The organism is Acinetobacter sp. B-6 (genome assembly GCF_056930735.1).
Genome location: NZ_JBXPBY010000008.1, coordinates 113,810 through 226,010, shown reverse-complemented (window position 1 = coordinate 226,010; position 112,201 = coordinate 113,810). Strand labels below are relative to the sequence as shown.

At 38.6% G+C, this 112,201-nt stretch carries 109 protein-coding genes and 1 riboswitch (1 of these 110 only partly in view); of the genes, 43 read left to right on the top strand and 66 right to left on the bottom strand.

Annotation, left to right across the window (positions count from 1 at the left end):
- The first annotated feature begins 173 nt into the window (after nt 1–173).
- The 7 genes from AC1Z3T_RS12080 (at nt 174) to AC1Z3T_RS12050 (ending at nt 5,984) form a co-directional block, all read left to right on the top strand.
- On the top strand, nt 174–1,112 hold the full coding sequence (locus tag AC1Z3T_RS12080; RefSeq protein WP_004824936.1) for an MlaA family lipoprotein: 939 nt from the start codon (nt 174–176) through the stop codon (nt 1,110–1,112).
- Between the two features lie 124 nt (nt 1,113–1,236).
- A complete protein-coding gene (gene gigA / locus AC1Z3T_RS12075; RefSeq protein ID WP_483396672.1) occupies nt 1,237–2,205 on the top strand; it encodes an RsbU family protein phosphatase GigA in 969 nt (322 codons plus the stop codon).
- A 113-nt stretch (nt 2,206–2,318) separates the two neighbouring features.
- Complete coding sequence (gigB, locus tag AC1Z3T_RS12070) at nt 2,319–2,843, top strand: anti-anti-sigma factor GigB (RefSeq protein ID WP_009586265.1); 525 nt, start codon at nt 2,319–2,321, stop codon at nt 2,841–2,843.
- Nucleotides 2,844–2,876: 33 nt separating this feature from the next.
- Nucleotides 2,877–3,701, top strand: coding sequence for a carbon-nitrogen hydrolase family protein (locus AC1Z3T_RS12065; RefSeq protein WP_483396671.1), 825 nt, complete (start codon nt 2,877–2,879; stop codon nt 3,699–3,701).
- Between the two features lie 79 nt (nt 3,702–3,780).
- Complete coding sequence (locus AC1Z3T_RS12060; RefSeq protein WP_004824944.1) at nt 3,781–4,218, top strand: MarR family winged helix-turn-helix transcriptional regulator; 438 nt, start codon at nt 3,781–3,783, stop codon at nt 4,216–4,218.
- Nucleotides 4,219–4,305: 87 nt separating this feature from the next.
- Nucleotides 4,306–4,731, top strand: coding sequence for an organic hydroperoxide resistance protein (locus tag AC1Z3T_RS12055; protein WP_100884497.1), 426 nt, complete (start codon nt 4,306–4,308; stop codon nt 4,729–4,731).
- Between the two features lie 131 nt (nt 4,732–4,862).
- A complete protein-coding gene (locus tag AC1Z3T_RS12050; protein ID WP_100884496.1) occupies nt 4,863–5,984 on the top strand; it encodes an HNH endonuclease in 1,122 nt (373 codons plus the stop codon).
- A gap of 154 nt (nt 5,985–6,138) precedes the next feature.
- Here the strand turns inward: AC1Z3T_RS12050 and gspE are convergent, their stop codons facing one another.
- Nucleotides 6,139–7,626: a type II secretion system ATPase GspE gene (gene gspE, locus AC1Z3T_RS12045; RefSeq protein WP_009586262.1), complete on the bottom strand. Its 1,488-nt coding sequence runs from the start codon at nt 7,624–7,626 to the stop codon at nt 6,139–6,141.
- A 111-nt stretch (nt 7,627–7,737) separates the two neighbouring features.
- Here gspE and AC1Z3T_RS12040 point away from each other — a divergent pair, with 111 nt between their 5' ends.
- The 4 genes from AC1Z3T_RS12040 (at nt 7,738) to AC1Z3T_RS12025 (ending at nt 11,092) form a co-directional block, all read left to right on the top strand.
- Complete coding sequence (locus AC1Z3T_RS12040; RefSeq protein WP_004824948.1) at nt 7,738–8,559, top strand: hypothetical protein; 822 nt, start codon at nt 7,738–7,740, stop codon at nt 8,557–8,559.
- Nucleotides 8,560–8,574: 15 nt separating this feature from the next.
- Complete coding sequence (locus tag AC1Z3T_RS12035) at nt 8,575–9,510, top strand: mechanosensitive ion channel family protein (protein WP_004824949.1); 936 nt, start codon at nt 8,575–8,577, stop codon at nt 9,508–9,510.
- Nucleotides 9,511–9,636: 126 nt separating this feature from the next.
- Nucleotides 9,637–10,077 carry a VOC family protein gene (locus AC1Z3T_RS12030; RefSeq protein ID WP_004824950.1) on the top strand — a complete coding sequence of 147 codons (441 nt, stop codon included), beginning with the start codon at nt 9,637–9,639 and terminating at the stop codon, nt 10,075–10,077.
- Between the two features lie 394 nt (nt 10,078–10,471).
- On the top strand, nt 10,472–11,092 hold the full coding sequence (locus AC1Z3T_RS12025) for a rhomboid family intramembrane serine protease (protein WP_005033809.1): 621 nt from the start codon (nt 10,472–10,474) through the stop codon (nt 11,090–11,092).
- Nucleotides 11,093–11,133: 41 nt separating this feature from the next.
- Here AC1Z3T_RS12025 and AC1Z3T_RS12020 read toward each other — a convergent pair whose 3' ends face one another.
- The 9 genes from AC1Z3T_RS12020 to AC1Z3T_RS11980 all read right to left on the bottom strand — a co-directional run bounded on the left by AC1Z3T_RS12020 (nt 11,134) and on the right by AC1Z3T_RS11980 (nt 18,845).
- Nucleotides 11,134–11,487: a DMT family transporter gene (locus AC1Z3T_RS12020; RefSeq protein WP_005033812.1), complete on the bottom strand. Its 354-nt coding sequence runs from the start codon at nt 11,485–11,487 to the stop codon at nt 11,134–11,136.
- A gap of 126 nt (nt 11,488–11,613) precedes the next feature.
- Nucleotides 11,614–12,480, bottom strand: a complete 867-nt coding sequence (gene ygiD, locus AC1Z3T_RS12015; RefSeq protein WP_100884495.1) for a 4,5-DOPA-extradiol-dioxygenase — start codon at nt 12,478–12,480, stop codon at nt 11,614–11,616.
- A 223-nt stretch (nt 12,481–12,703) separates the two neighbouring features.
- Nucleotides 12,704–13,189, bottom strand: a complete 486-nt coding sequence (locus tag AC1Z3T_RS12010) for a DUF934 domain-containing protein (RefSeq protein WP_004824955.1) — start codon at nt 13,187–13,189, stop codon at nt 12,704–12,706.
- Complete coding sequence (locus AC1Z3T_RS12005; RefSeq protein WP_058971754.1) at nt 13,182–14,825, bottom strand: nitrite/sulfite reductase; 1,644 nt, start codon at nt 14,823–14,825, stop codon at nt 13,182–13,184. The genes AC1Z3T_RS12010 and AC1Z3T_RS12005 overlap by 8 nt, the downstream gene beginning before the upstream one ends.
- A 347-nt stretch (nt 14,826–15,172) precedes the next feature.
- Nucleotides 15,173–15,367 (bottom strand): hypothetical protein, encoded by a 195-nt coding sequence (locus tag AC1Z3T_RS12000; RefSeq protein WP_004824957.1) that lies wholly within the window; start codon nt 15,365–15,367, stop codon nt 15,173–15,175.
- Between the two features lie 200 nt (nt 15,368–15,567).
- Nucleotides 15,568–16,098 (bottom strand): DUF1543 domain-containing protein, encoded by a 531-nt coding sequence (locus tag AC1Z3T_RS11995; RefSeq protein WP_004824958.1) that lies wholly within the window; start codon nt 16,096–16,098, stop codon nt 15,568–15,570.
- A gap of 17 nt (nt 16,099–16,115) precedes the next feature.
- Complete coding sequence (locus AC1Z3T_RS11990) at nt 16,116–16,835, bottom strand: CPBP family intramembrane glutamic endopeptidase (protein WP_100886250.1); 720 nt, start codon at nt 16,833–16,835, stop codon at nt 16,116–16,118.
- 134 nt (nt 16,836–16,969) lie between these two features.
- Complete coding sequence (gene trpB / locus AC1Z3T_RS11985) at nt 16,970–18,211, bottom strand: tryptophan synthase subunit beta (protein ID WP_004824961.1); 1,242 nt, start codon at nt 18,209–18,211, stop codon at nt 16,970–16,972.
- Nucleotides 18,195–18,845 carry a phosphoribosylanthranilate isomerase gene (locus AC1Z3T_RS11980; protein WP_004824962.1) on the bottom strand — a complete coding sequence of 217 codons (651 nt, stop codon included), beginning with the start codon at nt 18,843–18,845 and terminating at the stop codon, nt 18,195–18,197. The genes trpB and AC1Z3T_RS11980 overlap by 17 nt, the downstream gene beginning before the upstream one ends.
- 142 nt (nt 18,846–18,987) lie before the next feature.
- Nucleotides 18,988–19,194, top strand: a riboswitch (cobalamin riboswitch).
- A 36-nt stretch (nt 19,195–19,230) separates the two neighbouring features.
- Here AC1Z3T_RS11980 and AC1Z3T_RS11975 point away from each other — a divergent pair.
- The 8 genes from AC1Z3T_RS11975 (at nt 19,231) to AC1Z3T_RS11940 (ending at nt 27,815) form a co-directional block, all read left to right on the top strand.
- Nucleotides 19,231–21,111, top strand: coding sequence for a TonB-dependent receptor plug domain-containing protein (locus AC1Z3T_RS11975; RefSeq protein ID WP_100884494.1), 1,881 nt, complete (start codon nt 19,231–19,233; stop codon nt 21,109–21,111).
- A 108-nt stretch (nt 21,112–21,219) separates the two neighbouring features.
- On the top strand, nt 21,220–21,798 hold the full coding sequence (locus AC1Z3T_RS11970; protein WP_198260876.1) for a cob(I)yrinic acid a,c-diamide adenosyltransferase: 579 nt from the start codon (nt 21,220–21,222) through the stop codon (nt 21,796–21,798).
- Nucleotides 21,799–21,974: 176 nt separating this feature from the next.
- The gene (locus AC1Z3T_RS11965; protein ID WP_151713241.1) at nt 21,975–22,697 is read left to right on the top strand and encodes a glycerophosphodiester phosphodiesterase; all 723 of its coding nucleotides are present in this window, start codon (nt 21,975–21,977) and stop codon (nt 22,695–22,697) included.
- Between the two features lie 822 nt (nt 22,698–23,519).
- Nucleotides 23,520–24,683: an acyl-CoA desaturase gene (locus AC1Z3T_RS11960; RefSeq protein ID WP_004824966.1), complete on the top strand. Its 1,164-nt coding sequence runs from the start codon at nt 23,520–23,522 to the stop codon at nt 24,681–24,683.
- Between the two features lie 109 nt (nt 24,684–24,792).
- Complete coding sequence (locus AC1Z3T_RS11955) at nt 24,793–25,122, top strand: DHCW motif cupin fold protein (RefSeq protein WP_042090346.1); 330 nt, start codon at nt 24,793–24,795, stop codon at nt 25,120–25,122.
- 78 nt (nt 25,123–25,200) lie between these two features.
- Entirely contained in the window at nt 25,201–26,658 is a 1,458-nt protein-coding gene (locus AC1Z3T_RS11950; protein WP_121774600.1) for a protein adenylyltransferase SelO, read from the top strand.
- A gap of 155 nt (nt 26,659–26,813) precedes the next feature.
- A complete protein-coding gene (locus AC1Z3T_RS11945; protein WP_004824970.1) occupies nt 26,814–27,413 on the top strand; it encodes a L,D-transpeptidase family protein in 600 nt (199 codons plus the stop codon).
- A 21-nt stretch (nt 27,414–27,434) separates the two neighbouring features.
- Complete coding sequence (locus tag AC1Z3T_RS11940; RefSeq protein ID WP_004824971.1) at nt 27,435–27,815, top strand: MmcQ/YjbR family DNA-binding protein; 381 nt, start codon at nt 27,435–27,437, stop codon at nt 27,813–27,815.
- Between the two features lie 203 nt (nt 27,816–28,018).
- Here AC1Z3T_RS11940 and AC1Z3T_RS11935 read toward each other — a convergent pair whose 3' ends face one another.
- Nucleotides 28,019–28,705 (bottom strand): response regulator, encoded by a 687-nt coding sequence (locus AC1Z3T_RS11935; RefSeq protein WP_004824972.1) that lies wholly within the window; start codon nt 28,703–28,705, stop codon nt 28,019–28,021.
- 15 nt (nt 28,706–28,720) lie between these two features.
- The gene (baeS, locus tag AC1Z3T_RS11930; protein ID WP_004824973.1) at nt 28,721–30,454 is read right to left on the bottom strand and encodes a sensor histidine kinase efflux regulator BaeS; all 1,734 of its coding nucleotides are present in this window, start codon (nt 30,452–30,454) and stop codon (nt 28,721–28,723) included.
- Between the two features lie 138 nt (nt 30,455–30,592).
- Here baeS and AC1Z3T_RS11925 point away from each other — a divergent pair, with 138 nt between their 5' ends.
- Nucleotides 30,593–31,213, top strand: a complete 621-nt coding sequence (locus AC1Z3T_RS11925; RefSeq protein ID WP_046759942.1) for a hypothetical protein — start codon at nt 30,593–30,595, stop codon at nt 31,211–31,213.
- 312 nt (nt 31,214–31,525) lie between these two features.
- Here the strand turns inward: AC1Z3T_RS11925 and yjgA are convergent, their stop codons facing one another.
- The 10 genes from yjgA to mazG form a co-directional block, all read right to left on the bottom strand.
- Complete coding sequence (gene yjgA, locus AC1Z3T_RS11920) at nt 31,526–32,065, bottom strand: ribosome biogenesis factor YjgA (protein WP_004824975.1); 540 nt, start codon at nt 32,063–32,065, stop codon at nt 31,526–31,528.
- 2 nt (nt 32,066–32,067) lie between these two features.
- Nucleotides 32,068–32,337 carry an HPr family phosphocarrier protein gene (locus AC1Z3T_RS11915; protein ID WP_004824976.1) on the bottom strand — a complete coding sequence of 90 codons (270 nt, stop codon included), beginning with the start codon at nt 32,335–32,337 and terminating at the stop codon, nt 32,068–32,070.
- Nucleotides 32,334–33,185, bottom strand: a complete 852-nt coding sequence (gene rapZ, locus AC1Z3T_RS11910) for an RNase adapter RapZ (RefSeq protein ID WP_004824977.1) — start codon at nt 33,183–33,185, stop codon at nt 32,334–32,336. Before rapZ ends, AC1Z3T_RS11915 begins: the two co-directional genes overlap by 4 nt.
- Nucleotides 33,186–33,210: 25 nt before the next feature.
- Nucleotides 33,211–34,056, bottom strand: a complete 846-nt coding sequence (gene panC / locus AC1Z3T_RS11905; RefSeq protein WP_004824978.1) for a pantoate--beta-alanine ligase — start codon at nt 34,054–34,056, stop codon at nt 33,211–33,213.
- Nucleotides 34,057–34,059: 3 nt separating this feature from the next.
- Nucleotides 34,060–34,869, bottom strand: a complete 810-nt coding sequence (gene panB, locus AC1Z3T_RS11900; protein WP_058971743.1) for a 3-methyl-2-oxobutanoate hydroxymethyltransferase — start codon at nt 34,867–34,869, stop codon at nt 34,060–34,062.
- 45 nt (nt 34,870–34,914) lie between these two features.
- Entirely contained in the window at nt 34,915–35,400 is a 486-nt protein-coding gene (gene folK / locus AC1Z3T_RS11895; protein WP_004824980.1) for a 2-amino-4-hydroxy-6-hydroxymethyldihydropteridine diphosphokinase, read from the bottom strand.
- The gene (gene pcnB / locus AC1Z3T_RS11890; protein ID WP_004824981.1) at nt 35,397–36,887 is read right to left on the bottom strand and encodes a polynucleotide adenylyltransferase PcnB; all 1,491 of its coding nucleotides are present in this window, start codon (nt 36,885–36,887) and stop codon (nt 35,397–35,399) included. Before pcnB ends, folK begins: the two co-directional genes overlap by 4 nt.
- 208 nt (nt 36,888–37,095) lie before the next feature.
- A complete protein-coding gene (locus AC1Z3T_RS11885; protein ID WP_100884489.1) occupies nt 37,096–38,154 on the bottom strand; it encodes an RNA-guided endonuclease InsQ/TnpB family protein in 1,059 nt (352 codons plus the stop codon).
- A gap of 152 nt (nt 38,155–38,306) precedes the next feature.
- Nucleotides 38,307–38,780 carry a ComEA family DNA-binding protein gene (locus tag AC1Z3T_RS11880; protein ID WP_100884488.1) on the bottom strand — a complete coding sequence of 158 codons (474 nt, stop codon included), beginning with the start codon at nt 38,778–38,780 and terminating at the stop codon, nt 38,307–38,309.
- A gap of 7 nt (nt 38,781–38,787) precedes the next feature.
- Nucleotides 38,788–39,552, bottom strand: a complete 765-nt coding sequence (gene mazG / locus AC1Z3T_RS11875) for a nucleoside triphosphate pyrophosphohydrolase (RefSeq protein ID WP_046759944.1) — start codon at nt 39,550–39,552, stop codon at nt 38,788–38,790.
- A 106-nt stretch (nt 39,553–39,658) separates the two neighbouring features.
- On the opposite strand from mazG, the gene AC1Z3T_RS11870 reads away from it, so the two are divergent.
- Complete coding sequence (locus tag AC1Z3T_RS11870; RefSeq protein ID WP_042090336.1) at nt 39,659–40,432, top strand: SDR family oxidoreductase; 774 nt, start codon at nt 39,659–39,661, stop codon at nt 40,430–40,432.
- 199 nt (nt 40,433–40,631) lie between these two features.
- Nucleotides 40,632–41,006, top strand: a complete 375-nt coding sequence (locus AC1Z3T_RS11865) for a hypothetical protein (RefSeq protein WP_004824986.1) — start codon at nt 40,632–40,634, stop codon at nt 41,004–41,006.
- An 88-nt stretch (nt 41,007–41,094) separates the two neighbouring features.
- Here the strand turns inward: AC1Z3T_RS11865 and AC1Z3T_RS11860 are convergent, their stop codons facing one another.
- Genes AC1Z3T_RS11860 through cysM form a run of 4 tightly spaced genes read right to left on the bottom strand, consistent with a single transcriptional unit; the run spans nt 41,095 to nt 46,630 of the window.
- Nucleotides 41,095–43,401: a RelA/SpoT family protein gene (locus AC1Z3T_RS11860; RefSeq protein WP_004824987.1), complete on the bottom strand. Its 2,307-nt coding sequence runs from the start codon at nt 43,399–43,401 to the stop codon at nt 41,095–41,097.
- A 27-nt stretch (nt 43,402–43,428) separates the two neighbouring features.
- Nucleotides 43,429–44,823, bottom strand: coding sequence for a 23S rRNA (uracil(1939)-C(5))-methyltransferase RlmD (gene rlmD / locus AC1Z3T_RS11855; RefSeq protein WP_004824989.1), 1,395 nt, complete (start codon nt 44,821–44,823; stop codon nt 43,429–43,431).
- An 8-nt stretch (nt 44,824–44,831) separates the two neighbouring features.
- Nucleotides 44,832–45,653, bottom strand: coding sequence for a 3'-5' exonuclease (locus tag AC1Z3T_RS11850; RefSeq protein WP_100884487.1), 822 nt, complete (start codon nt 45,651–45,653; stop codon nt 44,832–44,834).
- Nucleotides 45,654–45,709: 56 nt separating this feature from the next.
- Nucleotides 45,710–46,630 (bottom strand): cysteine synthase CysM, encoded by a 921-nt coding sequence (gene cysM, locus AC1Z3T_RS11845; RefSeq protein ID WP_100884486.1) that lies wholly within the window; start codon nt 46,628–46,630, stop codon nt 45,710–45,712.
- Nucleotides 46,631–46,944: 314 nt separating this feature from the next.
- Between cysM and AC1Z3T_RS11840 the strand changes: the two genes are divergently transcribed.
- The 5 genes from AC1Z3T_RS11840 to rsfS all read left to right on the top strand — a co-directional run bounded on the left by AC1Z3T_RS11840 (nt 46,945) and on the right by rsfS (nt 53,061).
- Nucleotides 46,945–49,749: a GacS-like sensor histidine kinase gene (locus tag AC1Z3T_RS11840; protein WP_483396669.1), complete on the top strand. Its 2,805-nt coding sequence runs from the start codon at nt 46,945–46,947 to the stop codon at nt 49,747–49,749.
- 219 nt (nt 49,750–49,968) lie between these two features.
- The gene (locus AC1Z3T_RS11835; RefSeq protein ID WP_004824993.1) at nt 49,969–50,757 is read left to right on the top strand and encodes a crotonase/enoyl-CoA hydratase family protein; all 789 of its coding nucleotides are present in this window, start codon (nt 49,969–49,971) and stop codon (nt 50,755–50,757) included.
- A 39-nt stretch (nt 50,758–50,796) separates the two neighbouring features.
- Nucleotides 50,797–51,666 carry an NAD(P)-dependent oxidoreductase gene (locus AC1Z3T_RS11830; RefSeq protein WP_100884485.1) on the top strand — a complete coding sequence of 290 codons (870 nt, stop codon included), beginning with the start codon at nt 50,797–50,799 and terminating at the stop codon, nt 51,664–51,666.
- A gap of 97 nt (nt 51,667–51,763) precedes the next feature.
- The gene (locus tag AC1Z3T_RS11825; RefSeq protein WP_100884484.1) at nt 51,764–52,558 is read left to right on the top strand and encodes a hydroxypyruvate isomerase family protein; all 795 of its coding nucleotides are present in this window, start codon (nt 51,764–51,766) and stop codon (nt 52,556–52,558) included.
- A gap of 101 nt (nt 52,559–52,659) precedes the next feature.
- A complete protein-coding gene (rsfS, locus tag AC1Z3T_RS11820; protein WP_009584388.1) occupies nt 52,660–53,061 on the top strand; it encodes a ribosome silencing factor in 402 nt (133 codons plus the stop codon).
- A gap of 521 nt (nt 53,062–53,582) precedes the next feature.
- Here rsfS and AC1Z3T_RS11815 read toward each other — a convergent pair.
- From AC1Z3T_RS11815 to AC1Z3T_RS11725, 19 genes are all read right to left on the bottom strand, one after another.
- Complete coding sequence (locus tag AC1Z3T_RS11815) at nt 53,583–54,806, bottom strand: ammonium transporter (RefSeq protein WP_058971802.1); 1,224 nt, start codon at nt 54,804–54,806, stop codon at nt 53,583–53,585.
- A gap of 335 nt (nt 54,807–55,141) precedes the next feature.
- Entirely contained in the window at nt 55,142–55,789 is a 648-nt protein-coding gene (locus AC1Z3T_RS11810) for a 4'-phosphopantetheinyl transferase family protein (protein ID WP_046759951.1), read from the bottom strand.
- Between the two features lie 83 nt (nt 55,790–55,872).
- Complete coding sequence (gene der / locus AC1Z3T_RS11805) at nt 55,873–57,282, bottom strand: ribosome biogenesis GTPase Der (protein ID WP_004825001.1); 1,410 nt, start codon at nt 57,280–57,282, stop codon at nt 55,873–55,875.
- 184 nt (nt 57,283–57,466) lie between these two features.
- Nucleotides 57,467–58,615, bottom strand: coding sequence for an outer membrane protein assembly factor BamB (gene bamB, locus AC1Z3T_RS11800; RefSeq protein WP_100884483.1), 1,149 nt, complete (start codon nt 58,613–58,615; stop codon nt 57,467–57,469).
- The gene (locus tag AC1Z3T_RS11795) at nt 58,615–59,316 is read right to left on the bottom strand and encodes a YfgM family protein (protein ID WP_004825005.1); all 702 of its coding nucleotides are present in this window, start codon (nt 59,314–59,316) and stop codon (nt 58,615–58,617) included. Before AC1Z3T_RS11795 ends, bamB begins: the two co-directional genes overlap by 1 nt.
- 30 nt (nt 59,317–59,346) lie before the next feature.
- The gene (hisS, locus tag AC1Z3T_RS11790; RefSeq protein WP_009584421.1) at nt 59,347–60,642 is read right to left on the bottom strand and encodes a histidine--tRNA ligase; all 1,296 of its coding nucleotides are present in this window, start codon (nt 60,640–60,642) and stop codon (nt 59,347–59,349) included.
- Nucleotides 60,639–61,754, bottom strand: a complete 1,116-nt coding sequence (gene ispG / locus AC1Z3T_RS11785; protein WP_058971800.1) for a flavodoxin-dependent (E)-4-hydroxy-3-methylbut-2-enyl-diphosphate synthase — start codon at nt 61,752–61,754, stop codon at nt 60,639–60,641. The genes hisS and ispG overlap by 4 nt, the downstream gene beginning before the upstream one ends.
- A gap of 21 nt (nt 61,755–61,775) precedes the next feature.
- Entirely contained in the window at nt 61,776–62,564 is a 789-nt protein-coding gene (locus tag AC1Z3T_RS11780; protein WP_004825011.1) for a helix-turn-helix domain-containing protein, read from the bottom strand.
- A complete protein-coding gene (pilW, locus tag AC1Z3T_RS11775; protein ID WP_004825013.1) occupies nt 62,555–63,358 on the bottom strand; it encodes a type IV pilus biogenesis/stability protein PilW in 804 nt (267 codons plus the stop codon). Before pilW ends, AC1Z3T_RS11780 begins: the two co-directional genes overlap by 10 nt.
- 59 nt (nt 63,359–63,417) lie before the next feature.
- Nucleotides 63,418–64,668, bottom strand: a complete 1,251-nt coding sequence (rlmN, locus tag AC1Z3T_RS11770; protein WP_005033888.1) for a dual-specificity RNA methyltransferase RlmN — start codon at nt 64,666–64,668, stop codon at nt 63,418–63,420.
- A gap of 176 nt (nt 64,669–64,844) precedes the next feature.
- Nucleotides 64,845–65,276: a nucleoside-diphosphate kinase gene (gene ndk / locus AC1Z3T_RS11765; RefSeq protein ID WP_004725878.1), complete on the bottom strand. Its 432-nt coding sequence runs from the start codon at nt 65,274–65,276 to the stop codon at nt 64,845–64,847.
- A gap of 142 nt (nt 65,277–65,418) precedes the next feature.
- A complete protein-coding gene (gene iscX, locus AC1Z3T_RS11760) occupies nt 65,419–65,619 on the bottom strand; it encodes a Fe-S cluster assembly protein IscX (protein WP_004725877.1) in 201 nt (66 codons plus the stop codon).
- Nucleotides 65,620–65,792: 173 nt separating this feature from the next.
- Nucleotides 65,793–66,344 carry a phosphatase PAP2 family protein gene (locus AC1Z3T_RS11755; RefSeq protein ID WP_004825017.1) on the bottom strand — a complete coding sequence of 184 codons (552 nt, stop codon included), beginning with the start codon at nt 66,342–66,344 and terminating at the stop codon, nt 65,793–65,795.
- 30 nt (nt 66,345–66,374) lie between these two features.
- Nucleotides 66,375–67,661 (bottom strand): glycosyltransferase family 4 protein, encoded by a 1,287-nt coding sequence (locus AC1Z3T_RS11750; RefSeq protein ID WP_100884482.1) that lies wholly within the window; start codon nt 67,659–67,661, stop codon nt 66,375–66,377.
- Nucleotides 67,662–67,746: 85 nt separating this feature from the next.
- Nucleotides 67,747–68,583: an XAC2610-related protein gene (locus AC1Z3T_RS11745; protein WP_100884481.1), complete on the bottom strand. Its 837-nt coding sequence runs from the start codon at nt 68,581–68,583 to the stop codon at nt 67,747–67,749.
- Between the two features lie 105 nt (nt 68,584–68,688).
- Nucleotides 68,689–69,486: a tetratricopeptide repeat protein gene (locus AC1Z3T_RS11740; protein WP_100884480.1), complete on the bottom strand. Its 798-nt coding sequence runs from the start codon at nt 69,484–69,486 to the stop codon at nt 68,689–68,691.
- Nucleotides 69,487–69,570: 84 nt separating this feature from the next.
- Nucleotides 69,571–70,587, bottom strand: a complete 1,017-nt coding sequence (gene ilvC, locus AC1Z3T_RS11735; RefSeq protein ID WP_004825025.1) for a ketol-acid reductoisomerase — start codon at nt 70,585–70,587, stop codon at nt 69,571–69,573.
- Between the two features lie 147 nt (nt 70,588–70,734).
- A complete protein-coding gene (gene ilvN, locus AC1Z3T_RS11730; protein ID WP_004825027.1) occupies nt 70,735–71,226 on the bottom strand; it encodes an acetolactate synthase small subunit in 492 nt (163 codons plus the stop codon).
- Nucleotides 71,223–72,950, bottom strand: a complete 1,728-nt coding sequence (locus AC1Z3T_RS11725; protein WP_046759958.1) for an acetolactate synthase 3 large subunit — start codon at nt 72,948–72,950, stop codon at nt 71,223–71,225. The genes ilvN and AC1Z3T_RS11725 overlap by 4 nt, the downstream gene beginning before the upstream one ends.
- A 575-nt stretch (nt 72,951–73,525) precedes the next feature.
- Between AC1Z3T_RS11725 and AC1Z3T_RS11720 the strand changes: the two genes are divergently transcribed.
- The 7 genes from AC1Z3T_RS11720 to AC1Z3T_RS11690 all read left to right on the top strand — a co-directional run bounded on the left by AC1Z3T_RS11720 (nt 73,526) and on the right by AC1Z3T_RS11690 (nt 83,251).
- Nucleotides 73,526–73,912, top strand: a complete 387-nt coding sequence (locus tag AC1Z3T_RS11720) for a DUF4124 domain-containing protein (protein ID WP_005033900.1) — start codon at nt 73,526–73,528, stop codon at nt 73,910–73,912.
- Nucleotides 73,913–74,033: 121 nt separating this feature from the next.
- Entirely contained in the window at nt 74,034–76,670 is a 2,637-nt protein-coding gene (leuS, locus tag AC1Z3T_RS11715; protein WP_100884479.1) for a leucine--tRNA ligase, read from the top strand.
- 154 nt (nt 76,671–76,824) lie between these two features.
- A complete protein-coding gene (locus tag AC1Z3T_RS11710; RefSeq protein ID WP_004825039.1) occupies nt 76,825–77,358 on the top strand; it encodes an LPS-assembly lipoprotein LptE in 534 nt (177 codons plus the stop codon).
- Nucleotides 77,359–77,362: 4 nt separating this feature from the next.
- Nucleotides 77,363–78,355, top strand: coding sequence for a DNA polymerase III subunit delta (holA, locus tag AC1Z3T_RS11705; RefSeq protein WP_004825040.1), 993 nt, complete (start codon nt 77,363–77,365; stop codon nt 78,353–78,355).
- A 120-nt stretch (nt 78,356–78,475) separates the two neighbouring features.
- Nucleotides 78,476–79,834 carry a MacA family efflux pump subunit gene (locus AC1Z3T_RS11700; protein WP_100884478.1) on the top strand — a complete coding sequence of 453 codons (1,359 nt, stop codon included), beginning with the start codon at nt 78,476–78,478 and terminating at the stop codon, nt 79,832–79,834.
- A gap of 2 nt (nt 79,835–79,836) precedes the next feature.
- Nucleotides 79,837–81,825, top strand: a complete 1,989-nt coding sequence (locus AC1Z3T_RS11695) for a MacB family efflux pump subunit (RefSeq protein ID WP_004825043.1) — start codon at nt 79,837–79,839, stop codon at nt 81,823–81,825.
- Between the two features lie 22 nt (nt 81,826–81,847).
- On the top strand, nt 81,848–83,251 hold the full coding sequence (locus tag AC1Z3T_RS11690) for an efflux transporter outer membrane subunit (protein WP_100884477.1): 1,404 nt from the start codon (nt 81,848–81,850) through the stop codon (nt 83,249–83,251).
- 36 nt (nt 83,252–83,287) lie between these two features.
- Here AC1Z3T_RS11690 and AC1Z3T_RS11685 read toward each other — a convergent pair whose 3' ends face one another.
- The 14 genes from AC1Z3T_RS11685 to orn form a co-directional block, all read right to left on the bottom strand.
- Nucleotides 83,288–84,295, bottom strand: coding sequence for a DUF6708 domain-containing protein (locus AC1Z3T_RS11685; RefSeq protein WP_100884476.1), 1,008 nt, complete (start codon nt 84,293–84,295; stop codon nt 83,288–83,290).
- Nucleotides 84,296–84,387: 92 nt separating this feature from the next.
- Entirely contained in the window at nt 84,388–85,377 is a 990-nt protein-coding gene (locus AC1Z3T_RS11680) for a hypothetical protein (protein ID WP_005033917.1), read from the bottom strand.
- Nucleotides 85,378–85,402: 25 nt separating this feature from the next.
- Nucleotides 85,403–86,413 (bottom strand): DUF6708 domain-containing protein, encoded by a 1,011-nt coding sequence (locus tag AC1Z3T_RS11675; protein WP_228153660.1) that lies wholly within the window; start codon nt 86,411–86,413, stop codon nt 85,403–85,405.
- Nucleotides 86,414–86,471: 58 nt separating this feature from the next.
- Nucleotides 86,472–87,455: a hypothetical protein gene (locus tag AC1Z3T_RS11670; RefSeq protein ID WP_100884474.1), complete on the bottom strand. Its 984-nt coding sequence runs from the start codon at nt 87,453–87,455 to the stop codon at nt 86,472–86,474.
- Nucleotides 87,452–88,429, bottom strand: coding sequence for a hypothetical protein (locus tag AC1Z3T_RS11665; protein ID WP_100884473.1), 978 nt, complete (start codon nt 88,427–88,429; stop codon nt 87,452–87,454). Before AC1Z3T_RS11665 ends, AC1Z3T_RS11670 begins: the two co-directional genes overlap by 4 nt.
- Nucleotides 88,429–89,421 carry a DUF6708 domain-containing protein gene (locus AC1Z3T_RS11660; RefSeq protein ID WP_483396668.1) on the bottom strand — a complete coding sequence of 331 codons (993 nt, stop codon included), beginning with the start codon at nt 89,419–89,421 and terminating at the stop codon, nt 88,429–88,431. The genes AC1Z3T_RS11665 and AC1Z3T_RS11660 overlap by 1 nt, the downstream gene beginning before the upstream one ends.
- A gap of 44 nt (nt 89,422–89,465) precedes the next feature.
- Entirely contained in the window at nt 89,466–90,464 is a 999-nt protein-coding gene (locus tag AC1Z3T_RS11655; protein ID WP_100884472.1) for a DUF6708 domain-containing protein, read from the bottom strand.
- A gap of 92 nt (nt 90,465–90,556) precedes the next feature.
- Complete coding sequence (locus AC1Z3T_RS11650) at nt 90,557–91,555, bottom strand: DUF6708 domain-containing protein (RefSeq protein ID WP_058972164.1); 999 nt, start codon at nt 91,553–91,555, stop codon at nt 90,557–90,559.
- Between the two features lie 17 nt (nt 91,556–91,572).
- A complete protein-coding gene (locus tag AC1Z3T_RS11645; RefSeq protein WP_100884471.1) occupies nt 91,573–94,572 on the bottom strand; it encodes a T6SS effector BTH_I2691 family protein in 3,000 nt (999 codons plus the stop codon).
- The gene (locus AC1Z3T_RS11640; protein WP_100884470.1) at nt 94,562–95,419 is read right to left on the bottom strand and encodes a hypothetical protein; all 858 of its coding nucleotides are present in this window, start codon (nt 95,417–95,419) and stop codon (nt 94,562–94,564) included. The genes AC1Z3T_RS11645 and AC1Z3T_RS11640 overlap by 11 nt, the downstream gene beginning before the upstream one ends.
- Nucleotides 95,419–98,049 carry a type VI secretion system Vgr family protein gene (locus AC1Z3T_RS11635; RefSeq protein ID WP_100884469.1) on the bottom strand — a complete coding sequence of 877 codons (2,631 nt, stop codon included), beginning with the start codon at nt 98,047–98,049 and terminating at the stop codon, nt 95,419–95,421. Before AC1Z3T_RS11635 ends, AC1Z3T_RS11640 begins: the two co-directional genes overlap by 1 nt.
- 173 nt (nt 98,050–98,222) lie before the next feature.
- Nucleotides 98,223–99,026 carry an enoyl-ACP reductase FabI gene (locus AC1Z3T_RS11630; RefSeq protein WP_005033929.1) on the bottom strand — a complete coding sequence of 268 codons (804 nt, stop codon included), beginning with the start codon at nt 99,024–99,026 and terminating at the stop codon, nt 98,223–98,225.
- Between the two features lie 158 nt (nt 99,027–99,184).
- Nucleotides 99,185–99,919, bottom strand: coding sequence for a Bax inhibitor-1/YccA family protein (locus AC1Z3T_RS11625; protein ID WP_005033931.1), 735 nt, complete (start codon nt 99,917–99,919; stop codon nt 99,185–99,187).
- Nucleotides 99,920–100,950: 1,031 nt separating this feature from the next.
- Nucleotides 100,951–101,508 carry an oligoribonuclease gene (gene orn, locus AC1Z3T_RS11620; protein WP_009586958.1) on the bottom strand — a complete coding sequence of 186 codons (558 nt, stop codon included), beginning with the start codon at nt 101,506–101,508 and terminating at the stop codon, nt 100,951–100,953.
- 124 nt (nt 101,509–101,632) lie between these two features.
- On the opposite strand from orn, the gene rsgA reads away from it, so the two are divergent.
- The 5 genes from rsgA (at nt 101,633) to AC1Z3T_RS11595 (ending at nt 104,577) form a co-directional block, all read left to right on the top strand.
- Nucleotides 101,633–102,691: a ribosome small subunit-dependent GTPase A gene (gene rsgA / locus AC1Z3T_RS11615; protein ID WP_009586965.1), complete on the top strand. Its 1,059-nt coding sequence runs from the start codon at nt 101,633–101,635 to the stop codon at nt 102,689–102,691.
- Between the two features lie 91 nt (nt 102,692–102,782).
- Nucleotides 102,783–103,193, top strand: coding sequence for a rhodanese-like domain-containing protein (locus AC1Z3T_RS11610; protein ID WP_004825084.1), 411 nt, complete (start codon nt 102,783–102,785; stop codon nt 103,191–103,193).
- A gap of 16 nt (nt 103,194–103,209) precedes the next feature.
- A complete protein-coding gene (gene grxC / locus AC1Z3T_RS11605) occupies nt 103,210–103,467 on the top strand; it encodes a glutaredoxin 3 (protein ID WP_004825086.1) in 258 nt (85 codons plus the stop codon).
- Between the two features lie 32 nt (nt 103,468–103,499).
- A complete protein-coding gene (gene secB / locus AC1Z3T_RS11600; RefSeq protein WP_004825088.1) occupies nt 103,500–103,958 on the top strand; it encodes a protein-export chaperone SecB in 459 nt (152 codons plus the stop codon).
- Nucleotides 103,959–104,103: 145 nt separating this feature from the next.
- Nucleotides 104,104–104,577: a DUF4184 family protein gene (locus tag AC1Z3T_RS11595; RefSeq protein ID WP_100884468.1), complete on the top strand. Its 474-nt coding sequence runs from the start codon at nt 104,104–104,106 to the stop codon at nt 104,575–104,577.
- Between the two features lie 12 nt (nt 104,578–104,589).
- Here the strand turns inward: AC1Z3T_RS11595 and AC1Z3T_RS11590 are convergent, their stop codons facing one another.
- The 6 genes from AC1Z3T_RS11590 to coaBC form a co-directional block, all read right to left on the bottom strand.
- Nucleotides 104,590–105,207 (bottom strand): alpha-ketoglutarate-dependent dioxygenase AlkB family protein, encoded by a 618-nt coding sequence (locus AC1Z3T_RS11590; RefSeq protein ID WP_100884467.1) that lies wholly within the window; start codon nt 105,205–105,207, stop codon nt 104,590–104,592.
- On the bottom strand, nt 105,194–105,439 hold the full coding sequence (locus AC1Z3T_RS11585) for an Ada metal-binding domain-containing protein (RefSeq protein ID WP_005033946.1): 246 nt from the start codon (nt 105,437–105,439) through the stop codon (nt 105,194–105,196). The genes AC1Z3T_RS11590 and AC1Z3T_RS11585 overlap by 14 nt, the downstream gene beginning before the upstream one ends.
- Before the next feature lie 3 nt (nt 105,440–105,442).
- Nucleotides 105,443–106,180 carry a 2OG-Fe(II) oxygenase gene (locus AC1Z3T_RS11580; RefSeq protein ID WP_046760887.1) on the bottom strand — a complete coding sequence of 246 codons (738 nt, stop codon included), beginning with the start codon at nt 106,178–106,180 and terminating at the stop codon, nt 105,443–105,445.
- The gene (locus tag AC1Z3T_RS11575; protein WP_100884466.1) at nt 106,167–107,018 is read right to left on the bottom strand and encodes a bifunctional transcriptional activator/DNA repair enzyme AdaA; all 852 of its coding nucleotides are present in this window, start codon (nt 107,016–107,018) and stop codon (nt 106,167–106,169) included. The genes AC1Z3T_RS11580 and AC1Z3T_RS11575 overlap by 14 nt, the downstream gene beginning before the upstream one ends.
- Before the next feature lie 380 nt (nt 107,019–107,398).
- On the bottom strand, nt 107,399–107,773 hold the full coding sequence (locus AC1Z3T_RS11570) for a cytochrome b562 (protein ID WP_004825098.1): 375 nt from the start codon (nt 107,771–107,773) through the stop codon (nt 107,399–107,401).
- Between the two features lie 164 nt (nt 107,774–107,937).
- A complete protein-coding gene (coaBC, locus tag AC1Z3T_RS11565; protein WP_005033953.1) occupies nt 107,938–109,203 on the bottom strand; it encodes a bifunctional phosphopantothenoylcysteine decarboxylase/phosphopantothenate--cysteine ligase CoaBC in 1,266 nt (421 codons plus the stop codon).
- Nucleotides 109,204–109,305: 102 nt separating this feature from the next.
- Here coaBC and radC point away from each other — a divergent pair, with 102 nt between their 5' ends.
- From radC to AC1Z3T_RS11545, 4 genes are all read left to right on the top strand, one after another.
- Nucleotides 109,306–110,040: a RadC family protein gene (gene radC, locus AC1Z3T_RS11560; protein ID WP_034707928.1), complete on the top strand. Its 735-nt coding sequence runs from the start codon at nt 109,306–109,308 to the stop codon at nt 110,038–110,040.
- Nucleotides 110,041–110,078: 38 nt separating this feature from the next.
- Entirely contained in the window at nt 110,079–110,990 is a 912-nt protein-coding gene (locus tag AC1Z3T_RS11555; RefSeq protein ID WP_004825105.1) for a bestrophin family protein, read from the top strand.
- Nucleotides 110,991–111,088: 98 nt separating this feature from the next.
- Nucleotides 111,089–111,373 (top strand): antibiotic biosynthesis monooxygenase family protein, encoded by a 285-nt coding sequence (locus tag AC1Z3T_RS11550; protein WP_004825107.1) that lies wholly within the window; start codon nt 111,089–111,091, stop codon nt 111,371–111,373.
- A gap of 106 nt (nt 111,374–111,479) precedes the next feature.
- A complete protein-coding gene (locus AC1Z3T_RS11545; RefSeq protein WP_009586955.1) occupies nt 111,480–111,962 on the top strand; it encodes an ankyrin repeat domain-containing protein in 483 nt (160 codons plus the stop codon).
- A 76-nt stretch (nt 111,963–112,038) separates the two neighbouring features.
- On the opposite strand, the gene AC1Z3T_RS11540 is transcribed toward AC1Z3T_RS11545, so the two are convergent.
- Nucleotides 112,039–112,201, bottom strand: partial view of an energy transducer TonB gene (locus tag AC1Z3T_RS11540; RefSeq protein WP_483396667.1) — the 3' portion only. It continues 719 nt past the right edge of the window; the window shows 163 of its 882 coding nt (coding positions 720–882); its start codon lies off the right edge, out of view; it ends in the stop codon at nt 112,039–112,041.

Genomic DNA, 112,201 nt, shown 5'->3' with positions numbered 1-112,201 from the left:
TCTTTTTTTAATTATTTCATTTGTTCGTACAAATATTATTCATTAATCAAATTTATTCACACTTTTTAATCAAATTTGCTTTAATACATATGCAACAACTACTGTTAGAATACGAAAGTGTCTTTAATAATATTATCGACCATTTTTACTTTAAGCATATTTCAAGGAATTCTATGCGTCCTTATCACGTACTTTGGGCTTGTTTACTCAGTATTGGTCTGACGAGCCATGTATTTGCTCAAGAAGAATTATCTACCCAAGAAAATTCTGACAATGCTGTTGACTCTGTTTCAGCTGATAAGTTGTCTCAAGAGAATTCTTCTGATCCAGCAATGTCTAAGCACCCAAGAATTGAAGCACTTAAAGAGCTCAAAAACATTACAAAAAATGATTTAAAAGTAAATGCAAATGCTGCTCAACCAGATGCTGTAAAAGACCCCCTACAACCGTTAAACCGTGAAATTTATGCATTTAACGATATGATTGACCGTAATGTCGCTCGACCAGTAGCCATTCAATATAAGCAAAAAGTTCCTGAAGATGTGCGCTCTTCATATAGTCTGTTTCGTAAAAATTTAAGCGAGCCGTGGAATGCGGTTAATCAGCTTGCTCAAGGTCGTTTTAAGCGTGCAGCTAAATCATTGGGTCGTTTTACACTGAATACTGTTACTTCTTTAGGTCTAGCAGATCCAGCAACTCGTTTAGGTTTATCGACTGAAGAAGAAAGTCTAGGCATTACACTTGGCTATTATGGTGTACCGAGTGGTCCTTATCTCATGTTACCTGTCTTAGGACCAAGTACACTTCGCCACTCTGTGGATTACGTTGCTGAAAGCTATGCAAATCCCATTAGCTATCCAATGGATGATAACAATCAAACAGGTTTAATTTGGGGAAATCGTGTTTTAGGCGGGATCAATACACGCTCAAAACTATTAGATGTGGAAAATGTATTGCAAGGTGATCGCTATTCAGCAATCCGTGATATTTATTTACAGCGCCTTGCTTTCCAAATCGCAGAGAAAAAAGGCGGTGGTGCAGAAGCTGTTTCTTTTGTTGGTGATGACGATGATGATACTGATGATTCATCTGATACAGGCACAAACAAATAATCACAATATTTTGTTAAACTTATTTGCTAGTAATCTCTTTAGTTTTACTAGCAATGTGGTGTTATCTATAGTAAATCTAGTGGGTATCGCTTTTTATATTGATTAAGGATCATTCATTTCTTCTATGTATTTCATTCAACCCAGTCGCCAGATTTCAAGTTTAGAGCACGTATTAAATACGCTTCCAAGCTTGCAGATGATTACCATTGAAGATATTCATCTTTATGATCCGACCAGAATCGCGATTGCAGATGTACATGATTTTTTAGAATATCAATGGGCATTGCCAACGATTGTCATTGCACAAGAGAACGAAGGTGCTGAGCTTTCCCAAGCATGGGAACTCGGTGCGCTTGCTGGTTGGATCTGGACCAAGCTTCCTAGCAACCTTGAAGGTTCGCTCTTTAAGATAGATGCCCAATATAAACGAAACCAAGATAGTCGTGATCTACCCTCTGCTGCAGAATTACAAAAAAAACTCCTCCCCAATCCAATAGACCTGCAAAACTATAAAGTTGAAACCCTTTTTCAGCCTTCAGCTTATTTGTCTGGTGACTGGTATGATTACTGGAAAATCAGTGATAAAGAAATCATGTTCTATTTGGCGGATGTCTCCGGTCATGGCGTAACCAGCTCTTTGTTGACTTCATGGATGGCAGCTTTTCACGGGCGTTCAAAAACACCAAGAGAGTTAATTAAGAAACTGAATGGAATGCTTGTCCAAGAGAATATTGAAAAACACATCACTATGCTGGCAGGAATTCTCAACATTGAGACACATACATTAAAGTGGTCAAGTGCGGGGCACTATCCTCCCCCTATTATTTTTGAACCCAATCAAGCTCCTCGTGTTTTAAATACCAGTAGCTTTCCTTTAGGACTTACGGAAGACTTAGAGGTTGAAGAATTTGAATGTACTTTAAATAAGCATGCGCGGTTCATTATTTGTTCTGATGGTGCACTTGAACCTTTTTCTGGTGGTTTGAACGAACAATTCGCTCAATTGGTCTATCATTTGCAAAATCAATCATTCCGCGCGCCAGATCACGTCGCAGATGACATTGCCATCCTCAGTCTTCGCAGAATGAATTAACATTATAATCAAATACATATAACTAATTAGACTATTAACTGATATGCAAACGCTTGAGTATAGACTTGCGCTATGTGATAATTTTCCTATCCTTCTCTGCAAATGGCATTTATATGTCAACAGGTCATGTTGAATATGCAAGCTTGAATGGAACGCATATTTTCAAACTTATTGGTGAAGTGCGAGCCCAATCTTGTATTAGTTTAGACAAACTTTTGGCAAGGATTGAACAACAGAAAAACGTCATTGGCGCAATTGTTGATTTAACCCAAACCACATTTATTGATAGTACTGTTCTTGGAATACTTGCGAAACTTGGTTTAAAGTTAAAACAAGTACACCACATCCAAGCAGTCATGCTATCCACAAATCCAGACATTACCACTCTAGCCAATAGCATGGGCTTAGGGCAGGTGTTTGTCATTTTAAATTATTGTGGTGATCCTAAAGTATGTACCAATGCTTTGATTGACGACAATGTGAATCACAGCACCATGTTGTGTACCGTTCTCGATGCACACAAAACGTTAATGAAGCTCAACGAAAACAATCAAAATATGTTCGAGCCATTAGTGAAACAACTTGAAAAGCAGCAAGATACTATGGAATGTGTATCTTCAGATCAGCAAAACGCTTAATCTTTTCAAAATTGTTATGATTAGGGATAGCACATGACTTTACTTTCTGTTGTTCAAATGAATTCTCAAAATGACATTGAAGCTAACTTCAGTGTAATTGAGTCATTGGTGCAACAAAGTAAAGCTGATAGTGCATCTTTGATTGTTTTCCCAGAAAACTTTGTCTGTTTCGCGGCTGGAAAACAACGAGAAACTGCAGCACGCTTTGAAGAAATTCAAAAGCGTTTAGAGCATTTAGCACATCGTTATCAAATATGGATAGTTGCCGGTACATTACCGTGCCCGTTCCGTCCAGATGGCTCAATCATTGAAGATGGTCGTGTGCGTACAGTAAGCTTATGTATTAGCCCTGAACGTACTGAGGCGCGTTATGACAAAATTCACTTGTTTGATGTGCAAGTGGGCGATGCTGTTGGTGGCTATCAAGAATCAAAATTCTTTGAACCAGGCAATGATGTTGTGGTTGCAAAAACACCTTTTGGCAATATCGGCTTGATGGTGTGCTATGACCTACGCTTTCCTGAACTTGCACTGATACTTCGCTCCGAAGGTGCAAATCTTTTAACAGCGCCTGCTGCATTTACTTATACCACAGGTCAAATGCATTGGCAGTTATTACTGCAAGCTCGTGCGATGGACAGTCAATGTCAAGTTTTAGGTGCTGCTCAACAAGGTTGGCACGGTGAGAAACGCCAAACTTGGGGACATGCTGGGGCAACCAATAGCCGAGGTCAAATTTTGGCAATGTCAAATCAGGAAGGCGCTCAACTGCTGACTGTACCTTTTGATTTAGCTGAACAAGATACTGTTCGTGCATCAATGCCACTGATACAACATCGCCGATTGATTACTCTCTAATATTTTCCCAAATGACTTTATTTTATGAATATGACAAACAGCGTTATACTCAGTATGAGTCATATCTTTTGAGACAAGCATGCAACAAGACTATTCACATTTAAATCTTGATCATCAAGTTTGCTTTCTTGTTTATTCTACGAACTTGGCACTCAATCAACTGTACCGAAAAATACTTGCACCATTGGGCTTAACTTACCCACAATACTTAGTCATGCTCGTGCTTTGGGAAAAAGATGGTGTAACTGTCTCTGAAATAGGTGAAAAGCTGTTTTTAGAATCCTCTACGCTAACCCCTTTGCTTAAAAAATTACAAAGTCATGGTTTACTTAATCGGGAACGTTCGACCCTTGATGAACGTCAAGTGATCATTAGCCTAACTGAAGAAGGACAGCAATTAAAATTAAAAGCCGTTGATATCCCACTTCAAATCGCTCAAGCCAGTGAATGTAATTTAGACACTTTGGCTGAGCTTAAAGCGCTCCTTTCAACTTTACGCGACAACATTTCAAAATAATTTTTTATTAAATTTTACACAAACACTACTTGTTTAAATATTTATATCGTATACGATATATTTGAACACAATCAAAGGAAGCATCCAATGTCTTTAGAAAAAGTGGTTTATACAGCACATGCAAAAGCAACAGGTGGTCGTGATGGTCGTGCAACATCATCAGATGGAATTTTAGATGTTAAACTCGCTGTTCCAAAAGAAATGGGCGGTGCTGGTGGTGGAACCAATCCAGAACAACTTTTTGCAGCAGGTTATTCAGCTTGTTTCTTAGGTGCGATGAAATTTGTTGCGAATCGTGATCATTTAAAAATTACCCCAGATGTATATATCGAAGGTGATGTCGGTATTGGTCCTATTCCTACTGGCTTTGGTATTCAAGTGACTTTAAACATTCATTTAGAAGGTTTAGAGCAAGAAGAAGCACAGAAATTAGTCGATGCTGCTCATATTGTTTGCCCATATTCAAATGCGACCCGTGGCAATATTGATGTGACATTGAATCTGATTGTTTAATTATTCGAGTCTACCTAAATACTAAATTCTGTTTTAGGTAGATTTAATTTATTTTTTGTTTAAATTAAACCAAAAAGATACCTTATTAAGATATATTTATTCACAAAATAATACTTTATGTAAAATGCTATATGAGCCTCACTAAATTTGACAATATTATAAGAAGTGCATTATGGGCTTCTTATAATAATATATGCTTCTATTGCAACAAGAACTTAGATTGGAATGATGTCCATATTGATCATGTGATTCCAGAAAGTCTTGCAAATAACCAAAGAAGCTTTGATACATTTAAGGAAGAGTTTGATCTTGACAATAATTTTGATGTAAACGGATTATATAATCTAGTTCCTGTGCACGGAAAATGTAACCTTAGAAAAAATGACGAATTATTTGCGAAACAGACCATCTTGTTTTACCTAGGATTAACCAAAAGATCCTTACCAAAAATCATACAAGAAATAGAAAAAATTAAAAGAAGAAAGAATAAAGGTCAAATTATTTCTAAAGTTCAAACAGCATTAGCAACTAATTTAATTGATATTAAAGAATTGCAACATATAATAAATCAAGCCCAGCAGAATAATTGGAATATCAAGGAAGTAATACTACCATTAGGAGTTGAATTCATCGATGAAGTATATGATTCTTTCTACTTTGACACAGACATCTCCACATTGATCAACAAGAAACTTGTGATTGGAGGGATTCATGACTATCTCAAATTAGTCAATGATATTAACAAGCAAACTAAAGTTTCCACATTAAGTGAGTGGAGATGGGCTACAAATAATGGTTTTTATCCTTTAACAAATGCAGATCTCAAAATGTCTTTTACTTTCATTTTTTTTGATGAGTTAATAAAAGCACTGCAAATAGCTAAGATGCCCAAAATTTCATTTATAAGCGAGCCTTGGGAAGACATAAATAATCTTGATTTATTATGCCCTAGTATCTTTAGTGATTTTGGAGCAAAATTTAATAAGTACACTCAACAGAGATTTTCAGTTGGAGATTTAGTTCGCAAAGGTATTATTACAATCAATGAAAGTCAGATTTACACAATTTCATTAGAATTTGATGGAATGGAAATTTCTCTAATTGAGCAATTTAGAGCAGACTTTAATAATGATGGTATCGAAGATATCTTTGTAAGCGGTTGGACACGAGTGGTTGGAGGCACTTTAGGATATGGATTTACAACATTTTTGACTCGTTATTCTGACAAACACATGATTGAAAAAACCAAATAGTATGTAAAAATATTACACAAAAACTAATAGCGATAAATGAAAATTTATACAGAATTTAGCTTTTATGCTAAAGACTTCCACCATTAGCATGCCCTAAATAATTAATACATTTAGTTATAAAAGATATAATCCTTTCGAAGCCAACAGGAATAACTTATTCAGCTGCCTCATTGGTCACACGTAATACTTCTTCCATGGTCGTTTTACCCGCCAATACTTTACGTAAACCATCATCACGAATTGAACCCGCATCTCTACGTGCATATTCTTCAAGTTCGTACTCAGCTGCATTACCATGAATTAAACGACGCATTTGCTCATCAATCGGTACAATTTCATAAATCGCAGTACGTCCCGTAAAACCCGTATGTGAACAATAATCACAACCGTTTGGCACAGGTAACTTTAGATCTGATTCTAAACTTACAGGTTTAAATACATCTTTTTCAAAATCATCTGCTTCACGCCATGTATGGCAATGAGAGCATAAAGTTCGAACCAAGCGTTGTGCAATCACACCAATCAATGAACTGGATAATAAGAAGGGTTCAATTCCCATATCTTTCAAGCGTGTTACTGCACCAATTGCAGTATTGGTATGAAGTGTAGATAAAACCAAATGACCTGTTAAAGAGGCTTGCACTGCAATTTCTGCGGTTTCTAAGTCACGAATTTCCCCCACCATCACAACATCAGGATCTTGGCGAAGCATCGCTTTCAGCGCACGCGCAAAAGTCATATCCACTTTGGTGTTAACTTGGGTTTGTCCAATACCTTCAAGTTGATATTCGATTGGATCTTCAGCGGTCAGAATATTTTTTGAACCATCATTTAAGTCAGAAAGTGCGGCATATAAAGTTGTTGTTTTACCAGAACCTGTTGGTCCCGTAACCAAAATAATGCCGTGTGGACGGTGAACCAATTGAGTCAAGCGATCATAGTCGTTTTTCATCAGCCCCAAATGCGTCATGTTTAAACGTCCAGCCTGCTTATCCAGCAAACGCATCACCACACGCTCACCATGAGATGATGGCAGTGTGGATACACGAACATCCACCTCACGCCCAGCAAGACGTAAAGAAATACGACCATCTTGCGGAATACGCTTCTCAGCAATGTCCAGTTTTGCCATCACCTTGATACGTGATACCAACAACGGTGCAAGCTCTCGACGTGGTTGTACAATCTCACGCAACTGACCATCAACACGTAATCGCACAGATAATTTCTTTTCAAATGCTTCAATATGAATATCAGATGCGCCCACACGAATGGCTTCTGACAACAAGGCATTGATGAGTCGGACAATAGGTGCATCATCCTCCTGATCCATCAAATCTTCTGTTTCAGGAACTTGATCAGCAAGGCTTAATAAGTCGGGATGATCTTCCAAGCCAGCTGCGACTTGTTGTGACTCACCTGTTTCACCTGCATAGCTTGAACTGAGCATTTGATTAAATTCAGTTTCATTGCATAATTGATGTTGTGCAACGCGACCAAGATAACGACGTGCTTCCTGAATCGCAATTTGTGCGGTATCCTGACGACGAACAATAAAAACTTGATCACCTTCATAACGCAACAGCACTCCATGCCGTTTTGCAAAACTATATGGTATTTGTAATTGTTTAAGAACTTGCATTACAACTTATATTAATCATTTAAATTGCTTTGAGTGTACTCTATGCACATGACAGCGTGAAGTCTGTTTGTTAAAGATTTGATGATGATTTTATGAATAGGATGAACACTTTTGTCTAAAAAGAAAGACCATCTTGAACCAGAACTCCCTGACTTAAAATGGTGGGGAGAACAAAATTTTGAATTGAACCAATCCAAAGCATGGCAGTTTGGTTCAATGATGATGCGCATTACACGCGGTTTACAAGAATGGCGTCTAGAATACTATCGCCCACACTTCCAGTACGACTATGAACAGCAATGGCATAAAATTCATGATGTGAATTTTGGTTTTCCTGAACCCGTGCATGTTGAGCGCTACATGTTTAGAGAAACCCACAAAACATTTCAGTTAATGCCCCGATTGGCTGACCGTTCTGTAGTTATTCGTCCTGTCGATCCTATTTATATTCCAGCAGGACAACGTGGTACGCTGTATATCAGCACCCCCTTATGGATTTCAGGCTTTGTTCAGGCACAGAAAGAGCCACTATTTGATATTCCTGTGATTTTGCCTAAGGATACATGGTTTGGTCCAGATCACCGTACAGGTGAAATGTGTTATGCGACCTCAGTCGATGGTCGTACAGAATTGAATTTATTGCGCCCCCGTGCTTTCCGTGCTGTTACCCCGATTGATTTTCACAATGTCAGCAGTCATCAATTACGCTTCGATCGGATGAATGTGCCTGTTCCTGCATTGCCTTTATTTTATAGTGAAAGTACAGGTCGTTTATGGACCTCACAAATTAAGGTCATTTATGAAGGTAATGATCGTCCTGCTCGCGTTAGAATTGAAAATCGTACCCCACCACTGGCTGGAGAAGTGATTTATGTTCATCCACCACGTTCACCGGGTGGCGCATTATTTAACATGTTTGATTCATTTTTCTAAGGGATGAGGTAAACAATGGCTCAATCCAATATTCCCAAAGACATCGCGGACAGCTTAAAAGGCATTTTCACCAATGTAAATTTAGATCGTTTAAGTGAAATTGCCGTTGCACTGATTCTCTGCTTTGTTGGCTTTGTACTGGCGCGTGTTATTTCCAATACTTTTATTCGAACTATAGGTGCACGTTTTAATGCACATCAACGTTTGGTGTGGCGCAGAGGTATTTTTTATTTTATTTTCTTGCTGTTTGTAATTGCCAGTTTAAAAGAAGCAGGATTTAAACTCAGTGTATTTTTAGGTGCAGCAGGGATTTTGACCGTAGCACTGGGTTTCGCCTCACAAACCTCAGCATCTAACTTGATCAGTGGATTATTTTTAATCGGTGAAGGTTCTTTTGAAGTCGGTGATACAATCCAAATCACCCTCATTCGTGGGCATACGATTGAAGGTGAAGTAATTTCCATTGACCTTTTGTCCGTGAAACTTTTAACCATGGACAATGTTTATGTACGCCTACCCAATGAGCAACTGATTCGAGCACCAGTCCATAATCTATCAAAATTCCCGATACGACGATTGTCGATCACGGTAGCAATTAATTTTAATGAAAATATTAACAAAGTCCGTGAAGTATTGATTGAGGTCGCCAACGATTACCCATTGGTTTTGGCAGATCCTAAACCACGTGTGACTGTGTCCGCGTTTGGTGAATCATCCATTGAAATTTTATTTGCACTTTGGTGTATGCAAGCCAACTATCTACAAGTTAAAGATGAAATTCATGAGCTGATCCGTAATCGCTTTGTGGAAAATCAAATTGAGATTCCTGTGCCTAAAATTGGTTTTGTGGATCGTCCAAATCCAAATGAACCACTGCAAAATGCAGACATTGATGGATATGCCAATCAACAAGATTTAAAGTTAGAGCAAAAACAAGATAAACAGCTTTAAAGCTCAATGGACAGATGAATCCTTGGTATCAAGCATTCATCTGTACAATTACAAAACCTTCATCAATCTTTAAACAATGAGCTGATAAATTAGTCACTTCAAAACAACAAAATGGACACAAGCACAATGCAACTCAATCATTATTTAAATTTTGAAGGTCAAACAGAAGCCGCTTTTAACTTTTATAAGTCGGTTTTTGGTGGAGATTTCTCTTTTTTAAAGCGCTATTCAGAATTGCCTGATGTCCAAGTCCCTGAACAAGAGAAAAATTATATTTTGCACGTTTCTTTGCCCATTAATGACTTTACTGTATTGATGGGCTCGGATACCACTGAACAGTTCTGTGCACCAAATAGTGCTCCATTCAGCAAAGGAACTAATCATTATATTTCGATTAATTTAGAAGCACATGAAGCGGATGAAGCTCAACGATTATTTACAGCACTCTCTGCCAATGGTCAGATTGAAATGGCTTTGGATAAAACGTTTTGGGGTGCTCTATATGGCGCTTTCACAGATCAGTTTGGTATTCGATGGATGGTAAACTGCCAACTCAATGAAGTTTAGGGGCTGTGGACATTTCATAAATGGCTTGCGTTGTAAGTTAAAATTGAGCAGGCAAGGCATGAAATGAAGAGAATAGCGAGACTATTTTTAAGTTTCATAACGTAGCCTGAGATAATTTTAACCACAACCCTGAGCAAGAACAAAGCACTGCTTTGTTTGCAGCGCAAGGCGCAGCGGGGACTAGCGTGTTTTTTAGCGCTTCGTCGTTACGAACTACTCATTTAGAATGACTAAATTTCGTATTTCGCGCCTAGAATCGCCTAAAAAACACACCTAGTCGCAAACATAGACGAATTGCCCACAGCCCCTAATCATCTCATTAAAATATAGCCTATTGATTCGACATGATATAGGCTATAGTTCACTCAAGAAAACGACATCATTTATAACAAATATGATCACAGGGCTTACCCATACACTTCTGATTATTCTCATCACGATTGCAATTTCTATCATTGCTTGGCAACAACGCAATGTCATGAATCGTTTGATTTTCAATATTTCAGCAATTAAGCATGGTCAATATGATCGCTTTTTAACACATGGTTTCATCCACAATGATGGTATGCATTTATTCTTTAATATGTTTACCTTGTATTTCTTTGGACGAAATATTGAATGGTTTTTCCGTGGTTATTTAAGTGGTATGGGCTTTGTCTTATTTTATTGTAGCGCCATCATTATTGCTGCTATTCCAAGCTATTTGCATCATCGGAATTTAAACTCTTATCGAAGTTTAGGCGCCTCAGGTGCAGTCAATGCAGTACTGTTTAGTTCGATCTTATTTAATCCTTGGGGCATGATCTATATCTATATTTTACCGGTTCCCGCAATTATTTTTGGAACAATATATTTGTGCTATAGCATGTATGCGATTCGTTCTGGGCATTCACCACTGATTGACCATCGTGCTCATATTACTGGTGCAATCTATGGTTTCTTATTCCCATTACTTTTAGAACCTTCTCTGGGCACAGCATTTTTTTATAAGTTTATTAATTCACCACTATTTTAAATTTTACATTCACCTACTGATGTCTAAGCTATGGTTAAGCTTTAGACATCAATATTGGAAAATTGCGCAATAATTGTGAGACCAACAGTAATAAAAGCAATTCCGACCCAGCCAGCTAAATCAATATTTTGACCTAAAAATGTCTTGGCTAATAACGCAGTGGCGATCACCCCAAGCCCAGACCATAAAACATATAGAATTCCAGCTTGCATAAATTTCAATGCATAAGCCGCACATGCAAAAGAAATGATATACAAAACTAGAGCGATGCCTTGATCAAATTTATTGACCAAACCATTGCCTTTAGCAGAATAAAATGTGGATAGAACATCAGTCGCAATTGCGATTAACAGCCAAAATACCCCAGGATTAATTTTTGCAAGTAAGAAAGACATTGTCGTTTTAGTTCAAATCATCATCGTCAAATTTTATCTTGAGTAAACCTCAACAACCAGCAGAATCTTTGGATAAATAAAAAGGTGAATCCCTCGATTCACCTTTTTAGGTTTGAATTTTAAAAACTATGCTTGATCCAACCTAAATGATGTCATGGTCAAAGAACCTGCTACGGCTTGAGCATTAAAAATACTCAGCTGATCATTTTCTTCCTGTAAACCTAAAGCATATAACATTGGATAATAGTGATCTGGTGTTGGAATCGACAATAAAAATTCAGGACCCTGCTTTTGCCAATCAATCAATGCTTGATGATTATGACTTAACAAAAAATTCTTCATTTTTGCATCTGCTTCTAAAGCCCAATCATAACCAAAGTGACCATCAAATTTGTCAAAAGCAACTTTTCTAAGATTATGGACCAAATTACCACTGGCAACAATCAAAACACCTTTACGGCGCAATTGAGCTAATTCTTTTGCCAAATCATAATGATATTGTGCAGCCTGACTGTAGTCGATACTCAACTGTACGACGGGAATATTGGCTTGTGGAAATACATGACATAACACCGCCCATGTTCCATGATCCAAGCCCCACGTATGATCATGATGAACTTCAACACGATGAATCGCAGCAGTTGTTTCTTCGACCAATGCTTTATTTCCAGAAGCAGGATATTGCATATCAAATAATGCTTGAGGAAAGCCACCAAAATCATGAATCGTTTTGGGTTGTTGCATGGCAGTAACTGCTGTAACACCCTGTGTGAGCCAATGCGCAGAAATACATAAAATTGCTGTCGGTTGTGTCTTCATTTCAGCACCAATACGATTCCACGAACGCGTAAAGTCATTGGTTTGAATGGCATTCATTGGAGAACCATGCCCAAGAAACAATACAGGCATGACTTCAGTATTCGGTAAAGTTGCATTCCAACCTTTGAGTAACGATAAATCACCTGTTGTTTGACTGAGCATTTCATTCACCATAATAAATCTTTATTTCATTATGTGATCTTTCAACTCGGTAAAATAGCGACTTTTACAGCATACAACATTGCAAAAATGCAACGATCAATTTAAATTCCTGATTTGACTTTGAGCATGGTTTTAGCCGTCCTGAAAGTATTCATGTTTAATGATTCGACCAATCATCCACAAAAAAGCCGAACAGATGTTCGGCTTTCTAATTCAAAATCAATGCTTAAAACAATCAAGCACCAGTTTGATAATGCGCTTTCGGTACTGCTGTAGAGGCTTGATAAGGGTGAGTAAAATCACCTAAACCAGCAGCAGCTTCTTGAATATCTTTACCTTCTTTAATTACAAAGGTATCAAAACCTGAACGCTTCATATAATTCAAAACGTCTTTAAATACATCACCAGTTGCACGAAGCTCACCTTGGTAACCTTGGCGACGCAATAATGCAGCAAAGGAATAACCACGACCATCATTAAACCCAGCAAAATCAATAAAGATTGCATCTAACTGATCAAGCGGAAACTGATTGGTTTCTGGCGAAGCATCCACAGTGATCAATAGCGCTTTTTTACCTGTTACATTGGCAAGCTGATCCAACTGTTCAACAGTCAACAATACATCACCTTGAGGTAACACACCATCCTCACCAATAATTTGATAAGTATTGTCTGCAATAGAGCCATCTTTAGAGAGGACTTGAAGTGCGGTATTAAGCATATGCACGCTCCTTAAATGGTTTAATGCCGACACGGCGGTAAGTTTCAATAAACTCTTCACCTTCATTACGAAGATCAAGATAAGTATTTAAAATTTCATCAATAATATCAGGTACAGCTTCCGCAGCAAATGATGGTCCTAAAATGTCACCAATTGAAGCATCGTGATCTGCATTTCCACCCAAAGTAATTTGATAGAATTCTGCACCTTTTTTATCTACACCTAAAATACCGATATTACCGACATGGTGGTGACCACAAGCATTCATACAACCTGAAATATTCAAGTCAATATGACCTAAATTATAAACTGTATCCAAATCATCAAAACGGCGTGTAATTGCTTCAGAAATTGGAATTGATTTCGCATTCGCCAAAGAACAGAAGTCACCACCCGGACAGCAAATAATATCGGTAATAAAGCCAATATGTGCACGAGCCAAATTGTTCTTTTCAAGAACTTGCCACAATTCAAATAAATCTTTTTGCGGAACATCCACCAATGAAATATTTTGTTCGTGCGTAGTACGCAACTCGCCAAAAGTATATTTGTCTGCAAGATCTGCAATCAAATTCATTTCTTCAACAGTCATATCACCCGGTGCAATACCTGCACGTTTGAGTGAAATGGTGACAATACGATAACCAGCAACTTTATGTGCATTGGTATTGATATTGAACCAATGCTTGAATTTTGGATATTCAGCAAATAAGGCACTAAAGTCTTCATCCGCATAATCTTGATAATCAAACGGCATGAATTCTTGATCTAATTTTTCTAAGATCTCGGGTTGTACTTTCAATGTTTTGATGGTTTCTGCAAACTCAGCTTCCACTTTTTCAGCAAACACTTCAGGTGTTAATGCTTTCACCAAAATTTTAATACGTGCTTTGTATTTATTGTCACGGCGTCCATGTAAGTTATATACACGAAGTACTGCTTCCAAATATGCAATTAAATCTTCACGTGGTAACCATTCACGAATCATCGAACCAATGATCGGTGTACGTCCTAAACCGCCACCAACTTTGATTTTATAACCCAATTCACCCGCTTCATTTCGAGTTAAATACACACCGATATCATGGAATGAAGTTGCAGCACGATCAATTTCTTCAAGTGCAGACACTGCAATTTTGAATTTACGTGGTAAGAATGCAAATTCAGGATGGAATGTCGACCATTGACGAATCAATTCACAAGTTGGGCGTGGGTCGGCAATTTCTCCAGCCACAACGCCAGCATATTGATCAGTAGTTGTATTACGAATACAGTTTCCTGAGGTTTGAATGGCATGCATTTGAACAGAAGCAAGACCTTCAAGCATATCAGGAACATTTTCCAGTGCAGGCCAGTTAAACTGAATATTCTGACGTGTTGAAACATGCGCATAGCCACGGTCGTATTCTTTAGCAAGTTCAGCAACTTTGCGCAATTGTTTAGAATTCATTAAACCGTAAGGTACAGCGATACGTAGCATTGGCGCATAACGCTGCACGTATAAACCATTTTGTAAGCGTAATGGACGATACTCATCTTCAGTGAGTTTTCCAGCTAAATAACGTTCCGTTTGATCACGGAATTGTGCAACACGTTCGTTGATCAGTTGCTGATCAAAATCAGTATATAAATACATGGCGTACAGCTAGTAGTTTCATTATAACGATGGACAATATAACGAGTATTGATCTATCAAAGAAATGCTTTTTTTCCATATTTTATAGCGGTTTTATTGATAAGCATCCTCCAGGGATTGAATTGGCAAGACTTCGCTTAATATCCTCAGCGTTATAATGCATTTGATGTTTTTCTTCATTACTTATCTTTATTTAAGATAATAAAAAAAGAGCATAGATTCTATGCCCTTTTTAACTGATTGAAGACTTATTAAAAGATGATTAACCATGAAGCAATTTAAATACTTGAGTTAAACACATGATCATCTCTTGGATTCACTCGTAGATAAAGATTTAAAGAGCTAATTTAGGATTGGTCATCCGAGCTTTGCTGTTCAGTATCATTTTCCAGTTTATTTTCAGCAATTTTTGCAGCTTCATATCCTGCAAATGCACCTGCCGCTTTTTCTAAAAATCCAGCATCAGGATCTAATTTATCAACACCTTGCTCAGCAATTACAGCACCTGCAATTTTACCCAATTCATCTAATAATCCGCTCATTGCATACACTCCACAGTGTTTTGTTTGAGTTCTCATTGTATTCAGTCTCATGTTCAACATTGCGGAGACTATGTTGTATAAGCAACAGGCTTATGCGTGAGTACTGCAAAGAATTATATTGTTTATTGCTAATTAAGCCACTGTTAATCTTTTAAGGCTGAAATACTGCGCCATTTCGATGAATCAAATCGCGTTTACTGTTAAATCGTCAAGTAGGTATTTTCCCACGTACTTTCACAGAATTGACTTAAATCTGTTTTCGTATCTACTTCAATCAATTCAACATAGCGACCATGTACATGATCAATGGCAATACAATCATCGATATCTAAAACTCGATCTGTGTGCTGCTTTTGCCAATGGTTGGCAAAATGCTGTTTGCCCTTGCTTTTTGCTTCACTGGCATCTTGGGCGACAACCAGAACATAACGATGCAACTCGCCAAACTCATTTACATCGTAGCCACCTAGATTAATTAACCACAACTTAGCGTCTAATAGATTCGGTTGAGCATCACTAAAACGGATCTGATATGTCTTATTTTCAAACTCAATGACTTGTAGCTTTTGCCAAGCATCAATATGCAAACCTTGTTGTTCACCAAACCACGCATTTTTTAATTGAGGATAAATTTCTTCAAGTGTGTCTCCAACAGCCAAAACAACATCATGGACTTCCGTATTGGCACGTGCATGGCGACCACCCAACATAACGATAAATAAACTAGACATATGCAACAACTAAATAACTAAGTGAATGTTTGAATAAGTTTTAATAGTAAAATCCCACCCACAGATAATACCGCATTATTGAGAAAATGAATGAGCAACACATGCCATATATTTCTTGTGCATAAGTAGATCAAGTTTAAAAATAATCCTGCACTCATAAAGCTGATTGTTGCGACTAGGTTCCCATCAAAATTATGATAATGAATCAAACCAAATAAAATCGAATTCAGCATGATCAAAATCATGCGCCATAACCACGGCTGAATAAATAGTTTTTGTAATAAGGTATAGCGGAACACGATATCTTCTAAAAGTGCAGTAAATAAAGGTCCAAAGCTGATGAGTAGCAAACTCAGAAAAGCAATTTTTTCAGGATCAATAAATGGTCTTTGTTCGTGACTTTCATGCAAAGGAAGAAATTGACGTGTGAGTGAGATAATCACTTGTAAGCATATTGCGCCCACCACAACCAATATACTTGAACGCCAAAAAGCCTGTTGATATTTTTTCCAATGCCTAAACAACATATCCTTATATAAGCAGCACACTAAAATAAACAGTACGCCTCTTAAAATAGTATCGCCCAAACTGACAGCTATCGAGATTCCAAATATTTTTTCTAAAATAAGACCATTTATAACAATCAATGGGAGAATAGAAACGGCAAAAGTGTCTTTCCATCCCCAGATAATTTTTTCAGGGAAGTTTTCAGCCCGAACTTTTTGTAAAAAATGCATAACCAACATGATCTTTTATTTTTAGTAGATTTTGCGCAAAAGAGCGCAAATTCCAAATACTGTGTATAGGGTGCTTACCATCAAGATATAAAAAAGCCCCTTATAAAAGAGGCTTTCCAAATAAAAATGATGAATTACATTTCCACCATTTCCACACCATCAATACGCGCCACAGTCATCAAATCTTTATCACCACGACCTGATACAGTTGCGATAATAATTTGATCTTTTGACATCGTTGGTGCCAGCTTAGTGACATAAGCCATCGCATGTGAACTTTCCAATGCAGGAATAATTCCTTCAATATGGGTCAAATCACGGAAACCTTGTAAAGCTTCTGTATCGTTAATTGGCACATAATTTACACGATGCATATCTTTCAAGAAACTATGTTCAGGTCCTACACCTGGATAGTCCAAACCAGCTGAAATTGAATGTGTTTCAATAATTTGACCTTGTTCATCAGACATTAAGTAAGTTCGGTTACCATGTAGAACACCAACATGACCTGCATTAAGTGGTGCTGAATGTTTACCTGTTTCTACACCCAGACCTGCAGCTTCAACGCCATACATTTTCACATCTGGATCATTTAAGAATGGGTAGAACAAGCCCATCGCATTTGAACCACCGCCCACACATGCAACCAAGGCATCAGGTAAACGACCTGCCTGTTGTTGAATTTGTTGACGTGCTTCACGACCTATAATCGACTGAAAATCACGTACCAATTGTGGATACGGATGCGGACCTGCAACTGTACCAATGACATAATAAGTTGAGTCTACATTGGTGACCCAATCTCGCATTGCTTCGTTCATGGCATCTTTTAATGTTTTAGAGCCACTTTCTACAGGAACAACAGTTGCCCCGAGCAAACGCATACGATAGACGTTCATCGCCTGACGTTTAACATCTTCAGCACCCATAAAGACAACGCATTCGAGACCTAAACGTGCTGCGATGGTTGCTGTTGCAACACCATGTTGCCCCGCACCTGTTTCTGCAATAATACGTTTCTTTCCAGAAAGCTTCGCCAGTAATGCCTGACCAATGGTATTGTTGACCTTGTGTGAGCCTGTATGATTCAAGTCTTCACGTTTAAGATAAATCTGCGCACCACCCAACTCTTTCGACCATCGTTCAGCATAATACAAAGGACTAGGGCGTCCTACATAATAAGCGAGATCACGGTCGAATTCTGCCAAAAACTGAGCATCATCTTTCATACGGAAATAGAGCTTCTCTAAATCCTCTAAAGCTGCCATTAAAGTTTCTGACACAAAACGTCCGCCATGGATACCAAAATGCCCGTTTTGATCTGGGAATTGGGTATAGTCAATCACACTATTTTGTTGATTACTTTGCTGATCCACGTTGGACTCCTTGCATAAATCGTTCTACGAGTTGTTGGTCTTTAATACCTTTTGCGGACTCTACGCCTCCGCTCACATCGACTGCATAGGCTTGAGTCGTTTGTATGGCGTTTTCAACATTTTCAGGCTTTAAACCACCTGCCAAAATCAAAGGAATATCAAGTTTAGGGAATTGCGACCAGTCAAAACTGTGCCCTGTTCCCCCTTTCAATTCAGGATGCCATGCATCTAAAAGCATAGCACTCGCGCCTGCCTGTTGGTATGGTCGAATTGTCGTAATAATTGCTGAATTGTCTGCGTCAGGTTTGATCTGAATTGCTTTATACCAACGACGCTTATTATATTGGGCAATCTGTTGGCATTGTTGTGCAGTTTCGTCCCCATGAAATTGAATAATATCTAAAGGCACAGATGTTAAGACTAGTGCAATATCTTCTGCACTGGCATTCACAAACAAGCCCACAATACTGATATAGGGTGGAATGAGTTGTGCGAGTTGTTGTGCTTGTTCAATTGTCACGTAACGTGGGCTGGGTTCATAAAACACAAAACCAATCGCATCCACACCTGCATTTACGGCAGCATGAATATCCTGTGGTCGTGTAATTCCACAAATTTTGGCACGGGTACGCATAGTTTTGAACTCGAATTTGTTTAGATCAAACTGATTTTTTCAATATTTTGGACAAATCATTGTAAAGCAAATTCCTTCACTTGCGTTAAAGTTATATAGGATTATCTGTTTTACATTGTTTATACACTTAACAAACTTTATACTGCACACAAATGCAACAAGTCTAGCTTTAGGCTTTGGGAAGTTGGTGAAAATCCAACACTGCCCCCGCAACGGTAAAATGAAAATATTATTCTTTATAAGTCTCATGGCTTACACCACTGCAATGTTTTGTGGGAAGGTGGAATAATCTGAATTGTTTTAGATTCTATATTTAAGTCCGGATACCAGCTTGTTGTGCCCTTTAACTCAATCATTCACGGGGAGTGGATGTATGGAGCATATCATGTCTGTTATTTTTAAACCTACTGCACTTGTAGGTGCTGTCGCTATTGCGATGGGGTTATCTTCTACTGCATTTGCTGAAACGTCGTCAAATTCAGAAGCGAATTCTAAGCTGAATACAATTGTTGTCACTGCTACACGCTCAGAAGAAAAGATTGAAAATGTACCTGCCCGTATTTCAATTATAGCACCACAGATACTTGAACAATCTCCAATTGCAGAACTACCGCATTTACTCATGAGTGATGCTTCTATTGATATGATGCAATATGGTGGTTATGGTCAAGCTGCGTCTATCTTTACACGTGGTACAAATTCGACTCATACATTAGTACTGCGTGATGGTGTTCGTTTAAATACAGGTTCTGCCGGTTCTGCTTCATTGGCTTTTATTGATACAACAGATATTAAACAAATTGAAGTATTAAAAGGACCAGCATCAGTTTTATATGGAACTGATGCAATTGGTGGTGTTGTACAACTGATTTCAAAAACGCCTGAAAAAACGGGTGCTTTCATCACTGGTGAAATAGGCGAACAAAATACTTATAAATCTGTGGTTGGTGCAGATCTGGCTGAAAACGGCTTTTATGCACAAATTCGTGGGCAACGTTTAGAATCTGATGGTACTCAAGTTACAGATTTTAAAAATACCAATGTAAAAACAGGCTCATATGATCAAAAAGGCTTAAGTGCAAAATTTGGTGTTGAAAAAGAACAGTATGCTGCTTCAGTCGACTATTCACAAAACCAAGGTACAGCAACTTATATTGATGGTATTAATGATGCCAATTGGAATTTAATTGGTTTAAAAAATCTCTCTCAAGATTTTAAAAATGAAATCATCAACATTAAAGGTCGTGTGAACATTAATGATAGTGTATCTGTTAATGCGCGTTTGTCTCAATTTAAAGATGATTTAGAGCAAAATGAATCACATGATGCTATCTATAACACAACCAAAGAAGCTGAACTTTATAGTAAGTGGCAATTTACACCAAGTCAGAATATTTTAGCGGGCGTAGCCACTAAAAATATAAAATCTGATGTCCTTTCAGGTAGTGGTGCTTATGGAGTTGATTATAATAAAAATGTCGACAGTACTGGCTATTTTGTACAGCATCAATATCAATCAAATAAATTACATACTCAATTAGGTTTACGTGTAGAAGATCACGAAACATTTGGCACACATACAGTTGGGCAAGCAGCAGCTCGCTACCAAATTTTACCTGCAACAAGTATTTATACTAATATTGGTACAGCATTTCGTGCTCCAACGAACAATGATCTCTATGCACTCAGTTGGGGTGGAAACCCTAATTTGAAACCTGAAGAAAGTGTATCCTATGAGATTGGTTTAGATCAAAAAATTACCGATCAATTAAGTTTAGGACTATCTGTATATCGTAATGAAGTTGATGATTTGATCACTTATGTTACAGATCCAGTTACATATGAAGGCAGATTATACAATGTCAAAAAAGCAACTTTTACAGGTGGTGAATTCAATCTAGATTGGGCAAATGATGAATTATTTACTCATCTTTCTTATGCTTATGTACAACCAAAAGACAAAGAGACAGATCAAGATTTGAGTCGTCGTTCGCGTCAAAGTCTAACATTAACAGCTGGTTTACAAAACGAGGTGTATGGCATAAGTACATCGCTTTCTGCTAAATCTAGGCCTAAAAACAGTACAATTTCAGGCTATGCTACTGTCGATGTAAATGCCTTTTGGAATGTGAATCCGAATGTAAAACTATTTACAAACATCCAAAATATTGGCGACGTCCAATACAAAACCACTTCATATAGTAATGGTTATTACTATATCAACGGTGGTCGTCTTGCATCAGCAGGGGTAACTTTCCGTTACTAAAAGCTAGACTCAAAAAAATATCTAAAACAGCGCAGTTTATGGATAATGTTTTGACCGACATTATCCTTTTTTATTCTTTAGCTTTTCATTTTTATCTAGGACAAAATCATGGGACATCGCTTAAGTAAAATTTACACCCGTACAGGTGATTCAGGAACCACTGGATTAGGAGATGGCTCTCGTGTACCTAAAGATGACTTACGTATTATCGCTTTAGGTGATGTGGATGAACTCAATTCGATCGTAGGTGTATTACGTTCACAAATCTCAATCAGTGATATTACGGATAAAGCCCATTGGGACAAATCGCTCAGTTTAGTTCAACACTGGCTGTTTGATTTGGGGGGTGAAGTCTGTATTCCCAACTACAACTTGCTGCAACCTGTTTGTGTGGAATTTCTTGAAAATGAAATTGATAAAATGAATGAAGATTTGCCGATGCTAAAAGAGTTTATTCTTCCATCAGGCACCTTGGCATGTAGTTATGCTCATCAAGCACGTGCTGTATGCCGTCGTGCAGAACGTAGCCTCATGACTGTACACAGTCGTGATCAAAATATTCAAGCCACAGCCTTACAATTGCTCAATCGCTTGTCAGATTGGTTTTTTGTTGCCTCTCGTACATTACAACGTGCAGAAGGTGGCAGTGAAGTGCTTTGGCAAAAGAACATCAACGATACAATTTAACTATCTTTGACCATTCATCTATGATTTTTTAACAGTATGATCATGTTTAGTCTTATTGTAGGAATAGGACTAAACACAAATTTTCAGTTAAAGATTAAAGTTTCGTCATCATTCAAAATAATCTAATGGTTAGGCTTCTATGATGAGATCGATGATCTGAGTATCGAGTGCATTTTATGAGAATTATCGGACATCGTGGTGCACGTGGCGAAGCACCTGAAAACACCTTGGGTGGCTTTCAATATATTCATGACTTAGGTATCCGTGCGGTTGAGTTTGATGTGCGACAATTAAAAGATGATGAACTCATTATCATGCATGACGATAATTTCTTAAGAACCACAGGAATTGATCAACCACTTTACCCTTTAGACAGCGCACAACTCGCATCGTTTAACCAAGCCAATATCTGGATGGATTGGGAAAAACAAATGACACCGACTTTGAGGCAAAGTTTAAATATCATGCATGATTTTGAACATATTGAAGTTGAAGTAAAGGCTGTTGAAACCGTACAAGATGCTGAAAAGCTCACTGTTGAATTACAGAAACAGCTCAAAGATTTTAAACATACGGCGGTCATTACCAGTTTTGACTTAAAAATACACCACGCTTTACAGCAACAAAAATCAGAATTTAAACGTGGTTTACTCATTGAAGAGGACATTCAGGAACAAGCCATTGAACAGGCATTAGAACTGGGTTGTTGCCAAATTGGCTGGATGAATCAGTTGGCAAGCGATGCAATAGTTCAAGCGACTCAAGCAGCAGGTTTGAATATCAGCGTTTGGACAGTGAATGATATTCAACGTGCTCAACATTTACGTGATTTAGGCATCCAAGGGTTAATTACTGATTTTCCAAAACTGATGCAAAATGGATTAGGTCAATTACAATAATTTAAAATAACCTGAGTTCGATAAAAATCTTTGATGAAAGATGATATAGCCAAACCGCCTGATTATTCATACACGTGATTTGGATGATTCATTTATTTTGTACTTTTGAATCATCGATGGTCTTGCGATCTTGAGGCGACATGGATGTCGCCATGTTGAGCGGGGGTATGAGGATGTACCCCTCGCTCAACGAAAGATTTTTGTCACTTTTCATCTCTGAAAAGTGAGGCATCGCCGACGCAAAACAATTTAAACTTTAGAAGTAAAGCGTGGCAGTGCAAGCTTTAGATCATCAAACAATCTATTGATCGCTTTCATTTTATTGATCAAGAGAAATGAAAAGCTATTGATGGTTGCGCTTGCGGAGCTCCGCTCCTCATCCTAAAATTTGATGAAAACGCAGCAAGACTCCATAGAGATTTATTATTTTTCAATGAGTTGAAGATTTAATTACATCGAACTCAGGTTAAAATAAATTGAGTCGCATAAAATCGGATTTTCTTTACAGTGTTGGAAGTGATTTAACTCAAAACTTTTGTGCATTCAATCACGACCAAGTATGAAGTTGTGGCACTTATTCTGGGTAAAATTTTTTACGCACTTTTGACAATCAAGTACGACTTTTTAATCATTCATTTTTTTCGATCAAATCGCTAAAATCTGTGTTTTATTCTGTTACTGTTTTATACAATACAGATGTACACTAATACTAGTGAACATCTGTTCGCTCATGATACTATTCGTGAAAGTATAGCCTAGAAAAATGCTGAAGCTATGCGTTTAACTTTTACCTAATGAAGGTTCTTAGGAGTGCTGTTGGAGATGAATGCTCCCCTACCCAAAGCCCCAATAAATTGGATCGGTGTTTTTGCCTTGGTATTCTTACCACTCGTGGCATTAATTGCGATTCCATTGTATGCCTACCATCATGATTTTAGTATGGCAGCTTGGATTAGTTTATTCGTTTTACTCGGCCTCAGTAGTTTAGGCATTACTGCGGGTTATCATCGCTTGTGGGCGCACCGTGCTTATGAAGCGACTCTACCTCTTAAAATTATTTTGATGATCATGGGAACATTTGCTGTTCAAAACAGTATTTTGTTCTGGGCTTCAGGTCACCGTACTCATCACCGTCATGTCGATGATGTTGATCAAGATCCATATTCAATTAACAATGGATTTTGGTATGCACACATTGGCTGGATGTTACGTAACTATCCTGCTGCTGAATCAAACTATAAAAATGCACCAGATTTGTTAAATGATAAAGTGGTGATGTTCCAAGACAAATATTACATTCCATTGGTCATTGCAGTTCACGCAGCCATTCTCCTTCCATTGGGTTGGGCTGTAGGCGACATGTGGGGCGTATTGCTCTTAGGTGGTTTACTCCGCTTAATCATTAGCCACCATGTAACCTTCTTTATTAACTCTTTATGTCATATGTGGGGCAAACGTCCTTATACAGACGAAAATACTGCACGTGATAACTTCCTGCTTGCCATTGCGACATGGGGTGAGGGTTATCATAACTACCATCATATTTTCCAATACGATTATCGTAATGGCGTGAAATGGTGGCAATATGACCCGACGAAATGGTTGATTTGGTCATGCTCTAAAATTGGTTTAGCAAAAAATCTTCGTCGTATTCCGAGCTTTAATATTAAAAAAGCAGAATTAGCAATGAAGTTTAAATATGCTGAACAGGACTTAGCAATTTACGGTCACAATGTAAATGCTGACATTTTAGCAATGAAACAAAAAGTCTCTCAAGAATATGAAGCTTTCACCCATACATTAAACGATTGGGCAGCTTTAAAAGAGCAAGAGTTACAAGCTAAAAAAGCCTCGGTTGCGGAAAAAATTCACCAAATGGATGTCAAACTTAAAGTTGATTTTCAGTTGGTTGAGCAAAAATTGGCTTTCCACCGTGAGCGTTTAGAAACATTGATGCGCGGTATTAAAAAGAACGTTGTTTCTTAATCTATCGATCATCAAATCAGTAAAAATCCACATAAATAGAAAAGCTCCAACTGGAGCTTTTCTTTTGCCTAATTTTTATAACCATCTAAATCTAAACCGAGCAACTGACATGCAGATCAATAATATCCCTTTTGGCATCACCAACTGGACAGAGATTCCGACCACCCGTCACCAAGGTGAACAAGGTTTTGCACTTTGGCGAACTCAACAATTTGATCAAATTCGTGTTCGAATGGTCGAGTACTCAGCAGGATATTTAGCAGATCACTGGTGCTTGAAAGGTCATATCCTTTTTTGTTTAGAGGGTGAGTTATATACAGAACTTGAAGATGGACGTACATTTACTTTAACCGCTGGTATGAGTTATCAAGTTGCAGATCAAGCGGAAGCACATCGTTCTTCAACCACATCAGGCGCAAAGTTATTTATTGTCGACTAAATTAGTCAACATTCTCCCACAGCATTAAAATTTTGCTATATTGATCAAGTCATGATTTATCCAGTGCGATCAACTGTTATGTACTTCAATCCTCGTTATCCCACGTTGAATTCAAAACTATACCATGAGCAAAAGCCCAACCCGCTCAAAGGTGCAAAAGCAGGACATTTTAATCTTGCACTCGCTGATGAATTACAATGGTCGGATGAAGAAAAAGCACAGTGGGTGGAGATTTGCAGTGGACAAAAAACATTCCCAGAATTCCATCCTTTAGCGATGGTCTATGCAGGACATCAGTTTGGTCAATGGGCTGGACAATTGGGGGATGGGCGAGGTTTGTTGATTGCACAAATTATCAATCGTCATCATCAAACCATTGATCTGCATTTAAAAGGCGCAGGCTCTACGCCCTACTCTCGCATGGGCGATGGACGAGCTGTACTTCGCTCAGTCATTCGTGAGTATTTGGCAGGTCATGCCTTAAATTCGCTTGGTGTCCCATCAAGTAATGCGGTAGGTTTTACCTCATCAACTCAAGGTGTTCAGCGAGAGAAGCTTGAACTTGGTGCAATGATGTTACGTACATCAGATTGTCACATTCGTTTAGGGCATTTTGAATGGATCAACCAATACCAACCTGACCTATTGCCAGAATTCACCCAAAAATGTATCGAATGGCATTATCCTGAGTGTTTGGAGCTTCAACAAGCAGGTACTGAAAATCATATCTTGGCTTTTGCACGCAAAGTGATTCAAAATACAGCCATCATGATTGCCAAGTGGCAACTGGTTGGCTTTGCGCATGGGGTGATGAATACTGATAATTTAAACATTACAGGTTCAACTCTCGATTTTGGTCCTTATGGTTTTATGGAACGATTCCGTCCAAACTGGATCAATAACCACAGTGATTACAATGGACGTTACACTTATCAAAACCAACCCAGTATCGCACATTGGAACTTATGGAACTGGTTAAATCATTTAATTCCACTTGCTCAACCTGAAACAAAAGAAAAATTTAAACAGGATTTGGTCGAATGCTTGGAAGATTTTGAACCTACTTTTCTTAAGCACTATACAGATGGGCTATGTCAAAAACTTGGGCTTCCAAACTTTCACAAAGACAGCTTTGACTGCGGTATGAGTTTCTTAAGAATTTTACAAAGCGAACAGCTTGACTATACCGATAGCTTTATCCGTTTACAAAATAAGCAGTATGAAGCCATTCAAGATGATTGCCTAGATCGCCGTCAATTTGAATTATTTTTGACTCAATATGAAAGTATTCGTGAACATCAAGATTTAGATGCATTGGATGCTAATATGAAACTTGCCAATCCAGTTTATATCTTAAGAAATCATATGGCTCAAAAAGCCATTGAACTAGCTGAGCGTGATGATTTTTCTGAAGTTGATCGTTTATTTAAGTTACTCAGCCAACCTTTTATACGTCAAACTGACTTAGAAACCGCTGCAGATTTGGCTCCTTTAGCAAGTGATTTACCTGAAGTGATGGTGAGTTGCTCGTCTTAGGTCTATTTTGAGTAATCATACTTACCCACAATTTCTGTGGATAACCATGTGTTTATCCACAGGATAAATCCACAATCACAATTCAACTACAGCCTCCCAGTTTAATTTGGGTAAAATTTAGACAATACATTGCTTTACAACATTCGTAATTTAAAATGAATAAAAAATATCTCTTTTCAATTTTTGCTATTTTCATTGTGATGATCGCTGGTGGATGGTTCTATCAAAAATATAATCAATTTATTCCAACAGCAAATGCTGCCATACATGTCAAAAATTTATCACAGCAAGACATCACCCTTATTCGTCAAAACACTCCGATTACAGAGGTTAAAGTTTATAAGTCTGCTCGCATTGTCCAATTGATGCACCATGATCAAAAAATTCAAAGCTATCCAATGCGCTTAGGTTTTACCCCCCAAGGTCATAAAGTACAAGAAGGTGATGGAAAAACACCTGAGGGACAATATATTTTAGATTGGCGCAATCCGAATAGTGCCTTTTATAAATCTCTGCATGTGTCTTATCCAAACCAGCAAGATCTCGCACAAGCCAAACAGCTGGGTGTTTCCGCGGGTGGTGATATTATGATTCACGGTTCTGCAACCACTTCACAAATCGAGAAAATGCCGAGTTTAATGAACTATTTACCTCGAAATGACTGGACATGGGGCTGTATTGCCGTTAGAAATGTTGATATGGATGAAATCTGGAAACTGGTGGATGATGGAACCATGATTCGCATTTACCCATAATTGAATTAAAAAGAGAACATAATGACTGGTGAAGAAATCCGAACTTTAGCATTTAAGATTGCGTCACATTTGCCTAAATCCGAACTTGACTATCCTTTTGGTGAGGATGTTCCTGTTTTTAAAGTGATGGGAAAAATGTTTATGTTAGGCTCTGAACTGCATGGCAAAAAACTGATTAATTTAAAAGTTGAACCTGATCATAGCGAAATGTTGAGAGATCTCTACCCCTCGATTCAGGTGGGCTACCATATGAATAAACGTCATTGGATTTCAGTCTATGAAGGCGAACAGATCAGTGCTGATCTGATTCAAGACTTGGTTGAAGGCTCTTATGAGCTTGTGAGCAAGAGCCTGACCAAAGCCCAAAAGCAGGTATTGGCGGTTTATCAACACATTAAATAATTAGCGGGCTTTGGATCGCACATTAGATCAACAGAGCTAACCTCTATCTATTCACGATTCAGTCAAAATTAGAATGTATCAATAAATATAAAGTTATATGTTTATTTTTCAAACATAACTTTTTACATTTATAAACATTTACCCACAATATCTGTGGATAAACCTGTGTTTATCCACAACGATGAACTTAAAATGTCGAAAACTTAATCTTCTGGATATTCAAAACGATAGCCTACACCATAAACAGCTTGTACCCATTCATGACGATTTCCAGTTTCCGCTGCTTCAGATATTTTACGACGTAAGTTCTTGATATGACTATCAATAACACGGTCGGCAACATCAAAACTATCTGGGTTAATATGGTCTAAAAGTTGCGCTCTAGAATAGACTTGCCCCAAATGTTCGAGGAAAAGCTCTAAAAGACGAAACTCAGTTGGTGTTAAATTCAACGATTTTTGTTGATACCAGATGCGTTGTTGTGCTTTATCAATCCGGAATAAATCATTGGCTTCAGGTTCAGCTTTACGCTCTAAACGACGTAACACAGCTTGGACACGTGCAACCAATTCCTTAGGGCTAAATGGCTTACAAACGTAGTCATCAGCACCCATATTTAAGCCCAACACACGGTCAATTTCTTCAGTACGCGCTGTGACCATAATGATCGGCAGATCGGTTTGTTCACGCACTTTACGACAGATCGTGAGACCATCCATACGAGGAACCATCAAGTCCAAAACCATAAGGCTTGGCTTACGTTGTTGAAAGCTTTCATAGGCTTCTTGACCATCATGAAACATACTGACTTCAAAGCCTGCCGCTTCTAGATAATCCCGCACCAATTGCGCAAGTTCAACTTCATCTTCTACCAGCATGATATGTTTCATGTTGTGCTATTCCTTTTAAACTTTCGTATGTTTTGAAAATGTCAATTTGCAACGCAAACCGCCTAAAGGTGAATGATCAAAAGTTAATTGTCCACCCAGTGCTTGCGCAATTTTACCAGATAAAGCCAAGCCTAATCCTGTGCCACCTGTACTACGCGTACGTGAATCATCAACACGATAGAATCGCTCTCCTAAACGTGCAATCTGTTCATCACTCAAGCCAAGCGGGCTGTCGTCCACAATCACACTCCAAGAGTCAGCGTCTTGTTCAGTATGTACCTGAACTTCACCACCCGCTTCAGTATAACGAATACTATTCCCCAGTAAGTTGACCATAATTTGCTTAAAGCGATCTATATCTAATTGTAATTTCGCGCCCTCACCTGTTGCTGAGACATTGAGATTGGCTTGTTCAAACTTTGGTTTAAAATTATCAATCTCTTGCAAAACCACAGACCACGGATCAACTTCTGCAAAATAACATTTTAATTGCTGTGCTTCTGCCTGTGCTAAATCAGCCAAATCTTGAGTGAGTTTTTTCAAACTCGTCACCTGACGCAACATCGCAGCAAAATGTTCAGGTGTAGGTTTACGAATACCATCCTGCATGGCTTCAATTTGTGCTTGTAATACAGCCAATGGTGTTTTTAATTCGTGTGAAGTATCTGCGACCCATTGTCGACGAGAGGTTTCATGCTGATCTAGAATCACTGCCAATTGATTTAATTCTGTTGATAAATCACCAAGCTCATCATTTCGTTTAATTGCAACTTGATGCTGGAAATTACCTTTGGTGAGTTCACGTGTACCATTAAGTAAGCGTTGAATTGGCGTTTTAAAATAGGTCGCTAAAAGTAATGCTGCAACCAAACTCGACAAAAATGTAAAAATATAGATCAGTACCAAATAGCGTTTTTGGCTACTAAAGAAATTGATGCTCGAAGCATCATCTTCATCCAAAACAGGTTTAAGCCCTAAGTAACCCACCACTTGTTCATTGACAATAATTGGGCGATAAGAGACTTGATCATCTGAAGGCTCACCCAATACAAACTGATGTTTGGCATCATATAAAGAAAGACGTGAACTCAATCCTAAACGGTCTGGCATGGATACAAACATCTTCTTGCCATTTTTTGGACTAACCATACGCATTGGATCACGCATAGACGATTCTTTTCCTTCAGCAGGAGGGTTTTCGTGACCTCCCGCGATATGTCCTTTGTCCATCGGGGGCTTAGCTTTGCGATCAGAAGGTTTAAATAAGTTTTGATTTGAACTGAGCGGAAATTTCAAACCTTCAAAAGGTTGGTAGGCTGAAGGCAAGTTTTCTTCAAGAATTTTTATTTCTTCTTTGTCTAATTGGGATTTTGGCGTAGCACCTTCGGTCTGCCCCAAAGTTGCCATCATCGTATGTTCTTTAAAATAACGTTGCTGCAAAGCAATATCGTACTGACGACGTAACCACCACCGCGATAACTTGTCATAATCATCAGGTGCAGCATCACCTTCGATTTGTAAAATTTGCGCCTGAACTGCATTGCCCCAGTCTTGATATACACCATAAACATCTGCCAAATTCTCAATCAAATGATCAAGTTTTTGCATTTCGACATCAGCAACATATCTGGCAAAGTTTTTCTGCATGGTCCAATGCAATACACTCAAACTCACTGTCGTGATGACTAATGTCGTCAACAACACAGTGAGAAATAAACGTAAAGCGATGGGGACTCGGCGTATTTTCAAAACTGATCTCTCGTTTTTCTTCTCATTTCAACATTGTACCCAACACTTGCTTAAAATACTCTCCATTGTTTCTACATCATTATTATTTAATCTTTACTGTATCCACAAATATACAGAACATTCATTGGAGTAGTAACAATGAAAATGATCACAAAAATCACATTATTGTCAGCAAGTATTCTAAGTATGGGGGCTTTAACTGCCTGTCAATCTAATCCAGGTCCCAAAGACGATCCAGAAGGTCGTCCAATGATGCATGGCGGACATCATAAAATGTCACCTGAGCAACGTGAAGAAATGAAAAAAATGCGTGCGCAACATAAAGAGATGCGCAAGCAAATGCAAAAAGCCTGTGACGGTAAAGCGATTGGTCAAACTGTTCAGGTCAAAGCTGGTGAACAAAGTATTGATGGAACATGTAATATTGTATTCAAAGCTGATCGTAAAGCGATGAAAGAAATGAAGCATGATTTCCGTCGTGATGGAGAAGATCGTGGACGTATGATGCGTCACGATGGACCACGTATGAAAGATATGACAGAAGAACAGCGTGCTCAAATTCAGCAGGAATTTGCGCAAAAACGCGCAGAGCGTAAAGCGCAATGGGATGCAATCCAAAAATCTTGTGCTGGTCAGACTGATGGAAAAGCCATTCAAGTGAAAATCGGTGATAAAACTTTAGCTGGTCAATGTGTTGTGAAATTTCAACCCGATTTTAAAGCAGACCGTGCAATGCCGACCATGCCACCTAAAGTATAAAAGATATGTGGGATAAAACGGCATAACTTGTTGATTATCCCGATCATAAAACCTGAATCTCAGCAGTGAGATTCAGGTTTTGTTTTATAGACAAAACGCCTGGTTTTTCATACAAGTGATTTGACTTCAATCATTCAACAATATATTCATCACATAAATTTTATTGATCAAGAGAAATTATTTTACGGTATAAGCTTTTCATCAGATTGGCTCTATCCCCCCCTACTGAATTTTTCTCGAAGCATCAGTCATATTTCATCTCTTATAAAAAAACGATCCTTTCGGATCGTTTATTCTATTTTAGCGATTCAATTACTTTGAATTGTCTGAAATCAATGCCACTTGTTGAGCGTAGTTTAACAACTTCAGTTTTGAAGCTGCTAATTCTTCAGCAGAAGCCTGACGCGTAATATCACGATGAATGCGTAATACATGCTGACGTAAGGAATGCCCTTCTGCCGCATTATAAGACTTACAAAACTCTTTAATTGCAGGGTCACGTTGTTCAATCATACGTTCAACCCAACGATCAAGCTGTGCGAGCTTTTTAACGCCTTGTTTTGGCGTTAAATACGATAAAATTACAGCTTCATCTTCATTACGCAAAAGCTTTCCAATGCGTTGAAATTGACGACGACGGGCTTCAAAAGATGTAATCAACTGCACATCCAATAAAGCCTCAATTAAGCGCTCTTCAACAGGTAAAGATTGAATTTGTTTTTTTGACAACTCAGCGAGTTGCTCACCTAAAGCAGCCATACGTTGTACAGCTTTTTTCTGTTCGGTTTTACTTGCACGCCCTTCTAAAGACTCAAAATCATCTTCAGTAAAACGTTGCGGACGACGTGCCACGATTATTCTGCCTCGTAAAATTTATCTGCAAAAAGTGCTTGAACTTCAGACAAAGCTTTTTCTTCATCTACACCGTCAATCACTAAACGCAAGGTTGTTCCTTTACCAGCTCCCAGCATAAGTAAAGAAAGGATATTCTTGGCATCAACCAACTTGTCACCTTTCCCAATTTGAATAGAACATTTAAATTTGGTAGTGACTTCGATGAGTTTTCCAGATGCACGCGCATGTAACCCTAATTTATTAATTACGTCAACAGTTGTGTCAATCATGACCAGTGCTTCATTTCTCTATGTAATACTTGAATGGTCCATTTCGACTCAAGAGCCTTTTTCAACCGATCCACAATATAAACCGAACGATGTTGACCGCCCGTACAGCCAATTGACACTGTAATATAGTGACGATGACCTTCCGCAAAAGCAGGCAACCACTTATTTAAAAACTGATAGATGTCTTGATACATCTCATTTGCTTGCTCGCTGGCTTCTAAAAATTTACGCACAGGTTCATCCAAACCCGAATATTTACGCAACTCTAAATCCCAATGTGGATTAGGCAAATGCCTTACATCAAAAACAAAATCTGCATCTAATGGAATACCATGTTTATATCCAAAAGATTGCAAAATTAAAATTAGTTTATCGGACTGTCCCAGTTTGGACAATAAGGTATCTTTTAAATCATGTACACTTTTGTCAGTGGTATCAATATGTGCTGTTGCCCGCAGTTGAATCGGCAACAATAGATTTTTTTCTTCTTGGATACATTCATTTAAACTTTGAAAACGATTTGAAAGTGGATGAGGACGTCGAGATGCACTAAAACGTGAAATTAACTCCTGATCACGAGTCGTTAAATAAATAACATCTACACTGCCATGTTTTTGTATTTGTTGAAAAACATCATCAAAACCTTGTAAATCTTCTTTTGCGCTACGAACATCTACACCTAGCGCTAATAATTCTAAATTATTTTCTCGGTCAAGTTTTTCAACAATTTCAGGAAGCAATGCCAGAGGCAAATTATCAATACAGTAATAACCCAAATCTTCCAGTACCTGCAAAGCAGAGGATTTACCTGAACCAGATTGTCCTGTCACGATAAGTATACGCTTCATGGCATAGCGATCCTAAAAGCAAAGTTTATGCAGAATATTTCACTTGTAAATTGTCAATCAGACGGGTTTTGCCTAATTTCGCTGCAACAAACAATACAACATCTTGGTCGAACTGTTCAACTTTTTGTAAGGTTGGGCTACGTGCTTCAACATAATCCACCACTAATCCTGCATCAGTCAGACTTTGACGAATCTGTTGAAGCACGTTTACAAGTGTTTTACCCGCATGTAGATCATCTGCAGCAGTTGTTAAAGAATTAAAGATAACAGGAGCTGTTTGGCGTTCCTGCTCAGATAAATATCCATTACGAGAACTTAAAGCTAAACCATCTTCAGCACGAGCAATCGGTACACCAATCACTTCAATCGGCATATTCAAATCACGAACCAACTGTTTAATCACAGCCAATTGTTGATAATCTTTTTGCCCAAAGAATGCAAAATTGGGTTGTACAATATTGAATAGCTTGGTGACCACAACAGCAACGCCATCAAAATGACCTGGACGTTGTAAACCACATAAATCATCTGTAATTTCACCAACACTAATATTGGTCAATCGTGGATATTTACCATACATTTGCTCAACAGATGGCGCAAAAACAATATCGCATCCCACTTCAGCCAATAAGTGGCTGTCATGCTCTAATGTGCGAGGATAGTTATCAAAGTCTTCATTTGGTCCGAATTGGATCGGATTGACAAAAATACTAACTACCACCACATCACACAACTTACGTGCTTCACGAACCAGATTTAAATGACCTTCATGTAAATTCCCCATCGTTGGTACAAAACCAATGATTTTACGCGCTGATCGAGCAGGATTCAGTGATGCTGATAATCCTTGAATGGTCGTTTCTGTTTTCATCTTTTACAGCTCTACTTGGAAAGTATGTTCTTTCGAAGGGAAAGATTTGTCTTGCACAGCAAGATGATATGCTTTGAATGCATCTACAATTGCTGTCTCACCTGTTTGCTCTGTCATAAAGTTGCGTACAAAACGTGCCACTTTTCCAAAAGTCAAACCCAACATATCTTGCACAACCAGTACCTGACCATCTGTATCAGCACCAGCACCAATACCAATCACAGGGACATGTGGGAATAATTCAGCAATTTCTTTACCCATTTGTGCTGGAACACATTCGAGCAGTAATATTGCCGCACCAGCTTCAACCACAGCTTTACAGTCTGCAATCAATTGATCTGCAGCTTCACGTGTTTTTGCTTGAAGTTTATACCCACCGAAAACATGTACCGATTGAGGTGTTAAACCTAAGTGTACACATACCGGAATACCATTTCGTGTCAGCACTTGTACAGTTTCTGAAAGCCAAGCACCACCCTCAATTTTAACCATTTGCGCGCCTGCTTGCATGACAGTTTTAGCATTCACTAAAGCATCATTGAGCGTTGCATAACTCATAAATGGGAGGTCACATAAAATAAAGGCATGCTGATTGGCACGACGTACAGCGGCAGTATGATATGCCATATCCGCGACCGTAACAGGCAAGGTTGAATCATGCCCTTGAATGGTCATCCCTAAAGAATCGCCAATTAAAATAGTATCAATTTCGGCAACTTCCATACCTTTTGCCATACTTGCATCGTAGCAAGTCAAGCATGAAAATTTACGACCCTGAGTTTTAAATTGTCTTAAATCACTTAGACTGATCATGACGATATCCTCTATCAATGAGAGTTCTTTAGCACATCCAACAGTTCAGCCTGCCCAACTTTGATCAGCCAAAACAGTCAATGTTGAATGTTGCACAAGTTCTAGGTTTTGTAATGATTGTCCGTTTACCTTTAACTCAGTATCCAAGTCTAATAAAGGAATCACCACAAAATCACGCTGCAAAATACCAACATGTGGTACTGTGAGTCGCTCATTTATAATGTTTTTTTCAGCATAAAGCAAAAGATCTAAATCCAAAGTCCGCTCACCCCAATGGCGTAAACGCACTCGACCTGATTCATTTTCAATCCGTTGCAACTCATTTAATAAATCTAATGGCGCTAAATGGGTTAACAATTGGGCAACTGCATTGTGGTAATGCGGTTGATCTTGTGGACCCATGGGTGGGCTGTGGTAAAGCTTGGAAACCTTCACCTCACCCAATTGTTTTAACTGCTCAACAGCTTCACGCAAAATCTGTTCTGAATCACCCAAATTACTGCCTAAACCAATATAGGTTTTATTCATCATTGCGTTGGTCCAAAGATCACTTTGCTCAAATCACGTTGTACACGTCTACGCTTGGTGATCGGGTGATCCGCTGTAATTTCACCTTTGTTGACTGCTGCTCTGCTGTCATTTCTGCTTTTAAAATCATGTGATGCTGCAGATGGTGTATGGCTAGCATTGGCTTTTTGACGAGAACGGCGACTACGTGACTCTTGTTCTTTGACTAGTGGTTCAATCTCGGTTGAAACAGTTTTCACTTCTTCAACAACAGGAGATTCAGCTAACTTTTTACGGCTTTTAGCTCGTTGGCGATTATAACTACTGATTGCACGCTCTTTTTCATCACTAGACATGGTTTGGTAAGCTTCCCACCAAGCCCCCATACCGTTGGTCGTCGAATCACCAGACTTTTCTCTTAACAGTAAAAAGTCAAATCCAGCACGGAAACGCGCATGCCCTGACAACGCTTCAATTTGTTGTGGTTTTGGATTTAACAGACGTGTCTGCATTTCCCAAACCTCACGGATAAACGTCTCCGCAAATCGAGGGATAATGGTCCGCGTCGCTTGTCGTTTTAAAACATCCAAACCTGCTTGTGCACGGGCTTCTGCCGCAACTACACCTTTAGCCTGATAAAAATCACAACGTGCTAAAAAATTGTTCCAAAGTAACACGGCATAGAAAAAAGCAGGATTGATGGTTTTGCCAATTTGAATTCGCTGGTCAGTATTTTTTGCTGCACGCTCCATAAATTGAGTAATTTCAGGGCTAATATCAGCAAATAATTGTTTCCAAATACCAAACTCGATCAACATTGGCATGACACGATGTAAATGTCCCATCGTGAATAGTTTTTGTGATTCATCGTATAAACGGTGTGGAGAAACATCACGCAAAAGCTGCGTCATCTCTTGGGTAAAAATTTTTAAAATTTTAGGATCGATACTGAAATTTAATTTTGCCGCAAAACGCAATGTACGCAACATACGTACAGGATCTTCTTCAAAACGTAGAGTCGGATCACCCAATAATCTTAAAGTTTTGGTTTTTATATCATCAATGGCATTACAAAAATCAAGCACTTCACCCTTACGTGGTTGATAATACATCGCATTGATAGAAAAATCGCGACGTGCAAAATCTTGCTCGATGGTTCCCCAGTTATTATCACGCAGAATCATGCCTTGAGCCGAAGTGATCGCTTTCTTGGGTGGGGCACGAAATGTTGCGACTTCAATCAATTCACGACCAGAATAGACATGTGCCAATTCAAAACGTCGACCGATAATTCGACAACGACGACCGAAAACTTCTTTGACTTGCGATGGCGTTGCATTGGTCACAGCATCGAAGTCTTTCGGATTTAAGCCGAGCATTAAATCACGCACACCTCCACCGACTATATAAGCCTCATAGCCAGCTTTGGTTAAAGAATCAATAACATCTAAAATGGAAGAAGGTAATTGAGCGGTGGATAATCCACACTTTGACGCACGCAAAGTTTGCAAAAGACACTGTCTCCTACGTCAGGACGTAAAAATCATAATTGTGCTAATCATATCGCTTACACAGCTAAAGGGCAATTTGATTCTCGCAATCTTGCATTGAAATTGTGATCCTTAAATGATTAATCTCAATTTTAAGCTTGCATGTTTTTTAACAATACTTTATTTCAGATCAATGACGTTTAGCTTTGATTTTGACATCCTCATTCCCTTAAAAGAGGGTGATTCCTCCTGCGAGACGCTCATGTCCGAGCGCAAGAATATTCATTGCCGAGTTTATATCTCGATCATGGAGCGTACCGCACTCCATGCACTGCCATTCTCTTATTCCAAGACCCATCCTACCTTTCGGACTACTGAGCCGTGAGCTACAGCACGAACACGTTTGGGTGGTATACGCTTCATTGACTTCTTCAAACCACACTCCTGCGTTCTCGCATTTATACTTGAGCATTGTTCTTAGTGTTGTCCTACTGGCATCTAGCACTGATTTAGCTAATTTAGTTTGTGCGAGTGCTTTGGCATTCACATTGCCAACGAAGATTGCTGCATGTTCATTTACCAATTTACGGCTGAATTGATGCAGCATATTTTGACGGATATTTTTAATCTTAGCGTGAATTGCTTTGACACGTTTGTTATTTTTTGCTCGTTGAGCAATGCCAAGTTTTTGTTCATATTCACGATAGATTTTAGGTGCTTTGAGCTTTATGCCATCTGAACAAGTGGCTAAGTCTTTCAAACCTAAGTCTATGCCTATTGAAGTTTTAGCTTCTGATTTGATTGTCGGAATAGCTTCTACAACTAAACATACATACCAACGACCACGGGCATCTTCCACAAACGAGCCTGTTTTAACATTGTATTTGCTTAATTCGTAACTATCCCAAAGCCTGAATTGATGCTTACCATACTGCACATAACCATCGGCATACTTGATTGCTACCTTTTTGAATGGTATCCAACCGAGTGAACGCCTTGCTGATTTTTTATGACTGACACGCCATTTTAATTTTGCTTTTTTGAATTGCTTTCTTCTTGTAATGAGTTCTTCTGTTATGGCTTGAATGGTTTGACTATGCAAATTACATTCTTTTGATGTGCCTTTGGTGTACTTGGCAATGTCGTATGCTGAAAAGAATTGTTGTGTGCGTTGTAGATGCTTGAAACACAAATCATTGACGAAATTCCAGACGAAATTGACTTCGGTCGCTAGTTGGTCTAGTGCCTTGCAATGTTTGTCTTTTATACGTAATTTAAGTGTTTTCATAGCATTATATTAACAAAAACTTTTCATGAAAAATGATATTATTATATTAAAACGACATTTCATGTCGTATGGTTTACGCTATTCGCTTATATCCTCGGGCTAAACCCCGAGGTTTTACGCTCCGATGGATAAAAACAATATAAGATGATTGATTATATTCCAAGTTGGTTTTTGTTTTTCTCATAAAGTGAAGGACCAATCCCTTTGACATTCTTTAGCTCTTCCACATTTTTAAACTTTCCGTACTGATTTCGATAATCAATAATGGCTTGTGCTTTCTTTGCACCAACCCCACTTAACTGCTGTAATTGCATGACATTGGCACTGTTCAAATTTATTTTTGGACTGGAAGCGGATGGAACCTGTGCTGAAGAAGCCTGTCCTTTTCTTCCCAAATGAGTTTGGGAAGGCTGGATATTGGGGCGTGAAAGATAGTAATTGTCATCTACTTTTTTTAACTGAGCATCTTGTGCTTGTTGCTCAGCTTTCCATTTTAAATAAGCCTGATCAAATTTCTGTGCATGTGACATCATGGTCATACCCAATAAAGCTAGGTATAACCCACTCAAAAGCACAGATTTATTTAATTTAACTATACAATTTATCACATATTTAAAACGACTCATGATGTTCCTAATGTTGTAATTTTTGCTTTGCTTCATCCCATAATTGATCCATTTCAGTCAAAGTCACTTCTTCTATTTTTTTGTTTTTAGAATTGATTTGTTCTTCAATATAAGCAAAGCGTGATTTAAATTTAAAAATGGTGGTTAAAAGTGCCATTTCGCTCGAGATATTCAGTTTACGCCCAACATTGATTAAAGAAAATAAACAATCACCAAATTCTTCGATAATTTTTTCAGACTCTCCCGCTTGCATGGCTTCTTCAAACTCAGCCAACTCCTCTCTGACCTTGTCATAAGCTTGCGCAACATCGGGGAAATCGAACCCCACTTTTGCCACATTTTTTTGAATATTTTCTGCCTGAGTCAACGCTGGTCCATGTTTTACCGTATCTAATCGGGATTGAACTTTACCCTGCTTTTCCTGTTTTTTTATTTCTTGCCATAATGACGATACTTGTTCTGGGGTTAAATTTTCAAATTTTTGCTTTTGGAATACATGTGGATGACGTCTAATTAATTTCTGACAAATTGCATCAACCACGTCGTTAAAATCAAATGCACCTTGTTCACTGTACATTTGTGACTGAAAAACGACTTGGAGTAATAAATCCCCCAATTCATTTTTAATCTCATCAATATTTCCAGAACGCACAGCCTCTTCGACTTCATAAGCTTCTTCAATCGCAAATTGAGTTAGGCTTTCTGGGGTTTGTTCACGATCCCAAGGACACTCTGTACGTAACTGTTTCATGATGGCTAATAACTGTTCCATTTTATGTCCTTTAAGATCAATAACAAATGACGGTACAACGCTTGTTGTTGCGAATATTTTATGTTCAACTCTTTGCAATTAAAAAATAAAATTGAAGGATGTTGTAATGAGCCAAAGTATATTCATTAGTGGAGCAGCACAAGGCATTGGGGCTGCAATCGCACGTCTATTCTACCAACAAGGTTACCAAGTTGGTATTTATGATATCAATGAAGTACAAGCGCAAGCCTTAGCAGATCAATTGGGTCATAACGCCAAAGCTGGAAAATTGGATGTTCGTGATTATGCACAATGGCAAAAAGCATTAGCTGAATTTTCTGAGTGGGCTCAAGGCTTAAATATTTTAGTCAATAATGCGGGCATTCTTTATTCAGGTGATTTTGAAAAAACAGACATTCAAGCACATCAGAGAACGATTGATATCAATGTGAATGGCGTACTCAATGGTTGCCATGCTGCATTTCCCTACCTTAAAGAAGCTAAATTTGCTCGTGTCATCAACCTTTCTTCAGCATCAGCCATCTATGGTCAGGCTGATTTAGTTTCTTATTCTGCCAGTAAATTTGCGGTACGTGGCATTACAGAAGGTTTAGATATCGAATGGCAAAAATATGGCATTCGTGTACTTGATGTCATGCCACTCTTTGTTCAGACGGCGATGGTCAAGGATATGGATTCTGGTGCGATTCAAAATATTGGTGTTAGTCTTTCTCCGCAAGATGTTGCAGAACAGGTATTTGCTCAAGTGAAAGCCAAAGGTACACTTTTCACAGCAACACATCGCCCAGTGGGATTAAAGACCAAGGTCATGTTTACACTTTCTGCGATTAGCCCTCAAATTGTGAATCGATTTGCCAATTTATTATTAAGTAAAAAGTGAATTATTTATTTTACTGAATAACAATTTCATAGCCCTAAAACAAGAGTACCTCCACCAAAAGGAATGAAATAATCTTTTAAAAAATAATAACATATTCACATTAAAAGTTTTGTGTTTTAAGGTTCATGACGGCTTTGTAATCATTTTTTTGATGAATTTGATTTATAGTTTTATTTCCAATGCATATATGGAATAAACAATGAAAAAAATATTGCTAACAATGATTATACTTATTGTACCTTCTTTCACAATGGCTGCTCTAATCAGCACATCTGAGCTTAAAAACATGGATTGTGATGCGCTTGCTGTCGAAAAAGCCAATGCAAATCGTGTATTAACCTCTTCAAATAGTAATGCAGCAACGAAAACGATTAGTAAATGGGCGAGTCTTGCAAGTAGTGCTTTAAGTTCTTTTGGTGGGGATTCTGAAGTTGCAACAAAAGCGGGAGGTTTTGCCAATAAGGTGGCAAATCAATCAGAAGCTGGACAAAAAGATGCACAACTTTTTGCAGATGCTCAAGCCAATGTTGAAAATATCTCAATTTACCAAAAATCAAAAAAATGTAATCTTTAAGTATATGAGGTATTTTAAATAAAAAAACTCGCATTTTAGCGAGTTTTTTTATGGCTTCAATGAGTGAGTCTAATCAATGCAATCCTGTTTAGTTCCCTTGAACCAAACGGCGTGCACTGATAATACCTGGTTGCTGCTCCAAACGAGCGAGCAAGCGAGACAATTGCGCCAAGCCTTTAACCTCAATCAACAATTTCATATTCGCAATACCATCTGCTTCTGAAATCGTATTGACTTGGCGAATATTGATTTGGTCAGAGAAAATCACTTGAGTCAAATCTTTGAGCAATCCACGACGATCATAGGCTTCCACAACGATTTGAACACTTTGCCCACGCGTTGGTTGCATTTCCCAATCCGCTTCGACTGCACGGTCAGGTTCTAACTTAATCATCCGCATATAATCAGGACAAGCAACTTTATGGATACTTACACCACGATTTAAGGTGATATAACCTGCAATCGACTCACCATGAACAGGTTGGCAACATTGCGCAATGTGCAATTCAACATTATCCAAACCATCAATTAAAATACCATGTGCAGACAACGTATGGCTTGCGCGTGGATTTAATGTAGGTTTCAGTACAAGTTCTGGTTCATCCTGATCCAAATGCATATGGCGGTTGACTTGATTAATCAACGCATGAAGACTGATATCACCACTGACCAGTGAAACCAAAATATCATCGCCAGATTTCACATTGAAGTGATTGCAGTAATCACTTAAATCAATACTTTTTGGATGAATCGCTAAACGTGAAAGCTCTTTATTTAACAACTCACGTCCAACTTCCAAGTTCTTACTACGATCTTGTTGTCTAAACCAATGACGAAGTTTATCTCGTGCACGAGCAGTCTTGATATAGCCCAATGAATTGACCAACCAATCACGGTTTGGCTCACGGTCTTTTTTGGTTAAAATCTCAACCTGTTCGCCCGTTTTCAAGGTATAAGTCAATGGTACATAACGTTGATTTACCCGTGCTGCATAGCACTTGTTACCAACTTCTGTATGCACATGATAGGCAAAATCAAGCACTGTAGAGCCACGGGGTAACTCTTTAATATCTCCATCACGGCTGAAGACATAGATCTTTTCAAAACCCTCAAAATCTTGGATTTGTTCAAAATCTTCAGTTTCATCTTCATTAGGATGCGCACTGGTTTCAGTACGTTCCTGATAATGTTCCAATACCGCACGTAAAGAATGTAGACGATGATTAAATGAATAATCTGTCGTTTTAGAACCTTCTTTATAATTGAAATGTGAACATACCCCAAGTTCCGCTTCTTCATGCATTTCTTTGGTACGAATTTGAATTTCCAAAGATTTGTTTTCAGCAATTACCGCCGTATGCAATGAGCGATAACCATTGGCTTTCGGATTGGTAATATAGTCATCAAATTGATGTGGGATATGACGCCAAATTTGATGAACGATGCCCAAGGCGTGATAACACTCAGCAACCGATTTGACCAATACCCGTAAAGCACGAATATCATAGAGCTGATCAAAGCTTAGGTTTTTACTCTTCATCTTCCGATAAATTGAGTAAATATGTTTCACCCGCCCTGATATTTCAGCTTCAATATCATGGTCAGCCAGTTCACTTTTAAGTTTTTCCACCACGAATTGAATATATTGCTCTCGTTCTAAACGCTTTTCATTCAGTAATGAGGCAATTTCTTTATAGCGTTCAGGTGCCAGATAACGGAAAGCGAGGTCTTCCAACTCCCACTTTAACTGAGCAATCCCCAGACGATGCGCCAATGGAGAGTAGATGGTTAAAATTTCTCGTGCGACACGCTCTTGGCGCTCTTTAGAAGAATGTGCCAATTCACGAAGCGCAAAAGTACGTTCAGCCAATTTAATCAACACCACACGCACATCTTCTGTGACAGAAATCAGCATCTTATAAATGCCTGTCAAATGCTCACGTTGATTGTTATTAAAATGGTCTTCTAAACGTTTATTTTTTTCAATCAGTTCAGACAGTTTACCCATTGCCAAAGTGCCTTTGACAAGATTGTAAACCTGTTCCCCACACTGCTGCTGAATTTCCTCTAAAGTGGTGAGATCTTCACGCACACTACGATAGAGTACTGCTGCTGCCAGTGTGTCTTCGTCTACATGCAAGTGTGCAAGAATATCCGCCATCCCAATACCTGTAGCAAAGGTATTGGTTCGTGAATTTACTGTGGTCGCCAATTCTTTTTGTAATACTAATTGTGCAACTTCTTCTAACTGTTTTAGTTCAGCACCGTCTAAAATTCCACGCACCCGATCTAGCCAAGTTGCTAGAGCTTGTTGCGCTTCATCGGCATGCTCTACAGTCGCTTCCTCTGATAGCTCATTGAGCTGATCAGGAAGTTGCTCACGTACTGTGACCATACCCTACTCCTCTAACTCTATATTTCATTATAAATCGTTTATCTCTAGTTTCTTTTCAAATAAAGCGATGGATTCAACATGTCCAGTATGTGTAAACATGTCCATTACACCTGCCTTTTTTAGCTGATAACCGTGTTGCACCAAAATCCCTGCATCCCTCGCTAAAGTCGCTGGATTACACGATACATAAACGATTCTTTTCGCACCAAATTTAGGGAGATAATGCATAACCTGCTCAGCTCCCGCACGAGGTGGATCAATCAATAATGCATCAAATCCTTGATTTGCCCAAGAATAATGCGAAAAGTCTTTTGTTAAATCTTGTGAATAGAATTTAACATTGCTGATACGATTGTTCAGTGCGTTTTCTGTACCACGCGTCACCATCGCCTCACTTCCCTCCACCGCAACCACTTTGCCTGTGTCACCCACACATTTTGCAAGCGGAAGAGAAAAATTACCTAATCCACAAAAAAGATCTAAAACTTTTTCACCTTGCTTTAACTCAAGCAAATCACATGCCAGTTTGACCATTTGCGGATTTACTGTCGGATTGACTTGGGTAAAATCGGTAGGATTAAACGCAAAATCAACATCAAAATCATTTAAGCGATAATGTAAATACATCGCTGCATCAACATCATCGACCCGATGGACACTTTCAACCCCTGCAGGTTGCAAATACAACTGCCATTGCTTCTGTAACGCATATTGTTGCAATAGGTTGACATCATGCTGTTTTAATTTTTCAGTATGGCGAACCAGTAAAGAAATTTCACAATCCCCTTTGGCTAATTCTATATGACCAATACTGCTTTTGCCTTTTAGACTTTCGAGTAATGCCTTAATTTCAGGTAAGGCTTGATCCAGTTGAAGGTCTAAGATTTTACAGGTCTGGATTTCAGTGAGATGGTTGCTTTGAGCTTCCCGAAAGCCCATCAATAATTTATTTTGTTTGGGCAAAAACCGTACACCAATCCGTGCTTTATGACGATAATCGACACGTGTAGAACGCAGTGGTGACAACCATTGCGCTGGTTCTAAACCTGCAAAATGACTGAGATGGGATTTTAACACATCCTGTTTTAAGCGAATTTGCTCATCAGGATGAATGTGTTGCATATTACATCCACCACAAGTCCCGAAATGCGGACAAATGGGTTCAATACGATAAGGGTTTGGCTCACTCAGTAATTCAATACTGTCAGCTTCTTCAAGTTTTGAAACCTGACGTGTGATTTGAGCTTTAACGGTTTCACCAGGCAATGCGTAGCGAATAAAAACTTTTTTACCTTGTTTTTCCGTTGGGTGGGAAAACTCTGCCCCGTAATGTGCAATCCCTCGCCCCTCATGTGACAATCGTTCAACTTTAAAAACATATTGAGGAAGTTGAGATGGTCGAGGTTTGGCTCTATGCTTCAAAGGAATACCTAATTGGGTGTGGAGGAAAAATCTGCCTGAGTAAATTCAGTAAGTTGTGACATTTCACGCCAAACATTTAAAAACTCATGTTGCTGAGGTTGTCCTTGTAAATAATGAATCGAAGCTTGAACCCACAAACGGTGATCTTGCAAAGTGAGCTGTCCTTTTAACAAGGACCAACGCAAATAAATCAACCAGGTATTTAAAACATCACCCTCGCAATAACTGGTCAATTTTAGCCATTGCTGGGTCTTCACATATTCAGGGACAAAATAACCTGAGATACCACGTTTGCCGGGATAACCTAGCAAATGCGCAACATCATCCAATTTCTGAAAATGACGCCCATTAAACATCGCCATCACATCCATTAAATCAACATGACGGTTGTGGTATCGGTTCTGGTAGTTATTATACCTTTTTTGCGTGTCAATCTCACCTTGATCGAACAAACTTGGTGCAGATAATCCGTGATACATTGAACGGAATAAAATCACAGGTAAATCAAACTGTGAGCCATTCCAACTCACCAAAGTCGGATGACGCTTATCAAAAATAGATAAAAATTTTTGTAAAATTTCGGCTTCGGTATAATGTTCACGGCTAAATGAAAAGAGCTTCATCGCCCCATTTTCATCAATCCATAAACCTGAAATGCAGACAATTTCATGCAAAGCCAAACGTTGAAAATCCATACCAGATTCTTGACGGCGCAACTTGGCAAGCGCTTGCTCTAAATCATCTTGAGCTAGGTCCAATCCATACAAATGCGCCCCAGATTTGAGATCTGTTAGGGTTTCAATATCAAAAACTAAAACAGGAAGACGCATATAACTTACTCAATTACTCTCTAGTGATCATGAAATCATGGATCGACTTAAAACCATTATTCATCATCTTCAACAGAGAATAAACCTGTAGATAAATAACGATCACCACGATCACACACGATACATACAATCACCGCATCTGGATTTTCTTCTGCAATTTTTACTGAAGCCCACACTGCCCCACCAGAAGATGTTCCTGCGCTAATACCTTCCTGACGTGCTAAACGGCGAGCCGTTTTTTCCGCTTCAATTTGCGGAATATCCATAATGTGATCAACACGCTTTGGATCAAAAATCGTCGGTAAATATTCTTGAGGCCAACGACGAATCCCTGCAATATTTGAACCTTCAGAAGGCTGCAAACCAATAATTTGAATCTCTGGATTTTGTTCTTTTAAATATTTTGAAATACCCATGATCGTGCCTGTAGTTCCCATAGAACTCACGAAGTGGGTAATTTTACCGCCTGTTTGTTGCCAAATTTCGGGACCGGTGGTCAGATAATGCGCTTCGACATTATCTGGATTACCAAATTGATTGAGAACCAAACCCAAACCTTCAGTTTGCATTTGTAGAGCCATATCTCGTGCAGCTTCCATATTCGGTGCTTCAATCAATTCTGCACCATAAGCACGCATCGCGTCCTTACGTTCCTGACTTGAATTCCCCGGCATGATTAACTTCATTTTATAACCACGCATGGCAGCCACCATTGCCAATGCAATCCCTGTATTTCCGCTTGTCGCTTCGATCAACGTATCGCCTGGCTTGATTTGACCACGTTGTTCAGCTTTCATAATCATGTTATATGCTGGGCGATCTTTTACCGAACCTGCAGGGTTATTCCCTTCCAGTTTAGCCAATACTGTTGCTTGAGTATGACTTGCCAAACGCTGTAGACGTACTAATGGTGTTTTCCCAACATAGTGATCTAACAAAAATTCGTCGGCTAAGAAATCAGGTTGTGTGTTACTCATGGACTGCACCTATATTGAGGTGGGCATATTGTATGAAAAAATAAATGTCACTGCACATCTTTCCATTTGATTTTTACGAGAATGATCAAACAAAACCCATTCTAAACAATTCAGTTAAAACCAGGAAAAAAATTGTTTATCCAATAAAATTAGATAGATATATAAAAAACATCAAGACTTAGAATTAGAAGTGATAAGGTTATCTATAAAACAGCATAGCTGGAACGTAATTTGCAAGATTTTTAATCATATTGTCATGCAGGATCATTAAAGCATGTTAATATCTTGCGCATGGTCAATGAGTTGCTGGAACCATGTCGAATTTCAATAAAAAGCTCTTTAAACGTTTAAAACTCAATCACGCTTATGGTCAACTCATCGCGTTAATTTTCGTGCCGATCATGATTTTGGCATGTGTGGGAACAGCGCTTGTACTTTCCGAAACATCTGCAGCTGCAAAGTCTAAACAACGCTTTCAAGCCATTGCAATATTGAGCCGTTATCAATACACCGCGGAACAACTCACCGCAGTGATGGAGAAAAGCCCACTACAGCACACCAAAGCTGAAAATATTTTACAAAAAATATTTAATGAAAAACATTTGCTCAGTGCGGCGATCTTAGATGGAAACAATGTCAATCATTTAAGTGTCGGTTATCAAAATCAGCGTGAATGGCCCAAAATACCTAAAACAGGAACATTTTTTGGACCTATTCATAATAAGTACAACAATATTTATGGAATCAAACTCAATCCAATCAATAATGCGCAAAATATGTGGTTAGTGATTGAATTAGATAATCAACCTTTAGAAATCTCACATTATCGCGTCATGATTGTTTTGATTACGACTGCGCTACTGACATTGCTTTTGCTTTTATTGTGTTTGAATTTTTATTCACGTCGCTGGATCGCCCCGATGTACGAAATTCGGATGCAATTACAACGTTTAAATGCCGATACTCTTGATCAACACATGGTGATAAACAGTACAGGTGAGTTACGTTTGTTACAACGTGACATTGCCAATGTGGTTAAACGACTGCATTTCAGCTTTTTAGAACTTAAAGAACATACTGAACAAACAGAAGATGATTTAAGACGTACTTTAGACACCTTAGAAGTTCAAAACATCACGTATAAACAAGCACGTGATCAGGCAATTTCTTCAAATCAGGCAAAATCCGTATTTCTTGCAAACATCAGCCATGAATTAAGAACACCATTGAACAGTATTGACGGTTTCATTCATCTAATGCTACGTCAGGATAATCTGAGCAATGATCAAAGTTTGTATTTACAAACCATTCGAAAATCTTCTGCGCATTTATTGGCATTGATTAATGATGTACTCGATTTTTCTAAAATTGATGCGGGTAAATTAGAGTTAGAAACAGCACCATTCGATCTTGAAGAAGCGATTTTCGATGTGATGGATATGTTGTCGCCATTAGCCGCGCAAAAACATATTGAAATGGCATTCTATTTTGCCGATAACGTGCCAAAACATGTGATTGGTGATGCCTTACGCTTTAAACAAGTCCTGACCAATTTAATTTCCAATGCGATTAAATTTACCCCTGATGGTGAAATTATTGTTCGTGCGCGTATGGAACATGATGATATTGGGCAATGCTTACTACATTTCAGCGTACAAGACAGTGGTATTGGGCTGAGTGGTACAGACCGTAAAAAACTATTTGAATCATTCTCGCAAGGTGACGCATCTGTTACTCGTCAATTTGGTGGTACAGGTTTAGGGTTGGCAATTTCTAAACAATTGGTTCACTTGATGCATGGTCAGATTGGTTTTGAAGATAATCAAGAGCGTGCGCCTACAGAAAAAGGCTCAACATTCTGGTTTACCGCGATGTTGACGACCAATGAAAATGAAGAGATTATCCATCCATCATTTAGAGATTTAAATGTGGTGTCCTTCTTGGCACACCCCGCCACAGCCAATGTTTTACGACACTATTTAGAAAATTATCAAGTTCAGCACACGGAGGCACAATCAATTTTAGATTTGTTCAGCCGTCTAAATAGCTTGGAAAAAAATATTGAAAATACATGGTTAATCGTTGATCACAGTGGCGATACAGAAGCCTTATTAAAAGAGATTCGTGGTCGCTATCAAGGGCATCTGGCTGTTTATGGTTATCAGATGTCGCTCGACCCGAATATGCTAAATGAATATATGGCGCGTCCATTGTATCAACCTCTTAGCCGTAGCTCAGTGATTCAATTACTCAGCAATAAACCGATCTTTGAGCAAGAACAACATAAAGACTTTAAAGGTCAAGATTTACATATCTTGGCGGTTGATGATCATTTACCGAACTTAATTGTACTGGAAGCACTCCTCGGTGAATTGAATGTAAAAACCACCAAGGCACAAAGTGGTCAAGAAGCGCTCACCATTATTCAACAAGCTGTTGAACAAGGTTCAAAACCATTCGATTTAATCTTTATGGACATTCAAATGCCTGTCATGTCAGGCATTGATACCACACGAGCGATTCGATCATTAGAATCGACTTTAGATGGCATGCGTATACCAATTATTGCCTTAACTGCTCATGCATTAGCAGATGAAAAACAGAAATTACTTAAAGTTGGCATGGATGACTATGTCACCAAACCGATTCAAATCGAACAAATTATTCAAATCTTAACCAATTGGACATCGGATAAATTTATCCAACATCAAACACCTGTTGAAAATACAATTTATATTGAGGCATTTGACACCGATATTCTCGATTGGAAACAAAGTCTTGCCCTCGCAGCCAACAAAGAGGATCTTGCACAAGATCTTTTAAAAATGCTGGTCGACAGTTTCCCAACTGAACTGGATGAAATTTCACAGCTGATCGAGCTTGAGGACTTCCCTCAGCTTGAACATGTATTACACCGTTTATATGGTGCGACCCGTTATGTTGGCACACCAAAATTGCAGAGAGTTACAGGTGATTTTGAACAATTTATCTCAACCTTACGCAAAGAACGTCGGAAGGCAGATGAGGCATTCATTCAGGATGTGATGCAACGTTTGGATGATTTGCAATTGGTGATTCATGAAGTCGAAACTGCGGCGCAGCAAATCTTAGTAAATTAATTTCTATATCAGTCGCCCATGATTACCAAGTAGGTATCATCGTCTGCTAGCGAATTTCTAATGTCGAATAAATGTAGAGATTAATCATTCATCTAAATGATGCTTAATTAAGGTTAGTATTCAGCATTGACTTCCGCTTTAACTTTCTGTGACTGTACTGTCATGTAACTCTTCCATCCACATGCTATGCTGATGACCAAGGAAAAATGAGTCAAGATCATGGCACTATTACATATAGAAAAAAACAATGGTATCGCTACAGTTACATTAAATCGCCCAGATAAACGCAACGCCATGAGCTTTGCTTTACTGCGTGAGCTCGTCAAAGTCGCAGAGAAAATTAAAAAAGATCGAAGCATTCGAGTAGTGGTTTTGACAGGCGCAGCCAATGTATTTAGTGCAGGGATTGATTTAGCTGATTTAAATAGTCCTAAAAATACTGCATTTGCAGCTTGGGAACTGATTAAACCGGGGCAAAGCCTGTTCCAAAAAGCATTCCTAATTTGGCAAGAATTGCCTGTTCCTGTCATCGCCGCCATTGAAGGATTTTGCTTTGGTGCGGGAATGCAACTGGCTTTAGCTGCTGATATTCGTATTGCACATCCAGAGACTAAAATGTCAATCATGGAAAGTCGTTGGGGGCTTGTACCAGATATGGGGCTTACACGTTCTATCAAAGGCGTAATCGGCATCGATTTAGCCAAAGAGCTTACACTGACTGCACGAATTTTTGATGGACATTATGCCAAAGAAATTGGTTTGGTTACGCATCTAAGCACCTCACCCTTAGAAAAAGCCCAAGCCATTGCTGAAGAAATGTTACAACGCTCTCCTGATGCATTGATGGCAGCCAAACGTGTTTTAGATGCCATGGAACACCAGCCTAAAAAAGCGCTACGCTTAGAAAAGATTTGGCAGTTAAAATTACTTCTAGGAAAAAACAGTCAAATTGCGCGTAAAAAAGACAAGAATCCTGAAGTACAATTCTTACCACGCCAATATAAATAGTTTAAAAAACATTTCTGTACAAGGCTTGGGAACAATAAGATGAATTTTGATCGTAACAGTAAAATTGCATTTCTTGGTATGGGCTTGATGGGAAGTCGCATGGCAGCTCGATTAATTCAGGCTGGATTTGATGTGGCAGTATGGAATCGCACAGCAACAGCATGTGAACCCCTGATTGATATGGGTGCGCATACTCTAGAGTTCGGGCAAATTGCAGACTACCCCATTATTTTGACCTGCCTCGCGGATGACCAAGCCGTTCAACAGGTTTACCAACACATTGAACCTTACTTACGCGCTCAACAAGTTATTGTGGATTTTTCAAGTTTATCTGTGGCAGTCACCAAACAACTTGCAAGTCAGGCGGCAAACAAACAGGTGATTTGGATTGACTCACCTGTTTCGGGTGGTACGGCAGGTGCAGAAAATGGTACGTTAGTGATTTTCGCAGGGGGGCATCGCGAAACCATCCAAGACTTGAGTTTGGTTTATAACGTTCTTTCGCAAAGAGTGACTTGCATGGGGGAAACAGGCACAGGACAAGCAACCAAAATATGTAATCAATTGATCGTTGCTGCAAACAGTACACTGATTGCGGAAGCCGTTGCACTTGCTGGTCAGGCAGGTGTTGATACTACTCTGCTTGCACCTGCATTAGCCGGTGGATTTGCAGACTCTAAACCCTTTCAAATTCTTACGCCACGTATGGCGAGTCATACCTTTGAACCCGTACAATGGAAAGTGCAAACCTTATCCAAAGATCTCAATAATGCCGTTCAATTAGCCCAACAATTTGGTTTAGACATTCCTGTTGCTCAACGCGCCTTAGACCAGTTGCACAGCCACCAAAGCCGGGGTTTTGCAGAAGCAGATCTTGCTACAGTCATTCACCAAGTCGAGAAAATTTAAGCATATAGGTGGTTTATTTCATACAGAAATAAGTTGAAAAATAATCTATTGCCGTCTACATTGAAGATAAAAGCCAAGAAGAGCACGGAAGATTGCCATGACTAAACTCGCAGTAAACCTATCGATGATTTTTACTGAAGTTCCACTCATTGAACGCTTTGCTTTGGCACATCGCCACGGCTTTCAACATGTAGAAATTCAATTTCCCTATGAATTGAGTATTGAAGAAATTCAAGCACAATTGGAACAATATGATTTACATATCTGTCTCATCAACGCACCTGCCGGGGATTTGATGCAAGGCGGTAATGGACTTGCAGGCGTACCCGGTAAAGAACTTGAGTTTCACCAAGCTTTAGAACAAGCACTCGAGTATGCCGATGCACTGAATGTTCCAAACATCAATATATTGGCAGGTAAACAACCTGAAGATGCAGATTTACTGCCATGTTTAAACACTTTGGCAAACAACCTCAAACTTGCTTGCCATATGTTGTCTGAATACGACATTCAACCAGTTTTTGAAATGATCAATGGAACAGACATGCCTCGCTTTCTAGTGCAAAATATTGCCCAAGCCCAAGAAATGTTAGAAGCGGTGCAACACCCTGCTTTAAAAATGCAGTTTGACTGTTACCATATGGCAATGATGGGTGAAGATGTTCTTCAAGCTTTGCAAGAAAATATTGACTGGATTGGGCATATTCAATTTGCAGATTGCCCAGGGCGACACGAACCAGACACTGCGCAGATTGATTATTCATCCATTTTTTCATGGTTAAAACAAAGTCATTACACAGGTTTCATTGCGGCAGAATACAAGCCACAATCTCATTCGAATCAATCTTTTGCATGGAAAGAAAAATACTTTTCAAACAATCATAGCTATTAATTGAAGAATATCTTGCATCATTATTGGCATTGAATAATTGTATTTTTTAGCCAAAAGCGCTATATTAGAAGATGAGATATTTTCTGGAAAATATACCTTATATGAATTTAGAACCATCGCCCAGCGCTTCTAATTCTCACGAACTTGCAATGAACACTCAAAATCAAGACGTACAGACCTGTTTAAATGTCGTACAAGAAGCTCTACTTGATGTAAAAGCCAAAGATATTATTCAACTTGATGTAAGCAAAATCAGTAACGTAGCAGATGCTATTGTTATTGCGAGCGGAACATCAACTCGTCATGTTAAAGCCCTTGCTGATAATGTTGCTGATGAAGCACGTAAAGCAGGTTTTCGCCCAATTGGTGTTGAGGGTGAAAGAGATGCTGAATGGATCCTTATTGATCTCGGTGTTGTGGTTGTGCATGTAATGCTTCCAACAGCACGTAAATTTTACGATTTAGAAAGTTTATGGCGTGCAACACCTGAAAGTGTAGCCTAAACTTTTTCTGAACTTGTAAAAATAGAAAAAGCGACTTTATGTCGCTTTTTTTGCATCTATAACCTTCATTAATAAGCGCTAGTCGATCTATTAAAGTCCATAAGATACTATAAATTTTTTCTTGATCTCTCACATCAATGCAATGAATCTATCATCAAATGATCTAAAGCGTTCATTGTCACACTTTAGCTCTAAAGTTTAAATAAATTTGCTTAGGCAATATCTTACTTTGCTTCACCCATTTTTTGCTTTACTCTTTTTTGGCTTTACTCATTTTTTAACCACATTCTTGAGCAGCAAACACAATTAAGCTTTGCTTTTGTTCATATACTCTGTTTGACGTTACAATATCTAAATCTAAGTCGCTTCACCATAGAAAGATTATCTATGATTTAAAAGTACGCAATAAATGAATCACTTATGATTTTAGCAATCTTTATAAAAGTATAAAGTCGATTGAATATGAATGATTGAAATCAAATCATGCATATCAATGATCAGGCAGTTTGAGCATAAGGATCTTAAATCTGAGCTTTAAATCTTGAATTGATGCTACAAATCAACTTAAAAACTAGGAATGCAACGCCAAAGCTCCAAATAAAATTCACACCAATTCCCATAATTTGATCCAGTACACTGGCTCTATGGGTGAGTTGAATGTTTGGATTATTGCTCAATGATACTGCCAAAGTTCCCCAAATGCCGCATATTCCATGTACCACGACAACTTCGCGAATATGTTTTGAAGCGATCCAACGGGTCAACAAATGAGGAAGATAGTTTGTCAGTGCACCTGAAACCAAACCAATAATCAATGCTGATGAAAAGCCCACCAAACCACAACTAGCGGTAATTGCAACCAGACCACCTAATGCAGCTTTGATCAATTCAGCCCATGAAATGATTTTATTATTCATCAACAAAGTTAAAGCCCAAGAAGCCAGCATTGCACCAAATAAAGCGGCAAAAGCATTGACGACAATCAAACCAATATCAATACGGTATGTCGAAATATAAACAATATTTAAGCCCGACCACGCTAACCAAAGAATAAAACCCGCCAAAGCCAAGGATAAAATTTTGTAATCTTCAAAGATTAAGTCTTTCTTAGAAATTTCTTGCTTATCATTTGATTTGGAGGTGAAATATCCCGCCAAGACAATCCATGCCGCAGTTGAATGCACTACAGTTGAGCCAGCAAAATCAATAAAACCTAAGGCTTTTAACCAACCACCACCAAAAGCAATATTTCCCCAAACCCAACTACTGAAAAATGGAAAAATAACCCCTGCGATCATAAAGCCGACAATCCAGTTGACCCATAAAGAAGTTCTATTTGGAATAACCCTTCCAACGACAGTGGTTATCGTCGTTGCCATCAGCATATAGAAAAACAAAAGATTCCAATGCCACCCCCGTAACATGGCACTAAGATAATTGACTGAATCCACCACATCAGCATGAAATATTTTGGAACACACTAAACTAAAAAACAGTGTGCCTAAAATCGCTGAAATATAATTCACAATCAGTGCATAAACGGATTTTTGGGTATTTTCATAACCACCTTCAACAACAGCAAAACCTGCTTGCATCAAGATGACAAATACACCGCCAAGGAATAGAAGTTTATAATTTGTAATAAGATTAAAAGCAGCAATGTCACTTTCTATCGCGGAAGCAAATGCAAAATTTGGGCAAACAAATATGAGAAAAATTAAACTGAGGAGATATTTTAATTGCACACATTGACCCTAATGTATTGATCATTTATTACTCTAAATTCACAATAATTAATATTTCAGAGACTTGCTTTTGATTTAATTTATCAAGTATAGAGAATTTCCAGAATAAATAAACTCTTTTTTAAGAAATTATCACGACTTATCGGCTTGAGGATCTTTATATATTTTAGATGATATTGATAATATTCAATTTGCTTGGTGATTTGCAAAAACCAGTCCTTGACTCACACAAACAAACATCAAAATTTCTGTCTATAATGCAGTGTATATTCAAGAAAATAGATGTATTCCTCTTATTCAACCATTCAATTGAGTCAGTGCTTTTGAGTCGTATTTTAATCATGCTGAATAATTTCAATTTGTGGAAAAGCAAAACCTTTGCAGGATAATTCTGAACGCCACGCAACCGTAAGCATGACCCGACTGAGATTAAAATTCTGATAGGCAAAACTGCCTAATAATGGATGAGTACATAATCCCCCATCATTTATACGATGCACATGCGTATTAAGCTCATTTAAACTTAAACGAATCCCCAAGCCCGAAGCTTTTAAAATCGCTTCTTTGGTTGTCCAGACTTTAAACCAAAATACTGGATCAAAATCTAACGACTGCCAAGTCTGATATTCTTCAGGATGAAAAGCATGTTTTGCCAGTGCTTCAAAACGCACTTTACGATCTAAATCTTCGACATCCACCCCTAAATCATGCATGTGTTGGCTACTTGCCAATGCATAATGTTGCTGGCTGTGCGAATGATTCACGTGAAACTTTGGATAATCAATTAAGTATGGTTTGCCAAATTCAGTCTGAGCAAAACTGGGGTTTGTGATTTCTTTGCATAACAAATCAGAGATCAATTGATTACGGTATGCATAAATAGCATGTTTGAGTTCTTGAATTTGGCTTTTACGATCAGGTGATTGAAAAGTGGGAAGAATATTTTGAATAGAATTAAGGTCAAGCCGAATAGTACGATTCACAATATATTCCAAAGATTTTTTCTTAGTTTAAATCAAAAAAACCCAAAGATCACTTTGGGTTTTTATCAACATAGAGGACTGTATTAACGGCTAAATTTTTTCTCAGCCTTTTTAAACTTTTGAATATAACGACGGCGACGTGCTGCTGTACGTTCATCCACTTGGGTTTTACGCCCTTCGAATGGGTTTTCTGAAGTTTTAAAGTCAATACGAACAGGTGTTCCTTCAAGCTTATAGACTTTACGGAAAACATTTTCAAGATAACGGCGATAATCTGCTGGTGTCTTATCCACTTTGTTACCGTGAATCACAATCGTTGGTGGATTTTGCCCACCCATATGCGCATAACGCATTTTAATGCGTTTACCACTAATCATTGGTGGTTGATGTGCATCAGTCGCATCATTCAAAATTTGAGTCAATTTTGCAGGTGAGACTTTCAAATGAGAAGAATCATAAGCACGATGGATAGATGGATAAAGCTCCCCCACACCTGTGCCATGCAAAGCAGAAATTAAATGGATTTTTGCCCAAGGAATAAAATCAAAACGACGTTCAACATCTAATTTACATTGTTTCCGGTCATATTCGGTCATGTTATCCCATTTATTAATGGCAATTACCATCGCACGACCAGCTTCAAGTGCATAACCAATTAAATGCAAATCTTGTTCAACAATCCCTTCACGCGCATCAACCACCACCACAACAACATGTGCATCTTTCATGGCTTGTAGCGTTTTCACAACTGAGAATTTCTCAATCATTTCATCTACTTTACCTTTACGGCGCACCCCTGCCGTATCAATCAAGGTATATTTGCGCCCATCACGTTCAAAAGGAATATAGATTGAATCTCGCGTTGTACCTGGTTGGTCAAAAGCCACCACACGCTCTTCACCCAATAAACGGTTGACCAGTGTTGATTTACCCACATTTGGGCGACCAATAATTGCTAAGCGTAAACCTGTGGCTTGATCATGCTCATCTTCATTTTCATCTTCAGGAATATCCGTTAGGACGTCTTCAAGCATTTGTTGAACACCACGCCCATGACTTGCAGCCACTTGCAAAGGCTCGCCCATGCCCAACTTATAGAATTCAACTAAAGCAGCTTCCGCATGGACACCATCGACTTTATTGGCAACCAAATACACTTTTTTGCCAAGCGTACGTAACTCGCGTGCAATCTGCTCATCTGAAGCCAATAAACCTGCGCGCGCATCCACGACAAAAATAATAATATCCGCTTCATTTATCGCAGTTTTTGATTGTTCTGCCATATATGAATCGATACCGCCTTCATTTTCACCAATACCCCCAGTATCGACAACAATGAAAGATTTATTTTGATACGTTGCATCACCATATTTGCGGTCACGGGTTAGACCTGCAAAGTCAGCAACAAGTGCATCACGGCTCTTGGTAATCTGGTTGAATAACGTTGATTTGCCGACGTTTGGACGACCAATGAGCGCAATTACGGGTTTCATAAAATAACCTTTATTCAAGATCAGCCAGTATGACTGGTCTGAACATCAGAAATGTATAGGAAGAAAAGTAGGAAAAACCTAAAATAAAAACACGGGGTATTGATTTGCAATCACCCCGTGCATGAAATTCTTACGGATGGCTCTATTTTAGCACAAGACTAAAAAAATAGAGAATCCTAATCAGTTAACGACTTTGCCAAATACTTAAAGCACCTTTACGTGTCGAAACATAGAGCTGATTATCAATCACTCTTAAGGTACGGACTTCACCACTGGTTTTAGCGCGTCCCAGTGTAGTTCCACTGTTGAGATCAATTTGATGCAAATAACCATCCAAATCACCAACGACAAGATTTGAGCCGAGTAGCACAGGATTACTCAGGTTACGATTTAGCAATTGCTCATTTTTCCAGATTTCTTGCCCAGTAATCAAATCATACGCAATAATTTGACCGTCTGTTTGTGACACGATGACTTTACCATCTGTCACTTCTGGACGATTGATACTGCTTGAATTTTCACTCCACAAAATACGTTGTGTCGCTAAATCAAGCACAGTAACTTGCCCTTGAAAACTTGTTGTTACGACATACTGCCCAGAAACCACAGGTTCACTATCAACATCAATTAAACGTTGAATATCCGAACGCCCTTCTGAAACGGCAACGCGACGTTGTAAGCGAGGCACACCTGCAAGACTATCAATTGCGAAAAGGTAGCCTGTAGATGTTCCTATAAGCACTGTACGCGGATCCAAACTTACTGGGGCAGCTTGACCACGTAAGCTCAACGAAGCATTTGGTAATTTGTAGGTCCAGACTTGTTGACCTGACTCAACATCTAACGCATAGACAGTGCCATCATTTGCAACCACGATTACTCGACCAGATTGGATCAATGCTGAACTAATGATTGCGCCCGATAACTGTGTAGACCATTTGGTTGCACCCGTAGCTTGATCTAAAGCAAAGATGCGCCCTTTTTGATTGCCCACAATCACCACACCGTCAGCAGCTTCAACACCTGAGCTTAGACCTTCTTTGGTCACTTTAGCTTCCCATAGGCGTTGTTTGCCTTTATAGGCTGACACCTCACCTTTTGGATCTAAAGCAAATACGACACCATTGTCCGTATCCAAACGAAGACGCAGTGCATCTTCACTGCTGGTCGACGAAACACTGGTCGAAAAAACTTGAACCAAGCTTGATGCTTGTGCAACTTTAGGGAGTGGATTCGGCTTAATCTTAACTTCTTTCGTCTTATTGCTTGAACAGCCGATTAAAGCGATTGATAAGATTGCTAAAGCAAAAGGTATTTTAAAGTTTCTATCCATTAAGACTCATCCACTTGTGTTGCTAAAATTGGGCGCTCAAGATCAGGATCTTCTACTAATACGCCAACACTTTCGAGTTTAATTTGTAAAATTTGTCGTTCTTGCTTACGCTCAACAACTGCATTCCATGCTGCTTGATACGATTTTTTGGCATTTTCAGTATCATTTTTTGCTACATAAATGTCGCCTTTCATCTCATCAGCACTGGCTTGAAATGCAGGATCATTCACAGCTGACAAGGTTTTTAAAGCATCATCAAACTTTTTTTGCGCCAATTGCGCATCAGCCAATTTGATTTTTACAACTTGTAACAAACCAGCATCTTTAATTTTGGAATTTTCGACTTTTTTCAACTCACGCTCAGCCAAGGCATAATCATTTTTATCATAAGCAAGTTTTGCCATGATAATTTGAGCCTGAATCGCCTGCACTGAATCTGGATTGTCTTTCACAATTTTATCTGCGGATGACACCAATGCAGCCGTGACTTTGGCATCACCATTGGCTGCTCTTGCCTCATCCATCAATTGTTGAATTTTAGCTGTTTGGTTTTGATTTTCAGCTAAAGTTTTCTTTTGCCAATATTCCCAACCGAAAAAGGCAATCAATGCAATGAGCACACCAGTGACCATAGCCGAGCCATATTTTTTAAAGAATGACTTCACACTATCCAGTTGTTCTTCATCAGTCATTGCGCTCATTTGACTCCCCTTTTCCTTATGATTATCGGCTTATTTTGACGAAAGTTTTTCAATGAAAAACGGTACTATTTCAGACACCTGAATTTCATGTTGTTCTGCTGTAGCAAGTTCTTTAACTAAAACTTGCTGTGCTTCAGCTTCACGTTCACCAAAGATCAATGCATAGATCGCACCAGACTGGTCTGCTTTCTTCATTTGACTCTTCATAGAACCTTGTGAACCTGTTTTTAAACGGATTGCACTGTTTGCCTTTTCGATTTGATCTCGCATTTGCTCAGCCAGAACCAGAGCCTGCCCTTGTGTCGCCGGGTCAGAAAGCAAAAACAGCTCACACTCACGCGTTGGAGTATTGTCTTCAACTTGCTCAAGCAACAACAATAAACGTTCCATCCCCATGGCGAAACCCACAGCTGGCACAGATTGATCCGGCTTACCTTTAAGCTGCCCAACCAAACCATCGTAACGACCACCTGCGCAGACAGTTCCTTGAGAACCCAAATGCGTTGTGGTCCACTCAAATACTGTTTTGTTGTAATAATCTAAACCACGTACCAGTTTTTGATTGATCACAAAACTAATTCCAGCATCTGTTAAATACTGTTGTAACTGGGCAAAATGATTCAAACTGTCTTCTTTCAAGAAATCATGCAACTTTGGCGCATTTTCAAGAATTTGTTGGGTACGCGCATCTTTTGAATCTAAGATACGTAAAGGATTAGTGGTCAAACGTCGTTGTGAATCTTCATCCAAGTCTGCTTGATGAGCTGTCAAAAACTCAACCAATGCTGCACGATACTCGGCACGCTCATCAGATTCACCCAAAGTATTCAACTCAAGTTGAACTTTATCTGCAACCCCCATGCGCTTCCACAAACGTGCCGTCATCAGAATCAGTTCAGCATCTTGATCTGGCGTTGCCACACCAAAAGTTTCAACACCAAATTGGTGGAATTGGCGATAGCGTCCTTTTTGAGGTTTCTCATAACGGAACATTGGACCCACATACCAAACACGTGGATTCGCACCACGCAACAAGTTATGCTCCAACATCGCACGCACACAACCCGCAGTCCCTTCTGGACGCAATGTTAAAGATTCAGGTGGATTACCTTTATCCAGAAATGTATACATTTCCTTTTCAACGATGTCAGTTGCATCACCAATTGAACGTTTAAACAAATGGGTATGTTCAACGATCGGCAAACGGATTTGCTGATAACCATAAGCATCCATAAGTGATGCTAAATGTTGCTCAAGACGTCTCCATGCAGCAGTTTGCGTTGGAAGAACATCGTTAAAACCTTTAATTGCGACAATTGAACTCATGATGAACTACGGATAATCTCTTTAGCTTTAGCTTTTTCAAGCTCTTGAACACGTTGACGAACCATCGTTTCGATTTCATCAACCAACTGATTTGTATCTATTAAATGACTCTTTTCGCCATTACGATACACGAGTGAACGAGGACTTGCACCGACAATACCAATATCGGCTTCTTTGGCTTCACCCGGACCATTGACTTTACACCCAATGACAGATACATCCATCGGAGTACGAATATCTTCCAAACGTTCTTCAAGAGCTTGCATGACCTTAATCACGTTAAACTCTTGACGTGAACAGCTTGGACAGGCAATAAAATTGATCCCATTTGAACGAAGACTCAATGATTTTAAAATATCAAAACCAATTTTAACTTCTTCTTCAGGCTCTGCTGCCAATGAAATACGCATGGTGTCACCAATGCCTTCCATCAACAAACCACCTAAAGCAATCGCAGATTTCACAGAACCTGTACGATATACCCCTGCTTCAGTCACACCCAAATGCAGTGGGTTATCAATCTGTGCAGATAATAAACGATAAGCATCCATTGTCAAAAATACATTTGACGCTTTTACCGACACTTTAAATTCTTGAAAATCCAAACGATCCAAGATATCAATATGACGCATCGCAGACTCAAGCAAAGCTTGTCCTGTTGGCTCACCATATTTCTTTTGAATATCTTTCTCTAAAGATCCAGCATTGACCCCAATACGCATCGAAATATCATGATGACGTGCCGCAGCCACAACCTCACGAATTTTGGCTTCAGAACCAATATTGCCAGGGTTGATACGCAAACAATCTGCACCCATATCAGCGACTTTCAAAGCAATCTTGTAATCGAAATGAATGTCCGCCACCAAAGGAACGGTAACACGCTTACGAATTTCACCAAAAGCTTCAGCAGCTTCCATCGTCGGTACTGAAACACGCATGATATCAGCGCCCACATCTGCACAGCGTTGAATCTGCGCAACCGTTGCATCAACATCACATGTTTCAGTATTGGTCATACTTTGAATACTGATCGGGGCATCACCACCGACATACACCGAACCCACACGTATTTTACGTGTTGGACGACGCTTGATTGGATTCTCAATCATGATCTTATCTACTCTTGCCCATTAACGTGACAAACGGAATTCTGCTTTTCCGTTCACTGTATATGGAGACAATGAAATCTGTTCATTATTAAGGCTTAATGACACAGCAGTTGCATCATCGAGTCGAATTTGGAATGGTGACTGACCACTCAGTGTCAATGTCGCAGATTGACGACCAGTTGCCAAAACTTTTCCTGTGCTGTCCACAATATGCACAGAAGTTGGATGGCTAAAATTCAACACCATTTGGTCACCAGAAGTCGCAGTTGCATTGTTTAAGTTCAATACCTCTACTTCAGACTCTTGTGGTTTAGCATCAGTGTCATTGCTTTTACTTGATGTAAACTTTTGAATTCCTGCGATCAAAGCCCAAATCACGGCAATCGCAACAATGGCAATCAAAGCACGCTTCAACCATTTTTTATTACGATCGCTGTTTGAACCCGGAAGCTTACCCATGATCTTGATCGGAGAATTGTTCAATGCATGATTCGGCAAAAGCCCTGTATCATTTTGATAAATTTCATCAAAACGTTGAATGATGACAGTTGCATCAACACCCAAAAACTTCGCATATGAACGATAATAGCCTTTAATAAAAGTCGCTTCTGGCAAAGATTTATATTCATCTTGCTCTAATGCTTGTAAGGTTTTTACAGGCATTTTCAGCTCTTTTGCAACATCTTGAATGTCTAGGTTCTTCGAGACTCGAATTTGACGCAAGTACTCACCTGGACGTTGAACATTTCCTAAGCCATTAGATGCTACGTTTGAACCTGTAGGTTGCTGTGAATTAGGATTTACTTCCATACGGCCTCAGTACTGTACTGTAATTGCAGATAACGTTGATATTCTTTACTGTCAGGGAATAATGCCCGCAACTGGTTCACCAGTACTTGCATTCCCATCTGGTCATTATTGGCACGTGCAATACGTAAACCAATCCAGAGTGCTCTTGCGCCCTGTTTGTCCTGACCTACTAAACGAACATATTGTTCATAGAGTTGACTTGCTTGCGCATTTTTTTGTTGCAAATAGAAAATCTCAGACAACTCTACCAAAGAAATGATCGAATCGCGATTGACTTGTAGGGCATTTTTGAATGCTTTTTCGGCATTTGCTGTATCACCAACTTTTAAATATACCCGCCCCAAATTTTCTAAAGCCTTATAACGCTGGTCGTATCCAAGAGATGCGCCTGCGATACTCAACTGCTCAATCGCATCATTATAACGCTCGCTAACAAATAAATATGTTCCATAATTATTACGAGCCTGCGCATTTTTCGAATCACTGGAAATCGCACGCTTAAAATAGCCATCCGCTTTTTCCATGCTGATCTTACTACCTTCTTGTTGTAGTAAAACTCCCATCATCATATTGGCAGCTGAATCTCGTGAATCGGTTTCTAGGGCTTGATCGAGTGCACGTTTAGCTGCATCCAGATCGCCTGATCGAATATACTCCGCAGCTAACTGGGTACGAACTTTGACGGCTTTCTCAGGATCTTTTTTTATAATTGTGTCTGAGTTTGTCGTTTGACAACCCTGTACCACCAATGCAGATAAACCAATTGCCAATATTACAACTGCTTTTTGATACATCGATTTTCTCAAAGTCAGCCCCTGATTCTTTGTTGATATAAATCTATGTCTACAGATCTTTAACCTTGTGAACGTATAATTTCACCACGTTCAGCCACTTTCTTTTTCCACTGTTCAGCACGACGTGTACGGTCTGCAACCTGCCCCACCAATTGTCCACAAGCGGCATCAATATCATCACCTCGTGTCTGACGAATCGTACACACAAAACCTGCATCAGACAAAGTTTTTTGGAAAGAAATAATTCGATTTCGGCTTGAACGCCCATAAGGCGCATGTGGAAATGGGTTAAATGGGATTAAATTAATTTTGCTTGGTAAGTTTTTCAGCAATTTAATCATTTGTTGTGCATGTTCAGGTTGATCGTTCACACCATCCAACATCACATATTCAATCGTCACATGCTTGCGTGAACTTTCATTACCATCTTTGGCAATATAACGCTGACATGCAGCAATCAATTGCGCCAAAGGATACTTTTTATTGATTGGTACCAATTCATTACGCAATTCATCATTTGGCGCGTGTAAGGAAATCGCCAAAGCAACGTCAATATCTTGTGCCAATTGGTCAATTTTCGGAACAACACCTGATGTCGATAATGTGACACGGCGTTTTGACATTCCGTAAGCAAAATCATCCAGCATGATATTCATCGAACTCAAAACTGCGTCATAGTTCAACAGTGGTTCGCCCATTCCCATCATGACCACATTGGTCACAGAACGTTCGCGCTCTGCGACTGGCACATCTTCCATATAAGAATAGTTCGCCATCCACAATTGCCCAATGATTTCATCTGGCAATAAATCACGCTGAAAACCCTGCTTACCGGTTGAACAGAATGAACAGTCAAGCGCACAGCCGACTTGTGAAGAAATACATAAGGTTTTACGTGACCCCGTCTTATCCTCAGCAGGAATCAACACGGTTTCTACCAGTGAACCTGCACCATCGCCCACACGGAAAACCCATTTACGTGTGCCGTCTTTTGAATAGTTGCGATGAACAACCTCTGGTGCCTTAATTTCGCAAATTCGTTCTAATTTTTCTCGAAGTTTGCCTGAAATATTGGTCATTTCAGCAAAATCAGTGACAAAAAACTGATGAATCCATTTCATTACTTGCCCAGCACGGAATTTTTTCTCCCCCATTTCTTCGAAGAATTTTTCCAATTGCGGACGTGACATGCCAAGTAAATTCACTTTCTGTGCATGTGCAGACTGAACACGGTCAGCCTGTACTGTATGTGACGATGCAGGCTGCTGTTCATCTAAATTTAACGATGAAGCGACAACTTCAGAACTCATGGGGATTACCTAAATCATGCCGTAGAATGAAAAATATTGATCAGCATTTGAACAATAAGAACTACAAAAATAAAAAAACCAGACAAGCAGTATATCACCTATCTGGTTTCGGGTCTGTTATCAATTCATAAATCGAAGATTTATTGGATAAGAAAATAGACCCTAAATACGTCGAATTAACGAGTACGTGGACAAACTTCAGTTTGAGCGAAGAAGTAGTTTACTTCACGATCAGCAGATGCAACTGAGTCAGAACCGTGAGCAGCATTTTCATCGATGCTTACAGCGAAATCAGCACGGATTGTACCAGGAGCAGCTTCTTTAGGGTTTGTTGCACCAAGAATTTCACGGTGAGCAAGAACAGCGTTTTCGCCTTCAAGAACAGATACAACTACTGGACCAGAAGTCATGAATGCAACTAAATCACCAAAGAAACCACGTTCTTTATGCTCAGCATAGAAACCTTCAGCTTCAGCTTTAGAAAGGTGTTTCATTTTAGTCGCAACGATTTTAAGACCAGCTTTTTCGAAACGAGCAAAGATGTCACCGATGTGGTTTTTAGCAACTGCATCTGGTTTTACGATAGATAAAGTACGTTCAATAGCCATGATTGGCTCCTTAAGTCAATTTGACACGAAATTTTTGGCGCATTATACCGAATAATGAATAATTTTCCGCTTTTAATCTGTAAAAAAATTGGATTTTTCGATGTGTAGTGAGATTCCACCATTGAATTACATCGAGAAGCGATTAATTTGCTTCATCAATCCATGCCATTTGAATAGCTTCCAACAAACCTTCTGTTGATTTTGTTGGGTCATCACTAAACTCTGGCAAAGCACAAATCCAAGCATGCATATCGGTAAAACGCACCCATTGTGGATCCACATCTGGGTGTGCTTCACTGAGTTCAATTGCGATGTCAATCGTGTCTGTCCAACGTAAGCCCATGCTCATGTTCCTTTGCTTTATTTAATCCTACTACTTTACCAAATCTTAGGGGCTGTGGACAATTCGTCTATATTTGCGACTAGGTGTAGACCATTATTCAAAATTAAAACCTTGATGATCAAAATCATCTGATTCTTTAAAAATGAAGTTACACACCACCAATAAATAAACCATCATAGAATAACTCCTAAATAAGGCGCAGTTAAAACAATCAAGCTTGCGACACTTGCACCAATCAGTGCCCCAACAATCACATCACTTGGATAATGCAAGCCCAAAACCATTCGTGACAGCGCAATCAACACAGTGAAAGGTGTCATGATAAATAACATCAGGGGTTGGATATAGCCAAAAACAATCGTTGCCATCACAGCATGTAGTGTATGACCTGATGGAAAACTAAAATGATCCAAAGGGCGCTCACCTAAAATAATCACCTGATGGACTTGATAAGGTCGCGGGCGGACTGTTTTATGTTTTAGAAATTTATAAATCCCCGTTCCTAACAGACCAGCAACCACGACATAGAGCAATTGCAGTCCATACATCCAGCCTTTTTGCAACCATACCAGCATTAACATTGCGCACCAAAAAGCACCATCACCTAGACGACTAATGGTTTTAAAAAACGTTGCAACACTTTGCGTATGCGATAAGTTATTGAGATATAAGCAACCTCTAAGATCGAGATCGAGCATTTTTATTTTGGTATTTTTAAAATTCATTTTCACTCTCCTCTCATTATTTGAGATGAACTAGGTCAGCCGTTTTGCATACTGCGTAACCTGATATAGTGCTTCTTCGAATTGATGAACTGGATGTTGCCATCCGATGCTTTGAACATCTTGCATGGCTTGTTGCCCCATACGTTTCAGCATGTTGTTATCTGGAATTTGCAACACATGTTGTGTTAACTGTTGAATATCGCCAATTGAACATAACCAACCTGTTTGAGTATGTTTGCCATGAAGTTGGGCACAGGCATAATCATAGGCAATAATCGGTAAGCCACTTGCCATCGCCTCAATGACCACATTACCAAATGTTTCGACTTGGCTGGCAAATACAAAAACATTGGCACTTGCATAAGCTTCAGCAAGTTGCGTGCCACTTAGGCTACCCATGAAAATCACATGTTCTGCACCTGGCATTTTTTCTAATCGGCTACGATCAGGACCATCTCCCACCAACACCAATTTGACTTGACGCTGTGATTGCTTACGTAACGCGGAATAAGCATCAATTACCACATTAACTTCTTTTTCCGAAGATAAACGCCCAACATAAATCAACACCGTAGTGTTTTCATCTGCGCCCCACTGCTGTCTAAGCAGTGCTGAATAACGTTGTGAAGAAAACCGATCTGTATCAATCCCCCTACCTACGACGACCAATGGGCAGGTCACACCAAATTCACGTAAAGCGATTTCAGTGTCACGGCTGGGAACACAGGTCAGTTGTGTTGCATTATGAAACCATCTCAAATAACTTTGAATCGGCTTGACCAAGAATGCCAAATCAAAGAAACGACTAAACTCTTGGAATTGTGAATGAAAGCCACTTGAAACGGGGATATGTCGTGTTTTTGCAGCGTGTAATGCTGTAAATCCTAATGGTCCTTCAGTCACGATATGCACGACATCGGGTGTAAATGCTGAAATCGCTTGAGAGACTTTGAGGAATTGTGGCCAACCGAACTTCATATCTGGATATTTTGGAATTGACTGCCCATTCACCAAGCATTCTTTATTGGGAACGAAATCATAGCATTGCGCTTTTTGCTCAGGACGAATAAGCAGAATTTTATGCCCTTGATTTTGCAACCCCTTACACAGTTGCATCAAAGATAAAGCAACACCATTAATTTCTGGTGGCCATGTTTCAGTCACGATTGCAATTTTGAGACGAGGTCGAGATAAATCACGAATAAGGTCATCATTATTCGTTGTCGTTTTCTTGTTGTTTGGGTTGAAATAATACTGAATATTATCGGGAAAATCTTGTTGTTTAAATTGCAAGGTGTTCGCGAACGGTTTATTCATACGATACCTAATCTGTTCATTTTTGAATAGATTAGGTTATTTTCTTGACAATTTAATGATTATTTTATGACAGTTTTTTGACCAATTACTGATCACCTTTCACGCGAATGAGTAGACCGTTTTCCACTTGGTAAACTTGTCGATTGCCAAAGTCAATCTGTTGCTTTTCACCATGCAGGTTCGGAAAGCCTGCAATCTTTTCCAGTTGTGGAGAACGCTGAAACTGTTGAGTTTTTGGATTATACATCCAATAAATATAGCGTTTATCCTCTACTGTGCGCCCTTGAGATAAGTCAGAAACAATCACATCATAATAACCATCAAAATTGATATCCATATAACCGACACTGTTTGGATAGCCTGTAAACCCAGTAAGGCTTTGCACGACAGTATTGTTGTTTTTATTCAACACATCTACACGTTTTAAAGTTTTGCCAAATGGGCTATTGGCATCGTCCTGACCATAGAATTTAAAGATAAAAACTGGTTTATTCACGACCTTAAAAGCAGGTTCAAATTGTATGGATTGCCCAGCTGTTTTGCCTGCTTCTAAAAGTGTAGCTTTAAACAATCCGCTATTTGCATTCAGCACACCTGTCAGTTGATATTTGCCAACAGTGGTGTTATCTGCTTCTGAAGCCAGTGATTTTAGATCTAACTGATCGCCTTTTTGAGTTCCTTTAAAGTCTATCGTTGTACTATTCATTAAATCAGTCAGTACACCATGCGGATGTGCAATCCCTGCATAAAGGTTCATATAATAACGACCTTCACCTGATTTAAGCATACGCTGCATCGACACACGCACACCACTCAATGGCTTTAAACTGGTATTTGCCTGTACAGAAGTAGACTGAGTTTCAGCATAACTAAAACATGAAATAGACAAAGTCATCATAGTGAGAAAAAGTTTAAATTTCATGATTCAAAACCATATTCAACGATAATCAATAATGTGTAATCTATCACAAAATAATTTTTTATAAGTTAATTATTGCGCCCCTTAGATGATTTAAAAGATCGGAATCTAAACGCGACCAATTGGCTGTTTGGCAATATCACCTTTTTTCTTCAACTCATCAATGTATTTTAATTCATTACGCGCCTTTGAGTCAGACGGATCAGCTTCTAACACCTGATTAAAATATTTAACCGCTTCATCCAGTTGATTTAATTCAATTAAACTTACTCCTAGACTACGCCTTACACCCTGCTGAATCGCCAATCTTTTCTGCTCAGGCTCAACCAAATACACATACTCTTCAGCTGCTTTAAAACTTTCTAATGATGCTTGCCACTGTTTTTGTGCTTGCTGAATAAATCCCAGTTCTTTTAAATACCCACTATTAAAAGGAGACAATAACAATGCTTTTTGTAACGCTGACTGTGCATTGCTCCAATCACTCATTTCAATATAGGCATAAGCTGTTTGAAAATATAAGTCAGCCCAAGTTCCTGAAAAGACTCTAATATCTTTTTGCTTTCCGATATCAAGCGTTAGATACAGTAAGGTTTCAGCTGTTCCGCTGGCAGCATAAAGGACATATTGACGACTATTTTGATATTTTTCAAAATATTGAATTGCCGTGTGTAAGGTTACAATCGCCTGTTGCGGATGTCCCGCGATTAAATACTGATTGGCTTTTTCTAAAGCATCATAGGCAAGCTTTTCATCAAGCACATTCTTTTCCAAATTTTTAACATTACTCGATTCAGACTGAGATGTATGCCGAGTAGCTTCTACAACTATATTTTGCGCAAACGTCAAACTTATAGCAAAATAACTCAACGAACCAATCAAGGTAAATTGTTTTTTTAATTCCATTTTGTGCGACTTTATTATTCAATTTATCTAAAATATAGCATAAAAAAACCCACTCAAAAGAGTGGGCTTTGGTAAAACTAAAAATTAGTTCTTTTCTTTATCAACGATTTTGTTCGCTTGAATCCAAGGCATCATTGCACGTAACTTAGAACCTGTTACTTCAATACCGTGCGCTGCATTTTGACGACGGCGAGCAGTCATTGATGGATAGTTCAACGCACCTTCTTGAATGAACATCTTCGCATATTCACCAGATTGGATACGTTTAAGCGCATTACGCATCGCTTCACGTGATTGCTCGTTGATCACTTCAACACCAGTCACATATTCACCATATTCAGCATTGTTTGATACTGAATAGTTCATGTCTGCGATACCGCCTTCGAACATCAAATCAACGATTAATTTAAGTTCGTGTAAGCATTCGAAATAAGCCATTTCTGGTGCATAACCCGCTTCAACAAGCGTTTCATAACCCATTTTAACCAATTCAACCGCACCACCACAAAGAACTGCTTGCTCACCGAATAAGTCAGTTTCAGTTTCTTCACGGAATGAAGTTTCGATGATTCCTGTACGACCACCACCTACGCCAGAAGCATAAGAAAGTGCAACATTACGTGCATTACCAGAAGCATCTTGATGGATCGCAATCAAATCAGGAACACCTGAACCACGTTGGAACTCTGAACGTACAGTGTGACCAGGCGCTTTTGGTGCAACCATGATTACATCTAAATCTTTACGCGGAACAACTTGGTTATAAAGAACAGAGAAACCATGAGCAAATGCCAAAGTTGCGCCTTCTTTGATGTTTGGTTCAATCACATCACGATAAAGTTGTGATTGGAACTCATCCGGCGTCAAAATCATGACTAAATCAGCTTGAGCAACAGCAGCTGGAACTTCAGCAACTTTAAGACCTGCATTCTCAGCTTTTTTCCAAGAAGTTGAACCAGCACGTAAACCAACAGTAACGTCTACACCTGAATCTTTAAGGTTAAGCGCATGTGCGTGACCTTGTGAACCGTAGCCAATGATCGCTACTTTTTTACCTTGGATGATAGATAAGTCGCAGTCTTTATCATAAAAAATTTGCATTGCTGTCTCCGCTATAATGCTGTGTTTCCTCTTCTTATCCTGAAGATTTTTGTTTGGAATCTTCTAGTCTAAGTCCCTCTTCTATTCCGAGAAGAGGTTATACATGAGGGAATAAAAAATCAAATAATTAATTAAGGGTTGAATAAATTACAGTGAAAGAACTTTTTCACCGCGGGCAATACCTGATACGCCAGAACGAACCACTTCTAAAATTGTGTTCTCTGCAAGCGCATCAATAAAGCCGTCAATTTTTTCTGTTGTACCCGCAATCTGAATGGTATAAGTCGTTGGTGTTACATCGACAATTTGCGCACGGAAAATATCCGCAGTGCGTTTGATCTCGGCACGTGCAGAACCTAATGCTTTGACTTTAATCAGCATCAGTTCACGCTCAATGTGCGCACCCTCAGACAGATCAACCACCTTCACCACTTCAACCAATTTGTTGAGTTGCTTGGTAATCTGCTCGATCTTGTGATCATCACCATAAGTCGTCAATGTCAAACGCGACATGGTTGGATCTTCAGTTGGTGCTACATTTAAAGTTTCAATGTTGTAGTTACGTTGAGAAAACAACCCCACCAAACGAGAAAGCGCACCAGCTTCGTTTTCAACGAGTACAGAAATTATATGTCTCATTCAGTACGCTCCCCTTTAGACAACCACATATCTTTCATTGACTGACCTGCAATCAGCATTGGATATACATGCTCTGTACGGTCAACCATGACATTGATAAACACACATTTATCGTCGATCGCCATCGCTTCTTGAAGCTTAGATTCAAGCTCATCTGCATGGTCAATCTGGATACCAACATGCCCGTATGCTTCCATAAGTTTTGGAAAATCAGGTAAAGATTCAACATAAGAACTTGAATGACGTCCTTCATAGTTCATATCTTGCCACTGCTTAACCATTCCTAAAGCACGGTTATTTAAGCAAAGAATTTTCACATTTAAGCCATATTGCTTACATGTAGAAAGCTCTTGGATACACATCTGAATAGATGCTTCACCTGTAATACACACCACCTGTTGATCTGGGAATGCCAATTTTGCCGCCATTGCATAAGGCAAACCTACACCCATTGTCCCCAAACCACCTGAGTTAATCCATTGGCGTGGGCGAGTATACTTATAATACAAGGCACCAAACATTTGATGTTGACCAACATCAGAAGTAATGATTGCTTGACTATTGGTAATCTTATCCAATGCTTCAACCACTTGTTGTGGCTTCATCACACCATCTTGACCTGCTTCATACTTCAAACCATGAACTTTGCGCCATTCATTGATTTGTGCCCACCAATCTGCAATCGCTTCTGGATTTGGCTTTGAAACATTCATTTGCTTCAACTGAACCAACATCTCTTGAAGTACAGGTTCTACCGCACCGACGATTGGGATATGCGCCATAATCGTTTTCGAAATGGTAGCAGGGTCAATATCAATATGAATGACTTTAGCATTTGGACAGAATTTAGCAGGATTGTTGGTTACACGGTCATCAAAACGTGCGCCGATTGCTAAAATAACGTCAGCATTTGCCATGGTCATATTGGCTTCGTAAGTACCATGCATTCCGAGCATGCCTACGAATTGCGGATCATTTCCAGAAAAAGCACCTAAACCCATCAAGGTATTGGTCACTGGATAATTTAATAAATGCGCCAATTCCGTGAGTAATTCAGAAGCATTGCCCTGAACCACACCACCACCCGTATAAATCACTGGGCGCTTTGCATTCACCAATTCATCAATTGCTTTACGAATTTGACCTGAATGACCTCGATGCGGAGGCTGGTAAGAACGCATTTTTACTTTTTCAGGATATTCATACGCAAATTTTTCTGCAGGATTGGTCGCATCCTTTGGAATATCAACAACAACAGGACCCGGACGTCCAGAAGAAGCGATATAAAATGCTTTTTTAATTATTGCAGGAATTTCACTTGCATGACGCACTTGGAAACTATGTTTTACGATTGGACGAGAAATCCCCACCATATCTGTTTCTTGGAATGCGTCTTCACCAATCAGATGGCTTGCAACCTGTCCAGACAAAATCACCATTGGGATTGAGTCCATATAAGCTGTGGCGATTGGTGTTACGGTATTGGTTGCGCCAGGTCCAGAAGTGACCAGTACGACACCTGTTTTACCTGTCACGCGTGAGTATGCATCTGCCATGTGACCAGCAGCTTGCTCATGACGCACGAGGTAATGATTAATTTTATCTTGTTTAAATAGCGCATCATAAATATGTAATACTGCGCCGCCTGGGTATCCAAAAACATGTTCAACGCCTTCGTCCGCCAATGCACGAACAAGCATTTCACCACCAGATAAAAGTTCCAACGTATTCACCCTAATCTTTTTTCCACAGCACTATGGGAGACATAGACTGTGTTTCATTCATTGATTGTGCGCTCTGTTATAGCACACATATTGACTCGTTTTTGCAGCAATAAAAAAATAAATCGTCACGCAACCGTGTGGGCTGTATGAATCACTGAAATATGTTGGGATAAACATGTTTCGGTATTGGTCATTTTCTCGGCTTAGAGAAAATGTTATTGCTTGCTTTGATACTTTTATTCGAAGGGTGATCGAAAAAAACATCTGAAACTTGAGCAAGCATTTTTGTAGTTTTAGCGAACAAAGTCAAGGTTTCTCATAAGGTTTTTATTGATTATTTACCAACCGTTTATTTTTAAAACTATTCCTTTTTTTTAAGTGTATTATAAATAAAATTTCAATCACTTATAACTCAATAAAATTGCAAAAGAATTATTTTAAAACTTATATTTTTGTATAAAATAAATACAATTTAAAAAATATCCAGATCAAGCTAAAACAATCCGTTGTATATTAGACGCTATAACTATTTCTAGCTTTAGTCTGAATAAAAATTGACGCAAAGGTTCTGCACCATGAAACAACACCAACGCTTTACACACACAGTTTTTGTATCGACCATTTTTGCTTTGTTGTCTGTGACTGCTGCAACCAGTCATGCAAAACAGTATTATAAGTGGGTCGACAGTAACGGCTCTACCCATTACACCACGACACCACCACCTAAAAATGCACGCAATAAAACTAAAGTCGACACTTATGGTTATCGTGGCACGCCTTCACCGACCAACCAACCTACAGCCCAACAGACAGCCCCACAAAACAATCCATCCAATACGCAGCAAAATGCTCCTCAAAATGGACAACCTGTAAATAATGTTCCTGTCGTGAATCCACCACAGCTACAACAACCTACAGTGATTCCACAAAATAATACCAATAGCGATTCAACGCTTCGCTAGTTCAATTAAGAACAAAATTGCAAGTTTTTCATATTTAAAAACGCGCAAAATTCACTTTTAGGTGTATTTTGCGCTATGCTGTGCAACACAGTTTTTTAACCATTGTTCTCAAAATACGTTTATGACTACTCATATTGATCCTGAATATCAAGCTAGTGCGATTGAACCTCAAGTCCAGAAAGACTGGGAAGATCGTAAATCGTTTAAAGTTGCCGACACTGTAGAAGGTCCACGTCGTTATATCCTCTCGATGTTCCCTTATCCAAGTGGCAAACTGCATATGGGTCATGTGCGGAACTATACGATTGGCGATGTGATTAGTCGTTTTCACCGTCTCAAGGGTGAAACTGTCCTGCAACCTATGGGGTGGGATGCTTTTGGTCTGCCTGCTGAAAATGCAGCAATTGCACATCAAGTTGCGCCTGCAAAATGGACGTTTGAAAACATCGCATATATGCGCGACCAATTGAAAAAACTTGGTTTGTCTGTTGATTGGGACCGCGAATTTGCAACATGTACACCAGAATATTATCACTGGGAACAATGGTTATTTGTCCAACTGTATAAAAAAGGACTGATTTATCGCAAACTCTCTACAGTAAACTGGGATCCAGTTGACCAAACTGTTCTTGCCAATGAGCAAGTTGAAAACGGTCGTGGCTGGCGCTCAGGTGCATTGGTAGAAAAGCGTGATATTCCAATGTACTACTTCCGCATCACAGACTATGCGCAAGAACTCTTAGATGATCTCGACACACTAAAAGACGGTTGGCCACAACAAGTATTGACCATGCAGCGTAACTGGATTGGTCGTTCAACGGGTATGGACATCACCTTCCCGTCTGCGAACCCAGAAGTTTATGCCGATGGTTTGACGGTTTATACCACACGTGCTGACACGCTCATGGGTGTAACCTATGTTGCAGTTGCAGCTGAACATCCAATGGCGTTGAAAGCTGCCGCGATCCAATCAGAAGCTGGACAGCCTGAACTTGCTGCATTTATTGAAGAATGCCGTATGGGTTCAGTGGCAGAAGCAGACTTGGCAACCGCTGAAAAGAAAGGCATGGCAACAGGCTTATCGGTGAAGCATCCTGTGACTGGTGAAGAAATTCCAGTCTGGATTGCCAACTATGTATTGATGTCCTACGGCTCAGGTGCAGTCATGGCTGTTCCTGCGCACGATGAACGTGACTTTGAGTTTGCCAATAAATTTAATTTGCCAATCAAACAAGTCATCGATGCCAAAGGTGCAGATGATGCCGAATATTCTGCATCAACGTGGCAAGAGTGGTACGGTTCTAAAGAAGGTAAATTGGTTAATTCTGGCGAATTTGATGGCTTAACATTCCAAGCTGCTTTTGACGCTTTTCTTGCAAAATTAGAACCACAATCATTGGCAAGTTCTAAAGTTCAATTCCGTTTACGTGACTGGGGTGTTTCTCGTCAACGTTACTGGGGTTGCCCAATTCCAATGATTAACTGTGACAAGTGTGGTCAAGTCACTGTTCCTGAAGACCAACTCCCTGTTGTGCTTCCGACAGATGTCGTACCAGATGGTTCAGGTAATCCTTTAAACAAAATGCCTGAATTCTATCAAACAAAATGTCCAAGCTGTGGTGGTGATGCCCGTCGTGAAACGGATACTTTGGATACATTCGTTGAATCTTCTTGGTACTATGCGCGTTATGCTTCTCCTGATTTTACTGGTGGTATGGTAAAACCTGAAGCTGCACAGTCATGGTTGCCAGTGAACCAGTATATTGGCGGTGTAGAACATGCCATTCTTCATCTTCTTTATGCACGTTTCTTCCATAAGTTAATGCGTGATGAAGGTGTGGTACAAGGCAACGAACCATTCACCAACTTACTGACTCAAGGTATGGTCTTGGCGGATACGTTCTACCGCGAAGCTGAAAGTGGTAAAAAAACCTGGTTCAATCCTGCGGATATTGAGTTAGAAAAAGACGAAAAAGGTCGCATAGTTTCTGCTAAATATAATGGCGATGGGCAAGAAGTTGTCGTTGGCGGACAAGAAAAAATGTCGAAGTCAAAAAATAACGGCATCGATCCACAAGCAATTATTGACCAATACGGCGCAGATACTGCCCGCGTATTTATGATGTTTGCTGCGCCACCTGATCAATCATTGGAATGGTCGGATGCAGGTGTTGAAGGGGCAAACCGTTTCTTAAAACGTGTTTGGCGTTTGGTAGCTGGGTTCCTTGAAAAAGGCAATACTGCAACTGCGATTGATGCAGCTAAACTTTCAACAGAAGCACAAGATTTACGTCGTAAAACTCACGAAACCATTCAAAAGGTAGGTGATGATATTGAACGTCGTCATGCATTCAATACAGCCATTGCAGCATTGATGGAATTACTCAATGCCAGCAATAAGTTTGAAGCAAAAGATGACAATGATGTCGCTGTTGAACGTGAAGCGATTATTACCCTATTGACCTTGCTTGCACCTTTTGCACCACACTTAAGTCAAACTTTATTGGCTGAGTTTAATGTTGACTTGACTTCGGTCTTGTTCCCGACTGTGGATGAGTCAGCACTCACTCGTAATACACAAACTATTGTGGTTCAGGTAAATGGTAAGCTTCGTGGTAAGTTAGAAGTGTCTGTAGATGCATCAAAAGATGAGTTATTGACCTTAGCGAAAGCACTTCCAGAAGTTCAACAGTTCTTGACGGGTCCAACCAAGAAAGAAATTGTTGTGCCGAATAAATTAGTGAATTTGGTGGTTTAAAAGTTTTTAAGCCTCTCTTTCTAAGAGGGACTTAATGCGATAAACAAAACCCAAACAAAGCCCGTTGTCATTCAACGGGCTTTGATTCTAAAATGTGGACAATTTATCAAGATTAAATATTTCATATTTTAATGAAATATCATGAGGACAAAGCATGCATTTGGTTCAACGTGTTGCAGCAGTTGTATTAACTTTGGGTCTGAGTGCGGGCTTAGTCGGTTGTGGCTTTCATTTAAAGGGAACCAATACTCAAGCAACGCCTTTGGTTTATACCAAATTACAGTTGGTTCTACCTGAAAATACAGAAGATCTTGAGAAAAAACTCAGTGTTTATTTGACTGCAACGGGTGTCCAACTCAGTAATGCGAATGATGCCTATGTGTTACGTGTACTCAGTTACAAACCTGTACGCCATGAGCTCAATGGTAAATTGGTTGAAACCTTACTGCGTCTCACTGTAACTTTCCAGATTGAGGACAAACAAGGAAATCCAATTACAGAACCTCGTACATTGACTGCCTCTCGTAGTTATCAATATGATGTTGCGACAGTCAATACCGATGACCAACAATATAAATATTTAAGCCAAATTTTGATTGATGACATCGCTCAACAAATGTCTCGTCAAATTGCAGCCAACCGCTTACCGAAAGCTAGAAATATTACCACCCAACCAGTAGCACAATAAACTTATGAAACTTGACTATTTACAAGCCCTTAAACGTGTTGATGAAGCGCGCGGTGTTTGGATTTTACATGGTCAAGAGCCACTGTTAGAGCAAAATTTGCTTGATGCATTAAGAAAAAGCTGGGCAAAGCATGAAATTGAAAGACAGCGTCATGATTTAAATAGTGTTTCAGACTGGAAAAATGTTTTTAATGCTTTAAACAGCCTGTCTTTATTTTCACAACATCTCGCACTTGAAGTGCATGGCAATATCAAGCCAGATGCCAATGGATTAAAACAACTCAAACAATATATTCAACATAACGAACACAATTTACTTGTAATCGTGATGCCAAAGCAGGATTCAAGTAGTTTAAAATCTGCTTTCTTCCAAACGGTTGAAGCCAACGGTGTAGTTGTTGCATTGACGGCGAATTACCCACAAGACCGTCAGCGCATCTTGGTAATTGAAGCAGAACAACTTGGTATTCAACTCAATCAAGATGCATGGGTATGGCTTGAACAACATCATGAACACAATTTATTGGCTGCTAAAAACAGTTTAATGCGTGTTGCAGATACATTCCCCGATCAAAAACAGATTGAAATCGACCATTTACAACAATGCTTACAAGATCAATCCCGCTACAGCACTTTTGATTTAAGCGATGCATTGATCGCTGGAAATTTAGCTTTAGCCATTAAGATTTTCCAATATCTTTTGGAGTCTGGAGAACCTGATAGTTTAATTTTATGGACCATTAGTAAAGAAATGCGTCTTTTGATGCAATTGTATGAACAGCCACAAAATGCTTTACAACTTGGCATTTGGAAAACAAAAATTTCTTTGTACCAACAAGCACTTAGACGTTTAAATCCACAATCGTTTTTAACATGGCCGACACTTTTATTACGCATTGATGCTGCTATTAAAGGGCTTAGTCAAGAAAAACCAGAACATATCATTCAACAATGTATTGCAGAGTTGTGTGGAAAGTCTTTATTTATCAATGCTTAATTTTTAATCACAAAGATCAACTAGAATAATTCTCATTTCTATTTATTATAAAAAATTCACGCTTTATCCTTAATTCATCATTATAATTTGATCAATTTTTCTCTCAGTCTCATTATTGCTATGCCAAAAATAAAACCAGCCAAAGCCATTTTTATAGCGGCCTGTGTAGCGATCGTCGCAGCAATCGCATGGTACACATTAAAACCAAAAAATACACAGCCTCAGTATATTACTGCTGAAGTAACCCGTGGAGATATTGAAGATTCTGTACTTGCAACAGGTGACTTGGAAGCAACCAAAATGGTCAGTGTGGGTGCACAGGTTTCTGGTCAGGTCAAAAAAATGTATGTAAAGCTGGGAGATCAAGTCAAACAAGGACAATTGATCGCACAAATTGATTCTGTACGACAAACCAACGATTTAAAAACAGCAGAAGCAAGTATTAAAAACCAACAGGCACAATTGACCACAAAACAAGCCACTTTAGCCAAGGCTGAAGCTGAATATAATCGTCAGAAGAATATGTATGCACAAGATGCGACATCTAAGGCTGATTACGACAGTGCGTTGGCTGCGTTTAAGACAGCACAAGCCGATATTGCATCGATGAATGCGCAAATTGAACAATCTAAACTGACACTGGCAACCTCACAAGAAAACTTAGGTTATACCCGTATTGTTGCGCCGATGGATGGTACTGTGGTTGCAATTGTGACTGAAGAAGGTCAAACCGTTAACGCGAATCAAAGCGCTCCAACGATTGTGAAGCTTGCTAAACTTGACACCATGACCATCAAAGCCCAAGTATCAGAAGCTGATGTCATGAAAGTTCAGGAAGGTCAAAAAGTTTATTTCACAACACTGGGAGACAGTGAGAAAAAACGTTATGCAACACTGCGTCAAGTAGAGCCTGCACCTGAATCAATCAATACAGAAACAACCAGCAATTCTTCATCATCGTCATCAAGCACTGCGATTTATTATAATGCGCTCTTCGATGTGCCAAATGATGATGGCAAGTTGCGTATTGATATGACAGCTCAGGTTTATATTATTTTAGCGGAAGCTAAAAATGCTTTGACTGTTCCTGCAGCTGCACTTCAAGCTTCAAATCGTCCACAACGCGCCAATAAATCAAATGGTCAATCTGGAGCAAATTCAAATCGCCCGACTTCTTCTGCTCAAGGTCAAACCCATAAAGAGGGACAAAATGCAGCAGATCGCCCAGAGCGTCTTGAGTTAACCGCAGACGAGAAAGCTTTGCTAGATCAAGGTAAAGCATCCGTTGCAATCGTTCGTGTTTTACAGGCTGATGGCAGCGCCAAACGTAAACAAGTATTAATTGGTTTAAATAATCGTGTTACAGCAGAAGTGTTACGTGGCTTAAATGAAGGTGATCAAGTGATTCTCGCCGATGGTTCAGACACGTCGAATGATTCTGCAAAACGTAGCAACAGAAATGGCCCAATGAGACTCTAAGCATGGATCAGAACAATCATCAGATCAAACCTCTACTCGAGGTTAGTAATCTGATACGTGAGTTCCCTGCGGGTGAATCCACTATTCAGATTTTAAAAAGTATTAATTTAAAGATTTATCCGGGTGAGTTGGTTGCCATCGTTGGTCAGTCTGGTTCTGGTAAATCGACCTTGATGAATATTTTGGGTTGTCTGGATCAGCCAACATCGGGAAGCTATCAGGTAAATGGGCGTGAAACCCGTAAACTTGAACCTGATGAGCTGGCTCAGTTACGTCGTGAGTATTTTGGCTTTATCTTCCAGCGCTATCACTTATTGGGTGATTTGAATGCTGCTGGAAACGTCGAAGTCCCTGCAATTTATGCAGGTATGGACCCCACCGTTCGTCAAAAGCGCTCGCATGAAATCCTGACTGATCTTGGACTTGGTGAAAAAACTGAAAACCGTCCAAATCAACTTTCAGGCGGTCAGCAACAGCGTGTTTCGATTGCCCGTGCCTTGATGAATGGTGGTGATGTTATTCTTGCCGATGAGCCAACAGGCGCATTGGATAAAAATAGCGGTATCGAAGTGATGCGCATCTTGCGCGAGCTAAATGCCAAAGGTCATACCATCATTTTGGTTACACATGATATGAATGTCGCAAAAAATGCGACACGTATTATTGAAATCAGTGACGGGAATATTATTGCAGATAAGCCTAACGTTCCAGAACATGACGATGTGATTGAGGTTGTTGCAGATGCAGAACCCAAATCCAGTCGAAAAAAATCATCTCGTTGGCGTTCAGCACTAGATCGTTTTGCCGAAGCTTTCCGTATGGCTTTGCTCGCAATGAATGCACATCGTATGCGTACTTTCCTGACCATGTTGGGGATCATTATCGGGATTGCATCCGTGGTGTCTGTCGTTGCACTCGGAAATGGCTCACAAAAACAAATTTTGGAAAACATCAGCAGTTTAGGTACCAATACTATTACGGTCTTTCAGGGTCGAGGCTTTGGTGACAACTCAAAGACAGCTCAATTTAAAACCCTTGTGCCCGCAGATGCTGATGCACTATCTGAACAGCCCTATGTTGAAGCAGTTAGCCCAACAGTGAACAGTAGCGTTACAGCGCGATTTAAAGATACCGAAGCAGCAGCCACCGTAAATGGCGTAAGTGCAGACTTCTTCAATGTAAGAGGTTTAGAGTTTGTCGCAGGTCAACCTTTTGACAAACAAAGTGTGACTCAACGTGCACAGGATGTCGTGATTGACTCCAACACCAAAAAGACATTCTTTGCTGATGGTACTGACCCGTTAGGGCAAGTGATTTTATTGGGCAGTGTTCCGAGTCGAATCATCGGGGTCATTGATGCACAACAAGGCTTTATGAGTTCTGATAGCCTAAATGTCTATCTCCCTTACTCAACCGTGATGAGTCGCATGTTAGGGCAGTCTAATGTACGTAGCATCATTGTTCGTGTCAAAGACACCTACCCGACCGCTGTGGCTGAAAATGCCATTTTAAGCTTGTTAGAACAGCGCCACGGTGCACAAGATGTCTTTACACAAAACTCTGACAGTATCCGTCAAACCATTGAACAAACCACCCAAACCATGACCTTGTTGGTGTCTGCAATTGCAGTGATTTCGCTTGTGGTGGGTGGGATCGGTGTAATGAATATTATGCTGGTTTCCGTGACGGAACGTACTCAGGAAATTGGGGTACGTATGGCGGTGGGTGCACGACAAAGCGATATTCTACAACAGTTTCTGATTGAAGCGATTTTGGTGTGTATTTTAGGCGGAATATTAGGTGTCTTACTTTCATTAGGTATTGGACAGTTGATCGGACATATTGCCAAAGGCAGTTTCCAAATGGCGTATTCAAGTACTTCGATCATCGCAGCATTTGTATGTTCAACTTTGATTGGTGTGGTGTTTGGATTTATCCCAGCACGAAATGCCGCGCAGTTGAATCCTGTCGATGCACTTTCACGTGAATAACCGAAGAATAAGGAAAATATTAATGCAAATGAATTTAAGCAAACTTGCAACAGCCTTGATTCTTGGAAGCTCACTGGTGGGATGTGCTGCTGTGGTAAAAACCCCGTATGAAGCACCTGCGGTACAAATCCCTAATGGTTTTGCTTATGACAAAGCAAAATCTCAACAAGTTCAAGCTGATCTTTATGCAGACCAATGGTGGACTTTATTTGGCGATACACAACTCAATCAATTGGTCAATCAAGTGATTGAACGAAATGCTGATTTGGCTGTCGCAGGGATCAATTTACAAACTGCACGATTAAGAGCTGGGTTAGCACGTGATCAACAAGGACCACGTGTCAATTCAAGTGTTTCAACTGGGCATAGCTTTGATCTCAACTCGGGTGATGATGCTGCCAGAGGTCTATCGCTCAGTGCTGGCGTAAGTTATGAAGTTGATTTATTTGGTAAACTGGCTCGTCAGACTGAAGCCTCTAAGTGGGAGTCGTTAGCCACTGAACAAGACTTGCAAGCGACAGGACAAACCTTAATTGGTACAACCGCAAATTTATACTGGCAATTGGGTTATTTAAATGAACGCTATAGCTCTGCACAACAAAGCTTAGCCTCTACCCAAAAAACCTATGAATTGGTGCGCACTCAATACCGTGCAGGTGCTGTTTCAGGGCTGGATTTAACTCAAGCTGAACAGTCTGTACAAAGCCAAAAAGCAAGCTTAAGTCAGATTGAACAACAGCGTGTTGAAGCACGTACTGCTTTGGCTGTGTTATTGCAGATTCCAGTACAACAGCTGAATATTCAAGAACCTCAACAGTTGCCACAGATTCGTTTACCTGAAATTGCGGCAGGATTGCCCGCAGATATTTTGTCACGTCGTCCAGATTTGAGAGCTGCTGAGTTACGTTTACGTGAGTCTTTAGCCACCAAAGATGCGACCAAAGCAAGTTATTATCCATCTATTAGCTTGACTGGAAATCTAGGTTCGACCAGCACCTCTCTGACCAATTTACTGAAAAATCCTGCGCTTACTTTAGGTGCAAGTCTAAGCTTACCGTTTTTACAATATAACGATATGCAAAAGAACCTAAAGATTAGTGAATTGGACTATGAAAAAGCCATCGTTCAATACCGCAATACCCTATATCAAGCTTTTGCAGACACGGAAAATGCGTTATCGAATCGAACTGAATTAGATAAACAAGTTGCACTACAACAAAAGAATCTTGAACTTGCAGAAAAAACTGAACGTTTGACTGATGTTCGTTATCGTAATGGTGCGATTGCTTTAAAAAATCTTTTGGATGCCCAGGAAACAACACGTAGCGCTCGTTTGGCTTTGGTACAAACCAAACAAAGCCAGTACAACGCTTATGTGACGTTGATGCAGGCTTTAGGTGGTAGTCCGATTCAGCAGATGCCTTAAAAATTTATTGAGATAAGAAAGTCCTTCGGGGCTTTTTTATTTGATTATTTTTCCAAAAGTATCGAGTTGGTATGTTGTCGAAGCATCAACAACATAGGGGTCTGTAGCATCAACCTGACATTCATTTTCAACTTGTTGAGACCATTTCGGTTGTTTATCAGCACAAATAAATTTATTGCGCGTTGCACCTAAAATTTTAATCATTGCCCTTGAGTAGAATGATCGAATTTCACTTTGATAATCTAATGCAACAATTTCCTTACTGGCTTCTAAAGACTCAGGCTGTGCTTCAATATTTAAACAATAGCTTAATTTCTCAGGTACTAAACGAGGACTCGTTTCTACTGTATGTTTATTAAAATAAAGCTTTTCAGGTCCGTTATTCATATACTCTTTAATAAACTGCCATATTTCTAGCGTTTCTTGCTTTTTATGCTTACTCAGTGCAAAAGCAAAGGTGTAAGTAATCAAGCCATTGTTATCCTTGATAAACCCCTTGATCTCCCAAAAAGTGCCCTCGTAGCCTCCCAGTCGATGATTTAAAATAAAGTCAATTTCATTCCAATCACCTGTGAATATTTGACCACTGACATCATAAACATAGACTTTTCGATTTTTTCTATTGAAGCGGATTGGATAATAGTTATAGCCTAATTTTTCATACTTTTTAAAATTTTGATAACCTTTGTAAAAAACATAAAAAATAAAAGAAAATAAAATATGCATTGGAGAAAAAACGACGATGAAGCCGAGTAAACTTTCAGCATCACGAATTACTGTTATATAAAAAAATATGAGCCAAACAATCAAAATAACTGGAACTGCTATAAAAAGAACTCCAAGCAAATTAAAATAGGAATTACCTTTTAAAAAGAAGCTGTTATTTACACATTCCATATAGGTAGAGTTCATTTTTACAAAGTGATAGCCATGAAACACACTTGATTTATAAGCTATTTTCTTCGAAAGAATATTTTGCTTTTCTTTAGGTGTTAGGTACCTAGCATTGTTATACACTGGATATTGTAATGTACCATTAAGCATATTTGACCTATTCAATATGGTTTAAGATAAAATCCCCTTCTCGTGCTTTATCTGCTATCTTTAGTTTTAAACTGAATATGTATAAAGCTTCATTATTCATGCTGCTTCTCTTTCACACTAAAAAAACCAAATTTCAAATTGTCTTTTGCTGTCACACTATAGGGATCATTTTCATCTACAACATGCTCCTTTTTCAGCGTTTCACTCCAATAAAATGGCTTTGAAAAAACAACTGTGATTCGTCGTCCAAAGAATCTTACAAATTCAGGTACAGCAAAAATAAGCGCATAGAGTGGTGTCTGAAAATGATTGATAAACACGGTTTGCCAACTTTGCTTAAAGGATTCTTTTTTCTCTTGAATATCATAGCAATAGGTTAATTTACTTTTATAATCTTGCTCAGGGTCGTCTATTCCTTTTCTGTAGTACAACGCTTCAGGTCCCTGTTCTACATAAGTTTTAATAAACAATAAAAAGCCTTCTATATAGTCTTTATGAATATTCGGTGTACCCAACTGTATATCATGTTTTATCACTTCACCATCAAGGATATAGGCATGTAACTCATACAAAGGGAGTCCAACGACACCTTGTGATTGAACAATATCAAAATACAAATCATCTAATGAAAACTGAGTGGTGCTATTCCCTGTAGAGCACACTGTCATCGAATTATTGTGTCTACTTATTAAAACTGGTAAATATAGAGGCTTTAAAAAATCGAATTTCAAAAAAGGAATTAACATTGTGATAAAAACGTATAATCCACCAAATGCTAGTAATATAGCGCTCGAATAAATAATAATTTTTTCATCTTCGACACCATCTTTTAAAATAAAATAACTACCAAACAGAACTAAAAGAACATAAGGAATAGCCAATAAAAATAAAAAGATTAAATTTTTCCCTTTCCAAACATAATTTTTATTTGTGAATTCAATAAAGTTAGAGTTCATCTGAACAACTGAAAAATTATGATTGATTACTCGTTTGAGTTCAAAAGTATCAAGTTTAAAAAGCTGATACTTCTTTACACGTTCTCCAACTTTGGTACGAGGAACGAAATACCATGGATTTTTCAACAAAAAGACCACTCCCCAATAAAATTCATTTATCCTTTATTTCAAATTCTTTAAACTCATAATTATCACGATAAGTGATTTCCTCTTCTCGAATTTTATCCATTTGATTGGCTTTAACCACATCTGAATGCCACACTGGTAGAGGTTTAATTGTTAAGAAAATTCGTCTTGCAATCAAATTACAAAGGTCAAATGGAAATGCAAAATAGCTCGGTAATGGATTATTGAAATACACACATCTAAAAGATCTCCATGTATCTTGAATACTTTCTTTTGAACCCAGCATACGTTGACAGAAAGTTAATTGTTTCAAAGGGTCAATTGTTCCATACATAGGGTGTGGATGCGGTTTTAGCTCTTCCATACCATGTTGCATATAATGACAAATAAAGCTCCATAACCCCAGTGATGCACCATTGCCTATTTTAGGAAAACCGATCAAGAATGTATTTTTTAAAATACCATCTTCAATGATATGTGCTCGAAGTTCATAAATTGGCATTCCTCCTAAGCCTTGCGATGTACCTAAAGCATAAGTTACATCTAACCAATGTTTCTCTAAATATTCTTGTTCATTGATATAGAAATACACTTTTTGAGTGTTGCGATTAAAAATAATCGGTCGGCAAATGGGTCTTCCTTTATCATATTTAAATAATGGTCTTAAAAATCCAAATAGCGCAAGCATTAATCCAGCTGAAGCCATTATTAAAAAAAATAAATAAAAACCTAATCCGCTATCAGAAAATGGATTAATTATTGTATGGATTAAAAGAATAATCATTGCAAGTAATGCTGGACTAGCCATAAAAAAGGGGCTAAAACCTTTCCCTAATCTTGCATAATATTGGTCAATCAGTTCAATATAATCATGATTCATTCTTAAAAAAGACCAGTTATGATTTAAATCATGTCGATCTTGCAACGTTAAAACGTTTTCTATATCCGCTACATCTATAGGAATATTTTTCTTAAATTCATCATAACCAAAATAGTAGTTCTTTTCTTTTATGTTCATTTTTATAGCGTCAGCCAAGATTTAGACTGTCTCCCCATCTCCAGTAAACGTTAAACCCAATGTGTATGGAATCTGATTATTCATGTTGCTTCTCTTTCACACTAAAAAAACCAAATTTCAAATTGTCTTTTGCTGTCACACTATAGGGATCATTTTCATCTACAACATGCTCCTTTTTCAGTGCTTCACTCCAATAAAATGGCTTTGAAAAAACAACTGTGATTCGTCGTCCAAAGAATCTTACAAATTCAGGTACAGCAAAAATAAGCGCATAGAGTGGTGTCTGAAAATGATTGATAAATACGGTTTGCCAACTTTGCTTAAAGGATTCTTTTTTCTCTTGAATATCATAGCAATAGGTTAGTTTACTTTTATAATCTTGCTCAGGGTCGTCTATCTCTTTTCTGTAGTACAACGGTTCAGGTCCCTGCTCTACATAAGTTTTGATAAATATTAAAAAGCCTTCTATATAGTCTTTATGAATATTCGGTGTACCCAACTGTATATCATGTTTTATCATTTCACCATCAAGTATATAGGCATGTAGCTCATACAAAGGTAGTCCAACGATACCTTGTGATTGAACAATATCAAAATAAAGATCACTTAATTGTAATCGCAGAAATTTGTTATTTTCATGAAAAGTTACTACTTTATTCTTCCTATTTAGCATTATCGAATTGTATAAAGGCTTAAAAAGTTCCTTACTCATCAGGGGTTGAAGCATCGTTATAAGAATGTATAAGCATGCAATAAAAATAGATATTGCCCCAAACCACATAATGTAATCTATTTCACCGTAATCAAAAAAAATCATATATATGAAGAAAATACTCATTACAAGTACAGGAATGCCGATTAGAAAAGAATAGATAAATGACTTCCCAATCCAAATATATTCTTTATTAATAAACTCTATAAATGAAGAATTCATCTGCACAACCGAAAAATTATGATTGATCACTCGTTTGAGTTCAAAAGTATCCAGTTTAAAAAGTTGATACTTCTTTACACGTTCTCCAACTTTGGTACGAGGAACGAAATACCATGGATTTTTCATTTATCTTTCACACTAAAAAAACCAAACTTTAAATTGTCTTTTGCTGTCACACTATAGGGGTCATTTTCATCTACAACATGCTCCTTTTTCAGTGCTTCACTCCAATAAAATGGCTTAGAAAAAAGGACTGTAATTCGTCGCCCAAAGAAACGTACAAATTCAGGTATGGCAAAAATAAGCGCATAGAGTGGTGTCTGAAAATGATTGATAAATACGGTTTGCCAACTTTGCTTAATGGATTCTTTTTTCTCTTGAATATCATAGCAATAGGTTAATTTACTTTTATAATCTTGCTCAGGATCGTCTATCCCTTTTCTGTAGTACAACGGTTCAGGACCCTGTTCTACATAAGTTTTAATAAACAATAAAAAGCCTTCTATATAGTCTTTATGGATATTCGGTGTGCCCAACTGTATATCATGTTTTATCACTTCACCGTCAAGGATATAGGCATGTAACTCATACAAAGGGAGTCCAACGACACCTTGTGATTGAACGATATCAAAATACAAATCATCTAATGAAAACTGAGTGGCGTTGTTCTCATCAGAACATACGGTCATGGTCTTTTTTTGTCTATTTATTAGAATTGGTAAATATAAAGGCTTTAAAAAATCGAATTTAAAAAAAGGAATTAACATAGTTAACAGTATATATAATGCAATAAGAAACAGTAATATAAATAAAAGTCGAAGCACTAATAAATCATCACCACCATCTTTAAAAAATAGATAACCACCGAATAAAACGAGGAGAGCATATGGAGCACCAAAAAATGATGAAAAAATTAATTTCTTTCCCTTCCAAACATAATTTTTATTTGTGAGTTCAATAAAGTTAGAGTTCATCTGAACAACCGAAAAATTATGATTGATCACTCGTTTGAGTTCAAAAGTATCAAGTTTAAAAAGCCGATACTTCTTTACACGTTCTCCAACTTTTGTACGAGGAACGAAATACCATGGGTTTTTCATTAATCTTTCATCTCAAACATACTAAATTCAAAGTTATCTTTAAAACTAATTTCCTCTGGGCGCTGTTGTTCCATTTTATTTTTAAGGATAACCTCTTTATGCCATACAGGTAGAGGCTTTATATTTAGCAATATTCGTCTTGCAATAAAATTACACACATCGAAAGGATAGGAAAATAACGCAGGAACCCAATTATCATGATAAATAATTCGAAATGATTTCCATGTATCTCGATAACTTTCTTTTGCGCCAATGACTTGTTGGCAAAACGTTAATTGCGTAAACGGGTCTATTGTTCCATACATCGGATGAGGTTTTGGATACAATTCTTCTGGTCCCTTATGCATAAAATGACATATAAATGACCATAAGCCTTGGGTACGGAATATACCGATCATTGGGAAGCCAATGACAAAAGTATGTTTTAACAGACCACCTTCAACAATATGCGCTCTAAGCTCTCTTAAAGGTGCACCTGAAAGACCAAAGCTATTCCCCATCACATAAACCACATCTTTCCAATCTCGCTCGATATACTCAGCATCAGTTAAATAAAAAAATACTTTGCCTGTTTTTCGATTAAATAAAATAGGTTTACAAATAGGTTTTTTATGATCATATTTAAAGTATGGACTAAAAAAACCATATAATGTAAAAAACAATAGGAATAAATAAACAAATATAATAAATATATATAAGAAAATGCCTTGATTATAAAATGGGTTAACCAACATGTATACTAAATAACCAATTATAAAAAAAACTAAAGGTGATATAAAAACTAAAAGACTGATTCCTTTTCCCAACCTTGCATAAGATTGATCTATAAGCTCTATATAATCGTCATTCATCCTTAGAAAAGACCAGTTATGATTGCGTTTAAATTCATCATACGGCGTTAAAAGTACATCATTTTCCTCTAATTTGGAAAAAGGTATGTTTTCTTTAAATACATCATAACCAAACGAATGCTCTTTAATTTTATTTTTCATCATGCAGCCATTTTTACTAAAGATCAAAGCGCTTGCGCGCCTTATCATTTATCTTTCATCTCAAACATACTAAATTCAAAGTTATCTTTAAAACTGATTTCTTCTAGACGTTGTTGTTCCATTTTATTTTTAAGGATAACCTCTTTATGCCATACAGGTAGAGACTTTATATTCAGCAATATTCGTCTTGCAATAAAATTACATACATCGAAAGGATAGGAAAATAACGCAGGAACCCAGTTATCATGATAAATGATTCGAAATGACTTCCATGTATCCCGATAACTTTCTTTTGCACCAATGAGCTGTTGGCAAAACGTTAATTGTGTAAACGGGTCTATTGTTCCATACATCGGATTAGGCTTTGGATATAGTTCTGCTGGTCCTTTATGCATAAAATGACATATAAACGACCATAAGCCTTGGGTGTTATCCCAACCGATCATTGGAAAGCCAATGACAATGGTGTGTTTTAACAGACCATCATCAACAATATGCGCTCTAAGCTCCCTTAAGGTAAATCCTGAAAGACTAAAACTTGTCCCCATTACATAAACAACATCCTTCCAATCTCGCTCGATATACTCAGCATCATTTAAATAAAAAAATACCTTACCAGTTTTTCGATTAAACAAGATCGGTTTACATAACGGTTTTTTATGATCATATTTAAAATATGGACTTAAAAACGAATATAATATAAAGCATATTAGAAAAATATTAGAAAATAGAATAAACCCATAAATAAACCAACCTTTATCATTAACAGGATAAAACAAAATAAAAAAAAGAATACAAAATAAGAGTATTATTAATGGCGATATAAAAACAAACATACTAAGTGATTTACCCAGTCTTGCATAATTTTGATCAATAAGCTCGATATAGTCATCATTCATGCTTAGAAAAGACCAGTTATGATTACGTTTAAATTCATCATAAGGCGTTAAAAGTACATCATTTTCCTCTAATTTTGAAAAAGGTATATTTTCTTTAAAAATATCATAGCCAAACACATGTTTTTTAATTTTACTTTTCATCATGCAACCATTTTACTGATGCTTCCAAATATCAAGCTATCAAAAAATATAATGTTCTTTTTAATTCCAAAAAATCAAAGCGCTTGCGGGCTTTATCATTTATCTTTCATCTCAAACATACTAAATTCAAAGTTGTCTTTAAAACTGATTTCTTCTGGACGTTGTTGTTCCATTTTATTTTTAAGGACAACCTCTTTATGCCAGATAGGTAGAGGCTTTATATTCAGCAATATTCGTCTTGCAATAAAATTACCAAGATCAAAAGGGAAGGAAAATAACGCAGGAACCCAGTTATCATGATAAATAATTCGAAATGACTTCCATGTATCTCGATAACTTTCTTTTGCTCCAATGACCTGTTGGCAAAACGTTAATTGTGTAAACGGGTCTATTGTTCCATACATTGGATTAGGCTTTGGATACAATTCTGCTGGTCCTTTATGCATAAAATGACATATAAATGACCATAAACCCTGTGTACGGAATATACCTATCATTGGGAAGCCAATAACAAAAGTATGTTTTAACAGACCACCTTCAACGATATGCGCTCTAAGCTCTCTTAAAGGTGCACCTGAAAGACCAAAGCTATTCCCCATCACATAAATAACATCTTTCCAATCTCGCTCGATATACTCAGCATCATTTAAATAAAAAAATACCTTACCTGTTTTTCGGTTAAACAAGATCGGTTTACATAATGGTTTCTTATAATCATATTTATAAAAAGGACGAAAAAAAACAAAAAAGCAAAACCATATTATAAAAACAACAGAAGTTACAATCAAGAAAGTTATAAATATTGAATCATTACTATCACCACCAAGACTAAAATATAAGTATAAAAAATATAATGCAATTAACATAAGTGGAATTACAAATATAAATGGGCTTAAGCCTTTCCCAAGTCTTGCATATGACTGATCTATAAGTTCTATATAATCATCATTCATCCTTAGAAAAGACCAGTTATGATTACGTTTAAACTCATCATGAGGATTTAAAAGTACATCACCTTCATCTAATTTGGAAAAAGGTATGTTTTCTTTAAATACATCATAACCAAACACATGTTTTTTAATTTTACTTTTCATAAGAGAGCCATTATAAATTATTTGTTTGCAGGGGATACAATCGTCTTTAACTGATCTGTTTGCTCGAAGATATCGCTAAATCTTTTCTTTTCAGTATTGGTCGATAGTAGGCATCGTTGAATCCATATTTGAATATTGTTCTCTTTTACAAAATAGGCAATTAAAGAAAGAATAATCCCTACAGCAATTGCTATCCATCCTAATGGATTCAGTAAGAAAATGGCTATAGAACCACCGATAACGAAAACTCCGCTTAAACCCAACACAATTCCAAATGATTTCTCACCATTACTGGCAGCCAGATATCCATTATATACGTCAAATCCACCAAAAATTAATCCTGCAAATAATCCAAAACCTCGCCATACCAACCCTTTTACACTGTTTTTATTTGATGTCGTTAATTCAAGAATAAAAGTATTCATTGACTTTAACAGCCGTGATTGTGACGTGATTTTATCACTTGAATTTAACAGTGCGCCCACTGCTTCTACAGTCGACATGGTTAGACCAATCACAGCAGCACTTCTGCGACCAACTTTTTCATATTTATTATCAAAGCTTTGGCTAAAAACAGTACAAATTGCCCAACCTTGTAAGCCAACAATGGCGACTTTAATCATAAAGAATTTAAAATAATCTGAGCTTGGGCTTGGCTCTATAACATCTTCAGCAATAACACTGACATGCATCGTACTTTGTTTTTTTAATAACTCAGCATGCTTTTTTACAGCTTCTCTAAAGTTTTTTGGTAAATTTCTCTCAAACTCAGGATTTACTTCTAAACGTGGCACATCGATATATTTAAGATGTTTATATTTGTCATATAGATAGTTCCAATCACTTTTTTTTATGACATTACCTAGACCATTATCTTTACCCACTATATTTTGATGTGATCTATAATAATTTCGCATTTTCGTGTTGAAATCGCTTTTGTTCGTAAAAGTAATACGCTCAGACTTGATTTCAGACAAACTAAACATTGAAATCATTAAAGGCTGGAAGGGATGAGCAGCTAAAGCATTCGGGGCAGATAACCCTGTGATATTTAAAAAGGCTTTGCTGATATTCGTCAACAATGTAAATTTTAATTCTTCCGTTCGAGCTGTACTTAAAAAGCCATGAAATGAATTGATGAAATCCCCAAAAGGCTGTGTAGCAAAAGCTCCATTTAAATTAGTGAGAGACCATTTATTAATTTGTTCATTTAACTTTTGACGAAGGGCACTTGAATTTAAAGCAAGAAAATTTAAAAAGTAATTGTTAGGATCTCGAGTGTTGTATAAGTATTGCCCCATGTATTTATTCATTTTTGGGCATAATTTGCTACTTTCTAAAACTAGATTGACACACATGCCAAGAGAAACACCATCAACTAAATTATCTTTTTCTTGGTTAAAGAAAAAATGGTCCGCAATTACGCTTTCCTTAAGAAACTCCTGACCTATTCCATCGAGCTTATCCGCATAGCCTGCCTGCACTTGTTTTTTCTGCTTAAGTGTGGCTAAACCTGCATTAAATCTATTTGAATCAATATGTTGAATATATTTTGTATTCCATTCTTGATTTTTTACTTTTTGTTCTGCTGCTTTTTGGGCTCGCTCCTTAGCATTGAGTTCTTCTGTTGTTTTTTTATCATCCCACACGTCCTCAATGAGTCCACCAATCATTGCTCCTTCCCCACCATACATACGAATTTTTTGTTTCGCTTCCTCATTTCTTATTAATTCGTCATTGGTAAAGTAAGGATAATCATTAATCCCAAAGTTATTTTTTAACACTTCTAATGTATTTACGGTTTTTTCATCATCAGTATAATCTTCGTCACTCATCATTTGATTTGCAACTTGAGCTGAAATATCCATCACTACGCCAACAGGGTCATCAATCGCAAATACAGCTCCAAAAAGTATTCTTGCTTTTGCATCATTTGATAAAGCCGCAGTGAGTTCCTCTTTGCTATGCTCTTTAAGAAATGAATCATCCAAACTTGAGTCTGAAAATAATCTATAAGCTAAATTATTAGTTTTAACTTGGTTAATATCTTCATTTTGAGACATAGTGTTTTCAAGTATATCTTTAGGTGTCTTCCCTGACAGATAGGAAAAATACTCTGAATATGAAAATAAATCTTTTGATATATTATTTTTTAACAGACTGTTTTCTAGAGTTCCTTCACCTTTTTCGCCAGCCACCCATTCTGTCTTAGAATCTGCACAAAAACTCTCAATTCCCGTCTGCATTGGAAATGTGCCTTTTGCGTACTGTCCTGCAATAAATTTTTTTACGTCAAATTTATCCATATATTTTTCGTAAAATTCAGGTGACTTGTTTCTCAGCTTCGTTGCTTTGCTCCATGCGTTTTCAGAATATTTGAAATATACAAAAGAAGCTTCATTGGGTTTGGGTACAACGATCGTTAAAGCATTTGCTCTATGCTTAATATTCATGCAAGGCTCATCACCCTGCTCCATTAAAACTAAGGGTCTAGATGAGTAATCTTGATCATAATTTGATTCATTAATACGTTTTAAAAAACCCTTTTCAGAAATTTTATATTCTTGCCATTGATTTAAATGCTTTATGAAAACATATAAAAAACCTTTTCTTAAAGTGCTCCCTTTAAAACCATACTGTTCCATTGATGTTTCAGTTTTGTGTTTAGGATAACTATAACTAGCCTCTGTAGCCGTAACCTTAATCGTATTCAGGGACTTAAGTGGTACTTCAGGATTATTAGTTGAATCATGACTAGATGCTTCTAAAGCTGACGTGGCTGTTGAAGCTTGAGGACTAGATGGCTTATAGGAGTTAATAAAGTTAAACTTGGTTTCTTCTAAACTCGATAAATATTCATCAATCTGTGATTTTATATCTGTTATATCATATAATTCTTTTTGATTTTCATCTTCATCAAGTGAATTATTTGCACCTGTTGATGTAAATATATAACGATTCACAAAAATCTTTAAGCCAATATCTCTTTTACAAAAATCACAACTTTTAGAATCCATACATCACCTTATTTTTTAAATTTTCATCATCAATATTTTGTTTTTTAAAAAAGTCATCCCACTCAGACGTTGAAAGCTGTTTGCTTGCCTGTTCATAGCCTTTGGGACTTTCTGTTAAACGTTGAAAAAAGTGGGTTCTAAGAAAGCTTTCACCGATTAAATCTGCATGAAAAATGGATGCTACAGCATCATCCTTGGTCAAAATTCCTTTACTTTTTATTAAGTCTGCATAATTAAAAATCTGATTAACTTTCATAAAGTATGCTGGCAAGTCGTCAGTCTTGAATTTTAACTTTTCAAACACTCTGTTGTTTACACTGATTTTGTCCAACAAATCATGATCAGGCTGTCGAATCAAATCACCTTTAGACTCAGTTTCAAAGGACAATATTTCATTTAAAAAATTGAATTCAATATTTTTAAAATATTTATTGATCCATAAAAAATCCTGACTCTCAAAGTAATTTAGCAACATCCAAATCTTTGGATCAAAAAAGCGATACAAATACTTCTTAGTGCCTATTTCATATACTAAAGTTTGCTTTAAATGATCAACAATATCAGGCTCTCGAGTCGGAACACTTTTAAACTTCATCAGAAAAAATGGCGAAAGCCCTGCTTTAACCTGATGTTGATCGTACTGTTTGATTTCCTCAACAAGAGACTCATCAACCGAATTCAAGCGCAATAAATATGGGAAAACATGCTGTACATTCTTCGCATAATCTGGTGCTAAAGACTTAAGCTGAGTTTCCACTTCATAGAAATATTGCGCATTTAGATTCGGATCAATAATGACATAATCATGCTCAATCATTTCTTTTGGATGTATAGGTGCTAATAGCATTATGAAAGCTCCACAGAAGCATCACCTTTTGCCGCAGCGCCAGAAACACGCATTTCGCAAATAGGGAGTTGAGGGATCTCCGAGCTCACCTTAGCGCCACCTGTAAACTTCTGCTGTCCAGATTTCACTTCAAATAATCCACCAGTCGTTGCAAATACACCTGAACCATTGAGCTTCACTTCCGAGCCATCACCAATCAGCTTGATTTCTTTCGGACTGATAATATAAATCGTATCTTCTGTCGAAATGATTTGAATGCCTTTGCGGGCGATCAAATCAGCACCTCCATCTTGAGCTTGGACCTCTACTTTTCCCTTGCCAGCATAAAGTCTTGCACCTTCCTGTGCTGCAAACAGGCTGATCTTTGAACTGGCATGCCCCACCAAGGATTTTTGTGTGCTTAGATTAATGCTTCCGCCAGCACTATGACTGATTTGCCCATCCGCAGAGAGGTGGATGTCTTCATTACTTGATAGTGCAATTGAATTTGGTGAAGCCAACATCATTACTGCGGACTTAAATGCATCCGCTTTTTTCGGATCTTGTTGAGCCAGTGTATTGATAAACCCTTGGATTCGTTCTAAGACCTCTAAAGGATCAGTCTGTTGGTTCTTGGCAACCTCACTTAAGGCTTTGGCATTGTTCAGGTTACTTTCTAGCTGACTTTTGGCTGCGGTTGTATCTAGATGATTACCTGATGCGCCATCTTGTGCATGGCTACTCAGCAGTAAGCCTTGACCTGCACGTACCGCACCCCATTGATCCGTTCTTAACTCAAAGCCTTCTCCTCGACCTTCGCTGCTATCTGTCTCTTTTGGATGACTGAGATTGCCAAGATTGAGTTGAGTTGCACCATGACTGCTGTGTAACTGACTGCTGATCTGGTTGGTGGTATCGTCAAATCTCAGTTGGTTATAGCCACTGCCCTGATATTCCTTGCTTTTAATCCCTGCCAACTTCTTGGTATCGGGCAACTTGCCTTTGTCATCAAACTTGCTCGGACTGCGTTGCGCTTCATGGATTCGACCCACCACGAATGGTCTGTCAATGTTGCCATCAAAGAAGTCGATGACTACAATCTCCCCAATCCTCGGTAAGAAACGTGCCCCATACCCTTCGCCTGCCCATGGCGTCAATACATCAACCCAAGCTGAGTCGGTATCATTGTCATTCGAGCCTGCACCACCATCATGGCTGTGGTCTTCATTGCGGGTAAAGAGGAAGCGAACCTTGATACGTCCCCATTCATCGACATGAATTTCTTCTCCACTTGGACCAACCACTCTCGCTCGCATTGGATGGACTGCGGGTCTTTGAGTTAAGGGATTATATTCAGGAACAACCGTAATATTACGTCGTTGTAGCACCAACTGATTCGCTTGGCGTTCTTCGTTGTTGTTTACGGTGAGATGGGGGCGTTGCCAATCACTTTGTTTTAACAAAGTTTCGACTTGATGGCTCAAGTCTTTGGGTAAATTATTTTGGTTATAAAAGATTTTAGAGATGATCAAGAACTGCTGATCGGCAGAATCTTTTAGCTCTAGGCTTGGATGTTGGTTAAGCTCAAAGTGATAACCCACCTGCGCATCTCGTACCGTCGATATTGCCGTGAATTGTTTGGCTTGGGCATCGTAGTAGTTGCTGAGGTTTTGGTTAAAGCGTTCGATCTGACTGTTGCCCGATGGTGTTGCACCATCTTCCCCATTCAGGTCAGGTATCCATGCAGGGCTAAAGTGCCATACTTGTTCTAAGCCTAGACTGGCGTTATCGTACTGGTCACTGTGCTGATATTTACTTTGTACATTGCCTGCACCTTCTTCGGTTTCAAGAATATCGGCTTGCCAACGGTGGATATGCACAGACGTCGGTTGAAGGGAGCGTTGTCCTGTAAAATTGATAATCGAATCGCTAGTCTCTATAGCCGAACTTCGATGAAAGCGGATCGTGCGTCGTTCTAAACTTTCGTATTGAGTATTGTCATCAATCAATCGAAGCTTTTGAGGCTGGATGGGTTCATTAAAATGAGAGACTTTAAGCTGTGCTTCATCAATTAAACTCGTCACACCTTCCGATGCTAGAAGCCTTTGAATAAGATCTATATCTCGTTCATTATTCTGCATAATGAGTGGTCGAATATCATAGTCTTTGGTCAGCCCAGTTTTATCTAAACTCAAACTAGCAGCAAACAGCGGACTTCTTTGTTGCCATTCTTTATGAAGTATTTCAATGACTTGTATCACTGACTTATTCAGAAAAACTCTACTATTACGGCGTTTGTGCCACAGTGACGTTGCATCTTCAAGTTTGAGCTTATAGACCGTCAGTGCACCATCACTTTGTCCCTGTGCGGCTTCGGTAATGATGCCTGTGGTACGGAACAATTGTCCGCGGTCAGTGACTTGGTCGATTGCAGCTTGGCATCCGATAAACTGTTTGAGTGGAATATTTGCAGATGTTGCAAGACAGATCAGTTCCACAGACACGCCTTGATTGATGGCATGTTGTCCATCAATGCGTTGCAAGAACACTTGGGCGGTCAAATCAGGATTGCTAAACTGAATGTGCAAAGCTCTTTTTTGAGCGGTTAATCCAAGTTGTTCTAAAGCCGAAAATATATTGGCAAAATTCATTTTCTTATCTAACTTAAAATAATATTAATATTTATCTATATTTAATCAAAAAAAACGATTGAATCCTAGTTTATTGATCGGTTAATTTTTAAAAAATTGTAAAAAAACCTCAATATTCATATTTTAATATTGAGGTTTATGTTTTGAATTCAGTCAGTTAAATATACTTAACTTTATTCACTATCCATCATGGATTGGCTCATACCCACAGTATTGAAACCTGCATCGACATACAAGATTTCACCTGTAATACCATTTGCCCAAGGTGAACATAAGAACAATGCCGCATTCCCAACATCTTCAATTGTCACATTGCGTTTCAGTGGTGCAATTTTTTCATTGGCATCTAACATCTTACGGAAAGACTTAATCCCTGATGCCGCTAGAGTACGGATTGGACCTGCTGAAATCGCATTTACACGAATTCCTTCTGCACCTAGACTCGAAGCCAAGTAACGTACACCTGCTTCTAAAGATGCTTTTGCCATACCCATCACGTTGTAGTTTGGCATCACAGACTCAGAACCTTGGTAGGTCAAAGTCAGTAAACATCCTTGGCGAGCAAGCAATAAAGGTTTCGCAGCACGTGCCATAGCCACAAAGCTATAAGCACTGATGTCATGTGCAATTTTAAAGCCTTCGCGGTCAGTTACGTCCGTAAAATCACCATCCAGCGTATGCGCAGGTGCAAAGCCGATTGAGTGAACAACACCATCCAAACCATCCCAATGTTTTGCCAGTTCAGCAAAAGCATGGTCAATTTCTGCATCTACAGCAACATCACAAGGAAAAACCAGCGTTGAACCAAATTGTTCTGCAAACTCATCCACACGTTTTTTTAATTTATCATTTGGGTAAGTAAATGCGAGTTCTGCACCTTCACGGTGTAATGCCTGAGCAATACCAAATGCAATGGATAATTTACTTGCAATACCCGCGATTAAAAAGCGTTTACCTGCCAATAGTCCTTGTGCCATGAAATTCTCACTTGATTAATTTTGTAAGCATAATGCCAAGTCTTGGCTCAGAACTAAATTGCATAATGCATCTTTTTTTAAAAGTTTAGTAAAAATATAAAAAAACGCACTGTAAAAAGTGCGTCTTTATCAAATCTATTTTGCTCGATCAGTAATGATTAATCATCACCTTGCAATAAGCTCAATAAACGTAGGAATGAATAGTACATCCAAACCAAAGTTGCCAATAAAGCAATACCACATAACCATTCATATGATTTAGGCGCACGTTGTGCAGCAGCAGATTCAATCAAATCAAAGTCAAGGATCAAATTAAGTGAAGCAATCACTGCAACAAATGCAGCAAAACCAATACCTAACAGGTTACTTTCAAATAAGAACGGAATGCTTGAACCAAATGCCAAACGCATGATGAATTGCACCACAAACACCAAACCAATGGCGATAGACGCTGAAATCACAACCGATTTAAATTTTTCAGTTGCACGGATAATTTGGAATTTATATAAACCAAACATCACCAAAGTTGTGACAAAAGTTGCCAAAAGCGCTTGTAAAGGAATACCTGGGAACTTCAATTGGAAGATGACAGAAACACCACCTAAAAATGCACCTTCAAAGAATGCATAAGGAATCGCCAACACACGTGCTGTATTCGGTTTAAATGTCGCAATTAAACCTAAAATCAAACCACCAATTGCACCGACCATTGTAGCAGCGTATGCAATTCCTACATTCATGGTGCTAAAGCTATAAAAGAAAATTCCAACACCCAATACCGCAGCAATCACAGTCAATAAAATAGACTTTTGAATTGCGCCTTGTATGGTCATTGGCTGTTCATAATCCGCATACGTTTCCGCACGCGTTAAAATTGGGTTATTACTTTGCATAGTCAATCTCTTTGTAATAATTCAAATATAAAAAGATATTAAAACGTTTTTTATGCAAACAATTTGAACTGCTTGCTCTTTTTTGTAACGAGTTGTCAGAAGACATCGCTTTCAGTATAGCTTAAAAAATTAAAATTCATAGTAAAAAAGAGATTAAAAATTCCCTTGTTTCAATCTGATATATACCTATATATCAGTTTATATCTAACAATTGAAAGATGAATAAACTTGTTATAAATAAATGATTAGATGAGTTTAAACTCGATAAAGCCCAATCCATGATGTGACTGAACGTATTTTAGTAAAGCCATGTGATCTCCTCACATATTGCAGATAACCTTTCCGAGTCTCATGTTTTATCAAGATTTTTAGATCAAACTCAGCTTATTTAAACTTTAACAATAAAGCGGGGCATTGAAAGCTTTATATTATTCAACAAAATGTTCGTAGCACTGATTTTATTGATCTATTGAAATTATATTTAATGTAAAAATTTTCAACAGATTGACTGTAACTTACACGAGCGATGTTGAGATTGAAGTTTTATATTATCCAATTAGGCATAACTTGACTGAATAAACCAAGCCAATATAGTCAGACGATGTCGCTATCGCGGTTGGCGGCATGGATGCCGCCGTCGGTCAAGGGGGATATGGATATCCCCTTTGACCGAAAAAAGATTTTTGTTATCTTTTCATCTCTGAAAAGTAAAACATCGCCTACGCAAATCTATTTAAACTTTAACAATAAAGCGGGGCATTGAAATGCTTTATATTATTCAACAAAATGTTCGTAGCATTGATTTTATTGATCTATTGAAATTATATCTTACTGTATAAGTTTTCAACAGATTGACGATAACTTACACGAGCGATGTTGAGATTGAAAATTTTATATCAACGATGTAGGCATAACTTGACTGAATAAACCAATCCAATATAGTCAGACGATGTTGCTCTTTGAATACCAAAGAGCAACAGCAACAAACTTAGGGGGTGAGTACCACAGCTGATCATCTCACCCAAACTGGCTTAGTCTTTATTCTCAATAAAGAAATATTGACGGTAGTATTTTAATTCTGCGATTGAGTCGCGAATATCATCCATCGCCAAATGTGATGCATTTTTCTTAAGACCACTCATAATTTCTGGTCTCCAGCGTTTTGCCAACTCTTTAACAGACGATACATCCAAATTACGATAATGGAAAAATTGCTCAAGCTCTGGCATTAAACGATGCATAAAGCGGCGATCTTGGCAGATTGAATTACCACACATCGGTGATGATTTCGGACTGACCCATTTCTTTAAAAATTCTAAGGTTTGTTGTTCCGCATCTTGCGCTGTGAGTTTACTGCGACGTACACGCTCGATCAAACCTGACTGACCATGTTGTTTGGTATTCCACTCATCCATTGCATTGAGAATAATATCTGATTGATGCACTGCAAGTACTGGACCTTCCGCCAAAATATTTAAATGGTCATCTGTCACAATGGTTGCGATTTCAATGATCTTGTCATTATCAGTATCTAGACCTGTCATCTCGAGGTCAATCCAAATTAAGCGGGTATCCAGTGTACTGCTCATAGAGTCAATCTTATTAGGTCAATAAAAAAATGAATAGTAGCAAATTTCTTACTTCTGCGCTGTAATTCATTCGCTCATCATGGTATTTTTGCCTTCTCATTTTCAAGGTTTTTTTAGGACATGAATGGCTTTAATTCGTAAACGTCGTTTGACTGAACAGCAGCAACGCCGCATTCAGAAACAACATAAAACACGTCAAGAAGAAATCGACACTTCCAACGACCTAGAAGGTCTGGTTGTTCAGCATTATGGACGACAACTCGAAGTACAAGCCCTTTCTACACCCGCTCAACATCCACAAAAACCTATTGTTCAAGCAGGCGAACCTGAACCCTTTTGGAAACCGATTGAAATCGGTAGTGTCTGGCGTTGTCATACCCGTACCAATCTTGAATTGTTGGTCACAGGGGATAAAGTTAAATGGCAGGCAGACCCCAATACTGGTTTAGGCATTATCACAGCAATTCACCCGAGAACATCACTGTTAACTCGCCCAGACCGTTACCACAAGGTCAAACCTGTGGCAGCCAATATCAGCTTGATCGTGATTGTTTTTGCGCCTTTACCAGAACCTGCACCTACCTTAATTGATCGTTATTTGGTGGCTTGTGCAGATGCCAATATTCCTGTGCTGTTGGTTTTGAACAAATCCGACTTACTCAAAGACAGTGACCCAATTTTAGATCTCATCAAAGAGTATCAAGACTTGGGCTATGAAGTGTTGATCACACAGTCTGAAGGTGATATTAGCGAACTGAAGCAACGTTTAGACAATGAAACCGTCGCTTTTGTAGGTCAATCGGGTGTAGGCAAAAGTACATTGATTAATGTTATTGTTCCCGATGCAGAACAGAAAACCAACATCATTTCTGAAAACTCAGCACTTGGACAACACACGACAACATCAACACGTTTAATTCGCTTTGGTGAAAATGGTGCATTGATTGACTCACCAGGAATCCGTGAGTTTGGACTGTGGCATCTAAGCCTTGAAAAAATTGATGCTGGTTTTCCTGAAATCTCTAACTTGATTGGACATTGTCAATATCGTAATTGCACGCATACCCATGAAAAGCAATGTGCGGTTAAAAAAGCAGTGGATGATGGTCAAATTCTAGCCAGACGTCTGGAAAGTTATTTGCGCTTAATTGAAGAAATCACTGATGCGCAACAAAAAAATTAAATTTCTTCTGCGATAACCTTGAAGCGGTGATTTTGATCACCATATATATACGCTATACTCGACGCAGTTTTTGATTGTAATTAGGTGACTTGTGGAACGTTGGTTTGAGTTTATGGGGAATCACCCCTTCTTATTTGGTATTTTAGGGGCACTCATTGTCTTGTTCTTTATTTTTGAAGGACAACGTAGTGGTCGTAAAATTTCACCACAATCCCTTGGTATTTTGGTGAAAGCCAAAAATGCAATGCTGATTGATTTACGTGATGCGAAAGATTTTCGCGAAGGTCATGTCAGTGGTAGCCGCAATATTCCATACAGCCAAATTGCCAGTCATATTGAAGAATTGAAAACTGCAGATCGCCCTTTAGTCTTTATCTGTAACTTAGGTCAAGTAGCAGGTAGTGCCTTGCAACAAGTCGGTCATGCAGACAGTTATCGTCTAGATGGTGGTATTAGTAACTGGAAAGCCCAAGGCTTGCCATTAGTTAAAGCTAAAAAATAAGCTTAAGGAGCTCAACATGTCTGCTGAAGTAAAAGTTTATTCAACAACTTTCTGCCCATACTGTGTACGTGCAAAATCTCTGCTTGAGCGTAAAGGTGTTGCTTTTACCGAAATTAATCTCGATCAAGAAGCACCTGAGGTTAAGACTGAGCTAATCCAGCAAACCAAACACCGTACTGTGCCACAGATTTTTATTAATAATGAATTCATCGGTGGTTTCGACCAGCTTTATGCTTTAGAAAAAGCGGGCAAACTCGATGAATTACTTGCGTAATTAATCACTTCTTAAAATTTAAGGAATAAAGAATGAGTGAAGAACAACAAGCTCAACCACAACTAGCTTTAGAACGTATTTATACAAAAGACATTTCTTTTGAAGTGCCTGGCGCTCAAGTTTTTACGAAAGAATGGCAACCTGAATTAAACATCAACTTGTCTTCTGCTGCTGAAAAAGTTGATGCAACACACTTTGAAGTATCGTTAAAAGTCGTGGTTCAAGCAAACAATGCAGGTGATACAGCATTTATCGTGGATGTTACACAATCAGGTATTTTCTTGATTGATGGTATCGAAGAAGATCGTCTTCCTTACATCTTAGGTGCATACTGCCCGAACATTTTATTCCCATTCTTACGTGAAGCTGTGAACGATCTTGTGACTAAAGGTAGCTTCCCACAATTACTTCTTACGCCAATCAATTTTGATGCTGAGTTCGAAGCAAATATGGAGCGCGCTCAAGCCGCTGCTGCTGAAGGTCAAGCTTAATTTCTTAGATTTTAAGTTTGAAAAGACCGCTTTGTGCGGTCTTTTTTATTGTTGAATCAGTAAAATAAAGTTCACTCAAATTTCACAAAATTTGATCATGGCATTTTTTATACTTTAAAAATCAAAATACGACGACAAATCACCTATGCCCATTACCCCCTTACATTTAGGTTTAGGTACAACGTGTAAAGGAATCGGAAATCATCGCTTTAGCTTACTCATTTTTTCGGGTATTCAAGTCCTGATGGATATCGAACCTTTGCTTGGTATGATTTTGGGCTGGAATACTTTACATCTTTATACCCACAATTTAATCGGTGCCTTATTGATTGCTTTAATCGCAATTCCCATAGGCAAAGTGATGAGTAAATTTGTCTTGCGCAGACTACTCAAACAAAAAAATTGGCAAATCACATGGCGAGTGGCAACTCTCAGTGCACTGACAGGCAGTTTTAGTCACATTCTTTTAGATGGTTTGATGCATGCAGACATGTACCCTTTTTATCCCTTCAGTCAAACTCAATTTCTGCTAAATTTAATTCCCTACTCTTTTATTTTTTATGGTTGTTTTATTGGCTTTATCTTTGGCGGCATCCTGTTTCTGCTGCATGAAAAATAACAACAAAAATTTTTATACACCCGTCTCAACAATCGTTCTAAAGGTCAAATTAATCCGAGCAGTGTGGACTTTTTTGGTCGGTGGCAAGCGATGCAACCAATGGGTTTGTGTGGTGTCTTTCATGATCAGTAAACTGCCATTTTCGAGAAAAATCTCCACTTTTTCTTGGCTATTTTTATGTTTAAAGGCAAATTTTCGGACTGCCCCAAAACTTAAAGATGCAATCGCACCATTCTTTTTTAGATCTGTTTCACCATCACTGTGCCAAGCCATTCCCTCTTCGCCTGTGTGGTAAAGATTAAGCAGACAAGAATTAAATGTTTCACCTGTAATCCGTTCAATCTGCTGTTTAAGTTCCAGTAATTGCTTTGTCCACGGCAAGGCGTACTTTGATGTGTTGGAATAGGTATATTCATAAGGCTGATTGCCATACCATGCCACTTTACGTTTGGTGATGATCTTTTTGCCAAAAATAATCGCTTGATCATTTTTCCATTCAATCGTCTTTAACAGTTGCTCAAAATAAGCGTGCGCCACAGGTTCTTGCATAATGGTTCCAAAATAATGAACCACGCCATCATATGGAAGCAAGTTTTGATTTTGCTCAGGTTTAAATTCAAGTTGTTGCATTTTTCCACTTCAAATAGGCTGATTTCATACAGTGTCCACATGGTCGATATTGCAATGCTAAAGCTTCCGCTTCACTACTAAAGAATACTCGATTATTTTTTAACATCCGTTTACCAGAGGCGCAGTCTAGACGTCCATAAATTCTTAGTTTTTGGTTGCCCGCAAATAAAATTTCAGCATTTTTAAGCTTGCTATATAACGCTAATCTCTCTATTTCACTATGCTGAATCATGCTTTAACTCACTGCATCATGAAAAATAATACCTAAACTATAACGCTCTCCTTCAGTTAACTGACTTACACCATGCTTCATATTGACCCGATAGTAACCATGCGTACCTTTCTTGGGTCTAAAGTGTGTGGTCAAAAGTAAAACGTCACCTTTGTTCGGTTGTATCACCATTGCTTTGGACTGTGCACGAGGAATTTGCTCTGTCAGTACCAGCTCACCGCCCTTAAAATCAGCATTGGCTTGATTGAGACAAATCACCATTTGAATTGGGAAATAAACCTCACCATAGAGATCTTGATGTAAGGTATTAAAACCATGTTGTTGATAATGCAAAATCAATACAGTCGCTTTGTTTTGACCCGCTTGCTGACATTGCTGTAAAAATGCTTCATGTGATGCTGGATATTGCCGATCGATGTTTAAATTCGCAAACCAAGCATTGGCGAGCGGAACGAGGTGGGAGTAAAACTGTGTACGCAGCAATTGCAATAAATTGGGTAAAGGGTGACGAAAATATTTATATTCACCCTCGCCAAAACGATAGCGTTGCATATTGACAGTTTTACGGTATAAATCTTCATGGTGATAATGTGCTTTGATTAATTCACAAAGCTCATCGGATAAAAAATTCTCAATGTGTGAATAACCTTGCTGATTGAGCTGCTCATGGATTATTGTCCAGTCTAAGTGCTTAATTTTCTCACTCAGGACTTGAGCCTGTTGAATATTAAATGTCGACATGTGTTTGAACACCTTCCCAACCAATCATCGCCATTTTTCGACTTTTACCCCAATGATATTCACCGAGTACGCCTGTGGCTTGAATGACTCGATGACAGGGGATTAAGAATGCCACGGGGTTGTGCCCCACTGCCGTACCCACTGCACGAGAGGCTTTAGGATTTCCCACTTGTTCCGCTAAATCACCATAGGTGGTTAATTGTCCCATTGGAATTTTAAGTAAACTTTCCCAGACTTTTAGCTGAAAATCAGTCCCTTTTAAATGAAGTTTAATTTGTCCTAATGGCTGATTCTCAGATGAAAAATCAGATGAAAAAATTGCCAAAGCATGCTCATGGAGTACATCTGCTTGTTGATAAAAGTGAGCATTGGGGAATTTTTCGAGCATTGCAGCAAAACTTTCCTGCTCGTTGTCTACAAAGGACATAAAGCAAATGCCTTTCGCTGTAGATGCCACCAAAACAGTTCCAAATGGGCTTTCAGCATATTGATAATGGATCGTTAAATCTTCACCACCACGCTTATATTCAGCCGGCGTCATCCCTTCTATTTGTATAAATAAATCATGCAAACGACTGGTACTGGAAAGCCCAGTATCATAAGCCGCATCAAATACCGAATGATCTTGCTTTAATAATGTTTTGGCATGTTCCAAGCTAATATATTGCAAGAATTTTTTAGGGCTGGTTCCCGCCCATTCAGTAAATAAGCGTTGAAAATGAGCAGGGCTTAAATGGATATGCGCCGCCACTTCATCGAGACTCGGCTGTGCTTTAAAGTTGTGCTGAATATAGGTTATGGCTTTTGCAATACGTGCAAAGTGATTTTGCTCTTGCATCACATTTCTCCTGATCTTCTCGTTATAACTTAACAAAGATAAAGTGATGAACAAATCCGAATCATGCTGAGTTTAGTGATTCAATATCGTTTAAAAATCACCATACAATAAAAAACCGTTAGTCATTAAACTAGCGGCTTTTTAAATGGATAAATCTATTCTTCGAAATTGCGTTAGTCAAAAAAACAAGTCGTTCATACGCAAGCGATATAAATTTACCTGATTCTTTGTCGTGATGAGCTATCACTACACGTAAATTATAAAGTGTGGCATTGCAAGCTTTATAACCATATGGATCACGTTAATGAACGTATATAAATATATGATCTATAATTTTGACTTATTTATAAATCATCTAAATGCATAGTTCCGCAGTAAGACTATTGATAGATCTTATGGCCTTGATCACGAATTTCAGCAATTTTTTTGCCTTCCATTTTGGCATGATCTAAATGTCCACCTTTGACTAAGGCTTGCGTTTTATCAATCTGTGCAATCAATTGATCATAAAGTTGTGTTGAGCTTGGCGCACTGGCATCACCACGACCTTTCAGTTTAACTTTTTTTGCATCTGTTGCAGCCGCACGCATGTTGTCTAGTGCTTTATTGGCTTCTGCTGGATTTGTGGTTTGATTAAATGCTTTATAGTTTTTACCCAATGCCTGCATATTCTGTTGCAGAGTTGCTGCAAAACTCATTGAACTCAAACTCAAAGCAGACATCATCATTACGGTGGCTAAAGTTTTTTTGATCATTGTGATCTTCCTTAAAACTGTGGCTATTGTGAATTATCAACGGGAATGAAAGTACAGCTATTATCCATATTCAACATTAAACATAGTTTAAAACCACAAAAAATAGCAAATAAAAAATGCAACGAAATCGTTGCATTTTTATATTTAAAACCGACCAAGAAAATCTATACAGGCTCAATTTTGTGATTTAAAGCATCGTGAATCGCTTCAACCAACTGTTGAGCAATTTCTTGTTTAGATGCTTTTTCCAGGTCTCGTTTTTCCATTTGATATTGCTCAGCAAAAAACACCGTCATTGCATTTTGATCTGAAGCAAAACCAATATCTGCACGTGAAACATCATTACATGCAATCATATCGAGTTTTTTTGCTACTAGCTTTCCTGCTGCATACTCTTCAACATTGCGTGTTTCAGCAGCAAAACCCACCATAAATGGACGCTTGGACTGTTGTGCAATCGTCGCCACAATATCAGGATTTTTAACTAGGGAAACATTGAGTTCATCACCTGCTTTCTTGATCTTATGCTCAGCAACTTCAGCCACACGATAGTCCGCAACAGCAGCAGTTGCGATGAAAACATCACAACCTTCTTCGAGTTGATGCATGCTCTCATCCAGCATCTTGATTGCTGAAGAGACGTTAATACGACGCACACCATTCGGGGTATCTAAACTGACTGGTCCTGCCAATAAGGTGACTTTTGCTCCTGCTGAATAACACGCAGCTGCAATGGCAAAACCCATTTTTCCTGTACTGTGGTTAGAAATATAACGGACGGGGTCAATTGCTTCACGTGTTGGTCCTGCGGTAATCACCACACGCTTTCCTGCCAATAAGCCAAATTTTTCCGCAATCGCACGTTGTGCCTGATGGAAATAATTTTTAACCTGTTCTGCGAGATCTTCTGGTTCAGGCATACGCCCTAAGCCAACATCGCCACAAGCTTGAGAGCCTGCTTCTGGCATGATCACATGCACACCATCTTCAACCAAGGTGTTTAAATTACGTTGAGTAGGTTTGGCAGCCCACATCTGTTGATTCATTGCAGGGGCAACCCAAACAGGTGCTTTTGTTGCCAGATAAAGCGTACTGAGTAAATCATCTGCCAATCCCGCAGCAAATTTTGCAATCGTGTCACAACTGGCTGGCGCAACCAAAACCAGATCTGCCCAACGTGCTAATTCAATATGTCCCATCCCTGCTTCTGCTTCAGGATCTAATAATTCTGTATGAACGGGGTTACCTGACAATGCCTGAAAAGTCAGCGGTGTAATAAATGCTTGTGCACCATGCGTCATCACAACACGGACATTAAAACCGTAATCCTTTAAACGACGTACAAGTATGGCACTTTTATAGGCAGCAATACCGCCAGTGACAGCAAGAATAATATTTTTATTAGAAAACACACTGAGATCGAAACTCACGATCAGGCTACCTTTCTGTTGCAGTGGCGCTCACAATAGCATTAAATAGTCTATCTCCCAAGCAGTTATCGGGAGAAAAATGAAAAGTACAATAAATTAAAAATGTGGAAAACCATGAACCATTCAATCAAACAATGGCCCGAACAAGAACGCCCACGTGAAAGATTACTCTTGCAAGGGGCACACAGTTTATCCGATGCCGAACTTTTGGCAATCTTCCTTCGTTCAGGCTCTAAACAGCACTCTGCGGTCGAATTATCACGCATATTGATTCAGCATTTTGGACATTTAAATGCAGTCTTTGATGCCTCTTTAGAAGAGCTTCGTCAGTTCCATGGGATTGCAGAAACTAAATATTCGCAACTGATGGCAGTTAAAGAATTAGGTCGTCGCTATCTTAAACATCAACTCCAACAAGGTATGGACTTAAGTCGTTCTGATTTAATTCGAGATTATTTACGTTATGAATTGATTGGAGAACAACAAGAAGTCTTTGCTGTGCTTTGTTTAGATAGCCAATTACGCAAGTTAAGCTTTAAAAAGTTATTTTTTGGTTCTATCAATTACTGCAACATTTCGATCAATCAATTATTACGCCATGCCATACAAAAACAGGCGACGTTTATTGTCATTGCCCATAATCATCCTAAAGGTTTAGCAAAACCTTCACGTGAAGATTACGATCTAACTCAGCAAATATTCAAAGCCTGTCAACTGCTTGAAATAGAATTATTAGATCATATGATCATCGCCGCTGAACAAAGCTATTCCTTTACTGAACATGGACTCATCAAATCTAAAACTTTCCCTGCAAATAAGATTGACAAGTATCCTTGAAGCGGTGAAGATCACTAAAAAATTATAGACTTAAAAACATGATTGTCCGCGATCAAAACGATACTCTTAAATTACTCCTGTCTTGGCGTGGTACGATTCTGCCAAAAGTGTTACCACCGCTAGGTTTTGTGATGCTCATCTCTGCCATCGTAGGTGGAATTGAATATACTGATTTATATCGTTTTCCTGAGCTTCCTCTGGTCGGTTTTACCCTTATCGGGGTTGTCCTGTCTATTTTTTTAGGCTTTAAAAACACAGCATGTTATGACCGTTGGTGGGAAGCCCGTAAGCTTTGGGGAATGTTGATTGCAAATGCGCGTCACTTTGACCGTGACTGCCGTATTTTTCCGCAAGGTCGTCGCGAAAGAATTATTCAACATGTCATTGTTTTTGCAAACTTATTGAGAGATCGCTTACGACATCAAACTGCCAATCCCGATGCTCTGGTCGAAACTAGTGGTATGAGTCCTCAAGCATTAACCCAACTCTACCAACAGACCAATGCACCGCAATACACCCTGAGTCTGATTCAATGGGAACTGATGCAAGCTTTGAAAGAAGGTGAGATTTCAGACATCATCTACACTCAGCTCAATGAGCATGTTAATGAACTCAGTTTGGTACAAACAGGTTGTGATCGTATTGCTACGACACCTTTACCATTTGCCTATTCAGTTTTATTAAATCGAACTGTCTATTTTTTCTGCTTTATGCTTCCATTTAGCTTAGGTTCATTATTGGGTTTAGCCACACCGTTATTGGTGGGCATTTTGGCGTATACATTTCTCGGCTTAGATGCTTTAAGTACTGAGATTGAAGAACCTTTTGGTACTCAAAGCAATGACTTACCACTCGACTCGATGGTTCGTATGATTGAAATTGAACTGCTCGGAACCCTAGGTAAACCTACCCCACCACCAATTCAAGCACAGGATCATAATTTACTTTAATGCAGAATCGCTTGAGAACTGATCTTAAGTAACTCAAGCATGCTTCCAAGCGGATTCAACATCGAATGATGTCTGTGATATAGAGCTAGGGATAAAATATGAAATATGTGGTTATTTTTAAAGCTCAGGTCAATGTACTTGATCAGACCTATATTCAAACCGCGCAGCATTTACGAGAAAAAGCGCTGACTCAATTTAACTGTCAAAAATTTGAATCGATTTGCGAAAATGACTTTGAAATTGCGCTTTCCTATTGGAACTCACTAGAAGATATCCAAGCATGGCATAAAGATGCAGAACATCAAGCAGCTCAAAGGATTGGCAAACTGCAGTGGTATAAAAACTTTCGTGTCGAAATTTGTGAAATCACAAGATCGTATTAACATCTGTTGACACTTCACAGATGCTTGCGACAGCTGAAATATCGACAATCTCTTCATAAAACGCTTAAAATTGGCAGACCAAATATAATTATAAAAGGACTTAGCGATGTCAGAATTATTCCAACTGATTTTACACGGCGAAAGCAACGCTGCTTTAGGAAAACTCACCCCTGAAACCCTCAATCAACAGCTTGATGGTTCATCATTGCTGATGTATGCCTTGCAACATCAACAAGATGACATCGCGCTCAAACTAATTGAGCTTGGCATTGATGTAAATTTGCAAAATAATCAAGGACAGACAGCATTACATTTGATAGCTGTTTATAAAAATAATATCGGTATTGCTCGCGCAATCATCGAACATGGCGCAGACTTGTCACTGCAAGATCATTCAGGAAATATTTCGCTTTGGACTGCTATTTTTAATGCTCAACAACACTATGATCTGGTCAAGCTATTACTGGAAAATGGTGCTGATTTAAACAGCAAAAATCGCTCTGCGAAAAGCCCTTATGATTTGGCATTGTTGATGAAATTTCCAGAAGGTATCAGCTTGGTGCAACAATACCAAACTCATTCTTTGTAGTCAGTCGACTTCAGCAGATTTTTAAGCTGCGAGCGCATTGATTGAACTATGCAAGATCAAGGTTTTGCCAAGCGCTCTAATGGACTTCAAATTCAGACTCAGCGGGATCGAAACGCCACGTTCTGACAATTCGTAGCTCAGAAATATCTTTCATTTTTGCATCAAAACGACCAAATGGAGCACCCTTACGTACCGAATTTTTAGCGGCTTCATCTAAAATGGCATGACCTGAACTTTCG

Bases quoted from the DNA above. Each gene is read 5' to 3' on its own strand.
- AC1Z3T_RS11870 (WP_042090336.1), top strand. From the start codon at position 39,659: ATGAGCCAAAGTATATTCATTAGTGGAGCAGCACAAGGCATTGGGGCT.
- AC1Z3T_RS11880 (WP_100884488.1), bottom strand. From the start codon at position 38,780: ATGAGTCGTTTTAAATATGTGATAAATTGTATAGTTAAATTAAATAAA.
- AC1Z3T_RS11915 (WP_004824976.1), bottom strand. From the start codon at position 32,337: ATGATTGACACAACTGTTGACGTAATTAATAAATTAGGGTTACATGCG.
- leuS (WP_100884479.1), top strand. From the start codon at position 74,034: ATGACTACTCATATTGATCCTGAATATCAAGCTAGTGCGATTGAACCT.
- AC1Z3T_RS11860 (WP_004824987.1), bottom strand. From the start codon at position 43,401: ATGGTCACAGTACGTGAGCAACTTCCTGATCAGCTCAATGAGCTATCA.
- AC1Z3T_RS11960 (WP_004824966.1), top strand. From the start codon at position 23,520: ATGAATGCTCCCCTACCCAAAGCCCCAATAAATTGGATCGGTGTTTTT.
- AC1Z3T_RS11655 (WP_100884472.1), bottom strand. From the start codon at position 90,464: ATGATGAAAAGTAAAATTAAAAAACATGTGTTTGGCTATGATATTTTT.
- rapZ (WP_004824977.1), bottom strand. From the start codon at position 33,185: ATGAAGCGTATACTTATCGTGACAGGACAATCTGGTTCAGGTAAATCC.
- AC1Z3T_RS11745 (WP_100884481.1), bottom strand. From the start codon at position 68,583: ATGAAATTTAAACTTTTTCTCACTATGATGACTTTGTCTATTTCATGT.
- AC1Z3T_RS11975 (WP_100884494.1), top strand. From the start codon at position 19,231: ATGTCTGTTATTTTTAAACCTACTGCACTTGTAGGTGCTGTCGCTATT.
- AC1Z3T_RS11645 (WP_100884471.1), bottom strand. From the start codon at position 94,572: ATGGATTCTAAAAGTTGTGATTTTTGTAAAAGAGATATTGGCTTAAAG.
- AC1Z3T_RS11945 (WP_004824970.1), top strand. From the start codon at position 26,814: ATGAATAAAAAATATCTCTTTTCAATTTTTGCTATTTTCATTGTGATG.
- AC1Z3T_RS11990 (WP_100886250.1), bottom strand. From the start codon at position 16,835: ATGCATTTTTTACAAAAAGTTCGGGCTGAAAACTTCCCTGAAAAAATT.
- AC1Z3T_RS11685 (WP_100884476.1), bottom strand. From the start codon at position 84,295: ATGCTTAATGGTACATTACAATATCCAGTGTATAACAATGCTAGGTAC.
- gigB (WP_009586265.1), top strand. From the start codon at position 2,319: ATGTCAACAGGTCATGTTGAATATGCAAGCTTGAATGGAACGCATATT.
- AC1Z3T_RS11670 (WP_100884474.1), bottom strand. From the start codon at position 87,455: ATGAAAAATCCATGGTATTTCGTTCCTCGTACCAAAGTTGGAGAACGT.
- AC1Z3T_RS11995 (WP_004824958.1), bottom strand. From the start codon at position 16,098: ATGTCTAGTTTATTTATCGTTATGTTGGGTGGTCGCCATGCACGTGCC.
- der (WP_004825001.1), bottom strand. From the start codon at position 57,282: ATGAAACCCGTAATTGCGCTCATTGGTCGTCCAAACGTCGGCAAATCA.
- AC1Z3T_RS11970 (WP_198260876.1), top strand. From the start codon at position 21,220: ATGGGACATCGCTTAAGTAAAATTTACACCCGTACAGGTGATTCAGGA.
- AC1Z3T_RS11955 (WP_042090346.1), top strand. From the start codon at position 24,793: ATGCAGATCAATAATATCCCTTTTGGCATCACCAACTGGACAGAGATT.
- ygiD (WP_100884495.1), bottom strand. From the start codon at position 12,480: ATGGTGAATGAAATGCTCAGTCAAACAACAGGTGATTTATCGTTACTC.
- gspE (WP_009586262.1), bottom strand. From the start codon at position 7,626: ATGCAAGTTCTTAAACAATTACAAATACCATATAGTTTTGCAAAACGG.
- AC1Z3T_RS11580 (WP_046760887.1), bottom strand. From the start codon at position 106,180: ATGTCGACATTTAATATTCAACAGGCTCAAGTCCTGAGTGAGAAAATT.
- AC1Z3T_RS11695 (WP_004825043.1), top strand. From the start codon at position 79,837: ATGGATCAGAACAATCATCAGATCAAACCTCTACTCGAGGTTAGTAAT.
- ndk (WP_004725878.1), bottom strand. From the start codon at position 65,276: ATGGCTATTGAACGTACTTTATCTATCGTAAAACCAGATGCAGTTGCT.
- AC1Z3T_RS12035 (WP_004824949.1), top strand. From the start codon at position 8,575: ATGGCTCAATCCAATATTCCCAAAGACATCGCGGACAGCTTAAAAGGC.
- AC1Z3T_RS12005 (WP_058971754.1), bottom strand. From the start codon at position 14,825: ATGTATTTATATACTGATTTTGATCAGCAACTGATCAACGAACGTGTT.
- bamB (WP_100884483.1), bottom strand. From the start codon at position 58,615: ATGGATAGAAACTTTAAAATACCTTTTGCTTTAGCAATCTTATCAATC.
- AC1Z3T_RS12065 (WP_483396671.1), top strand. From the start codon at position 2,877: ATGACTTTACTTTCTGTTGTTCAAATGAATTCTCAAAATGACATTGAA.
- AC1Z3T_RS11885 (WP_100884489.1), bottom strand. From the start codon at position 38,154: ATGAAAACACTTAAATTACGTATAAAAGACAAACATTGCAAGGCACTA.
- AC1Z3T_RS11825 (WP_100884484.1), top strand. From the start codon at position 51,764: ATGACTAAACTCGCAGTAAACCTATCGATGATTTTTACTGAAGTTCCA.
- ispG (WP_058971800.1), bottom strand. From the start codon at position 61,754: ATGATTGAGAATCCAATCAAGCGTCGTCCAACACGTAAAATACGTGTG.
- iscX (WP_004725877.1), bottom strand. From the start codon at position 65,619: ATGGGCTTACGTTGGACAGACACGATTGACATCGCAATTGAACTCAGT.
- AC1Z3T_RS11650 (WP_058972164.1), bottom strand. From the start codon at position 91,555: ATGAAAAGTAAAATTAAAAAACATGTGTTTGGTTATGATGTATTTAAA.
- AC1Z3T_RS11940 (WP_004824971.1), top strand. From the start codon at position 27,435: ATGACTGGTGAAGAAATCCGAACTTTAGCATTTAAGATTGCGTCACAT.
- AC1Z3T_RS11950 (WP_121774600.1), top strand. From the start codon at position 25,201: ATGTACTTCAATCCTCGTTATCCCACGTTGAATTCAAAACTATACCAT.
- AC1Z3T_RS11980 (WP_004824962.1), bottom strand. From the start codon at position 18,845: ATGCGTACCCGTGCCAAAATTTGTGGAATTACACGACCACAGGATATT.
- AC1Z3T_RS11865 (WP_004824986.1), top strand. From the start codon at position 40,632: ATGAAAAAAATATTGCTAACAATGATTATACTTATTGTACCTTCTTTC.
- AC1Z3T_RS11590 (WP_100884467.1), bottom strand. From the start codon at position 105,207: ATGCAACAACTTGAATTTAAACCTGAGCAAAATCAAAACTTGCTTCCA.
- ilvC (WP_004825025.1), bottom strand. From the start codon at position 70,587: ATGCAAATTTTTTATGATAAAGACTGCGACTTATCTATCATCCAAGGT.
- rlmN (WP_005033888.1), bottom strand. From the start codon at position 64,668: ATGAGTTCTGAAGTTGTCGCTTCATCGTTAAATTTAGATGAACAGCAG.
- AC1Z3T_RS11700 (WP_100884478.1), top strand. From the start codon at position 78,476: ATGCCAAAAATAAAACCAGCCAAAGCCATTTTTATAGCGGCCTGTGTA.
- grxC (WP_004825086.1), top strand. From the start codon at position 103,210: ATGTCTGCTGAAGTAAAAGTTTATTCAACAACTTTCTGCCCATACTGT.
- AC1Z3T_RS12025 (WP_005033809.1), top strand. From the start codon at position 10,472: ATGATCACAGGGCTTACCCATACACTTCTGATTATTCTCATCACGATT.
- AC1Z3T_RS11640 (WP_100884470.1), bottom strand. From the start codon at position 95,419: ATGCTATTAGCACCTATACATCCAAAAGAAATGATTGAGCATGATTAT.
- AC1Z3T_RS11595 (WP_100884468.1), top strand. From the start codon at position 104,104: ATGCCCATTACCCCCTTACATTTAGGTTTAGGTACAACGTGTAAAGGA.
- AC1Z3T_RS11740 (WP_100884480.1), bottom strand. From the start codon at position 69,486: ATGGAATTAAAAAAACAATTTACCTTGATTGGTTCGTTGAGTTATTTT.
- AC1Z3T_RS12050 (WP_100884496.1), top strand. From the start codon at position 4,863: ATGAGCCTCACTAAATTTGACAATATTATAAGAAGTGCATTATGGGCT.
- AC1Z3T_RS11585 (WP_005033946.1), bottom strand. From the start codon at position 105,439: ATGATTCAGCATAGTGAAATAGAGAGATTAGCGTTATATAGCAAGCTT.
- AC1Z3T_RS12010 (WP_004824955.1), bottom strand. From the start codon at position 13,189: ATGCTTAATACCGCACTTCAAGTCCTCTCTAAAGATGGCTCTATTGCA.
- AC1Z3T_RS11630 (WP_005033929.1), bottom strand. From the start codon at position 99,026: ATGGCACAAGGACTATTGGCAGGTAAACGCTTTTTAATCGCGGGTATT.
- rsfS (WP_009584388.1), top strand. From the start codon at position 52,660: ATGAATTTAGAACCATCGCCCAGCGCTTCTAATTCTCACGAACTTGCA.
- AC1Z3T_RS11925 (WP_046759942.1), top strand. From the start codon at position 30,593: ATGAAAATGATCACAAAAATCACATTATTGTCAGCAAGTATTCTAAGT.
- AC1Z3T_RS11690 (WP_100884477.1), top strand. From the start codon at position 81,848: ATGCAAATGAATTTAAGCAAACTTGCAACAGCCTTGATTCTTGGAAGC.
- AC1Z3T_RS11935 (WP_004824972.1), bottom strand. From the start codon at position 28,705: ATGAAACATATCATGCTGGTAGAAGATGAAGTTGAACTTGCGCAATTG.
- AC1Z3T_RS11830 (WP_100884485.1), top strand. From the start codon at position 50,797: ATGAATTTTGATCGTAACAGTAAAATTGCATTTCTTGGTATGGGCTTG.
- AC1Z3T_RS12030 (WP_004824950.1), top strand. From the start codon at position 9,637: ATGCAACTCAATCATTATTTAAATTTTGAAGGTCAAACAGAAGCCGCT.
- hisS (WP_009584421.1), bottom strand. From the start codon at position 60,642: ATGAGTTCAATTGTCGCAATTAAAGGTTTTAACGATGTTCTTCCAACG.
- AC1Z3T_RS11635 (WP_100884469.1), bottom strand. From the start codon at position 98,049: ATGAATTTTGCCAATATATTTTCGGCTTTAGAACAACTTGGATTAACC.
- AC1Z3T_RS11550 (WP_004825107.1), top strand. From the start codon at position 111,089: ATGAAATATGTGGTTATTTTTAAAGCTCAGGTCAATGTACTTGATCAG.
- rsgA (WP_009586965.1), top strand. From the start codon at position 101,633: ATGGCTTTAATTCGTAAACGTCGTTTGACTGAACAGCAGCAACGCCGC.
- AC1Z3T_RS11850 (WP_100884487.1), bottom strand. From the start codon at position 45,653: ATGCGTCTTCCTGTTTTAGTTTTTGATATTGAAACCCTAACAGATCTC.
- AC1Z3T_RS11660 (WP_483396668.1), bottom strand. From the start codon at position 89,421: ATGAAAAATAAAATTAAAGAGCATTCGTTTGGTTATGATGTATTTAAA.
- AC1Z3T_RS11575 (WP_100884466.1), bottom strand. From the start codon at position 107,018: ATGCAAGAGCAAAATCACTTTGCACGTATTGCAAAAGCCATAACCTAT.
- AC1Z3T_RS11555 (WP_004825105.1), top strand. From the start codon at position 110,079: ATGATTGTCCGCGATCAAAACGATACTCTTAAATTACTCCTGTCTTGG.
- folK (WP_004824980.1), bottom strand. From the start codon at position 35,400: ATGATGAATAAAACCTATATTGGTTTAGGCAGTAATTTGGGTGATTCA.
- AC1Z3T_RS11780 (WP_004825011.1), bottom strand. From the start codon at position 62,564: ATGGAAGTAAATCCTAATTCACAGCAACCTACAGGTTCAAACGTAGCA.
- pilW (WP_004825013.1), bottom strand. From the start codon at position 63,358: ATGTATCAAAAAGCAGTTGTAATATTGGCAATTGGTTTATCTGCATTG.
- AC1Z3T_RS12055 (WP_100884497.1), top strand. From the start codon at position 4,306: ATGTCTTTAGAAAAAGTGGTTTATACAGCACATGCAAAAGCAACAGGT.
- radC (WP_034707928.1), top strand. From the start codon at position 109,306: ATGTGGAAAACCATGAACCATTCAATCAAACAATGGCCCGAACAAGAA.
- AC1Z3T_RS12060 (WP_004824944.1), top strand. From the start codon at position 3,781: ATGCAACAAGACTATTCACATTTAAATCTTGATCATCAAGTTTGCTTT.
- AC1Z3T_RS11755 (WP_004825017.1), bottom strand. From the start codon at position 66,344: ATGAATTTTAAAAATACCAAAATAAAAATGCTCGATCTCGATCTTAGA.
- AC1Z3T_RS12020 (WP_005033812.1), bottom strand. From the start codon at position 11,487: ATGTCTTTCTTACTTGCAAAAATTAATCCTGGGGTATTTTGGCTGTTA.
- AC1Z3T_RS12000 (WP_004824957.1), bottom strand. From the start codon at position 15,367: ATGAGCGGATTATTAGATGAATTGGGTAAAATTGCAGGTGCTGTAATT.
- gigA (WP_483396672.1), top strand. From the start codon at position 1,237: ATGTATTTCATTCAACCCAGTCGCCAGATTTCAAGTTTAGAGCACGTA.
- orn (WP_009586958.1), bottom strand. From the start codon at position 101,508: ATGAGCAGTACACTGGATACCCGCTTAATTTGGATTGACCTCGAGATG.
- AC1Z3T_RS11965 (WP_151713241.1), top strand. From the start codon at position 21,975: ATGAGAATTATCGGACATCGTGGTGCACGTGGCGAAGCACCTGAAAAC.
- AC1Z3T_RS11665 (WP_100884473.1), bottom strand. From the start codon at position 88,429: ATGAAAAACCCATGGTATTTCGTTCCTCGTACAAAAGTTGGAGAACGT.
- AC1Z3T_RS11710 (WP_004825039.1), top strand. From the start codon at position 76,825: ATGCATTTGGTTCAACGTGTTGCAGCAGTTGTATTAACTTTGGGTCTG.
- panC (WP_004824978.1), bottom strand. From the start codon at position 34,056: ATGAAAACAGAAACGACCATTCAAGGATTATCAGCATCACTGAATCCT.
- AC1Z3T_RS12080 (WP_004824936.1), top strand. From the start codon at position 174: ATGCGTCCTTATCACGTACTTTGGGCTTGTTTACTCAGTATTGGTCTG.
- ilvN (WP_004825027.1), bottom strand. From the start codon at position 71,226: ATGAGACATATAATTTCTGTACTCGTTGAAAACGAAGCTGGTGCGCTT.
- mazG (WP_046759944.1), bottom strand. From the start codon at position 39,552: ATGGAACAGTTATTAGCCATCATGAAACAGTTACGTACAGAGTGTCCT.
- AC1Z3T_RS11570 (WP_004825098.1), bottom strand. From the start codon at position 107,773: ATGATCAAAAAAACTTTAGCCACCGTAATGATGATGTCTGCTTTGAGT.
- AC1Z3T_RS11750 (WP_100884482.1), bottom strand. From the start codon at position 67,661: ATGAATAAACCGTTCGCGAACACCTTGCAATTTAAACAACAAGATTTT.
- AC1Z3T_RS11545 (WP_009586955.1), top strand. From the start codon at position 111,480: ATGTCAGAATTATTCCAACTGATTTTACACGGCGAAAGCAACGCTGCT.
- AC1Z3T_RS11795 (WP_004825005.1), bottom strand. From the start codon at position 59,316: ATGAGCGCAATGACTGATGAAGAACAACTGGATAGTGTGAAGTCATTC.
- AC1Z3T_RS11840 (WP_483396669.1), top strand. From the start codon at position 46,945: ATGTCGAATTTCAATAAAAAGCTCTTTAAACGTTTAAAACTCAATCAC.
- holA (WP_004825040.1), top strand. From the start codon at position 77,363: ATGAAACTTGACTATTTACAAGCCCTTAAACGTGTTGATGAAGCGCGC.
- AC1Z3T_RS11625 (WP_005033931.1), bottom strand. From the start codon at position 99,919: ATGCAAAGTAATAACCCAATTTTAACGCGTGCGGAAACGTATGCGGAT.
- panB (WP_058971743.1), bottom strand. From the start codon at position 34,869: ATGATCAGTCTAAGTGATTTAAGACAATTTAAAACTCAGGGTCGTAAA.
- cysM (WP_100884486.1), bottom strand. From the start codon at position 46,630: ATGAGTAACACACAACCTGATTTCTTAGCCGACGAATTTTTGTTAGAT.
- AC1Z3T_RS11720 (WP_005033900.1), top strand. From the start codon at position 73,526: ATGAAACAACACCAACGCTTTACACACACAGTTTTTGTATCGACCATT.
- AC1Z3T_RS11835 (WP_004824993.1), top strand. From the start codon at position 49,969: ATGGCACTATTACATATAGAAAAAAACAATGGTATCGCTACAGTTACA.
- secB (WP_004825088.1), top strand. From the start codon at position 103,500: ATGAGTGAAGAACAACAAGCTCAACCACAACTAGCTTTAGAACGTATT.